This window comes from Arthrobacter sp. D3-18 (assembly GCF_054408525.1).
Window position 1 is genome coordinate 57672 of the sequence record NZ_CP096439.1, and the last position, 115343, is coordinate 173014.

Annotated in this window: 101 protein-coding genes and 6 pseudogenes (2 of these 107 cut by a window edge); 60 read left to right on the forward strand and 47 right to left on the reverse strand. The window is 60.6% G+C overall.

Going from position 1 to position 115343, the window contains the following annotated elements:
- The 5 genes and pseudogenes from M1D89_RS00250 to M1D89_RS00270 form a co-directional block, all read right to left on the reverse strand.
- Positions 1-468 (reverse strand): annotated as a pseudogene (locus tag M1D89_RS00250) (FAD-binding protein) (it extends 254 nt beyond the left edge of the window).
- Positions 450-977 (reverse strand): annotated as a pseudogene (locus M1D89_RS00255) (FAD-dependent oxidoreductase). Before M1D89_RS00255 ends, M1D89_RS00250 begins: the two co-directional pseudogenes overlap by 19 nt.
- A 157-nt stretch (positions 978-1134) precedes the next feature.
- A complete protein-coding gene (locus tag M1D89_RS00260) occupies positions 1135-1569 on the reverse strand; it encodes an MFS transporter (protein ID WP_498643689.1) in 435 nt (144 codons plus the stop codon).
- Entirely contained in the window at positions 1523-2005 is a 483-nt protein-coding gene (locus M1D89_RS00265) for an MFS transporter (RefSeq protein WP_498643691.1), read from the reverse strand. Before M1D89_RS00265 ends, M1D89_RS00260 begins: the two co-directional genes overlap by 47 nt.
- Positions 2006-2020: 15 nt before the next feature.
- The gene (locus M1D89_RS00270) at positions 2021-2266 is read right to left on the reverse strand and encodes a hypothetical protein (RefSeq protein WP_498643693.1); all 246 of its coding nucleotides are present in this window, start codon (positions 2264-2266) and stop codon (positions 2021-2023) included.
- 596 nt (positions 2267-2862) lie between these two features.
- On the opposite strand from M1D89_RS00270, the pseudogene M1D89_RS00275 reads away from it, so the two are divergent.
- Positions 2863-3648: pseudogene (locus M1D89_RS00275) on the forward strand (SDR family NAD(P)-dependent oxidoreductase).
- On the opposite strand, the gene M1D89_RS00280 reads toward M1D89_RS00275, so the two are convergent.
- Together M1D89_RS00280 and M1D89_RS00285 are read right to left on the reverse strand one after the other, a co-directional pair.
- The gene (locus tag M1D89_RS00280; protein WP_498643695.1) at positions 3645-4490 is read right to left on the reverse strand and encodes a substrate-binding domain-containing protein; all 846 of its coding nucleotides are present in this window, start codon (positions 4488-4490) and stop codon (positions 3645-3647) included. The pseudogene M1D89_RS00275 and the gene M1D89_RS00280 sit on opposite strands and share 4 nt — an antisense overlap.
- On the reverse strand, positions 4487-4900 hold the full coding sequence (locus tag M1D89_RS00285; RefSeq protein ID WP_498643697.1) for a LacI family DNA-binding transcriptional regulator: 414 nt from the start codon (positions 4898-4900) through the stop codon (positions 4487-4489). Before M1D89_RS00285 ends, M1D89_RS00280 begins: the two co-directional genes overlap by 4 nt.
- Positions 4901-4905: 5 nt before the next feature.
- Between M1D89_RS00285 and M1D89_RS00290 the strand changes: the two genes are divergently transcribed.
- The 3 genes from M1D89_RS00290 to M1D89_RS00300 are packed head-to-tail and all read left to right on the forward strand — an operon-like array spanning position 4906 to position 9056.
- On the forward strand, positions 4906-6156 hold the full coding sequence (locus M1D89_RS00290) for an iron-containing alcohol dehydrogenase (protein ID WP_498643699.1): 1251 nt from the start codon (positions 4906-4908) through the stop codon (positions 6154-6156).
- A gap of 17 nt (positions 6157-6173) precedes the next feature.
- Positions 6174-7649, forward strand: a complete 1476-nt coding sequence (locus tag M1D89_RS00295) for an NAD-dependent succinate-semialdehyde dehydrogenase (RefSeq protein WP_498643701.1) — start codon at positions 6174-6176, stop codon at positions 7647-7649.
- Positions 7650-7688: 39 nt separating this feature from the next.
- Positions 7689-9056 carry an MFS transporter gene (locus tag M1D89_RS00300; protein WP_498643703.1) on the forward strand — a complete coding sequence of 456 codons (1368 nt, stop codon included), beginning with the start codon at positions 7689-7691 and terminating at the stop codon, positions 9054-9056.
- Positions 9057-9087: 31 nt separating this feature from the next.
- Here the strand turns inward: M1D89_RS00300 and M1D89_RS00305 are convergent, their stop codons facing one another.
- Positions 9088-10869 carry a helix-turn-helix domain-containing protein gene (locus M1D89_RS00305; protein ID WP_498643705.1) on the reverse strand — a complete coding sequence of 594 codons (1782 nt, stop codon included), beginning with the start codon at positions 10867-10869 and terminating at the stop codon, positions 9088-9090.
- A 148-nt stretch (positions 10870-11017) separates the two neighbouring features.
- Here M1D89_RS00305 and M1D89_RS00310 point away from each other — a divergent pair, with 148 nt between their 5' ends.
- The 3 genes from M1D89_RS00310 (at position 11018) to M1D89_RS00320 (ending at position 13393) form a co-directional block, all read left to right on the forward strand.
- Entirely contained in the window at positions 11018-11821 is an 804-nt protein-coding gene (locus M1D89_RS00310) for an N-acyl homoserine lactonase family protein (protein WP_498643943.1), read from the forward strand.
- A gap of 190 nt (positions 11822-12011) precedes the next feature.
- A complete protein-coding gene (locus tag M1D89_RS00315; protein ID WP_498643707.1) occupies positions 12012-12293 on the forward strand; it encodes a hypothetical protein in 282 nt (93 codons plus the stop codon).
- On the forward strand, positions 12290-13393 hold the full coding sequence (locus tag M1D89_RS00320) for an alcohol dehydrogenase catalytic domain-containing protein (RefSeq protein WP_498643709.1): 1104 nt from the start codon (positions 12290-12292) through the stop codon (positions 13391-13393). Before M1D89_RS00315 ends, M1D89_RS00320 begins: the two co-directional genes overlap by 4 nt.
- Before the next feature lie 246 nt (positions 13394-13639).
- Here M1D89_RS00320 and M1D89_RS00325 read toward each other — a convergent pair whose 3' ends face one another.
- From M1D89_RS00325 to M1D89_RS00345, 5 genes are all read right to left on the reverse strand, one after another.
- The gene (locus tag M1D89_RS00325) at positions 13640-14461 is read right to left on the reverse strand and encodes an HTD2 family dehydratase (RefSeq protein ID WP_498643711.1); all 822 of its coding nucleotides are present in this window, start codon (positions 14459-14461) and stop codon (positions 13640-13642) included.
- An 8-nt stretch (positions 14462-14469) separates the two neighbouring features.
- Positions 14470-15870: an MmgE/PrpD family protein gene (locus M1D89_RS00330; protein ID WP_498643713.1), complete on the reverse strand. Its 1401-nt coding sequence runs from the start codon at positions 15868-15870 to the stop codon at positions 14470-14472.
- Positions 15860-17062: a cytochrome P450 gene (locus M1D89_RS00335; protein ID WP_498643715.1), complete on the reverse strand. Its 1203-nt coding sequence runs from the start codon at positions 17060-17062 to the stop codon at positions 15860-15862. Before M1D89_RS00335 ends, M1D89_RS00330 begins: the two co-directional genes overlap by 11 nt.
- A complete protein-coding gene (locus tag M1D89_RS00340) occupies positions 17059-17250 on the reverse strand; it encodes a ferredoxin (RefSeq protein ID WP_498643717.1) in 192 nt (63 codons plus the stop codon). The genes M1D89_RS00335 and M1D89_RS00340 overlap by 4 nt, the downstream gene beginning before the upstream one ends.
- Before the next feature lie 188 nt (positions 17251-17438).
- The gene (locus M1D89_RS00345) at positions 17439-18338 is read right to left on the reverse strand and encodes a LysR family transcriptional regulator (protein WP_498643719.1); all 900 of its coding nucleotides are present in this window, start codon (positions 18336-18338) and stop codon (positions 17439-17441) included.
- Between the two features lie 116 nt (positions 18339-18454).
- Here M1D89_RS00345 and M1D89_RS00350 point away from each other — a divergent pair, with 116 nt between their 5' ends.
- The 9 genes from M1D89_RS00350 to M1D89_RS00390 all read left to right on the forward strand — a co-directional run bounded on the left by M1D89_RS00350 (position 18455) and on the right by M1D89_RS00390 (position 28121).
- Entirely contained in the window at positions 18455-19660 is a 1206-nt protein-coding gene (locus M1D89_RS00350; protein ID WP_498643721.1) for an FAD-dependent oxidoreductase, read from the forward strand.
- A 54-nt stretch (positions 19661-19714) separates the two neighbouring features.
- On the forward strand, positions 19715-20863 hold the full coding sequence (locus tag M1D89_RS00355; RefSeq protein WP_498643723.1) for a CaiB/BaiF CoA transferase family protein: 1149 nt from the start codon (positions 19715-19717) through the stop codon (positions 20861-20863).
- Complete coding sequence (locus tag M1D89_RS00360) at positions 20860-21699, forward strand: HpcH/HpaI aldolase/citrate lyase family protein (RefSeq protein WP_354225968.1); 840 nt, start codon at positions 20860-20862, stop codon at positions 21697-21699. The genes M1D89_RS00355 and M1D89_RS00360 overlap by 4 nt, the downstream gene beginning before the upstream one ends.
- Positions 21700-21707: 8 nt before the next feature.
- Entirely contained in the window at positions 21708-22493 is a 786-nt protein-coding gene (locus M1D89_RS00365; RefSeq protein WP_498643725.1) for an SDR family oxidoreductase, read from the forward strand.
- On the forward strand, positions 22490-23242 hold the full coding sequence (locus M1D89_RS00370; protein ID WP_498643727.1) for an alpha/beta fold hydrolase: 753 nt from the start codon (positions 22490-22492) through the stop codon (positions 23240-23242). The genes M1D89_RS00365 and M1D89_RS00370 overlap by 4 nt, the downstream gene beginning before the upstream one ends.
- Positions 23239-24153, forward strand: a complete 915-nt coding sequence (locus M1D89_RS00375; RefSeq protein ID WP_498643729.1) for a dioxygenase family protein — start codon at positions 23239-23241, stop codon at positions 24151-24153. Before M1D89_RS00370 ends, M1D89_RS00375 begins: the two co-directional genes overlap by 4 nt.
- Positions 24150-25229, forward strand: a complete 1080-nt coding sequence (locus tag M1D89_RS00380; protein ID WP_498643731.1) for a maleylacetate reductase — start codon at positions 24150-24152, stop codon at positions 25227-25229. Before M1D89_RS00375 ends, M1D89_RS00380 begins: the two co-directional genes overlap by 4 nt.
- Before the next feature lie 64 nt (positions 25230-25293).
- Positions 25294-26568, forward strand: coding sequence for an NAD(P)/FAD-dependent oxidoreductase (locus tag M1D89_RS00385; RefSeq protein ID WP_498643733.1), 1275 nt, complete (start codon positions 25294-25296; stop codon positions 26566-26568).
- Positions 26569-26795: 227 nt separating this feature from the next.
- Positions 26796-28121 (forward strand): MFS transporter, encoded by a 1326-nt coding sequence (locus tag M1D89_RS00390; RefSeq protein WP_498643735.1) that lies wholly within the window; start codon positions 26796-26798, stop codon positions 28119-28121.
- An 84-nt stretch (positions 28122-28205) separates the two neighbouring features.
- Here the strand turns inward: M1D89_RS00390 and M1D89_RS00395 are convergent, their stop codons facing one another.
- On the reverse strand, positions 28206-28511 hold the full coding sequence (locus tag M1D89_RS00395; protein WP_354225982.1) for an antibiotic biosynthesis monooxygenase family protein: 306 nt from the start codon (positions 28509-28511) through the stop codon (positions 28206-28208).
- Between the two features lie 253 nt (positions 28512-28764).
- Between M1D89_RS00395 and M1D89_RS00400 the strand changes: the two genes are divergently transcribed.
- The gene (locus M1D89_RS00400; protein WP_498643738.1) at positions 28765-28953 is read left to right on the forward strand and encodes a hypothetical protein; all 189 of its coding nucleotides are present in this window, start codon (positions 28765-28767) and stop codon (positions 28951-28953) included.
- Positions 28954-28968: 15 nt separating this feature from the next.
- On the opposite strand, the gene M1D89_RS00405 is transcribed toward M1D89_RS00400, so the two are convergent.
- Positions 28969-31377 carry a LuxR C-terminal-related transcriptional regulator gene (locus tag M1D89_RS00405; protein ID WP_498643740.1) on the reverse strand — a complete coding sequence of 803 codons (2409 nt, stop codon included), beginning with the start codon at positions 31375-31377 and terminating at the stop codon, positions 28969-28971.
- Between the two features lie 445 nt (positions 31378-31822).
- Here M1D89_RS00405 and M1D89_RS00410 point away from each other — a divergent pair, with 445 nt between their 5' ends.
- The 8 genes from M1D89_RS00410 to M1D89_RS00445 all read left to right on the forward strand — a co-directional run bounded on the left by M1D89_RS00410 (position 31823) and on the right by M1D89_RS00445 (position 39420).
- Positions 31823-33013, forward strand: a complete 1191-nt coding sequence (locus M1D89_RS00410) for an acyl-CoA dehydrogenase family protein (protein WP_026546643.1) — start codon at positions 31823-31825, stop codon at positions 33011-33013.
- A 13-nt stretch (positions 33014-33026) separates the two neighbouring features.
- Positions 33027-33533: a flavin reductase family protein gene (locus M1D89_RS00415; protein WP_354225988.1), complete on the forward strand. Its 507-nt coding sequence runs from the start codon at positions 33027-33029 to the stop codon at positions 33531-33533.
- A 45-nt stretch (positions 33534-33578) separates the two neighbouring features.
- Positions 33579-35057, forward strand: a complete 1479-nt coding sequence (locus M1D89_RS00420) for an aldehyde dehydrogenase (RefSeq protein ID WP_498643743.1) — start codon at positions 33579-33581, stop codon at positions 35055-35057.
- A gap of 64 nt (positions 35058-35121) precedes the next feature.
- Positions 35122-35496 carry a nuclear transport factor 2 family protein gene (locus tag M1D89_RS00425; RefSeq protein WP_314326041.1) on the forward strand — a complete coding sequence of 125 codons (375 nt, stop codon included), beginning with the start codon at positions 35122-35124 and terminating at the stop codon, positions 35494-35496.
- Positions 35497-35547: 51 nt separating this feature from the next.
- Positions 35548-36558, forward strand: a complete 1011-nt coding sequence (locus M1D89_RS00430; RefSeq protein ID WP_498643745.1) for a fumarylacetoacetate hydrolase family protein — start codon at positions 35548-35550, stop codon at positions 36556-36558.
- A 69-nt stretch (positions 36559-36627) separates the two neighbouring features.
- A complete protein-coding gene (locus tag M1D89_RS00435) occupies positions 36628-37833 on the forward strand; it encodes a VOC family protein (protein ID WP_498643747.1) in 1206 nt (401 codons plus the stop codon).
- Positions 37834-37904: 71 nt separating this feature from the next.
- Complete coding sequence (locus M1D89_RS00440) at positions 37905-38846, forward strand: SDR family oxidoreductase (RefSeq protein WP_498643749.1); 942 nt, start codon at positions 37905-37907, stop codon at positions 38844-38846.
- Positions 38847-39234: 388 nt separating this feature from the next.
- Positions 39235-39420, forward strand: coding sequence for a hypothetical protein (locus M1D89_RS00445; RefSeq protein ID WP_498643751.1), 186 nt, complete (start codon positions 39235-39237; stop codon positions 39418-39420).
- Between the two features lie 1207 nt (positions 39421-40627).
- On the opposite strand, the gene M1D89_RS00450 is transcribed toward M1D89_RS00445, so the two are convergent.
- From M1D89_RS00450 to M1D89_RS00500, 11 genes are all read right to left on the reverse strand, one after another.
- Positions 40628-42847: an MMPL family transporter gene (locus M1D89_RS00450; RefSeq protein WP_498643753.1), complete on the reverse strand. Its 2220-nt coding sequence runs from the start codon at positions 42845-42847 to the stop codon at positions 40628-40630.
- Between the two features lie 135 nt (positions 42848-42982).
- A complete protein-coding gene (locus tag M1D89_RS00455; RefSeq protein ID WP_498643945.1) occupies positions 42983-43648 on the reverse strand; it encodes a response regulator in 666 nt (221 codons plus the stop codon).
- Positions 43648-44853, reverse strand: coding sequence for a sensor histidine kinase (locus M1D89_RS00460; RefSeq protein WP_498643755.1), 1206 nt, complete (start codon positions 44851-44853; stop codon positions 43648-43650). Before M1D89_RS00460 ends, M1D89_RS00455 begins: the two co-directional genes overlap by 1 nt.
- Entirely contained in the window at positions 44850-46055 is a 1206-nt protein-coding gene (locus tag M1D89_RS00465; protein ID WP_498643757.1) for an NAD(P)/FAD-dependent oxidoreductase, read from the reverse strand. The genes M1D89_RS00460 and M1D89_RS00465 overlap by 4 nt, the downstream gene beginning before the upstream one ends.
- Entirely contained in the window at positions 46052-46252 is a 201-nt protein-coding gene (locus M1D89_RS00470; protein WP_498643759.1) for a ferredoxin, read from the reverse strand. Before M1D89_RS00470 ends, M1D89_RS00465 begins: the two co-directional genes overlap by 4 nt.
- A complete protein-coding gene (locus M1D89_RS00475) occupies positions 46249-47472 on the reverse strand; it encodes a cytochrome P450 (RefSeq protein ID WP_498643760.1) in 1224 nt (407 codons plus the stop codon). Before M1D89_RS00475 ends, M1D89_RS00470 begins: the two co-directional genes overlap by 4 nt.
- Positions 47473-47608: 136 nt before the next feature.
- Positions 47609-48151: a LacI family DNA-binding transcriptional regulator gene (locus M1D89_RS00480; RefSeq protein WP_498643762.1), complete on the reverse strand. Its 543-nt coding sequence runs from the start codon at positions 48149-48151 to the stop codon at positions 47609-47611.
- Between the two features lie 266 nt (positions 48152-48417).
- A complete protein-coding gene (locus tag M1D89_RS00485) occupies positions 48418-49866 on the reverse strand; it encodes an NAD-dependent epimerase/dehydratase family protein (RefSeq protein WP_498643764.1) in 1449 nt (482 codons plus the stop codon).
- On the reverse strand, positions 49863-52142 hold the full coding sequence (locus M1D89_RS00490) for a glycoside hydrolase family 3 C-terminal domain-containing protein (RefSeq protein WP_498643766.1): 2280 nt from the start codon (positions 52140-52142) through the stop codon (positions 49863-49865). Before M1D89_RS00490 ends, M1D89_RS00485 begins: the two co-directional genes overlap by 4 nt.
- Positions 52139-54655 (reverse strand): glycoside hydrolase family 78 protein, encoded by a 2517-nt coding sequence (locus M1D89_RS00495; protein ID WP_498643768.1) that lies wholly within the window; start codon positions 54653-54655, stop codon positions 52139-52141. The genes M1D89_RS00490 and M1D89_RS00495 overlap by 4 nt, the downstream gene beginning before the upstream one ends.
- A gap of 18 nt (positions 54656-54673) precedes the next feature.
- Positions 54674-56017, reverse strand: a complete 1344-nt coding sequence (locus tag M1D89_RS00500; protein WP_498643770.1) for an MFS transporter — start codon at positions 56015-56017, stop codon at positions 54674-54676.
- A 122-nt stretch (positions 56018-56139) separates the two neighbouring features.
- Here M1D89_RS00500 and M1D89_RS00505 point away from each other — a divergent pair, with 122 nt between their 5' ends.
- A complete protein-coding gene (locus M1D89_RS00505; protein WP_498643772.1) occupies positions 56140-57159 on the forward strand; it encodes a LacI family DNA-binding transcriptional regulator in 1020 nt (339 codons plus the stop codon).
- Between the two features lie 285 nt (positions 57160-57444).
- Here M1D89_RS00505 and M1D89_RS00510 read toward each other — a convergent pair whose 3' ends face one another.
- Positions 57445-58008 (reverse strand): DUF5605 domain-containing protein, encoded by a 564-nt coding sequence (locus M1D89_RS00510; protein ID WP_498643774.1) that lies wholly within the window; start codon positions 58006-58008, stop codon positions 57445-57447.
- Between the two features lie 391 nt (positions 58009-58399).
- A complete protein-coding gene (locus M1D89_RS00515; RefSeq protein WP_498643776.1) occupies positions 58400-59296 on the reverse strand; it encodes an oxidoreductase in 897 nt (298 codons plus the stop codon).
- Positions 59297-59405: 109 nt separating this feature from the next.
- Here M1D89_RS00515 and M1D89_RS00520 point away from each other — a divergent pair, with 109 nt between their 5' ends.
- The gene (locus tag M1D89_RS00520) at positions 59406-59966 is read left to right on the forward strand and encodes a TetR/AcrR family transcriptional regulator (RefSeq protein WP_498643778.1); all 561 of its coding nucleotides are present in this window, start codon (positions 59406-59408) and stop codon (positions 59964-59966) included.
- A gap of 396 nt (positions 59967-60362) precedes the next feature.
- On the opposite strand, the pseudogene M1D89_RS00525 reads toward M1D89_RS00520, so the two are convergent.
- The 7 genes and pseudogenes from M1D89_RS00525 to M1D89_RS00555 all read right to left on the reverse strand — a co-directional run.
- A pseudogene (locus tag M1D89_RS00525) lies at positions 60363-60937 on the reverse strand (acetyl-coenzyme A synthetase N-terminal domain-containing protein); the annotation flags it as partial.
- A 277-nt stretch (positions 60938-61214) separates the two neighbouring features.
- Positions 61215-62417 (reverse strand): methyl acetate hydrolase AcmB, encoded by a 1203-nt coding sequence (gene acmB, locus M1D89_RS00530; RefSeq protein ID WP_498643780.1) that lies wholly within the window; start codon positions 62415-62417, stop codon positions 61215-61217.
- A 144-nt stretch (positions 62418-62561) separates the two neighbouring features.
- Complete coding sequence (locus M1D89_RS00535) at positions 62562-63620, reverse strand: helix-turn-helix domain-containing protein (protein WP_498643782.1); 1059 nt, start codon at positions 63618-63620, stop codon at positions 62562-62564.
- A 37-nt stretch (positions 63621-63657) separates the two neighbouring features.
- Entirely contained in the window at positions 63658-64638 is a 981-nt protein-coding gene (locus M1D89_RS00540; RefSeq protein WP_498643784.1) for an alpha/beta hydrolase, read from the reverse strand.
- 224 nt (positions 64639-64862) lie between these two features.
- Positions 64863-65579 (reverse strand): GntR family transcriptional regulator, encoded by a 717-nt coding sequence (locus M1D89_RS00545; RefSeq protein ID WP_498643786.1) that lies wholly within the window; start codon positions 65577-65579, stop codon positions 64863-64865.
- A 117-nt stretch (positions 65580-65696) separates the two neighbouring features.
- Positions 65697-66305, reverse strand: a complete 609-nt coding sequence (locus M1D89_RS00550) for a cysteine hydrolase family protein (protein ID WP_498643787.1) — start codon at positions 66303-66305, stop codon at positions 65697-65699.
- 72 nt (positions 66306-66377) lie between these two features.
- Positions 66378-67490 (reverse strand): alcohol dehydrogenase catalytic domain-containing protein, encoded by a 1113-nt coding sequence (locus M1D89_RS00555; protein ID WP_498643789.1) that lies wholly within the window; start codon positions 67488-67490, stop codon positions 66378-66380.
- A gap of 530 nt (positions 67491-68020) precedes the next feature.
- Between M1D89_RS00555 and M1D89_RS00560 the strand changes: the two genes are divergently transcribed.
- The 10 genes from M1D89_RS00560 to pntB all read left to right on the forward strand — a co-directional run bounded on the left by M1D89_RS00560 (position 68021) and on the right by pntB (position 80046).
- Positions 68021-69829: an FAD-dependent oxidoreductase gene (locus M1D89_RS00560; RefSeq protein WP_498643790.1), complete on the forward strand. Its 1809-nt coding sequence runs from the start codon at positions 68021-68023 to the stop codon at positions 69827-69829.
- Positions 69807-70721 (forward strand): alpha/beta fold hydrolase, encoded by a 915-nt coding sequence (locus M1D89_RS00565; RefSeq protein WP_498643791.1) that lies wholly within the window; start codon positions 69807-69809, stop codon positions 70719-70721. Before M1D89_RS00560 ends, M1D89_RS00565 begins: the two co-directional genes overlap by 23 nt.
- A gap of 9 nt (positions 70722-70730) precedes the next feature.
- Positions 70731-71678: a 3-carboxyethylcatechol 2,3-dioxygenase gene (locus M1D89_RS00570; RefSeq protein ID WP_498643792.1), complete on the forward strand. Its 948-nt coding sequence runs from the start codon at positions 70731-70733 to the stop codon at positions 71676-71678.
- 50 nt (positions 71679-71728) lie between these two features.
- Positions 71729-72559, forward strand: coding sequence for a 2-keto-4-pentenoate hydratase (locus M1D89_RS00575; RefSeq protein WP_498643793.1), 831 nt, complete (start codon positions 71729-71731; stop codon positions 72557-72559).
- Complete coding sequence (locus tag M1D89_RS00580; RefSeq protein ID WP_498643794.1) at positions 72556-73500, forward strand: acetaldehyde dehydrogenase (acetylating); 945 nt, start codon at positions 72556-72558, stop codon at positions 73498-73500. The genes M1D89_RS00575 and M1D89_RS00580 overlap by 4 nt, the downstream gene beginning before the upstream one ends.
- Complete coding sequence (dmpG, locus tag M1D89_RS00585) at positions 73497-74546, forward strand: 4-hydroxy-2-oxovalerate aldolase (protein ID WP_498643795.1); 1050 nt, start codon at positions 73497-73499, stop codon at positions 74544-74546. The genes M1D89_RS00580 and dmpG overlap by 4 nt, the downstream gene beginning before the upstream one ends.
- Before the next feature lie 25 nt (positions 74547-74571).
- Complete coding sequence (locus M1D89_RS00590) at positions 74572-75936, forward strand: MFS transporter (RefSeq protein WP_498643796.1); 1365 nt, start codon at positions 74572-74574, stop codon at positions 75934-75936.
- 153 nt (positions 75937-76089) lie between these two features.
- Entirely contained in the window at positions 76090-76380 is a 291-nt protein-coding gene (locus M1D89_RS00595; protein ID WP_498643797.1) for a hypothetical protein, read from the forward strand.
- A gap of 640 nt (positions 76381-77020) precedes the next feature.
- Complete coding sequence (locus tag M1D89_RS00600; protein WP_498643799.1) at positions 77021-78574, forward strand: Re/Si-specific NAD(P)(+) transhydrogenase subunit alpha; 1554 nt, start codon at positions 77021-77023, stop codon at positions 78572-78574.
- The gene (pntB, locus tag M1D89_RS00605) at positions 78571-80046 is read left to right on the forward strand and encodes a Re/Si-specific NAD(P)(+) transhydrogenase subunit beta (protein ID WP_498643801.1); all 1476 of its coding nucleotides are present in this window, start codon (positions 78571-78573) and stop codon (positions 80044-80046) included. The genes M1D89_RS00600 and pntB overlap by 4 nt, the downstream gene beginning before the upstream one ends.
- 350 nt (positions 80047-80396) lie before the next feature.
- On the opposite strand, the pseudogene M1D89_RS00610 reads toward pntB, so the two are convergent.
- Positions 80397-80823, reverse strand: a pseudogene (locus tag M1D89_RS00610) (DDE-type integrase/transposase/recombinase); the annotation flags it as partial.
- A gap of 183 nt (positions 80824-81006) precedes the next feature.
- Here M1D89_RS00610 and M1D89_RS00615 point away from each other — a divergent pair.
- The 4 genes and pseudogenes from M1D89_RS00615 to M1D89_RS00630 all read left to right on the forward strand — a co-directional run.
- A pseudogene (locus tag M1D89_RS00615) lies at positions 81007-81153 on the forward strand (aldehyde dehydrogenase family protein); the annotation flags it as partial.
- 95 nt (positions 81154-81248) lie between these two features.
- Entirely contained in the window at positions 81249-82022 is a 774-nt protein-coding gene (locus M1D89_RS00620; protein ID WP_498643803.1) for an IclR family transcriptional regulator, read from the forward strand.
- Positions 82023-82229: 207 nt separating this feature from the next.
- The gene (locus tag M1D89_RS00625) at positions 82230-83342 is read left to right on the forward strand and encodes an alcohol dehydrogenase catalytic domain-containing protein (RefSeq protein ID WP_498643805.1); all 1113 of its coding nucleotides are present in this window, start codon (positions 82230-82232) and stop codon (positions 83340-83342) included.
- Positions 83343-83354: 12 nt separating this feature from the next.
- The gene (locus tag M1D89_RS00630; RefSeq protein WP_498643807.1) at positions 83355-83966 is read left to right on the forward strand and encodes a cysteine hydrolase family protein; all 612 of its coding nucleotides are present in this window, start codon (positions 83355-83357) and stop codon (positions 83964-83966) included.
- A gap of 222 nt (positions 83967-84188) precedes the next feature.
- Here the strand turns inward: M1D89_RS00630 and M1D89_RS00635 are convergent, their stop codons facing one another.
- Together M1D89_RS00635 and M1D89_RS00640 are read right to left on the reverse strand one after the other, a co-directional pair.
- Positions 84189-84758 carry a PaaX family transcriptional regulator C-terminal domain-containing protein gene (locus tag M1D89_RS00635; RefSeq protein ID WP_498643810.1) on the reverse strand — a complete coding sequence of 190 codons (570 nt, stop codon included), beginning with the start codon at positions 84756-84758 and terminating at the stop codon, positions 84189-84191.
- A 56-nt stretch (positions 84759-84814) separates the two neighbouring features.
- Positions 84815-84976 carry a hypothetical protein gene (locus tag M1D89_RS00640; RefSeq protein ID WP_498643812.1) on the reverse strand — a complete coding sequence of 54 codons (162 nt, stop codon included), beginning with the start codon at positions 84974-84976 and terminating at the stop codon, positions 84815-84817.
- Positions 84977-85256: 280 nt separating this feature from the next.
- Here M1D89_RS00640 and M1D89_RS00645 point away from each other — a divergent pair, with 280 nt between their 5' ends.
- Positions 85257-85628 (forward strand): hypothetical protein, encoded by a 372-nt coding sequence (locus tag M1D89_RS00645; protein ID WP_498643814.1) that lies wholly within the window; start codon positions 85257-85259, stop codon positions 85626-85628.
- A gap of 70 nt (positions 85629-85698) precedes the next feature.
- On the opposite strand, the gene M1D89_RS00650 is transcribed toward M1D89_RS00645, so the two are convergent.
- The 3 genes from M1D89_RS00650 to M1D89_RS00660 form a co-directional block, all read right to left on the reverse strand.
- Positions 85699-87204, reverse strand: coding sequence for an NAD-dependent succinate-semialdehyde dehydrogenase (locus M1D89_RS00650; RefSeq protein WP_498643816.1), 1506 nt, complete (start codon positions 87202-87204; stop codon positions 85699-85701).
- Between the two features lie 99 nt (positions 87205-87303).
- Positions 87304-88983 (reverse strand): BCCT family transporter, encoded by a 1680-nt coding sequence (locus tag M1D89_RS00655; RefSeq protein ID WP_498643818.1) that lies wholly within the window; start codon positions 88981-88983, stop codon positions 87304-87306.
- Positions 88984-89108: 125 nt separating this feature from the next.
- Positions 89109-90059 (reverse strand): flavin reductase, encoded by a 951-nt coding sequence (locus M1D89_RS00660; protein WP_498643820.1) that lies wholly within the window; start codon positions 90057-90059, stop codon positions 89109-89111.
- Positions 90060-90176: 117 nt separating this feature from the next.
- On the opposite strand from M1D89_RS00660, the gene M1D89_RS00665 reads away from it, so the two are divergent.
- From M1D89_RS00665 to M1D89_RS00695, 7 genes are all read left to right on the forward strand, one after another.
- Complete coding sequence (locus tag M1D89_RS00665) at positions 90177-90872, forward strand: GntR family transcriptional regulator (RefSeq protein WP_498643822.1); 696 nt, start codon at positions 90177-90179, stop codon at positions 90870-90872.
- A gap of 219 nt (positions 90873-91091) precedes the next feature.
- Positions 91092-91706 carry an amino acid synthesis family protein gene (locus tag M1D89_RS00670; RefSeq protein WP_498643947.1) on the forward strand — a complete coding sequence of 205 codons (615 nt, stop codon included), beginning with the start codon at positions 91092-91094 and terminating at the stop codon, positions 91704-91706.
- Positions 91703-92254, forward strand: coding sequence for an amino acid synthesis family protein (locus M1D89_RS00675; RefSeq protein WP_498643824.1), 552 nt, complete (start codon positions 91703-91705; stop codon positions 92252-92254). Before M1D89_RS00670 ends, M1D89_RS00675 begins: the two co-directional genes overlap by 4 nt.
- Positions 92251-92991 (forward strand): alpha/beta fold hydrolase, encoded by a 741-nt coding sequence (locus M1D89_RS00680; RefSeq protein WP_498643826.1) that lies wholly within the window; start codon positions 92251-92253, stop codon positions 92989-92991. The genes M1D89_RS00675 and M1D89_RS00680 overlap by 4 nt, the downstream gene beginning before the upstream one ends.
- Positions 92988-94469: an aldehyde dehydrogenase gene (locus tag M1D89_RS00685; RefSeq protein WP_498643827.1), complete on the forward strand. Its 1482-nt coding sequence runs from the start codon at positions 92988-92990 to the stop codon at positions 94467-94469. Before M1D89_RS00680 ends, M1D89_RS00685 begins: the two co-directional genes overlap by 4 nt.
- Before the next feature lie 11 nt (positions 94470-94480).
- Positions 94481-94738, forward strand: coding sequence for a tautomerase family protein (locus M1D89_RS00690; RefSeq protein WP_498643829.1), 258 nt, complete (start codon positions 94481-94483; stop codon positions 94736-94738).
- Positions 94738-95805 (forward strand): LLM class flavin-dependent oxidoreductase, encoded by a 1068-nt coding sequence (locus M1D89_RS00695; RefSeq protein ID WP_498643832.1) that lies wholly within the window; start codon positions 94738-94740, stop codon positions 95803-95805. The genes M1D89_RS00690 and M1D89_RS00695 overlap by 1 nt, the downstream gene beginning before the upstream one ends.
- Positions 95806-96405: 600 nt before the next feature.
- On the opposite strand, the gene M1D89_RS00700 is transcribed toward M1D89_RS00695, so the two are convergent.
- The 5 genes from M1D89_RS00700 to M1D89_RS00720 form a co-directional block, all read right to left on the reverse strand.
- Positions 96406-96561, reverse strand: coding sequence for a DUF202 domain-containing protein (locus M1D89_RS00700; RefSeq protein ID WP_498643833.1), 156 nt, complete (start codon positions 96559-96561; stop codon positions 96406-96408).
- A gap of 318 nt (positions 96562-96879) precedes the next feature.
- A complete protein-coding gene (locus tag M1D89_RS00705) occupies positions 96880-98406 on the reverse strand; it encodes an aldehyde dehydrogenase family protein (protein WP_498643835.1) in 1527 nt (508 codons plus the stop codon).
- 69 nt (positions 98407-98475) lie between these two features.
- The gene (locus tag M1D89_RS00710; protein WP_498643836.1) at positions 98476-99576 is read right to left on the reverse strand and encodes an NAD(P)-dependent alcohol dehydrogenase; all 1101 of its coding nucleotides are present in this window, start codon (positions 99574-99576) and stop codon (positions 98476-98478) included.
- A gap of 96 nt (positions 99577-99672) precedes the next feature.
- On the reverse strand, positions 99673-100602 hold the full coding sequence (locus tag M1D89_RS00715) for an AraC family transcriptional regulator (RefSeq protein WP_498643838.1): 930 nt from the start codon (positions 100600-100602) through the stop codon (positions 99673-99675).
- Positions 100603-100941: 339 nt separating this feature from the next.
- Positions 100942-101598 carry a GntR family transcriptional regulator gene (locus tag M1D89_RS00720; RefSeq protein WP_498643840.1) on the reverse strand — a complete coding sequence of 219 codons (657 nt, stop codon included), beginning with the start codon at positions 101596-101598 and terminating at the stop codon, positions 100942-100944.
- A 412-nt stretch (positions 101599-102010) separates the two neighbouring features.
- On the opposite strand from M1D89_RS00720, the gene M1D89_RS00725 reads away from it, so the two are divergent.
- From M1D89_RS00725 to M1D89_RS00775, 11 genes are all read left to right on the forward strand, one after another.
- Positions 102011-102967, forward strand: coding sequence for an ABC transporter substrate-binding protein (locus M1D89_RS00725; RefSeq protein WP_498643842.1), 957 nt, complete (start codon positions 102011-102013; stop codon positions 102965-102967).
- A 15-nt stretch (positions 102968-102982) separates the two neighbouring features.
- A complete protein-coding gene (locus tag M1D89_RS00730; RefSeq protein ID WP_498643844.1) occupies positions 102983-103774 on the forward strand; it encodes an ABC transporter permease in 792 nt (263 codons plus the stop codon).
- Positions 103771-104544: an ABC transporter permease gene (locus tag M1D89_RS00735; RefSeq protein ID WP_498643846.1), complete on the forward strand. Its 774-nt coding sequence runs from the start codon at positions 103771-103773 to the stop codon at positions 104542-104544. Before M1D89_RS00730 ends, M1D89_RS00735 begins: the two co-directional genes overlap by 4 nt.
- A gap of 17 nt (positions 104545-104561) precedes the next feature.
- On the forward strand, positions 104562-105380 hold the full coding sequence (locus M1D89_RS00740) for an ABC transporter ATP-binding protein (RefSeq protein ID WP_498643848.1): 819 nt from the start codon (positions 104562-104564) through the stop codon (positions 105378-105380).
- Positions 105381-105558: 178 nt separating this feature from the next.
- Positions 105559-106374 carry a carbon-nitrogen hydrolase family protein gene (locus tag M1D89_RS00745; RefSeq protein ID WP_498643850.1) on the forward strand — a complete coding sequence of 272 codons (816 nt, stop codon included), beginning with the start codon at positions 105559-105561 and terminating at the stop codon, positions 106372-106374.
- A gap of 246 nt (positions 106375-106620) precedes the next feature.
- On the forward strand, positions 106621-106743 hold the full coding sequence (locus M1D89_RS00750) for an RraA family protein (protein WP_498643949.1): 123 nt from the start codon (positions 106621-106623) through the stop codon (positions 106741-106743).
- Positions 106744-106989: 246 nt separating this feature from the next.
- On the forward strand, positions 106990-107679 hold the full coding sequence (locus tag M1D89_RS00755; protein WP_498643852.1) for an HpcH/HpaI aldolase family protein: 690 nt from the start codon (positions 106990-106992) through the stop codon (positions 107677-107679).
- A 788-nt stretch (positions 107680-108467) separates the two neighbouring features.
- On the forward strand, positions 108468-109439 hold the full coding sequence (locus M1D89_RS00760; RefSeq protein ID WP_498643854.1) for an AraC family transcriptional regulator: 972 nt from the start codon (positions 108468-108470) through the stop codon (positions 109437-109439).
- 89 nt (positions 109440-109528) lie between these two features.
- The gene (locus M1D89_RS00765; RefSeq protein ID WP_498643856.1) at positions 109529-111397 is read left to right on the forward strand and encodes a hydantoinase B/oxoprolinase family protein; all 1869 of its coding nucleotides are present in this window, start codon (positions 109529-109531) and stop codon (positions 111395-111397) included.
- Positions 111398-111426: 29 nt separating this feature from the next.
- Positions 111427-113547, forward strand: coding sequence for a hydantoinase/oxoprolinase family protein (locus M1D89_RS00770; protein WP_498643858.1), 2121 nt, complete (start codon positions 111427-111429; stop codon positions 113545-113547).
- 16 nt (positions 113548-113563) lie between these two features.
- Complete coding sequence (locus tag M1D89_RS00775; protein ID WP_498643860.1) at positions 113564-113965, forward strand: nuclear transport factor 2 family protein; 402 nt, start codon at positions 113564-113566, stop codon at positions 113963-113965.
- Between the two features lie 747 nt (positions 113966-114712).
- Here the strand turns inward: M1D89_RS00775 and M1D89_RS00780 are convergent.
- Positions 114713-115343: the 3' portion of an ATP-binding protein gene (locus M1D89_RS00780; RefSeq protein WP_498643862.1), read on the reverse strand. Its footprint extends 467 nt past the window's final position; only the last 631 of its 1098 coding nucleotides appear in the window; its start codon lies off the right edge, out of view — the gene reads right to left on this strand; the stop codon is at positions 114713-114715.

Below are 115343 nucleotides of genomic sequence, written 5' to 3' on the forward strand. Positions count from 1 at the left end.
GCGATTCGACGTTGGTATCGAAGCTTGCCCCTACGGCCTGGGCCATCGTTATGCCGTCTCCGGTGGCTTCCTTGGGGGCCAGGGTCCAGTGTTCCTGACCGGTCGGCGTTTTGGGGAATAGCTCGGCGCGGCGGGCCACGTCGTTGGGGAAACCACCGGTTGCGAGTACGACGCCGCGGGGAGCGTTGATGGTGTAGCCTCCATCGGGTGCACGATGGCGCCACTCACCTTTCCCTCGTGGTCGGTGAGAAGGTGTTTAGCTGGTGTGGAGACGCGGATCTCAAGGCCAAGGTCGTCTGCCGACTTCAGGAGTCTGGCGGTGAGGGCGGTGCCGTTGACGAGTTGCATGTTGCGACGGTGGATTATGAGGTCCAGAACGTGGAGTCCCACCCGCCATGTTGCATGGAGAAGGCCCTGGATGTTGCCTTGGGATGCGGAGAGGAATTTCGTCAGCTCAGGCCCAGCCATGATGCCATGCCCAGGAATGATGTTTCGCAGAGCTGATGGCGTGCCTTGGCTCGTAGCTCTGGCTTGATGATGCGGGCGTTGAGGGGTTGGGGTCCGACGGAGCGGTTTCCGGTTCCTGCGCCGGGTGTCTGGCCATAGATGTCTTTAATCCTGGTCCCGGGGACGAATTGGAGGCTGGTTTTGTTGTGGAAGAAGCCGACCATGTGGGGGACTGCTTCAAGGAAGGCCTCGATCCTTCCCGCGTCGTAGTTCTTGCCCAGGCGGTGGCGGAGGTAGGTGCGGAAGTGTTCCCGGTCCTCTTTGATACCGGCGGCCTTGGCTAAGGGGTTTCCCGGGGCCCAGGCCCATCCGCCTGATCAGCTTGTGGCACCGCCGCCGACTTCAGCCTTTTCGACAACGATGACTTTCAGTCCGTGATATGCGGCTGTGACAGCTGCTGACAGGCCGCCTGCGCCACAGCCGATGACCAGGACGCGCAGTCCAGGGTAGTGCCGGGTGTCGTGCTTGATTCACTGGTTTTGGTGGTCTTCACTCGGTTCTGGCCTTCAATGTTGTTGGTTGGTCTGGTATGCGGAGCACGAGGCAGGTGCGTGGTGGCTAGGGACGGGTCCCTGGCGGCACGCACCTGCCTTGCGTCTCTTGCTGACGGGGAGTATGGCTTCGGGTTTAGCGGTGTTCCTTGCTGGCCCACTTATAGGACCAAAGGCTTGAGACCAGTGCGATGAGGCAGAGCCCTGGAAGGAGCACCGCAGCCGGGACACAACTGCCGCTGATTGCCATCAAGGCGGTGGCTATCAGGGGAATGAAACCACCGACGGCGCCAGCCAATGCATAGGCAAATCCGGCACCGCTGTATCGGATCCGGACATCGAACATGTCGGTGAACCAGGTTTGCTGAATGCGGGTGGAGATGTTGTGTCCAAGGTTGATGAGTGCGACAAAGCCAAGGATCATCGGGAAGAGGTCTCCACTTTCAAGGGCGGCGAAGAACGGGGCAGCTGAAAGCGCTGCGGCCAGTGGACCGATGATGTAGAACCATTTCCGGCCGAACTTGTCAGCGAGCCGTCCCCAGAGCGCCAGGAAAGGAACGGCCAGGACCATGGGGACCATGGAAGCGGTTAGAACTGTGGTCGCAGGGGTGTCGGTGAAGTTTCTTGACATAGGCGAGCGAGAAAGTGAAGCCCATGTAGAAGGTGCTTTGGTCCACCATCCGCATGCCGATCACGGCCAGGATCTTCTTGGGGCTGGTCTTGAGAGCTTCTGCCAGGGGAGCCTGAGCGGCTTTGTGCTCCTCTTTGGCGGCGGCGAACTCGGCTGATTCCGGCACCCCGGCGCGGATCCAGAGACCGACGAGGGCGAAGAGAATGCCGATCACAAATGGCAGCCGCCAGCCCCAGGCAAGGAACTGTTCGGGGGTGGTCATGGCGGTAACCAACGAGAATGCGCCAGTGCCGAGCAGCAAGCCGACGAAAGAGCCGATTTGGACGCCGGTGGCCAGGAAGTTTCGTTTGCCAGCCGGCGCGTTTTCCACTGCCATCAGCGCCGCGCGTCCCTATTCCCCGCCGACGGCGATGCCTTGGATGGCCCGCAGGGTCACAAGCAGGATGGGTGCTGCTACACCGATTGCGGCATAACTGGGAAGCAAGCCGATAGCACCAAGGGCGAATCGACCTACCCAATGGCTGCTGGCTCGGAGTTGTCTGCACGGACTCTGCAGCGACTCGCCGATACGGGAGTCGCTGTACGCGACGTGGAGGTGTTCACGCTCAACGGCAACCGGTCCCGTGCCGAGTGGCAACCCGCACTTGAGGCCGGAACTGTCTTAGGGGCAAGCGTTCTCAACGTCATTGGAAGTGATCCGGACGCGATGCGACTACGGGATAGTCTTTCCGCGCTGGTTGAGGATGCTAGCGGACTTGGGATCCGGCCCTCCATTGAGCCGATCTCGTACCAGCCACTTTCATCCGTGTCGGAAGCGGGACGCCTTGGAGAGCAAACCGGTTGCGCATCATGCTCGATATTTTGCACTTCGTGCGTGCCGGCGGTCGAATTGCGGAACTGAGGGAACTGCCAGCAGGGGCAGTCACTGTCGTCCAGCTCTGTGACGGACCAGCCGAAACTCCGGACTTGCCGGTCCCGCATGCCATGCCCTTGGGCCAGGACGTCAATGGATCCCGGCGGCAGATCGAATCCCGTTCAGAGAGACAGCCCCCGGGGAGGGCGTCTTCCCCCACAGGGAGATACTGGATCTTTTCCGGAATACGCCGGTCAGCGTCGAAGTCCCGGACGTCCTGGCCGTCGAGGCGCACGGCACAGTTGCGCACCTTCAACACCTCTTGAGACAGCTGCAACGCTGATCTGCAACTCCCTGAAAACCGAAGCGAAGTGAACACCATGAGCGAACTTACCCAAGCAACAACAGCCCGGACCGCGACACCGGAGACCTATTGGCCCGGCCGTTTTCAGGACCAGGTGATCCTGGTGACCGGCGCCGCAGGTGGACTCGGCTCTGACACGGCGTACCGACTGGCACGCGAAGGTGCCAAAGTTGTCAGCACGGATGTCAGTGCCAGCGGCCGGGGTGACGGCAGCAGCCCGTCCAACTGCATGGCGCTGAATGTCACGCAAAGGCGGGAGTGGGGCCACACCGTGGAGGCCCTACTGGAGCGGTACGGCAGGATCGACGGGGCGCTCTTTGCCCACGGTATACAGGGACCGGAGGTTCCAGTGACGGACATGCCGGCAGAGGGATGGGCCGGGACCCTGAGCATCAATCTGGACGGCTGCCTTCACGGCCTTGCCAGCGTCCTGCCGGTCCTCACCAGCTGAACCTACGGCAGGATTGCCATCCTTTCATCCAGTTCCGCGCGTGAAGGCAATCCGCACCAGGCGGCTTACTCTGCGTCCAAGGCCGGCCTTGTTGCACTGGTGAAAACGGCAGCGAAAGAGGTTGCCCCCTACGGTGTTACGGTCAATTCCATCGCGCCCTCCATGATGAAAACGCGGCTTCTTCAGGACCTGAGCCCCGAACGAAATGCCCAACTTCTCGCCAAGGTTCCCATGGGCAGAGTCGGGTTGCCGGAAGAATTCTCCGCGCTGGCCACATGGTTGCTTTCCGCGGAGGCCAGCTATATGACGGGACAGACCCTGGACCTCAGCGGCGGTCGCAACACCGCCTAAACCGCGGGAGCCGTCGTCGCTCGAATCTGCAGGCCGACCGGAAAAACGGTCTTCATCGTTTCGCTGGGAGGCTCACCTTCAATCCTCCCAGCGAGACGGTCCACTGCCAGATACGACATTTCCGGGATCGGCTGATGGACGGTGGTGAGGTTGATGAACGCCCACCCTGCAGGGCTGGAATCATCGAATCCCACTACGGAGAGTTCTTGGGGGACACTGATCCCCAACTGCGCGGCGGCATCCAAGACGGCAAACGCCAACGCATCCGTCACGCAATAAACTGCGGTAGGCCGGTCGTGGTTATTCAACAACTCCAAGGCGGTCCGGACGCCCTCTTCATGGGTGAGTCGAAGATGTCGAACCCACTCCTCACGAATCTGCAGCCCTCGTCGTTCCATGGCGGTCCGGAAACCGTCCTCACGGTCGCGGCCGTTGGACCGGTCCCGCAAGGTGGTCAGTACACCGATGTTCTTGTGCCCCAATTCTTCGAGATGGGCGACGACGATCTCGCCGGCGCGTCGGTCATCGGCTAGTACTGCCTCGACCTCAACAGTTGTATCGTCGCGGCTGAGCAACACCACGGGGGTCCCGCGCTCCAACACCCTGCGGACGGCGGCGGAAGACTCACGTGCTGAAACAAATATCATGCCGTCGACCGTTGCACTGTCAAGTATGTCAACAGCCTCAGGATCAGGTGAAATGTCCGGATCCCGGATGAGGACCATCCGATACCCACGCTCGAGAAGCCTGTTTTGCAAGGACTCAACAATGACCGGGTAGATGGGGCTGGTCAGCTCAGCAACAACCACTCCAACGGCGTGGGTCCGTCGTGTCACCATCATGCGGCAGCGGCATCGGGCACGTACCCGAGCTCCCTCGCCACCGAAAGAATCCGCGCTTTCGTGGCCGGAGCTACGGGCGGATGCCCCCGAAGAGCCCGCGACACCGTCGATTGCGACAATCCCAAATGACGGGCCACATCAACGCTGGTTACCATTCCACCATCGTATTTCACCGATCCTGGTCGACCGGTAAATCCAACCTCATAGCGGACTGACACTGCGAGGTGACGCGCCTCAGCAGGTTCTCGGAAAGTTCGTGTGGCCGTATATCGCCCCGTACATGTTCTACGCGCACATGCAGCAGAACGAGTTATGGCGTCCAGGCACATGGCTGGAGTCACAAGGCTCTGGGATGCTGGGTCATGCGGCGCCCCAAAGGGTCGCCGCTCGTCCCTTTCTCTAGGAGTCATACACAATGTCGTGTGCGCACGCAGCGGGTATTAGTCCCGCAACTTTCGGCGTCCTTCGGCTGCCACGGACAGTCGTTGTCGGCGCCCGACAGCGTTTCGCCGTCGCTGATATCGCAGCCCAATTCGGAACGAAGGTTCTCATATGCACGGACCCGCGATTGGCCCTCTCAGATGAACTCCAGGCATTGGTCCGGAGTCTGAAGGACCGGGACCTGACGGTACGGGTATACGGGGATACTCAGGCTGAGCTTCCCACTCACGGCATCCTGGCATGTGTTGAGGAGCTCAATGGTCAAGAGATAGATGTAATTGTTGGTTTTGGCGGTGGCAGCTGCATGGATATGGCAAAGGTCGTGTCCGTTCTACTGACGCACGGCGGCAAGCCGAGCGACTACTATGGCGAGTTCGCTGTTCCCGGTCCCACCAAGCCTGTCATCGCCGTTCCCACCACTGCCGGCACCGGGTCTGAAGCGACGGCAATCGCTGTGGTCTCCGACCCCGACCTGGGAATGAAAATGGGCATATCGAGCCCGCACATCATCCCGTATGCCGCAGTGTGCGATCCTGAGCTAACATACTCGTGCCCGCCCTCCCTAACCGCCGCCACGGGCGCAGACACCTTCGTGCACTTGATCGAGTCGTTCACTGCCATCACCCGCAAGCCCACTGCCGCGCTGGCCAATGAACGGGTCTTCGTCGGCAAAAACGTGCTGACAGACTCGATTGCCCTGAACGGCATCGGGTTGGTTGGACGCCACCTGGTGGCGGCCTACAAAGACCCGGAAAACGAAGAAGCACGGGCCGGGATGATGCTAGCAGCCCTCTACGGAGGGGTCGTCCTCAGCAATGCAGGAACTGCCGCGGCGCACGCTATCCAGTACCCGGTAGGTGCAATGACCCACACACCCCACGGCGTAGGAGTCGGCCTCTTGTTGCCATACGTTGTTCGGCATAATTTCGAAGCCATCCAACCTCAGTTGGCGCAGATCGCCAAGGTCCTGGGTCGGGACATCGGCGAAGTCGACCAGCGCGACGCAGCCCTGGCCGGTGTCGAAGCCATCGATGAGGTCATCGCTGCCATTGAACTGCCCGCGACGCTGAAGGATATCGGCCTGCAGGAAAGCGACCTCGCCCACGTCGCCGCATTGTCGTTGAATTCCAAACGGCTCATTGACAACAATCCCGTACCCCTAGACCTCGAAGCCGTGAACTCGATTGTCCACGCTGCCTTTGTTGGCTACCGCACCATCCGCTGATTGGCGAAGGACCATCCATGACACTTCTTTCAACCCATGAACTGCTCCATATCGAAGGCCTGGCGGTGCCCCGCCAATTGCTGATTGGCGGCACTTGGCGGCACGCTGGCAGCGGTAACACCGTCGAGGTGATCAACCCCTCCGACGAAACGGTTATCACTGACATTGCCGACGCTGACGTCGAAGATGGTACCGCTGCAGTTGACGCGGCGGCTGCAGCCTTTCCTGAATGGGCGGCCACCCCACCGCGGCGCCGGGCGGAGATTCTGTGCCGCTGCTTCGAATTGATGTCTGAGCGCAGCGAGCAGCTCGCCCACTTGATTTCCCTTGAGAACGGCAAGGCCCTTGCAGACGCGCGCGGAGAAGTGGCCTATGCCGCAGAGTTCTTCCGCTGGTACTCCGAAGAAGCGGTCCGGATCATCGGCGACGTGTCCGTCTCGCCGTCGGGGTCAAACCGGATCCTTGTCCAACACCCGCCAATCGGCGTCTGCGTGCTGATCACTCCCTGGAACTTCCCGGCCGCCATGGCCACGAGGAAACTGGCCCCTGCATTGGCGGCCGGTTGCACCACAGTGCTGAAGCCGGCAACGCTCACACCGCTGACAGCCTTGGCCATCGCCCAGATAATGATCGACGCCGGCACCCCGGCCGGCGTGGTCAACGTCATCACCACGAGTAAGACCAACGAGGTAGTCACCCCGATCCTTGCTGACTCCCGGGTTCGCAAACTCTCATTCACAGGTTCCACCAGCGCCGGCCGCCACCTGTTGCGGGAAGCGGCCGGGAACGTGCTCAAGTGCTCAATGGAACTGGGTGGCAATGCTCCGTTCCTGGTTTTTGATGACGCGGACCTCGACCTAGCACTCGACGGCGCCATGATCGCCAAGATGCGCAACGGCGGTCAGGCTTGCACAGCAGCGAACCGCATCTATGTCCAGCGTGGAATCCATGATGAGTTCGCCCGTCGGCTTGCCGATCGAATGGGGAAAATGCGCGTTGGCCCGGGCGCCGATAACAATACCGAGGTAGGACCGCTCGTGGATAAGGCCAATGTCAGGAAGGTTGACTCGCTGGTCCACGACGCTGTCAGCCACGGTGCCAAACTGCTCTCCGGAGGTAATCCCCTTGACGGTCCGGGATTCTTCTATCCGCCTACCGTTCTGACCAACGTACCGCGGGAGGCCCGCATGGTGCATGAGGAAATATTCGGGCCGGTGGCCTCGGTCATCCCCTTTGATACCGAGGATGAGGTCATCGCCGCTGCCAATAGTTCCGACGACGGCCTCGCCGCGTACGTATTCACCGAGGACCTCCGACGCGGACTCAGGGTCTCTGAACGCATCGAAAGCGGCATGGTGGCCCTCAACAGAGGCCTCGTTTCGGACCCTGCAGCACCTTTCGGCGGAGTCAAACATAGCGGCCTCGGCCGCGAAGGGGCCCATCAGGGCCTGCTCGATTTCACCGAAACCAAGTACATCGCGCTCGATTGGTAGCCAGCGGCTCCCGACATTTCCACCCGAAAGAGAAGACCAATGACGATCTCCCACAGCAAAACCACGACGACGGCCTGGCGGGTACCACTAGCCAGCTTCGCCGGCACCACCATCGAATGGTACGACTACTACATCTTCGGCTTGCTCGCCGCTACCGGCGTCTTCAGTCGCCTCTATTTTCCAGAGCAGGACCCTGCGACGGGCCTCCTTCTGGCCTTTGTGACCTACGCCGTTGGCTTCTTCGCACGGCCCTTCGGCGGCATGTTCGCGGGCCACTTCGGTGACAAAATCGGCCGTAAGCCCATGCTGGTACTGTCACTGCTCATCATGGGCTTTGCCACCTTGGCCATGGGATTGCTTCCCACATACGCCCAAATCGGAGTGTGGGCTCCCATTCTCCTGACAGTCCTGCGACTTCTCCAGGGTTTCGGTGCTGGTGCCGAATGGGCCGGGGCCGCTGTCATTTCCATTGAGCATGCCCCCGCGGGACGCAGCGGATTCTTCGGCAGCTTCACGCAGATGGGCGTCCCGGCCGGGATGCTGCTTGCCAACGCAAGCGTCCTGATCGTCAAGTCCGCCGTTCCTGCTGAGGTTTTCGACGCCTGGGCTTGGCGAGTGCCGTTCCTGCTGAGTGTAGTGCTGATCGTCGTCGGGCTGGTGGTTCGGGCCAAGCTTGAGGACTCCGACGACTTCAAAGAGCTGGTTGCGACGAAACAGACCTCTAAGAAGCCTCTCGGCGAAGCCATGAAGAAGGAGTTCAAGGGAATCTGGTTGGTTGTTGGCATGCGACTGGCAGAAAACTCCGCCTTCTACCTCTATACAACGTTCTCGGTGGTCTACATCATGAGGACGTTTGGGCCCGAGCGCGCCAACCAAGGCACACTGTCTGTACTTATCGCCTCCGCCATAGGTGTCTTTGCCGTACCGCTGTGGGCGATCCTCTCTGACAAAATCGGTCGCAAACCCCTGTACCTGTTTGGTTCGATCGGCGGGCTCCTGTTCTTCCCCCTCTACTTCGTCATGACGGATACGGGGAGCGCACTGCTGGCAACGCTCGCAATCATCATCGGGCTAGCCATCTTCCACAACTCCATGTATGGCCCCCAGGCCGCATTCTTCTCAGAGTTGTTCTCCACGAAGCTGCGCTACAGCGGAGCGTCCATGGGGTATCAGTTCGGTTCCGTTCTGGCCGGAGGCATAGCACCGTTGGTGGCCGTGGCTCTGCTGAACGCCGGAAACGGCGAGCCGGGATGGGTGATCCTCTACTTCAGCGGGATAGGGATCATCACAGTCGTGGCGACGCTGCTTGCGCCGGAAACCCTCGGAAAGCTGGAGCGGCGTCTCACAGCCGCTCAAGATGAAGACGAGAATGCAGGAGTAACCGACGTGCGCGCCAGCGCAGGCTAGAGTCCTCAATTCAAGGCGGGCGTCGTCCGGGTCACTGGCCCCGGACGGCGTCCGGTTTTGACGTAGGTGGAGCGAGCTTCCACAGCCGAAGTGCGAAGTGCACGTCGATGCGACGTGACGGCGTTCGCCATCGGGCCCCGAGCAGGGAGTCGATTCGCTCGAGCCGCTGCCTGACGGTGTTCTGGTGGATATGAAGTTGTGAGGCCGTTGTTTGGAGACTGCTTCCCGACTCGAGATAGGCCCAGAGTGTGCCAAGGAGATCTGTTCGGTGCGCGCGGTCATAGTCCTGGACAGGGCCGAGGGTTCTTTCGACGATTCGGGCTGCGGTTGAAGCGCTGTCATGGCTGAGCATGATTCCGGCGATGCCCAGATCGTTGAGGTCGGCAAACCCGCGTCGCCAGCCGAGTTCTTTGGCGGCCGTGACCACTTCTGAGGCCTCATCATGGGCTTCACGGATGCCGTTGATGCTGCCGCTGGACGATGTTGCGTGTCCAATGACTGCGGAGATCCCTTCCTGGTGCAGGATCTGGTCCATTTCCTTGGCCAGAGTTGCGCCGCTCGACGTTGTGACCACGCAGATATGGCCCATGTGCGTAGAGACGAGCATCGGACCTTTACGGAGCCGCTGCTGAACGGTTGCCAGCGTGGCGTGCCGTACAGGAGGATCAACCAAGATGACCAGTACGGCAGTCTCCCCGCGGAGCTCAATGCCGAAGGCGACAAACTTGGCCCTCACGGCCTGGACCTGGTCCTCAGTCCGGCTGGCAAGCAAGTCTTCCATGAGTGTTGATTGCGCGCGGTTGTTGGCGTCCACAAGGGTGCGTTCGAACAGGAGCGCTGCGCTCACGAAAACCGAACCCCGCTCAAGCAAGGCAATCTCTTTACCGGCGGTGCCGTTCATGACCAACGTGGCTAGATGTTCCTTGCCGGCCGCGACCGCCACAACCGTGTAAACCTCGCCTTTGTGGCGCACTGTCGCCGCACCTGCGCCGTGCAGGGAAGTGTTGATTGCCGATTGCACACCCCAATTTTCAAGCGCCGGCTTGTTCAGTGTCACAGAGCCGAAGCGGTGACGTCCTGTCGGATCAAATAGACCCAGGGGCCGACCCGTGGCCTCTTCGAGGACAGCCACGACGCCCTCCGCGTTAACGGATGCCACCATGCTCCCCATCAGCCGCTCATCCAGCGCGAGCATTGCTTCCAATTCCCGGGTGCGGCCGGCGTTGCTGGTAGTCGTACTTCCTATCAGCGCCCGAAGCTGCATGATCTCACTGCCTCGGCGTGTCTGTTCGAGTGCAATGGCGGCTTGAGCCGCCATATGCTCAAGCGCTCGTTCTCCGGCCGCCGGGAGGCTCGCCGGCGATCGATGGGCGACGAGGAGTGCGCCGACGATCCGGCCACCCACCCGGAGTGGTGCCCCGGCGATCGCCTTAACGCCTTCGACGGCGACCACCTGGTCGATGGTGGGAATGTGATTCATATTTGGATCCGCCAGGTAATCCAGCGTCGAAGCGGTCGAGCCGCCCGCCGCGACTGCTCCCAGTACCCCGGTGCCCAAGGGCATGCGGATATTCCGGTATGCCTCGGTGCGCACGTTATCCGTGACATGGATGTACGTTTCCCCGGACGGGAGGTCGTTCAGGCTGAGGTAGGCCATGTCGGCGCCTAAAAGCGTGCGGGTGCGTCGCAGGATTCCCTTCAGGATGAGGGTCCGATCCCGCACGCTTGCCAGATCCCTCGAGCTTTCGGTGGTGGCGTTGAGTATCTCGGGGTCCTCTGGTGCCCTGAATTGCCGGTTGCTTGCCTCGTTCATACCGCGATTCTACGCGGCAGGTGTTTGCACGTGCCATGACACGCGAATCTATATGTAGCATCAGGCCATGGTTTCGCAGCTGATCAACCTGCAGAGTTGGGGAACGGTAAAAGTTGCCGACAGCAACAAGGAGGCTGCAGTGACGGACATGCGAGTCCATATTCTGTCCACAGGGGTCATGGAAACAGATCTCACCTGGCTTCTGCTCAAAGGCGGGCGGACCATTCGCGACCGGCACCACAAGGAAGATCCGGTGGTCTGGGGAGAGTGCCCCACTCATGCTGTGCTCATCGAGCATCCAGAGGGACGGATTCTGTGGGACACGGGCGTACCCCGTGATTGGGAGCAACGATGGGCGCCGACGGGGTTTCAGGATTTTTTCCCGGTACGCGAGCCGGTGGACGGGCCGGGTTATCTGGACTCTTCACTCGCACAGTTGGAATTGACACCAGATGACATTGACATCCTGGTGCTCTCACACCTGCATTTCGATCACGCTGCCAACGCCTCAATGTTCGGCAACGGCAAGACCCGGATCATCGCGAACAACGCCGAGATCGTCGGCGCACGTGCCATTGACGGCTATTCGCAAGGCGGGCACATCGTCTCGGACTATGAGGCCCTGGATCTGGAAGGGGTCAGTGGCGATGTTGAGATCGTTCCCGGCGTCAAGGTCCTGGAGACCCCCGGGCACACATGGGGAACCATGTCATTGCAACTGGACCTCAAGAACGAGGGTACGAAGATTTTCACCTCGGATGCGGTGTACCTCGCCGACAGCTGGGGGCCTCCAGCCGTGGGCGCGGCCATCGTTTGGGACAACGTCCGCTGGCTTGAGTCCGTCGAAAAACTGCGGACTATCGCAGACCGCACGGGAGCGGAGGTCATCTTCGGCCACGACGGGGACCAAGCCAAAACACTACGCTATGCGCCCAACGGTTTTTACAGCTGATCTGCTAACCGGGAGAGAACCAGTGATCCTTTACGATTTCGGGTGCCTGAACGGTCACCTCTTCGAGGCCGGACTCAAGAGCATGACATCAGCCAACCCACCCTGCCCAGCCTGCTACGCAGAGACCACCAGGCGTCCCTCCCGACTCAACATTGGAGGACGCGCTTCCGCAGGGCCCTCCAGGGAGCAGATGCCACGAAGCTGGAACGCTGTTAGGCAAGGCGACCGCGAAACCATAGCGCACTGGCACCGCCTAGCCGAGCGCCGTGAAGCGCTTGAAGATAAGTACCCCGAACTTGCCGGAGACCGACGCCCCATACTCGCGCACGAAGGTATCTTCTCGGGCCGACCCCTCCGCGCCGGTGACGATATCGCCGAGGCAGTGTCGTCGGCCATGGCAGACGGAGCAACACCGCATACCCATCAGCCCGCGCCAAGTCCGGGGAACATCGACACGAAAGCCACACCATGAAAATAACCGGAGCAGTCCTCGAGGACATCGGACGCCCCAGGCCTTTCAGAGCCTCGCGACCCATCAGCGTCGGAGAACTCGAACTCGACCCGCCAGGTGAGGGAGAAGTACTGATCAAAATCGAAGCCGCAGGAATCTGCCACTCCGACCTGTCGGTGGTGGACGGCAACCGCGTTCGTCCCGTACCGATGCTGCTTGGGCATGAAGCCGCCGGTCGCGTCGTCAGTTGCGGGTCCGGCGTCGAGGACCTCACGACTGGACAGCGCGTAGTGATGGCCTTCCTGCCCCGTTGCGGGGAATGCTCCAACTGCCACACCAACGGACGGCTTCCCTGCACACCCGGATCCGGAGCGAACAATGCAGGAACGCTACTTTCGGGCAATGTGCGGCTGCATCGCAACGGGCAGGACGTTCACCATCATTTGGGCGTGTCCGGATTCGCGACCCACGCCGTCGTTGATCGTCATTCCTTGGTGCCTGTTGACGACGACATTCCGCCGGAGATCGCGGCCGTCCTTGGATGCGCTGTGCTCACAGGCGGCGGAGCAGTCATTAATGCCGCTAAGCCCGAGGAGGGGGAGACGATCGTGGTTGTTGGTCTCGGTGGCGTTGGAATGGCTGCACTGCTCACAGCGGTTTCCCTCGGCACAGGCAATGTCGTAGGAGTGGACGCCGTACCAGACAAGCTCGAACGGGCCATGGCACTAGGCGCCACAGCGGTGTACTCCCCGAGTCAGGCCTTGGAAGCAGGGCTTAAAGCGCCGATTGTGATTGAGGCGGCCGGGAATGCCAGGGCCTTTGAGACCGCAGTGGCGCTGACCGGCGTCGGTGGCAGGACCGTCACCGTTGGCCTCCCAGCGCCAACTGCTGAAGCTGTCATCAAGCCGCTTGGGCTTACGGCCGAAGCCCGCACAATCGTTGGTAGCTATCTCGGGTCGGCTGTACCAGCCCGTGACATCCCGGCGTTCGCGCAGCTCTGGCGTGAAGGACGTCTCCCCATCGAAGCGCTGATTTCATCGACCATCACGCTCGGAGAAGTGAACCAAGCCATGGACGACCTCGCTGATGGGCTCGCCGTACGCCAGATCATCACGTTTTGAGTCATCGAAACTCAAGTGAAAGGGGCTTGAGTGGAGGCCGACCCCGGGCGCCCTCCACTCGTCTGCCTTATCGGGTTTTCAATCAGCCCGCTAGATGTCTCAAAGCATTGTTCCCCATTTCGGGAGAAAGCTCCGATTGCCCCTTCCCTGTTGGAGCACAAAGGCTCCGGCCCCATGCTCAAGCTGTCTTACCCTTGGCGGCGAAAACCCGCGAGCCTTTTGTCGTATTGGTGCCTGAAACCCGCCCTAGATCCCGGACAGGCTGCTGACTGCGCAGATTGCACCGGCCGCGCTGCGTGCTTCGGCGCCGTTGCCCAAACCCTGTGGGCCAGTAACGATGGAGAATTTTTGGGGCTTAGTCATGGGGGAAGCCAGCCGGTAGTTGAAGGTTTTGCCCATCAACCGTATTCCTTCACGGCGCATGTGCTCACCCATCATCAGTGCCAGGAGAGGCCCGTGGATGACCAGCCCGTCGTACCCCTCGTTCAGGCACCAATCGAGGTCGTAGTGGATTCTGTGCGCGTTATACGTTAGTGCCGAGAACCGGAACAGCAGGCGTTCATCGGCAGCTTGCTCCAGCACCGGCCCCTCCGCAGGAGGGGGAGGGGTTTGCGGTACGGGAAGGGCACCGCTGCCCGCCGCCCTGTAGACAATGTCCTGTTCTTCCCGGATCACCAGCTCGTTGGCTTGGAAGATCTCGTGGCGGACAGTCGTGAAAGTCAATGGTCCGGTCCGTCCGGACTTCTCGACCGATCCAGCTACGGAAATGACTTTTGTTGCCAGACTTCCGATCTTGAGCTGGCCGAAGGTGGAGACTCGGCCTCCGGCAAACATGCGGCGTCGTCCTGGCCCGGGAGGAGCCGGAATACCTACTGTGGGATGCCCGTCCTGCCCCAGTTCGTTCTGCGGGTTGCGCTCCAAAAGGTAGAGCCAATGCCACAGGGGAGGGACTGCCGCACCCATATCGAAGGGCACGTCGATATCCAGTGCGGCCGCAAGGGATTCCACTGGCTCCGCAGCGATAAACTCAGTGCGTTCGACCCGCTCGGTCGAGGTAGTTGGTGTCATGATGACTCTCACTCCAAAGAGGTAGGGGGGGTAGCGCTGAGTGCGCTGATCAAGTTGTCGAGGGTGGATGCTGAATCCAGGTTCTCCACCGCTTCGATGAGCTGCGTGGCTCCCTCTTTGCCATAGGGACGAAGAAGTGCCTGGGCTTTGGCAACGACCTCAGCATGGGTCATAGGATTCTTTTCGGAGCCTTTGGCATCCGTGGGGTTTCCAGCCAGGAGAGTGATTTTCTCCCCGGACATCAAGTCAAAATCAAGACGCGGGCCGTCCTCCAGCTGAATCGAGGAGTCAAGCACCATAGAGATCTTGGCAAGGGTCTCTTCGATCCTGGGCTCCGAATTGCGGGGTGGGTCGAATTGCTCCAACCCGACTGAACGGTTTTCCAGTGCCACGCTGATGGCGTACGGCAGGCTGAACTGGGCATCAAACACGGTTTCGATAGGGTCAACGCTGAGCATATTAATGGCGGTTTCGCCCGCTGTCACGTTGATTGAGCGGACATCGGAGGGTTGCAGATCACGCTCATCGATCAGCTTCATCACGGCATCAACTGCCGAGTGGCTGCCTCGACAACATGCGTAGGGTTTCAGATAGGAAGTGGAGACGTTGAAGACCTCACCGAGCCCAGCCGTGACCCTTTCCGGGAAACCTTGGCCGCTGCCATAGGTTGCAAAAATCCCGCCCCATGGCGCCTCGAAGAGCTGATGCGGGCCGGTGATACCAGCCCTGGCCAGGAAAGCAGCGTCGATGCCCGATTCTCCGGCTTTGCCCGGATGCAGCCTTTTGGTCCACGCACCGTCCTCGATGAAGGCCCAGATCCCGCCAGTGAAAGATCCGGCAATACCCAGGGCATTGGCATACGTGGCCGGGTCGAGATTGAGAATCCTGGCGCACGCAGCAGCTGCTGCAAAGGTGCCAAAGGTCCCGGTTGAATGCCAGCCCCGGTCAGTATGCGCGGCAAAACCGCCAATGCCCTGGAGGAGCCGGTAGCTGATGTCGTATCCGGCTACGGCAGCGACTATCAGCTCCTTACCGCTGGAGCCAACCAGTTCCGCCGCAGCAATTGCTGCCGGAAGGGTTGCTGAGCCGGCGTGTCCCGGGCCGCCGCCGTCGTCGAAATCCCTGGCATGGGCGGAGGTTCCATTGGCAAGCGCGGCGTGGGCGGGATTCAGCCGTTCGCGGGAACCCCAGACACGGCAGGGGCCGCCGTTGGACATGCCGGACAGTGCATGACGGACGCGGCGGGACTCCTCCGATGGGATGCCTGCCATCGCCACCGCCAAAGTGTCGAGGATGTGGTCCTTCATGGTGGACACCACCTCGGGCGGGAGGTCATCGAAGGTCGTTCCGGACCAGTGTGCAGAGAGTATTTCCGTCAGCGACTGCGGGACGGGGTTCTCAGATGTCATGGGTGTCCTCAGACCGGGTGCCGGGATCGATGGTGAGTTGCTTGATGGTCCAGCGGCCGGCCGTCTGGGTGATCTTCGTGGCATCGTCAATCACGCGGGCGTTGGGATAATGGCGGGCCAGGTAACCCACGACTTCCTCGATTTCCACTTTTGCCAGTCCTTGTCCAAGGCAATTGTGTGGGCCTGTGCTGAACGTCAGTGGCTGGTTCCGCTCCCTGCCCAGAATGAATTCGCCGGGCTTCTCAAAACGTTCCGGGTCCCGGTTGGCGGACCATACGGCAACGTGTACGTCGGCCCCGGCAGGTATGGTGGTGCCTCCCACCTCGATTTCCTCTTCGGCGATCTTGCTGATGACACCTGTCCGGGGGTAGAGGCGAAGTGCTTCCATGACCGCAGCGGGTATCCATGAGGGATCGGCTACGATCTCACGCCAGACTTCACGGTTGCCCAGCAGGTTCCACACGACCAAGCCGATTTGGTGTCCTGTATTCACGGAGCTTGCTTCGAGCATGGATGTCGCTTCGTCAAAGAGTTCCTGGGCGGTGAGTTTGCCGTCGTCGGCCAGTGTCATCAGATGGGACAGCATGTCCTCGCCCAAGCCCGCTTGTCGTTTGCGCTGCATCAGATCCTGAAGGTACTGGAATAGTTCGTCGTACGCCGCCAGGATGTCGGGCTTGAGGCTGGGGTCCCGGGCCAGAAGGGCCAACGTCCGCTCGGACAACTCCTGGACTTTGGGCGCGTCGCTTTGCGGAGCACCGGCCAGGTGGCAATAGATCAAGGAGGGGATTCTGCGATCCACGCTGGAATGGAAGTCCACCGGTTTTGTATCGTCCACATCGTCGAAGATGCCCGCGACGATCTTTGTGAGCACTTCCCGGGTGTTCTGGACCGTTGCCGGCCCCATGAAGCGGGCCAGGGGGGTTCGCAACCGGAGTTGCTGCGCACCGTCCTGCATGATGATGCTGCGGGCGCGGAACCCATGGACCGGGCCGTTGCCGATGCCGAATTCCTCCATCAACCTCAATGCTGAGTTGGCGAACCGTGGATTGCGCAGCACCTCGGTGGCGAGTTGGTAGGAAAGGACGGCATAGCCGTCGGAACCGGCCGCGATTCCGCCTTGGGCGAGTGCACCGCCGGCGTGGTCCGCAGCGTGTGGGGAGAAGAGCTCGAAGGTGGGGACTGTGGTTGTCATGACCGTGAGATCGCTCCCATCGGGCAGCAAAGAATCACTTCTTCAAGGTCGTTTTCGCGATCGTCCTGGACCTCTGATGCCAGCTGCACCAGGGTTCCGTCTTTTTCGATCTGGAACACCTCCGGCATTAAGGCCGCGCAGGTGCCATTGGCATCGCAGCGTTGCAGGTCCACGTTGACTTTGATCATGGGAATGCCCTTCCTCGTCAATGCTTGGGCCGTTGCGGCCCGGCTTTTCGGGCAAGGGGTGCAGCGACCACTCATATGGTTCATGGTCCAGATTGCTGCCGTTCGAGGTATTTCACAAATACCAAAATCGGGGGGTACCCATCTACAGGGTATATATCAAAAGGCACGGGTCCTGTTGACGCGGAAGCTCAGTCAGCTTGGAACAACTCGGCGAATCGCTCCGCGATTGGCGTGACGATTCCTTCCTTGCGCCGCACTATGGCGATCGGAACGTTGGGCCACCCGCCCACCACCGGAATTCGGGCAACGTCAGGATGCAGGCGGGCCATCTCCAGGCTGGACAAGGAAACTCCGACGCCGGCGCCCACCAACTGCGCCGCGGTCATGACGGTGGGCACTTGGATTATTTCGGAGGGGGCGGCTCCGGATGGTGCAAATTTGTCGGCCCAGATGCGCCAGAGAATGCGCACGCCGGGTATCCGCGCCGGAAGGATCCACGTTGAATCCGTCAGTGAGGCCACGTCAAGGGGCTCGGTCTCATCCAGGCCCCAGGCCTTGGGGGCGATCAGCGTCAGGGGCAGTTCGTCCACAACCGTGACATCAAAATGCACCCCGTTGACGGCTTGCAGCGACTCCTCGGCCACGATCGGCATGATGGCCAGATCGAGGGTGCCGTCAGCGAGCCGGTCCAGCTGCACCCTCGGGTTTGCGTCTGTCAGGTCAAGGGTCACCTTGCGGTAGATCGAGAGGAACTGGGAGATTTTGGTACTGCCGATCCGCCAAAGGCACATCGGTTCGCAGCCAAGGTGCAGTTCGCCCGCAAGCCCCTGACCCATAGACTTCAGCGTGTCCGAAATCCTGCGCTCTTCAGCCAGAAGTCGGCGGCCGGCGTGGTGCAGGTACTCGCCTGCAGCCGTCAGCTCGATTCCCCGGGGTTTCCTGTCAAACAGGGTCACTCCCAGCTCCTTCTCGAGTTTGGCCATGGCCATGCTCAATGGCGGCTGGGAGATGCGCAAGGCGCTGGATGCCTCGGTGATGGAGCCGTTCTCGGCCACAGCAATGAAGTACCGAACGTTTCGTAGATCCATCCATTCAGTATATGGGAGCCCCCACAAATTGGTATTTGATGTATGACGCCTAGTGGATCACGGTTAGTGAAGGAGGTGACGCCGACGTCACGCCACAGGTTTACAACGGAGGCAACATGGAATACGAGCAACAGGTGATTGTGGCCGGGGCCGGTCCTACTGGTCTGCTCAACGCACTGGGCCTGGCGCAGCAGGGGCTGGACGTAACCGTCGTCGAACGCTCTGCCGAGCCGAACGACGCCCCGCGGGCGATTCTCTACCACTGGTCCACCCTGGACGGCTTGGAACGGCTGGGGCTGTATGACGACGCAACCCAGGCAGGATTCCTGAAACAGGACTATGCCCATCACGTCCGGGACACCGGCGAAACAATCAATTACGGTTTGAAGGCCTTGGAAGGACGGGTCAAGCACCCGCACAACCTCCACCTCGGCCAAGGTGCACTGGCCAGGATCATCCTCCGCCACTTGGAACAGCTGCCCAACGCCCGCGTCCTGTGGGGACATAAGATCACGGGGATATCCCAGGACGACTCCGCCGTCACCGTCACAGCTGAACATGATGGGAATCCCGTCCAGCTGCAGGCCCCCTGGCTAATCGGCGCTGACGGAGCCGGATCCGCAGTGCGCAACGCTTTGAATCTTCCGTTTGAAGGCTTCACATGGCCGGAGCGCTTCGTTGCGGCCAATATCCGGTTCCCCGATGACCGCAAGGGCTGGGCACAAACAACGTTCTACGTTGACGATGTCCTGGGGGCAATCATCGTCAAGATCGACAATTCCGGCCCGCATGGGCTCTGGCGATATACCTACATGGAAGACGCAGTGCTCCCCGAAGAGGGAGTGGTGGAGCGGTTGCCAAGGTTCCTGGAGCAGATCTTTGGCCCCGAAGTCGCTGCAGGCACCACCTTGGATGCCATCGCACCTTACCGGATGCATCAGCGCAGTGCCCCCACCTACCGGGTTGGCCGCGTCCTCTTGGCCGGCGACGCTGCCCATGCAACCAACCCCACAGGCGGCTTCGGCCTGACCATGGGCCTGTTCGACTCTTATGTACTGAACGAAGCATTGGGAGCAGTCGCCTCAGGAAAAGCTGGAGAGTCCGTCCTGGATGCCTACTCGGAACTACGCCGCTCTGCCTTTATTGATAAAGCCAGTCCGCGCGCCACCGCGAACAAGCGGCTGATCTTCCACTCCTCTGACCCGGTTCAACGGGACAGCGATCTGGAGCTGTTCCGGCGAATGGGCAACGATCCCGAACTGGCGGCAGAGGTTCTGTACTTCACCAAAACGCTTGAAACGCCGTCGCTTGTCCATGCCTAGACGTCAATCCGCCTTCGCCTGCAAGCCGGCACCACTACTTTTAGGAGTTTCACTATGCTTCCTCTGAGCGGCGTTACTGTCGTCTCTCTTGAGCAGGCGGTGGCAGCACCCTTCGCCACCCGCCAGCTCGCCGATCTTGGCGCCAGAGTCATCAAGATCGAACGGCCCGGAGTGGGTGACTTTGCCCGTGGGTATGACGAAACCGTCAAAGGCATGGCAAGTCACTTTGTGTGGCTGAACCGGTCCAAGGAGTCAGTGGCCCTGGATCTGAAGAGTGCCGAGGGAAATCGTGCGGTGCACCAGTTGGTCCGCAACGCTGACATCTTCATCCAGAACCTTGCTCCCGGCGCAGCGGAGCGCTTGGGACTGGGCGCAGGGGAACTGCGTGCCGAGCGGCCTGAGCTGATCCATGTATCCATTTCCGGCTACGGCGCGGATGGCCCGTACTCATCCAAGAAGGCCTACGACCTGCTGGTGCAGTGCGAAGCCGGGCTGTTGTCCATTACGGGCACCGACCAGACCCCGTCCAAGGTGGGCATTTCCATTGCGGACATTGCCTCGGGAATGTACGCCTATTCAGGAATTCTTACTGCGCTGCTCCAGCGAGGGCAGACCGGCGAGGGGGCAACGATCGAACTGTCCATGTTGGAAGCGCTCGGTGAATGGATGGGTTACCCCATGAACTATGCCGTCTATGGCGATGCGCCGCCCCAGCGGACAGGATCCTCCCACGCTGCGATCGCCCCATACGGCCCCTTCACGTGCGGCGACTCCCGTCAGGTTTTCCTCGGAATCCAGAACGAACGGGAGTGGGCAACGTTTTGCGGAAGTGTGCTCCGGCGCCCGGACCTGGCAGTGGACGAGCGGTTCCTGCGTAATTCCCTGCGCGTACTGCACAACGCGGAGCTCACCGCGGCAATCGAGGAGACGCTCGCCGGATACACGGCTGAGGATGTGGTGGACCTGTTGGAGAACGCCGGCATCGCCAACGCATTACTACGTGACATGCGCGGCTTCGCCGATCACCCCCAGTTGAGGGCACGCAACCGCTGGCGCCAGTACGACTCACCGGTTGGAACCCTGAAAGCACTCATTCCTCCGGCAACGTTCTTGGGCCAGGAACCAGTGATGGGCAGGGTGCCGGAAGTCGGCGAACACACGGAGCGCGTGCTGGCGGAGTTCAAAGTGCTGGAAACGTCATGAGTACTTGGAAGAAGCTTCAGGATGCCCGCTCCTTTCTCTTTGTGCCCGGTGACCGACCCGGGCGTTTCCGGAAAGCGGAAGAATCCGGCGCTGACGTTGCAGTGCTCGATCTCGAAGATGCCGTGAAGGTCGGGAACCGGGACATGGCACTGCAGGAGGTCGTAGCGTGGTTGGCCACATCGGGCCGGGCGGTAGTGCGAATCAGGGCAGGACAGGATGTTACGCCTCTCAAGGGGCTCCCGGGCCTGCTGGGGGTCATGGTCCCCAAGGCGGAGCGCCCCGAGGACGTGATCGGTGTCCATGAAACGCTGGATCGTCCCGTTATTGCGCTGGTGGAGTCCGCTGCGGGCGTCCTGGCAGCAACGTCGCTGGCCGGTGCCCGGGGTGTGGCCCGCCTGGCCTTCGGAGAGCTCGACCTGGCGGCAGACATTGGGGCCCAACCCAACCACCGCGCCATGTTGATGGCTCGTTCTACCCTGGTGATGGCCTCCCGTGCATCCGGCTTGCCAGGGCCGGTGGACGGCGTGACAGCAAAGTTCGACGACGATGCAGCTTTGGCGCGGGACGTTTGTGCTGCCATGGAGCTGGGGATGACCGGAAAGCTCCTCATCCATCCCCGACAAGTTGCCGTTGTCCACGACACTTTCCACCCCGGCGATGATGATGTTGCGTGGGCCAGGCGTGTCGTGGGATCCATCAACAGCGGGGGAGGTGTGGCCACGGTCGACGGGGCCATGGTGGACGCTCCAGTACTCCGCCGCGCACGCACCATACTGGTCCGCTTCGGCTCCGGCGCACATGCGCCCGCTAGCAAGGAAGCAGAGGGCGCAGCGTGAGTCACTCCATGAATGACCGCCCGGTGGCTGTCATCACTGGCGCAGGTGGCGGACTCGGAAATGACATCGCAGACCGTCTGGCGGATGACGGTTTCGATCTGGTCCTCCTTGATATGTCCGGGCCGTCGCTTCAGTATGCTGCCGCGCGATTGAAGGAGAGGGCCCCGGAGGCCAAAGTGCTGACGTTTTCCGGGGATCTGGCCGACGAGGCCATGGTTGCGGAGGTGTTCGCCCGTATTGAGGCGGAATTCGGCCGCATTGATGCACTTGTCAGTGCTGCCGGGGGAAGCGGCACGGCGGTGGTCCGTGAATTATCCGAGCTCAGCGGCGAGGTATGGCGCTCGGTCATTGATGGCAACCTCACCAGCACCTTCCTGTGCGCCCGGCACGCAGTACCGGTCATGCTGAAACGCGGCTACGGGCGGATCGTGAATTTCTCGTCGCTGGTTGCGGACGGGCTTGCCGGCCCGTCGGGCACCGTGGGGGCCCGCCTGGCTTATGCGGCCTCGAAGGGCGGAATCGTCAGCCTCACAAAGCAGCTGGGCAAGGACCTTGGCGGCACCGGAATTACCGTCAATGCCATCGCCCCCGGGTTGATCCTTCCCACCAGCGGCAGGGTCAGGGATTCGTTCGAGGCGATGACGCCGGACGATAGGGCTGCCACCTCTGCCGCGATTCCCGTTGGCAGGCCTGGAACCGGCCACGAAATCGCCGCAGCTGTGGCCTACCTCGTATCGGACGCCGCCGCCTTTACCTCCGGAACCGTGTTGCACGTCGACGGGGCAGCGTCATGACCTCCGCAGCAATCACCAAGGAAGGACCTGCTATGAAGACTGTTCCCCTGATCATGTTGCCAGCTTTGGGCGCAGACTCCCGGCTATGGCAGCCGGTCATTGATGAACTCAAGGGGGAGTTCGACTGTACAGTGATCCGCGGCGAAGGGCGGACCATCCAGGCCATGGCTGATCACGTTCTGTGTTTGGCGCCTGAGGAGTTTGTGCTGGTGGGGATTTCAATGGGAGGTTATGTCGCGCTGGAGGTAGCGCTCAGGAACACGGGGCGGGTCAAGGCCCTGGTTTTGTTCAACACCTCCGCAATTGCCGCACCCGAGGACCGCCGGGAGAACTCCCGGAACCTTGTGTCCCTCGTAGAATCCGGAGGGTTCCAGCAAGCCATCAGTCGCACGGCCCCGGCCGTATCCCGGGGAATTCCCGCGGTCCTGAACGTCGTGGAAACCATGACCAGGGATCTGGGCGAACGGGTCTTCGTCGACCAGCAGCTTGCTGTGCTGGACCGCAACGACCGTCGGGATGATTTGGCGGGGCTCAACTGCCCGGCCCTGGTTGTTGGAGCGGCGGAAGACACCATCACGCCACCGGAACTGGGCGAAGACCTGGCCACCGGACTCCCGGATGCCCGCTTTGTCGTGATCGAAAAGAGCGGGCATTTTCTTCCCCTGGAGCAACCGAGGGCAACAGCAGCGGCGCTCAGGGCTTTTCTTCAAGATCACTCTCAGCAGATATCGAAAGGAAGTCAGCCATGACCACGGATCTCGGCCCGGAATCCCTGACTGAGGCTGTCATTGAAAGCTTCAAGAACACCTCGGATGAGCGGCTCAAGGCCATTCTGGAAAGTTTGACACGTAACCTCCATACCTTTGTCCGTGAGATAAGCCCCAGCATCCCGGAGTGGGAGGCGGCCATCGATTTCCTCACATCGACGGGTAAGAAGTGCAGCGACGTCCGGCAGGAGTTCATTTTGCTCTCCGACGTCTTGGGAGTTTCCATGTTGGTGGAGACCATCAATGACGCAGAGACACCGGATGCAACGGATTCCACCGTGCTGGGGCCCTTCCACATGGTGGAGTCCCCGGCCCGGGAGCTTGGCGAGAACATCTCACCGGAGAGCGGCGGTGCGGTCTGCGTGGTCCGGGGCAAGGTCCTTTCGGTCGATGGCAGTCCCCTTCCCAATGCCCGGATTGACGTCTGGCAGGCCAATACCAAAGGCTTCTATGACGTTCAGCAGCCCGGGATTCAGAGCGTTGGCAATGGCAGGGGTCTCTTCATAACGGACGACGACGGCGCCTTCTTTTTCCGAAGTGTTGTTCCCAGCTACTACCCGATTCCCACAGACGGCCCGGTGGGGGACCTGCTTGAGGCCACGGGCAGGCACCCTTACCGGCCCGCGCACATCCACTTCATTGTCGCTGCGCCGGGTTTCAAGGAACTGACAACCCATATCTTCATCGGCGGTAGTGAATACATTGAATCCGATGCTGTGTTTGCGGTTAAGGAAAGCCTCATAACGCCCTTCACTACCAACGAAGACCCTGTGGCTGCCTCAAGATTCGGTGTGGGTTGCCCTTTCGTTGAGGGGGTCATTGACATTCGGCTGCACCCCGAAATCCAGACGTCCAAGCAGCATGTCCATGTCCCCGAAGAGGTGTCCCGATGAAGGATTTCAGTTATCAAGCACTGCCGATGCGGGTGGTTTTCGGAGCAGGGTCCATCAAGAAACTCTCCGAAGAAGTTGAAGCCCTGGGCCTCAAGCGAGTGTTGGTTCTGTCCACCCCGTTCCAGGAGGAGCTGGCCAGGGACATCTCCCGGCAACTGGGCGATGCGAGTGCGGGTGTCCATGCTGAAGCGGAGATGCATGTACCTATAGAGTCAGCACACCGTGCCCGTGCGGCAGCGAAGGCCGCAAATGCTGACGGATACGTTGCAGTGGGAGGCGGGTCCACCACCGGATTGGGGAAGGCCATTGCCTTGGAATTCGGCGCCCCCATCATCGCGGTGCCTACAACCTATGCCGGATCAGAAATGACCCCTATTTGGGGGCTCACCGCCGACGGTGAGAAGAAGACCGGCCGCGACCCCAAAGTGCTGCCAACAAGCGTTATCTATGATCCCGACCTGACGTTGACGTTGCCAGTGGGGATGTCGGTGACTAGCGGTTTCAACGCCGTAGCACATGCGGTGGAAGCCCTCTACGCGCCCGATGCCTCGCCCATCATCTCCCGGATGGCGGAAGAAGGAACGCGCGCCATGATCAGTGCCTTGCCATTGATTGCGCGAAACCCAGGCCATCCAGGGGCCCGATCGGATGCCCTTTACGGTGCTTGGCTTTGCGGGGCAACATTGGGGGCCACCACGATGTCCCTTCATCACAAGCTGTGCCACATTTTAGGGGGCACCTTCAACCTCCCGCACGCTGAGACACACACGGTAGTACTCCCTTACGCATTGCACTACAACGCCGCATTTGCCCCCGAGGCCATCGCAGCACTTCAGCGAGCCACTGGAGCCGAAGATCCGGCAGGCTACATCCGTCGGCTGAGCGTGGAACTGGGCGCCCCGGCTTCACTGCGGAGCCTCGGGTTGGACGACAGCGACGTCGAGACGGTTGTTGACATGGCAACCCGCAACCAATACGCCAACCCGAGGCCGTTGACGGAAGAGGGAATCCGCGGACTCGTGACGGCCGCCCTCAACGGGGACGACCTTACCTCCAGTGAGACATATATTTTATAGATACATAGCCACATATTTTGGTATTTGTGAAATATCAGCGCCAGTCCCACAGTAGAGGAAAGCGGTGATTCAGCTCACTTTGAAAAAGACGGGAAGTACGGGCATGCTCCATAAAACTACGGACATAGCGATCATTGGGGGCTCGACGGCGGCACTCCGCGCGGCAGAGGCCGCAAGCCGCCGGGCACCTGGCCTCAAGGTCACGGTCATCAGTTCAGAAGAGCACTTGCCGTATGAGCTGCCCCCGCTGTCCAAGATCCCCTTAAGCGATGAGCTCGATATCGAGTCGCTGATCTACCCTTCGGCGCGGGCCCTCCAAGAGCAAGGCGTGGATTTTCAACTGGGAGAAAGCGCCACGGCCCTGGATCCACGGCGCCGGGTGATCAGCACACACCAGGGCGATCTCACGTACCGCGCAGCCGTGATTGCCACGGGCTGTGAACCAATCATGCCTCCCGTTTTCCGCGGCGAAAGGGACGTTTTCGTGTTGCGGCGCTTCGAAGACTCGGTGGCCCTGCGCCGTAGCCTCGCGGATGCCGGTCGCTCCGTTGCCATTGTGGGCGCCGGCTTCATTGGCGGGGAATTCGCATCCACGGTTACCGGCGCCGGGCGTGCGGTGTCGCTGATTGACCTAGCCGAGCACCCGTTGATCCGCTTCGGCGAAGCCATTTCCACTGTTTACGAGGATTTGCACCACATCAATGGGGTGGACACCTTTTTTGGAGTGGGTGCAACCGGCACTGTGGAACGGGATGGCCGGCGATTTCTGACACTCAGTGACGGTCGTGAAGTCGCCGCAGACGTGATCGTAGTGGGGGTCGGGGTCCGGCCGGCCGTTTCGTGGTTGGCCTCTTCGGGTATTGAACTCGAGAACGGAATCCTCACAGACCGCTACCTCCAAAGTTGCCAGGGCGTGTTCGCAGCGGGTGACGCCGTGAGGTGGCCCAACGGCCGCTTCGACGCCACCATGAGGATCGAGCACTGGACGACGGCGGCGGAGCAAGGCCGCGCGGCGGGGCTCAATGCCGTCAGCTTCGTGGAGAAGGCGCCCCTCACTCCGTTCGTCAATGTTCCCTTCTTCTGGTCCGACCAACACGGTCAACGGGTGCAGTGGGCCGGTTATCAGACGGCGGGACAACCAGTCCTTTCCAGTCGGAGTGATGACGGATCGATGTTCTTTTTCCGTGAAGGTGACTTCGTCAGTGGAGTCCTGGCCTTTGAGCGGCGCCAGGAATTCGTTCAACTCCGCGCCAAGCTTCGCCGGCCCGTCACCTGGGGCGAACTACCGGACCTTGTTGCCGGGCTGGAGCCAGCCATCGCAACGGTCCCAGTGCCATGACCGCCAGCCGCCGTCGATACGTTTCATGCCCCTGCGGCTCCCTTCTTGAGGGGGGCAACGACGATGAGCTTGTTCTTGAGGTGCAACGCCATCTGAGTGAGAGCCACCCGGGCCTGCAGTACGGGCGGGACCAGATCTTGTTGCTGGCCTACTGACCCGCGGCCGTTATCGGGCCCTTCGTGGGGTCACCACAGCAATTTAACGCGCATCAAAACAAAGGAGTTTCAGTGTCAGTTAAATCATCCGGCCGAATGAAGACGGTGCTCTTCTCAAGCTTCATGGGTACAGCGATCGAGTTCTACGATTTCCTGCTCTATGGGTTGGCGGCAAGTCTGGTGTTCGCCCCTCTTTACTTCGCCAACATGTCGCCGGCGCTGGGCATCGTGGCGTCCTTCGCCACTCTGGCGGTGGGATACCTCGCAAGGCCCCTTGGCGGATTGATCTTTGGGTACTTTGGGGATCGCCTTGGACGGAAGCGAATGCTCGTCCTGACCATGCTGATGATGGGAGGCGCGAGCTTCTGCATCGGGCTTCTGCCAACGCAGGCGATGATCGGACAGTGGGCGCCCTTACTGTTGATTCTGCTTCGAATCATTCAAGGCATCGCCGTGGGCGGGGAATGGGGTGGTGCGGCGCTAATGGCCATGGAGCACTCAACCCCTGAGCGGCGCGGCTTCTCCGCCAGCTTCGCCAACATGGGCGGCCCGGCCGGCGCGGCCCTCGCCACAGTGGCATTTACCCTGAGCAGTTTGTTGCCGGAGGAACCCTTTTTGAGCTGGGGATGGCGCCTGCCCTTCCTCTTCAGCGCTGTTCTGGTGGGCATGGGACTCTTCGTGCGACTCAAAGTGGCAGAATCGCCTGTCTTCCTGGAATCACAGCGGCAAGCGGCATCGTCACAACTACGCCGCGTACATCCACTCCTGCAGGTCCTCCGGAAATACCCCCGCGCGGTGGTGGTCGCTTGCCTCGGAACGATCATGGCTTTCGCGGTCCAGTCACTTTTGGCTACCTTTGCCATGCCGTATGCCGTTGCAGCAGGACATAGCCGCTCGGATGTTCTCTGGATCAGCCTGGCCACACAGGTGATCCACGTGTTCACCATCCCCATGTTCGCTGCTTTGTCCGACAGGATAGGGAGACGCAAGGTGATGATCACCGGCGTCGTAGGCATGATCGTCCTGATTCACCCGCTGTGGCTGATGATTGGTGCCGACAACCTGGTGTTGCTGTTCTTGGCTTTCCTGATTGGGAACCCGTTGCTCCAAGCCATGGTTTACGGACCCACCGCTGCCTTCATCTCCGAGATGTTCGGTGCGGAATCACGCTACACAGGCGCATCCTTGGCATACCAGGTGTCTGCGACTTTGGGCGGCGGGCTGGTTCCTCTTGCAGCCACTGCGCTTCTGGCAACGCGTGGCGGCAACGATCCCATCTATGTCTCCGCCCTCATCGTGGCCATCGGCATCATCAGCCTCATTGCGCTTTTGGTACCTCAACGCCCTGCCAAGGAAGTGGCGGCGGAGGATGCTGGAGCCGCGGTTTCAGTAATTTGATTCCTGCTTCACCATAAAGCGGAGTGCCCCGGTTGATGCCGGGGCACTCCGCTTCCTGCACTCGCGGCACTCATGGGAACCGGCTCACCGGGTGTTCAGCACGTCCTGCCCACTGAAATGAACCACATGGGGTGCCTCGAGGCAGTGGGCCAAGAGAATCTTGTAAAGATCTTCAGCCTGGGATGTGCCCGGAAAGACAACTGTGTGGTCCTCGAGGCTTTCCCACCCCACCCTCAGCAAATAGGTGCCGGGCATATCCACGCTGGCCTGCAACTCCACTGAATGGCAACCTTGGGCGGCCAGCAACAGTTGAGTAGCTGCGGCAAACTCTGCAAGAAACTCTTCTTCAGTTTCAGGATTGATCCTGAGCTCTGCGTGTTCGTAAATCATCTGTTACCTTTCCCAAACCTGTTACGTGCGATCTCCGTATCCTGCCAAAAGGAGGTTGCTGGTAATTAATAATGTATCGGAAAACTGAAGGGTTCGTACTCTGCTCTTTTATTGCAAACAGAGGGTCTCGTGGCATATGCAAGGGCTATGGCAATTGTTGAATTTAGTATTTGTTCCTGGGTTCAAAGACGTGCACGCTGGTCATAGTCGCCTGCAGAAGCGGGCACAGCACGAAACTCAATGAGGAGTTCCCATGACCACCACCGGTATCAGCCTCGGAAGGCTGCTGGGCCTGCACTTCGTCTCGCCATCCACCCCCCGGTCCCCGTCTCCGAGGTTGCCCGGCCCCCGGACTTCCGGGAGTATTGTGGCTTACCCTTGGGCAGGCTGGGATGTTGAAGATCCGGACGATGGAACGCCCCAAGTCCCCTTCAGCAGCTGATGGCCGACCCACACGCTAGGGACCGGATGAGCGGCCTGCAACCCATGTGGCAACTTGGGTGCGCGAGGTAAAACCAAGCTTCGAAAGAATGCGTTCGATATGTCCGCTGACAGTTCTCGGGGACAGCACCAGTTCGGCGGCTATCTCCTTATTGCTTTGCCCCCGGGCCACAAGGTTGGCGACTTGCTCCTCCCGCTCAGTCAGCGTGGGTCCGCTTGTGGTGAACGCACCGACGAACTCCGGCCTCTTGGCCCGGCGGCTGGCATGGCGTCCGTCATCAACGGCGCGTCCGGAGGGCGAAACGTAGGACGTCGTGGCCAGGCTCAATGCCAGCTCAACAGCCTGGTCATTGGACAACGACTGTCCGCTGTTCAGAATCGTCTGGAAGCGCGACTCTCCCAATCCGTTCCGGATCCGATCGGTTGTTTGCGTTGAGTCCATCGCCAGAGGACCGAAGGCCAAGACAGTGGTGCCGATCCCTTTCCATACAGATTGGGTCGCGCGAAGAAGTGTTGCCGCTGTTTCCAGCTGGCCACTGGACGCCGCCGTCCACGACATTTGCTCTACGACGAGTGCGATGCATAGTCCGTCGTGAAAATCCCGCTGGATTTCCAAGGCCTTGACCTGGCATGTTCGGGCTTCATCAAGCCGGCCCAAGTGCCAGTAACAGAGGCCCATGACGGCGTAACCGTAAGCAAGGCTCCACCGTTCCCCATGCTTTCCGCTTTCATTCAGGACCTCCTGGCACGTGGCCAAGGCTTCCTCGATCCGACCCCCGTACATCTGGGCCCACGCTAAAAGGAACATCGCCGTGAGTTCGGATGCGGGGTCTTCTTGAAGGCGATGGACAATTGCTGCTTTGTTGAAAAGTTCCATGGCGGGCCCGATCCGGCCTCCAAGAACCTCGCACAAGGCTTGCCAGTGATCCGCATGTGCGGCCAGAACAGGGTCTTCAAGTGATCGGGCGATCTGACGGCATTCGGCCAGAAATGCTTCGGCATGTCCGCGATCACCCTGGAGAAGGGCCACCCACGCTGCCACCCACAGAGCGTTTCCGCGTTGTGGTGTCATGTCGGTGGCGAGGGCAAGCATCCGTTCCAGCCATAGACGCCCGTCAGAGAGTTTTCCGCCAGCTATCCAGTGATACCTCAGCAGGGCCGCCAGCTCCATCCCGGTTGTTTCCTCCCCGGGAGTGCTTGCTGACCATTCCAAAGCCAAGAGGATGTTGGTGTGGTCCCGATGTGCGGCAGCAAGCCGGCTCGATTGCGCAGGCCCACACCATGCCGCGACCGTGTCGGAAGCCTTTTGGAGGTAGTGGTTCCGCTGCCGCCGCCGTAGGTCGGCCGCTTCGCCCCGACGCTCAAGCAGGGATGCTCCATACTCGCGGAAAGTCATTAGTTGCCAGTACCGCCGCGGCTGGTCGCTTGTGGAAGCGTGATCGATGACATTTCCGGCAACCACCAGCGATTTTGCAACAAGGTGGTCCAGGAGATCCAGGATGTCTGCCTTGCTGATCTCCTCGAAGCCGCAGACTTCCTCGGCCGCTTCGACGTCGAAACCGCCTGGAAAAACTGAAAGCCTCGCCCACAATGTTTGCTCTCCCGGGGTACAGAGCTCGTAGCTCCAGTCCACCAGGGCCCTTAGAGTCTGTTGCCGCGGGATGGCGGCCCGGCTTCCGCCTGTCAATACTTCAAAGCGACGATCAAGTCTTTCGACCAGCTGGACCACGGAGATTGAGCGAAGCCGTGAGGCCGCGAGTTCGATTGCAAGTGGTATCCCATCCAGCATCCGGCATAGTTCGGCGATAGCCTGCCGGTTGCCGTCGGTGACCTCGAATCCGGCATGGACGCTTTTGGCGCGGTCAACCAGCAGTCGGACGGATTCAAAAGATTCAATGGTTCCGGCTTCGATATCAGCGGCAGCGGGGGCGCTGAGCGGAGGTACCTGGTAAACCTGTTCGCCGAAGATCCCCAAGGGCTCCCGACTGGTGGTTATGACCCGCAACTGGGGTGCAGTCTCCATGAGTTTTGCCACCAAAGCGGGCACTTCGCCGAGCAGATGCTCGCAGTTATCCAAAACCAAAAGGAGCTGGCGGTCCTGTATGTAATCCGCAAGCCTTTCCGCGGGTGACCGGTTGGACTGATCGGGCAGGCGCAGGGATGCGGCAATCTGCGAAGCCACCAGGGAGGCGTCGTCCAGCGCTGCAAGCTCAACGATCCACACGCCGTCACGAAACGCCTTCCGGGTGCGGGTGGCCAGCTCCGCTGCAAGCCTGGTTTTCCCGACACCGCCGGGGCCGGCCAGCGTCAGGAGGCGGGAACGTGACATCAGCTCCCTTGCTGCTCCGAGTTCATTGCGTCGACCAATGAAACTCGTCAGGTTGTGGCCCCCCAAGGAGCCAACAGTCACTGCCTCGTTACTCATGACCCTCCTGTGATGCAGACAACAATACAGGTATCGGATGGGGTCATTTGACCCGTCCAATGCCACGTGCAGCGGAGCACACTGGATGCAGTCACAACAACTCTTTGGACAAATTGGAAGGTAAGCGCGATGAGGCGCAGAACAGCTAATCCAGCAGCGTGTCGGAACGGCGCGAATGTACCACTTCCCGGCATTGGGGGATCTGCTGGAGATTCCATTTTCTTTACAAACCTCAAAGCTGCGGATGATGTGGGCAATTCATGGACGGCGGACAACATCTGGCCGGGCTGCGAAGACTCGTATTCCGCCCAGAGGGCGTCGATACTCCACGAATCTTATTACATCAAGCAGCATCTGGAAGATTGCTGACGAAGATTTCAAACTTCACTTGAAGATCAGCGGTATAAGTCTGCCGATTTAATTTTATCCACATGAAAGAGGAACCATGACAGCGACGTCAATCACCGAATTGTCCGATATCAACGTGCCGGATTCTGAGCTGGTAGCCCGCGCTACCGCACTGGTTCCCTTGGTAAGGGAGTTCGCGGCCCAGGGTTCAGAAGCCCGCCGTGTGGCTCCGGAAGTAGTTGCAGCTTTGGAGGACGCCGGCCTTTTCCGGATGTTGGTTCCCAAACGTCACGGGGGAATGGGGGCCTCCTTGCGTACAGCGGTAGAGGTAACCCAGGAGATTGCCCGGGGTGACGGTTCCACAGGCTGGGTAACAACGCTGATGATGGTGGGCACCGGCTTCGCTTCAACCTTCTCCGAGCAGGCCCAGGAGGAAGTGTTCGGCAATAATCCCTTGGCCAAGGTGGCAGGAACATTCAGCCCCGGAAGCAAGAGTGAACGCGTTGAGGGTGGCTACCTTGTCAGCGGCCGGTGGCCGTATTCTTCAGGTTCTTTCGCTGCAGACTGGGCAACGCTGGGTGTATTGCTCGACGGTGATGATCCCATGGCGCTGGCGTTGATTCCCGCGGAAGCCTGGACGATTGAGCCAACCTGGTTCGTGGCTGGGATGAAGGGCACCGGCAGCGACACGATTGTCGTTCAGGACCACTTCGTGCCGGATCACCGGGTGCAGCGCCTGAGCAACATGCTCAGCTCCAACTTCTTGTCACCGTACAAAGACGATCGCATGGCAAATGTCGCTTTCAACGCTGTTGCAGCAGCGATCCTGATTGCTCCGCAGATCGGCCTGGCACGCCACGCACTGGAGATTACGTTGGCCAAGCTCCCGGGCAAGCCGGTGGCGTACTCCATGTACAGCAACGCCAAGGATTCACCGACGCATCAACTGGCAGTCGCCAAGGCAGCTTCGAATCTGCACATGTCCGAGCTGCTGTTGAACCGCATGTGCCTGGACATTGATACCGCAGCCGATGCCGGTGAGCAGCTGGATCTTCCTACGCGGGCGCGTATTCGTAACGACACCGGGGTTATTGCCGAACTTGTTGGTCAGGCAATCGATGCCCTGATGACCGCCAACGGCGCCGGGTCATTCGCGGAGGCCAACGTCCTTAACCAGATCTGGCGGGACTCCGAAATCGCCGCCCGGCACGCTTTTGTCACTCCTGAAATCGGCAAAGAAGCCTACGGTCGGGTCCTGATGGGCCTGGAACCAACCATCAACCTTTAAGGCACGGTCACCAATGTCCATCCCCACCATTCCCGAAGCATCAGTTGAGGACCCATCACGTATCTACCGCCGCGTGCTGGGCCATGTGCCAACAAGCGTCGCGGTAGTGACAGCCGGCACCAGGTCCGGGCCGGTAGGAATGACGGTAGGTTCCTTCACATCCGTGTCATTGGAACCGCCCTTGGTGGCGTTCTTCGTGGACAAGGCATCTACAACCTGGCCCCGGCTCTACGAAGCAAGCCATTTTGGAGTCAACATCCTGGGGCAGGACCAAACCGCGCTCTGCAAGGCATTCTCACGGCGCTCGGAAGACCGCTTCAGTGAAGTCGACTGGACCCCGTCCAGCAGGGGAGTGCCCCTGCTCAACGACGCCATTGTCACCTTGGAATGCACCCGCTACAAGATCGACCTCATAGGGGACCACTACCAGGTTGTCGGCCGCGTCGAGTCCCTGGAACTTCGGGCCACAAACCCGCCACTCATCTTCCTGCAGGGCACCTTCCTGAACCTCCCGGCCTGATGCCGCGGTGTCCTGAATTTCCACAACTCTTAGCTAGGAGAACACATGTCCCTCATCGTTGAGAAGCAACATGATCTGGACCGAAGGCACTTCTTTATTGATGGTGTGTGGGTCAAGCCAGCCGGGGATCTGCTCCGGGACCAAGTGGAGGCAGCTACTGGTGAGGTCATTGGTGTAGCGGCCATGGGGACGGAGGCAGATATCGATGCCGCTGTCCTGGCAGCGCGGCGGGCCCTCGATGAAGGGCCCTGGGGCAAAACGACGGCACAGGAACGGGCTGAGGTTCTACGGCGTTTCGCCAATGAGCTGAATCTGCGGTCCGCCGGCACTTCCGAACTGGTTTCCAGGGAGAACGGCATGCCGATCGGGCTCTCACAGATGCTGAATGGAGGTGCTCCCGGAGCCCTCCTGAACATCTATGCCAACGTGATTGAAAACCTGGCATTGGAAGAAGTGCGCACCAGCCAGGCAGGGTCCACCATCGTCCGGAGGGAGCCGGTAGGTGTGGTGGGCGCAATCGCACCATGGAATTTCCCTCAAGCATTGGCCATGTTCAAGATTGCGCCGGCCCTGGCTGCCGGTTGCACGGTGGTCCTCAAGCCGTCTCCGGAAACCGCCTTGGATTCCTACGTCTTTGCTGATGCGGCCAAGGCTGCAGGACTGCCTGACGGTGTCCTCAACATTGTCCTGGGGGATCGGGACGCAGGGGCCGCGCTGGTGTCACATCCTTTGGTGGACAAGATCGCCTTCACTGGTTCCACGGCTGCCGGCAGGATCATCGGCGCCGAATGCGGTCGCTTGATCCGTCGATGCACCCTTGAACTCGGTGGCAAGTCAGCCGCCGTGTTCCTCGAAGATGGTGACGTTAATACTCTGTTGGCCGGACTGGACAACGCGTCCTTCCTGAACAACAGCCAAACGTGTACCACCCAGTCACGCATCCTCATTGCGCGCTCACGCTACGAGGAAGTCGTAGAAGCGGTGGGGAGCTTTGCTGCCTCCTACAACGTAGGGAACCCGCTGGATCCCACAGTGACAATGGGGCCTATGGCTACCAGGGAGCATCTGGCGCGGGTGATGGATTACATCGAGATGGCAAAAGCCTCCAGCGCCCGTCTGGTGACGGGGGGAAGCCGTCCTCCCGGGGCTGACAAGGGGTGGTTCGTTGAGCCCACCGTCTTTGCCGACGTCGCCAACAGCGACCGCCTGGCCCGGGAAGAGGTCTTTGGACCGGTCATGGCACTGATCCCGTTCGACGACGACGAGGACGCTGTGCGGATGGCAAACGACAGCAACTACGGTCTGGGCGGATCCGTGTGGAGCGCCGATGAGGACAGGGCCTTGTCTGTGGCCCGGCGCGTCCGCACAGGAACCATAGGGCTGAACTACTACACGCTGGACCTCGGGGCCCCCTTCGGCGGGTTCAGGGATTCCGGAGTGGGCAGGGAACTCGGACCCGAGGGCATCAACGCGTACTTGGAATACAAGTCGATCTACGCATCTGCCAAGTACCTCAGCGCCTGACACCGGCCGCCAGGCCAACCCGACGTAAACCGGAACGGTTTGCAGTGGAAGGAGACAACACCAAATGACTACCTCAACCGAAATTGTCGCAGCCTACTTTGACGGCGTGAAGGCCGGGGACGCAGAAGCCGTAGCCGATCTGTTTGCTTCGAATGCGCGGCTGACCAATGCTGCAGGAACCCTACAAGGCGCCGATGCCATCAGGCGGATGTACCGCAACGGACTCACCGCCGGAAAAATGACGCCCAGCCCCCATGCTCCGGTGGTTCATGGAGACCACGTAGCTGTGGAGATCGATCTGGATGCCAACGGAGTGAGCCTCAAACTGGGCGATTTCTTCACTATCCGGGACGGGAAGATCCAGGGCCTCACCATCTACAGCCTCACTCCAACGGACGCGCGCGTCTTCGAGGACGTCGGCGTCGACCCTCTCACGTGAGCGGGCATGGATCCAACAACGCACCAGACCACTAAATACCCAGGAGAACTCATGAAGATCGCTGTTTTTGGCCCCCACCGACGTGTGGGCGTCATCGTGGAAAACAAGGTGGTGGACGCAAATGCCGCCTATGCAAAATATCTTGCTGAAACCTCCGAGGAGGCGCGGCCGCAGGCCCGGGCCGACGCAGAGGTCCCGGCGGAGCTCGGGGCGTTCATCACCGAAGGAAACCGGGCACTCGAAGGCGCGCAATCCGCCGTCGACTATTTGTGGTCCAAGGCCGCCGACGATCGGGGACGCAATGGAGAGGTCCTGTTCTTTGACCTCGGGGACACCGATCTGCACGCCCCGGTGGCCCAGGGATCCCGGATCTACTGCGCGTTGGCCAACTTCTTTGACCATATGGAAGCCGCCAGCAAGAACAGCGCGGGAAATGACACCGCCGAAGTCCTTGACCGGCTGGTTCAAGGCGGACCCAAGTATTTCCTGAAAGACCACCGGGCAGTAGGGGCGGATGGGGAACCTGTGCGGTACCCCGCCAGAACCCGGCGTCTGGACTATGAAGCCGAAGTGGCGGTCATTGTCGGGAAGCAGGGCCGGGACATCGGCCGGGATGATGCCCTTCCTTACATCTGGGGATACACGCTTCACAACGACTGGTCGATCCGGGACAACGTTTCTTTTGGGCCGGACTTCATGCACTCAAAGAATTTTGATACCTCGGCAACCATCGGGCCATGGATCGTTGTCAACGAGGGTCTTGACCCGCAGGATATTCCGCTGGAGTGCCGGGTGAACGGCGAGATCCGGCAAAGCGGAAATACCAAGTCGATGGTTCACGACTTCTCCACCTTCATCCAGCATCTGTCAGCGGACACCACCCTCTACCCGGGTGATCTCATCAGCAGCGGAACACCCAAGGGAACCGCGGTGGATTCAAGCCGCCAGCAAACGGATGGCTCACACCCGGATGCCTTGTTCGTGAAACCCGGCGATGTGGTGGAGGTGTCCTCGTCCCTTATTGGCACCATTCGAAACGAAGTCATCAGCCCGAGTGCCTGAGAATTCCGATCACCTCCCTGCCCGGGTGTAGCCCAGGCTTTCAAAGGACCACGACAAAGAAAGAGCATCATGAGCGAACAGCAGCACAACGTTGGCGGTGTGCTTTACGACCGTCCCTTCAAAATCCGCCGGCTGAACCACTTCGGCATCAGCGTCGAAGACACCGGTGCATCGTTGGCCTTCTACAGGGATCTTTTGGGGTTCCACGTGGCGGACGCCTTGAACCTTGAAAAGTACGATCCAGGCACGTGGCTCGATGGCCTTGCCGACAAACACATCTATTTCCTTCGCCACAACAGCGATCACCACACCTTCGTCCTGATGCCGAAGGCCTGGGTGGACCACATGGATTCGCCGGCCAGGGGCGATCTCACCATCAACCAGATCACATGGCAGGTTGGCAGCCTCCGCGAAGTGGTCCAGGCCCGGCTGTGGCTCGAGTCATTGGGCAACAAGATCGAACGGTATGGCCGGGACCCAGGTTCCAACTGGCACACCTACTTCCCGGACCCCACAGGGCACACCAACGAGCTCGAATACGGGATCGAACAGGTGGGATGGGATGGGCGAAGCAAACCCGAAGTCCTGTGGCCGTGGGCCAATGAGCACCCATCGCTGCCCACGAAGTCCGAGAGCAGCGAGTTGGCCGATGCTGAAGCGCAGGGTGTGGACCTCACCAGTGGTTACCGCTGGGTGGACGAGTTGCCCAAAACGTTCGACGTCGGCGGCGTTCTCCTTTCGCGACCCTTTAAGCCAGTGCGTATTGGACCGGTCAGCATTTTCGTCGAGGACGTCGCGGGCGCTGAAGAGTTCTACACGCAACGGCTCGGCTTGGTAAAGAGCGAAGAGACGATGGTGGACGGCCACCGTGCGGTCTTCCTGAGGACCAATACCGAACACCACAGCCTGGGACTCTTTCCGATGGAACTCCGGAAGAAACTCGAGGTCAGTGAGCACACCACGCTGCTTTCTTTCGGCATTCAGCTTGGTTCATACGAGCAACTGAAAGCTGCACGCGCTTATCTCGAAGAGCGCGGAGTCAAGCTTCTCGATTTGCCGCAGGACATCCACCCTGGTGTCGATTACACGGTTCACGCCGTAGATCCCGACGGCCACGTCATGCAGTTGTACTACTACATGGAACAAGTGGGATGGGACGGCTCTGTCAGGTCACCTTCGCAACGGCGCGTTGTCGATCCCGATGTTTGGCCCGAAGCGCTTTCTCCCATGTCCGATACCTATGGCGGGGAGACGTTCTGGGGACCGCTCGGCTGACATTGCACCACCCGCAGGACCGTTCCCGCCAAAGAGGCCGGGAACAAGAAACCGAACAAAGGAGGCCTGAAGTGGGCCGTATCATCATCAGCGGGGCGTCGGGAGATCTTGGACGCAGGGTTACTGAACTGCTTTTGGCAGCTGACCCGGACATCGAATTGACTCTGGTCTCGCGTACCCCGGAGAAGTTGTACAGACATAAGAATCCGGGGATCCGCGTCATGCGGGGCGATTACCAAGAACCGGAATCCCTCAACGAGGCCTACAGTGGTGGCGACGTCCTGTTCCTCATCAGTGGACTTAACCTTGGCCGACGGGTAGCGGAGACCAGGAACGCAATTGCTGCGGCACAGCATGCCGGTATCCGTCACATCGTGTACACCTCTGTGGGTGGTATCCATCCCACCAACCCGGCACTCTCAGCCCGGGACCACTATCAGAGTGAGCTTGATTTGAGGGAATCCGGTATGGCCTACACCTTCCTCCGCAACGCGTTGTACTCGGAAATCATCAGCAATATCCTCGTCGCTCCAGCGGCGGCCTGTGGTGTTATGGCACAGGCTACCGGACATGGGCGGTTGGCGCCGGCCGCCAAAGCTGATGTCGCCCGCAGCGCCGCCGCCGTACTGCTTGCCGCAGAAAAACATGAAGGTGCTGTCTACGAAATCACCGGACCGGAGCTTTTGACTTTTGAAGACATTGCCCGCATCGGGTCGGAGATACATGGCGCACCCATTGACTATCAGCCGATTTCCGCTGATGAGCGTCTCGCCTTCTTCGATTCAATCGGCATCCCGAGGACTTACGACCCCTCCATGCCGCCCAGCGCCGACGGTCACATGTGGGCAAGCGATGAATTGGTCACTGCCGAAGTCGCCATTGCCGAGGGGTATCAGACCCTTCTTTCAGGTCACGTACAACTGATCACCGGGCGCAATCCGGAAACACTGAAATCGGTGATGGAAGCCGTCAAATCCGTACCGTACGACCAGATCCCGGCAAACGTGTCCTAAACCCTCACAAGGGCGCCAGCGACAGGACGGCTTCGATCAAGATTGATGTGGCGAAGCCGTCTTTTCGCTGAGTCGTCCAGAAATATACCGACAAACGACGAAAGGTGACGCTGGTGACGCTCCACAACTACCCGGAATGGAACCGATTACTGGGAGCGGTCGTCGAAATACGCAGGGATGATCATGTGATCGCGACGGGTACGGTTCAAAATGCCATGCATGACTCATCAGTTCTCTGGCTCGCACCAGAAGGGCTTGAGTCGCGCAGGATGTATGTCGCCGCGGAGGGATACTCGGCCTGGGTTGAACCATTTAAATTGACCGGAGAAGCCACATACCGAATGACCTCCTCGAGACTTTACGGTTAGTCGCGCAAAGCGATCGGCGGTTGGCCAAAGCAGCTGCCGGCGTTTCACCAGCGATTGCTGAGCGGACAGCCAGGCTCAGCCAAAAAGGCGTGATCGATGGGTACACCGCAAACATCAATTGGCAGGCGCTCCGCTACGCCACCATCGTTTACCTCTCTGTCCTCATCTCTCCCGGGGGGACCGTGGCGCGGTGCTCGACGACTTAGCCAACGCCCCTGGCGTAGAAGAAGTCACCTCGGTGACGGGCAGCTAGATGTCCTGATCAAATGCGGGTGCGAGACAACTACCACCTTCGCCAACCCCTCACGGAGTCAATCTGGAAAATAGAGGGAATCGCACGAACGGAAACATCGCTGGGTCTGGGTCAAGCCCGCTGCCTCAACCCCGCAGCCCGCCTAATCGACGAAATCGCAAGGACTCTCCCCTCGTCCTCGGAAGACTGAGCTACAGCCTAGTATCGGGGCGGCACCAGTGGCCCATAATGCCACGCCTAAGCAGCAGGGGTTGCCGCGTATGCGTGGCAAATCCGACGGCAATAAAGAGTTAGAGGTTTAGTGGCTAGACCTGAGTCATCAGCGTGGCCCACTACAGAACGGCTAATATACGCTCGTTGACTACGTCAGTAGCCCAACAAGGAGCGATACGAACCAGACGATCGGGCGGGCGGGCATCGCCACCAATGAGGATGTGGAAGTTGCCCTTTTCGATGCCCTCGACAATGGCTTGGGCCGCTTCTTCCGGCGTTGTCGCCCCACTTTCCGACCTTTCATATCAATCATCTTTACGCCCGACTTGCCGGTCAGATTTAGCCAGCGATCTTGCTCGAACCCTGCGTGTATCCGCGGGCAACGTCAGCGAGATCACGAAGCGGCTTCCGCGACGTGGTTATAGGCTCGCGCACCCGATACAGCGGAAGAAGCCCGGGTATCTCAGGTTGCACTGACCACAGTTGGCGGTGAAGCATCAACAGGCCCGTACGCGCAAGAGGAAGGGCTAGTGGAGAGCCTCTTAGATGGATGGCCGACCTAGGATGTAGGAGTTTCTATGCGTATACTCCTTCAGTTCAGTTCTCGACCGCGTTGGTATGCACTGACCACATTAGGAATTCACAGCCCGTGTCGCCGTCGCTGTCAACTCGCAACTCCCACCTGCCTTGGCTGCAGCCCCCAAGTCAGGAGTCTGGGCCGGTGAAATTGTCCCTGCCAGGTGCCTATAAAAGCATCTTTAAAGTCCCCGATGAGAAGTGCAGGGTATCTGCCCCGAAGCTTCACAGGAGTCGCTAGGCCTGTGGCGCCCCCGCCTTCTTTCGGCGGGACGGTGAAAGCCGTGCTAAAACAACTCCCCGAAAATGGAACCGAATTTCTCAGGTCCAACGCCAGGGAGCAGTTCAAATACAGAGCAGCTTGCCAGTAGTTAGCGAGTTGTAAGCAGTTCTTGGGCTTTATCGTCGATTACGGCTCCAGCTGGTCTTTCGAGGGCATGGCCTTCAGTGTCAATAGCTGAAAGTGCGTTATCCAGCCATGAGGGTATGGACCAGGCGGCGTGGCCGAGAAGGGACAGGGCTGAGGGAACAATGATCATTCGAACGATGAAGGCGTCTGCGAGCACTCCGATGGTGAGTGCCAGAGCGATAGAGGCGACCAGTGGTGAGGGACTGAGTGCGAATCCTCCGAAGACTGCAGCCATGATGGCGGCCGCCGCCACAACAACGAAGGCTGTCTTCGAAAACCCGTCCAGAATCGCTTCCCGGGGCGAGTAGCCCTTTGTATAGGCTTCCTTCATGCGGGAGACAAGAAAGACCTGATAGTCCATGGCCAGTCCGAAGAGGATGCCCACGATCAGGATGGGAAGCAGACTGAGCATGGGCGATCCGGTTGGTGCTGCAAAAACGGCGTCAGCCCATCCCCATTGGAAGACGGCGACTGTGACGCCGATTCCGACGCCGAGGGAGAGCAGGAATCCTATGGTTGCGATCAGCGGCACGAGGATCGACCGGAACAGGATGATTAGCAGAACCAGCGACAGACCAACAATCACTCCGATGTAGGTGACGAGAGCTTGGCTCAATTGTGCGTCGACGTCTATCGAGACAGCAGTTTGGCCCGTTACTGCCAAGTCGGCTTCGATATCAGTGCTTCGGTCCCGGATGTCATGGACAAGGTTCTTGGTATTAGCATCAGTGGGCCCTGTAGCGGGAACGACCGTGATGAGTGCAGCTGTTTTTGATGCGCTGATTACGGGCGGGGTGACGAGTTGGACCCCGTCAAGGTTGGTCAGCATGTTCCGGGTATCCGTGGCTGCTTGGTCCAATTCCGGCTTTTCTGCCTGTATCAGGACGACGAGAGGGCTTTGCGAGCCGGGACCAAATTCCTGGGCAATGATGTTGTACGCCCGCCGCTGGGAGCTGTCGGGGTCATCGCCTCCGGGTGTGCTGAGTGCCGTCTGAAGTGACAGCACGGGCACTGTGAGTATTCCCAGGAGTGCGACTCCGGTAAGAAGGGATCGTACGGGCTTGTGTACGACGACAGATGCCCAAACCTCTAGTATCCCTAGCTTGTCCTTGGTTTTTACCTGGTCCTGCGTTTGGGCCGGCTTGTTGTGACGCTGTTTGCGGGAAAGTGCTTTGTGTCCCATGGACTGCAGGAAGACGGGAAGGAGGGTCAGGGACATGATGACGGCGACGACGACGGCGAAAGCTGCGGCCAGTCCCATTTCGGTGATGAAGGGAATCCTGACGATCGCGAGGGCTGCGAGGGCTATGACCACTGTGGCTCCAGCGAAAACAACTGATGAGCCTGCCGTTCCGATGGCCCTGCCGACGGCGGTTGTGACGTCCCTGCCGGCCCGCAGTTCAGCCCGGAACCTGGCAACGATGAAGAGTGAGTAGTCGATGCCCACTGCGAGTCCCAGCATGACCGCGAGGATGGGTGTCATCGATCCGACAGGTTGGAGGAAAGCTGACGAGGCGAAGATGCCAAGAACACCGATGCCGACGCCCAGAAGGGCGGTAAGCATGTTGGCGCCGGCAGCGACGAGGGACCCGAAGGTAATGAGTAGGACTCCGAAAGCGATCAGGGCCCCCACGATTTCGGATGGCCCGAGAATCTCTGGCAACTCGCTGTGGAGCGTCCCACCTATTTCGGCCTCCAGTCCGTAGCTTCTGGCTGAGCCGGTGACTCGTTCCACTTCCTGTTGGATCGCTTCGGCGTTTGCATCGTCAATTCCTGTAAAGGCCAGGGTGATGACCGCGGTGCTGAGGTCCTCTGAAATGTTTGGCTGGACCGGGTCGAAGGGTGAGCGGACAGCAGAGACGTTACTGATCGACTCCGCCGCCGCGGTCAGGTCTGCTACTTTTTCCGCATAGGGAAGCCCGGTTATGGGCACCCCGCCGGGAGTGCGCACCACCAGCTGGAGTGAAGCGGTCCCTTCCGCCTTAGCGGCGGGAAATTCCCGTTCAACAGTCGTGAGGGCTTTGCTTGATTCTGTTCCGGGAATGTCGAAGGATCCGTCACTGAACCGCATACCCGTAACAGCTGTGACTCCCACCGCTATCAGTACTGCGGCCCAGGCGAGGATCACAGCGAGTCGGTGCCGGGCGCTGAAAATGCCCAGCCGGAAGAGAATTTTTGCCATACGAGGCTCCTAGAAAGAAATGTACCCAGCCTGTTCGCAGGAAGGGGCTTCAGTTCGATCTTCTCGCTCAACGATTGTTCCGTAATCCTCTGGGAGGCGTGGAAATCGGTACTGCCGCGGGAGTGTTTTCCCTGCTTAGGCGGGGTCGGCGAGCCCTGCCTTGAACGCCAGGATGACCAGTTGAGAGCGGTCCCTTGTTCCTGTCTTGGTCATGGCCCGGTTGAGGTGGGTCTTGACGGTCAGTGGTGAGATGAACAGGGCTGCAGCTATTTCGTCGTTGGTGAGCCCGGCAGCGACCTGGGTCAGGACTGCTCGTTCCCGGGAGGTCAGGGCAGCCAAGGCGCTGACCGCTGCACTGTCTACTGGACGTTTTGACGAATCCGCGACGTGGGCGATGAGCGATCCGGCGGCGGTCGGGGACAGCATGGAACCTCCTGCTGCTACTTGGTCGATGGCTGCTATCAGCTCTGTGGGGCCGACGTCCTTGCCGAGGAAACCCTGGGCTCCTGCCTGTATGGCTCGGATGACGTTGTGGTCGTCCTCGAAGGTGGTCAGGACCAGGATTCTTACTGGGTCCAGCTCCGGCTCGGCTCGGATCCTGCGGACTGCTTCGACACCATCGATGCCGGGCATTCGGATATCCATGAGCACGACGTCTGGTTTTACCTCCCTGACCACAGCCACGGCCTGGATGCCGTCAGCAGCCTCTCCCACCAGCACGAACTCAGGACGACTCTGGAGGATCCCGCGCAGACCGACTCGAATCATTTCCTGGTCGTCGACGAGGGCTATGCGGATCATCATCCGGCCTCCAGCGGAAATGAGGCCTCAATTATGAAGTGTTTTCCGTCGTCTTTTGCGTTGAAGCGCCCGCCAGCGGATACGGCCCGCTCCTGCATACCGATCAGCCCAAATCCTTGCTGGTCGATTGTTCGGTCTGTGTGGTCCTCCTCAGGAGCGGTCGTGGCATCATTACGCATTTCCAGGTTGATGTCCTTTGTTGTGGTTCTGAGAGTGAGTCGTGCTTGCCCGCCACCGTGTTTATGTACGTTGGTCAACCCTTCTTGCGTGATCCGGTAAAGGGCGAGGTCCAAAGCGGGGGGAAGATTCGTGGGAATAAGGCCTCGCTCGTGGTAATCGACCGTAAGGCCGAGGGCACGAAAGGCTTCGATGAGGCGGGGGATCTGGCTTGCTCCGGCAACGGGTACGTCAACGGCGTCGTCGATTTCACCGGATCTGAGGATGTGCAGGATGGCCTGCAGTTCACGCAGGGCTTCGCTGCTGGCGCTTCTAATACGGACCATGGATTCCATGGCTGTTTCCGGGTCATTGCGTGTGTTTGCTTCAGCTGCGCCTGCATGAACGCTGATGGCGGCGATGTGATGGGCCATCACATCGTGGAGTTCCCGGGCAATGCTCATCCGTTCTTCAGCAATACGCCGGGCGACTACTGCTTCTCGGGCTTGTAGAAGATTGCTCGCCTGTTCCTCCAAAGCCTCCACGTATTGCCGCTGTGAGCGGACCGCAGAACCGACTCCGCCTGCCGCTGCAGCCCAGGCAATCAGCGCCCAAGTCAGGGGGTCTAAGAAGGAAGCATGCATCACCAGGAAGGCTTCCGTGACGAGGATAAACCCGACGGCAGTGGTGGCCGCCACGGCGTGAGTCCTTGGCCTGAGCATGGCGAAGGAAGCGAGGCAAACTACCAGCAGGATCCATGCCGGCAGATGTTGCCCGGTCTGCAGGGGCAGTAACACCGTTAATAGAGCCGTGGTCGCCAGCGCCGATCCCGGCAGGTGGCGTCTGAGAACCGTCGCGGCGAGACCTCCCGTCAACAGCGCGAAGGAGCCGAAGTCCACGCCTGCCTGACTGATTCGGTATATTTCCATCACAACCACTGCCAAGGCCACGACGTCAAAGAACAGCTGCCACAGATCGCCAATTCCGCTGTTACTTTGCCACTGCTTGATGCTGCCCTTCCTTTCTATCCCGGCGGTTGTGCTTTTCATGCCGCGTCAAGCGCATCGCCCCAGCTGGCGCCGTCGCAAAGATATTGCCGCCATGTCCGAAGGGCCTTGTGAGATCGTGCCGCGAGGACACCCGTCAGACGATCACCTCGCCGGAAAAGCGCCACGAAGCTACCCTCCTGGAGGGAACCGTCAGCGAGCAGCACTTCGTCATGGTCCCGCAGCCACCCGTAGCTTTGAAGCTTCATGTCGTACTGGTCGGACCAGAAATACGGAACAGGAGTGTAGTCTCGGCTGCTTTCGGAAAGAATCTGTTCGGCCACATGAATGCCCTGGTCCACGGCGTTGGTGCGGTGTTCCAGCCTCATGCTGACATTAAAGAGGTTGTTGTGCCATCTGGCTACGTCCCCGGCTGCGTACACGCCTGGTGCGGCTGATGAGTCTGGGGCACACTGGATGCCATCGTCCAAGCGCAGGCCGCTCTTTCGCAGCCAGTCCACTGCCGGGACGGAACCGACCGCAACGACTACGAGATCAGCAATGATGATGACACCATTCTTCAGTGCCACACCGGTCACCTTCCCGCGGCTGTGCACTAGCGAAGCGACTGAGGCGTCCCGCCCGATCTTGAGCGTCACGCCGTTACTGACGTGAAGGGCGCTCAGTTCCGCACCCAGTTCGGGGCCGATGATCCCAGCCAACGGAGCCGAATTGCCGATCAGGGTGACGTCGGCACCACGGGACACCGCGGCCGCAGCAATCTCGGTTCCCAGAAACCCTGCCCCTACAACAACCACACGACTGCGTGCATGAAGCTCGCCCCGAAGCACCTCCGCGTCATCGAGGGTCTTCAGGGTGTGAACCCCCTTTAGGTGTTGCGCGCCTGGCAACGCCTTGGGGTTCACGCCGGTCGCCAAGATTAAGCGGTCGTAGTTGATTTCGCTGCCGTCCGTGAGGACCACCTTACGTTCCTGGATATCGAGCCCCCTGGCAGGGACCCCGTGGCGGCTTTCGACGTCCAGGTCTTCCAGATGTGCTGCGGGACGAAGCATGATCCTTTCGGCGTCCCATTCCCCCGATAAGTACTGTTTGGACAAGGGCGGCCGATCATAGGGGCGGTGGACTTCCGCCCCTATCATCGTCAGTTCGTTGGCATATCCTCCGCGACGGAGTGCTTCAGCGGTGCTGAGGCCAGCCGCTGAAGCCCCTACGATGACAACCCGCTGCGGCGCTCGTGCCGTCACGGGTTCTCTACGAGTCGGATCACGGCGGCCGGGCAACGTGCGGCTGCGTCCCGCACAGCTGGAATTTGCTGCATGGATGGTTGCTCGTCCAGTATGACGACCACGCCATCGTCATCGTTTTGGTCGAAGACGTCCGGCGCGGCCAGGACACAGACACCTGCCGCCACGCACTTTACCGTATCGATTTCGATTTTCATGCCACTACCTCGTCCCACTCGATCATCAGCTCGCGAATTCCATAAACGACCATGTCGTTTTTGTAGCGGATATCCATCGTTTCGGTGGCTACCCGTAGTCCCTTGACCCTGCGGAACAGCTCTGGCAGGGCGATCCGCAGTTCCAGGCGGGCCAGGTGCTGGCCGAGGCACTGATGCGGGCCGTAGCCGAACCCGACGTGGGCTGAGGACCTCGAGAGGTCCAGCGTGTCGGCATCGGCCAGGAAACTCGGGTCCCGGTTAGCTGATTCCAGTACCACTGCTACGTGCTCACCAGCCCGGATGAGCTGGTTGTTGATGGTGACGTCCACCGTAGCTTTCCGGAGAATGCCGTTGTGGATGATGCTGAGATATCGGATCAGCTCGTCCACGCCGGTTTCCATGACCGCAGGGTCCGCGACCATCTTTTCGGCCTGTTCGGGGTTTTGCAGGAGTGCATAGGTGCCGAGTGTGATCATGTTCGCTGTGGTGTCATGTCCGGCTGCGAGCAGGAGCAGGGACAACCCGGTCAGTTCCGCGAAGTCCAGAGGCCGACCGGCGGGCTCCTGAATGAGACGGCTGATGAGGTCATCGCCAGGCTGTTCAAACTTGGAGGCAACAAGCCCTGCGAAGAATCCGGCGCTCTCGGCCGCGGCGGCCTGCCGTTCCTGCAGCGATAGGCTCAGGTCAACCTGGGCTGTCGTGGCTTTTTCGAAAGTCTCCCTGTCGCTTTCCGGGACGCCAAGGAGTTCACTGATGACGATGGCGGGAATAGGCAGCCCGAATTCCCGGTAAAGGTCTACCGGACCTTCTTTCTGTTCCAGACGGTCGATGTGTTCGGTGACGAGCTGCCTGATGAACGGTTCCATCCGGGCGATGCGTTTGACCATGAATTCCCGGGCGAGCCGAAGACGCAGCTTTGAGTGCTCGTCGCCGTCATAGCGCAAGAGGACCCCTGGTGGTGGGGTGCCACCCAAGGCTTCGGGGTCACCCATCAGATGGGAAGAGCTGGCATCGATATTGCTGAAGCTTGAGTTGTTGCCGAGCACGGCTCGAGCGTCGTCGTAGCCGCTGACTAGCCAGACATCCAACCCGGCGGGAGTGCTTACACGACTAACTGGTTTGGAGACCCTTAGCTCCGCATAACGGGGGTCAGGATCGAAGGGACACCTGTTCTGCGGGAGTGCGTCGGGTGCAACCGGGGGACTAGGTATCTGCGTCATTGAAGGTTTCTCTCTGGTCGGGCTCCGGGTGGCGTCTGCTTTGCCGGGGACTACCAGTCTTGTAGGGGTTGGGAATCTTGAAATCGTTCGCTTGCAGTATCTGCGTGTACTGCAGGCGCTGTAGGCCCGGCAAAAGCTAGTGGCTTTGGTCGCCCATGTGCGTGATGATGGTCGCTTCGCAGGACTCGATCATCCGCCGGCCCATCCCGTCGTCGGTCCAGATCCAGAAACAGGACCTGTCGGGCATCACGACGTCGACAGTACCGTTTAGCCTCTCCAAGCCGACGTTGAAACTGAGATGTTGCCCAGGTACAAGAGGGTCAGCGCTGAGTTCGAGAGGTGCTGGATCCGGGGATGGCGTTGCAGTGGAGGTTACGCACGGATCAGAAATGACCGGGTGATCCTCAGGGACATTGTCGGGTCTGCTGTTGGGTTGTTCTTTCCTGCTGGCTGGCTCATACCCTCGGAGGGCTTGGGCGTGGGCATCACGCCGGAAGTCCCGTTCCTGGACTATGCGCTGCACACGCTCCCTGGTCTTCGGTGCTACCAAGTGCGGACGGTTGATGACGTTTGAGACCGTTGCCATGGACACACCCGCTGCTTGGGCTACGTCGCGCATCGTCACGTCGGCTCGCAGCGCCCCGTCCACATTCTGCAGGCTGGATTGGCTGGCGTTCATCGGTTTTCCTGCCGGTTGGATTGAAATGGGATTATTTTGTTCAATCGTCTTGCCGTGGTAGGTCCAGAAGTTCAGCGCCTTTGGATCGGACGTTGCTTCTGTCCTGCTACCGAGCCATAGCTGCGGCCGCTGGAAGCACAGCGCGATGGCCGGAGTATCGACGGCTGGCCGAGGCTGATGTAGGTAAATGATTGGATATAACTTCGGGGTGCAATTCGCAGGTCCGACTGGACGCGGATGAAAGGCACCCCGAAGAGTATGGCATTTCAGGCTTTAACAGGAGTTTTGTTTTCCAGCTGGGCAAGGAACCGGTTCACCGTGGCCTGGTTGGGGTAATCGGCGGGGTTTTTGATGCATTCCGGGCACCAGTGGCCGGCCGTGAGGATGAGCCGGGGGCTGCCTTGAAAGGAGTGGCCCGCGGCGCACTTCCAGGTCAGGGGGGTTGCGATGTCGCCGGTAGTCATGGAGGCGGAGGTCAGGGCGCCGCCGCGGAAATCCGCGGCGTCCTTCATGTCCGCGAGTGTCCAGGCGGCCGCGGCCTTGCTTTGGTCGTAGCCGTGGTCCAGGAACTGTGGTTCTTTGTCTGGCCGAGGCGCCCAGAAGGTGGACCAGTCGCCGATGCTTTCCCATTCCTCTCTGGAACCGAAGTAGGCATTGATCTTTGCGGTGTCGTTGGCTTCGATCCAGGCCATCGTGCCGCGAGGCTTTTTGGTCAGCGGTTTCATGACGAGGTGCTTGATCAGCGGTGCAGGTATTTTCCCTGCGAGCCGGACCCCGGCCGGTGCCGCCGCGACGGCCCTGTGCAGTGCTTCCTGGAACGTGTCTTTCCGGAAGGGGACGAGGGATTCCAGCACGTCAGAGTCGGTGTACCAGAACCCGTGGAAGTTTCTGGTCGCGAACCAGTTCCGGTCGTACCATTTACGGGCGTCTCTGACGCCCATAGCGGCGGTCATGCTGGTTTGGAGGTCCCAGTTGGTTAGGCGCCATGATTCCCCGCCGCCGATGTTGTAGATGCCTCCCCAAAACTCTTGCGGGACGCCGTCTTCGCAGATGTTGGCGAGCAGGCGGGAGGCGTCCTCAACAGAAACCCATTCCAAGACTCCGCCGATAGGGGTGTGGGTCATGATTGGGTCCCGGATTTCCAGGATGCCTGGGTGGAAGATGCCGGTCTGGCGTAGGGAGACGAAGTTCTTGAGTCCGGAGTCGATCAGTTCCCGCTCTGCGATGACTTTGCTTTGCCCGTATTCGTCGTAGCGGGACACTCGCAGGGGGTCACCGATGCGCCCCCAGTGGTTGGGCGGATTCCGGTCACCGCTTTGGGCGACGGTGCCAATGGTGACCAGCCGGACAGCGTCGGGGTCCGGCTGGCTTTTCACTGCCTTTATGACGTTCCTGGCACCGCCGACGTTGACCGTATGTGCAAGTTCCGGATGGTCGTCGGCAAACGGTGAGACGACGGCGCCGGTGTGCAGGACGTAGTCTGCTCCGGTGACGCAGGTTAGCACGATGGGGTAGTCCGTGACGTCGCCATAGACGACGCTGAGGTTTTTCATGTCCTCGAAGGTGCGGATGATCGCGGTGTCTTTCGGGGTGGGAAGGACCAGGGCAGTGATGTCGAACCGGTCGGCGCGCTGTGCGAATTCCCGCAGGATGTACTGTCCCCAGTTCCCGGTGGCACCGGTAAGGAAGACCTTCTTTCTTCGTGTTGACGTCATCCGACCGGAGCCTCCCTCGTGGCGTTGATCAGCTGTTCGAGGGCTTCCTGGGGGATGGTGACGCCGGGGAACTTGGCGAACTGGTCCATGGGCATGGAGTACACCATTTTTATGCCGTCCTGCATGGCCTCCGCCGCCCCGCGCTGCTCTTCGGTCATGGAAGCTGCAATACCTTCCATTAGCAGCGGCCCTGCCACCGGGTGGGTAAACCACTCCTCTACGGTGGAGGAAAGGCTAAGCGGTGTGTGGCGGCCTGCGTCCCCGTCGAGGGTGATTGCGCTGCGGGCTGCGATGTCGTGGGAGCTGCGGCCCAGTTCTATTGAGTACTCTCCCGGTGTGACGGCCCACCGGCTCTCGGTGATGTCGTAGTGGGCGAAGGCGCGCCGGTCCAGTTCGAAGGTGAGTGTCCGGGATTCTCCTGGTTCCAGCGTGACCTTTTGGAATGCACGCAGTTCACGCAAGGGTGTTCGGACCGGTCCCTGGGGTGCTGCCACGTAGATCTGGACGACGTCGGCGCCTGCACGGTCACCTGCATTGGTTACGGTGAGATGGACCGTTGCCTGGTCCGTGCCGTGCGCGGCCACACTGAGGTCGGAGTAGGTGAAGGTGGTGTAGCTGAGGCCGTGCCCGAACGGATACCGGGCCGCAATGTCGACTGTCTCGTGATAGCGGTAACCGATCAGAACGCCTTCCCCGTAACGGACGTGTCCTGCCTCGCCGGGGAAGTTGATGAACGAAGCTGTGTCGTTGAGCCGGTAGGGGATGGTTTCGGCGAGCCGGCCTGATGGGTTGATGCGGCCGGTGAGGACGTCGGCGAGGGCTCCGCCGCCTGCCTGGCCTAGAGCCCAGCCCTCAAGGATGGCGTCAACGTCGTCGTGCCATGGTTCGAGGGTCACCACGCCGCCGTTGGACAGGACAACAACAGTTCGCTTGCTGACGGCAGCGACGGCCTGTATGAGGGCTACATGGTCCGCGGGTAGGTCGAGGTTAGTGCGGTCGAATCCTTCTGATTCCTCCTTTTCGTCCAAGCCCACGAACACGATACTGACGTCGACTCGCGTGGCCAGATCCACGGCTTCTTCCAGCAGGAGACCGGAGGATTCGGTGCCGGTTTCGCCGTAGCCCGAGGCGTAATGCACATTGTCCTCGCCGAGGGCGGTGCGGAGCTCCTCAAGAGGGATGTCGACGCGGGTGGGGTTGACGTGGGAGCTGCCGCCGCCCTGGTATCGGGGCTTTTCGGCGAATTCCCCTAGGACTGCCACGTTGGTGCCCGGCTGGAGGGGGAGCGTGTTGTTTTCGTTGCGCAACAGGACGATGGAGCCTGCGGCAGCCCGGCGGGCCAGTGCGTGATGGGCCGCGGCGTCGAAGGTAGCGTCGTCGCCCTGCAGTTCTGTGAGCTGCTGCAGCCTGGCTATCCTGACGGCACTGTGGTCAAGGAATGCCGGCTCGAGGCTGCCGACTTTAACTGCGGCGATAATCTCGGCTGTGGTGGTGCCGTCGCTTCCGGGCATCTCGAGGTCAAGCCCTGCCTTGAGTGCAGCGATACGATTGTTGACTGCGCCCCAGTCGGACACGACGGCACCTTTGAAGCCCCATTCCTTGCGCAGGACGTCGGTGAGAAGCCATGTGTTTTCCGAGGCGTACGTGCCGTTGATGCGGTTGTATGAGCACATCACAGTGGTCGGGCTACTCTCTTGGACCACGCGTTCGAAGGCCGGGAGGTAGATTTCGCGCAGGGTTCGTTCGTCAACGTCGGAGCTGATCCGCATGCGGTCGGTCTCCTGGTTGTTGGCCGCAAAGTGCTTGACCGACGTTCCGATGCCCTGGCTTTGCACGCCCCGGACCCAGGCAGCGCCCAGTACGCCGCTGACGAGGGGGTCTTCTGAAAAGTACTCGAAGTTCCGTCCGCACAACGGGGAACGCTTGATGTTGATTGCGGGACCGAGGAGGACGTTCACACCGAGGGAGCGGGCTTCGCGGCCCAGCGCCTGCCCGACTTCCTTGGCAAGGTCCGGATCCCAGCTTGAGCCGAGCGCCGTCCCGGGAGGAAAACATGTAGCGGGCAGGCTTCCGTGGAGCCCCAGGTTGTCGGCTTCGCCGGCCTGCCGGCGGACGCCGTGGGGTCCGTCGGTCAGGACCATCGAGGGCACTCCAGCCACCTCGGCGGTGGACCAGAAGTCCCGGCCAGACAGGAGAGTCGCCTTTTCTTCCAATCCGAGGGTCGCGACGGTCTCTTCTGCTCCGGTGTTCTCGCTGCTATTGGCTGGCGGGGTCATGCGGTTACCTCGTTCTTTGAAGTCAGGACTTTTTCGAGCGCTTCAGCAAGTCCGGCGGGGCTCATGGGGATCATGCCGAGCATGTCCCTGATGCTGATGCTTTTCGCCTCGGGGTTGTTGGCATCCAGTGGGACGCCGGGGAAGAAGGATGAGAAGGTTTCGGTGAAGCTCTCCCACAGTTCCTTATCTTGGGCGAGAACGCCGAAGGTGGTGTCCAGGCTGTATTCCGGGGTCTCGTTGTGTCCTGCCGGAAGTTCGTAGCTCCAGGTGTGGCTTCCTGGTCCTACTTCCACTCTCAGGTTTTCCGGGTGCAGCGGAAGCACGATATCGGCAGTCGTATTAACCGGGACGGTCACATCGAGAGTCACGGTCTCGTCGATAATGCGCCAGGAGACCGCGGCCTCACCGAAGGGGGTGAGGTGACGGGCCGAGGCGCTGGTGAGGTCACCGCCGGGTTTGGGTGCTATGAGGATTCGTTTGTAGCCGGGTTCGGCGGGTGCGAGGCCTGCGATGGTGCGGTGCATCCAGTCAGCTACTGCACCAAGGGCGTAGTGGTTGAAGGAGGTCATCCCGCCGGGGTTAATGGTGCCGTCAGGGCGCATGGAATCCCAGCGTTCCCATATGGTGGTGGCGTCCATGGTAACCGGGTACAGGAACGACGGGCATTCAGTGTTCAGCAGGAGCTTATAGGCGTCGTCCAGATGCCCCGTCTGCGTGAGCGCGTCACAGAGGACGGGCGTGCCGACGAATCCGGTGGAAATGGTGTGTTTGGCCTTAGTCACCAGCTTGGCCAGCATTTCCCCCGCGCGTTCCTTCTGTCCAGCGTTGAGGATATCGAAGGTGATGGCCAGGGCGTAGGCGGTGGCAGAGTTGTTGGCCAGCCTGCCGGATGGGGTGACGTACTCGTCCTTAAAGGCCTGCTTGACCTTTGCTGCGAGATGGGAGAACCGGGCGCCGTCCTCGCTGTTGCCAAGGATGGCGGCCGTTTTTGCCATCACCTCCGTGACGCGGCAGAAGTACGCGGCGGCCACGAGGTGCGACTCGGTTTTGCCGCCTGACGGGTTTTCCGTGGGTGCATCCGGGTCGAGCCAGTCGCCGAATTGGAACCCCGAGTCCCACAGCCCGTCCGGGTTCAGCAGGCCTGCGACTTGGTCGGTGAATCCGACCATGGACGTGTAGGCGTCTTCCAGGATCTGTTGGTCCCCGTAGGCCTGGTAGAGAGTCCAGGGCAGCAAGACGGCGACGTCGGACCACACCGCAGTGGTCATCGGTGCGGCATGGGTCTGGAAGTCCGGGACGACCATGGGCACGTAACCTTTGTGCTTCTGTTCCAGGGCGAGGTCGCGAAGCCAGGACCCGAGGACGCCCCGGACGTCGTACAGGTAGGCCGCTGTGGGGCCGAAGACGTTGATGTCACCGGTCCAGCCAAGGCGTTCATCCCGCTGGGGGCAGTCGGTGGGCAGGCTGACGAAGTTTCCCTTCATGGACCACACGGTGTTGCTGTGGAGCTGGTTCAGCAGGGGGTTGGAGGTTTCGAACCATCCCGTGCGCGCCATGTCGGTGTGAACAACGATGGCCGTGAGCTTGTCCATGGTTAGCTCTCCGGGGTAGCCCTCAATTTCGGCGTAGCGGAACCCATGGAAGGTGAAGCGCGGTTCCCATGTTTCGGGTCCGTTGCCGCGCAGGGTGTATTCGTCTGTTGCTTTGGCGGTGCGCAGCGGGCGGACGCCTAACTCGCCGTCGTCGAGGACTTCTGCATGGCGAAGGGTCACGGTGGTACCCGCGTCACCTTCAACGTTCAGGCGGATCCAGCCCACGAGGTTCTGGCCGAAGTCGGCGATGGTCTTTCCCGAGGGCGTGGTGAGGAGCCGCTGGACCGGGATTTCCTCGATGCGGCGGACAGGTTCCTTCGTGGGGGTTTCGAGGGTCGTCAGGTCCCAGTCAATGACTTCCACCGGTGCCCACGTGGAGGCATCGAAACCAGGGGTGGACCAGCCGACTTGCTCCAGCCGTGCGTCGTAGTGTTCGCCATCGTAGATGCTCTCGAAGAGGACGGGTCCGGGAGAGGTGCGGAACTCTTCGTCGGTAGCAATAATTTCGCTATGGTCCCCGTAATCGAGTTCGAGCTGCATGAACAAGCCTGGACGGTCAGCGAAGATGTTTTTGGTTGGTCCTGCGCCTTCCCAACCGAGCCGACCCCTCGCCCATCCTTCCCCCACCATCGCCGCCAAGGTGTTGGCGCCGTCGGTGATAAGTTCGGTGACGTCGTGGCTACTGTAGTTCAGCCGATGGCGGTAAGTGGTCCAGCCGGGTGCGAGGACTTCATCGCCCACCCGCTGCCCGTTAAGGTATGCCTCAACAAGGCCGAGCGCCGTCACATGCAGCGTTGCCCGCCTGATATTGGCAGAGTTGAAGTCGCGGCGGAAAAGGGGTGCCGGCTGGGGGTGTTCGGAAGGACCTGATCGTGCTTCCGGGGCGATGAACCTGGCGGTCCAGGGCAGGGAGTGGCTCATTGGATTCTTTCTGCAGTTCTAGCGGACTGATTTGATGCGGAGTACGGACAGGCCACCAAGGATCGTGACGACGCCAGCGACGATGTAGAGGAGTTCATAGTTCTTGTCAGTGCCGGTTGCGCCTACGGCCAAGAAAAGCGGTGCAATGATCGGGGCGAAGGCCTGGGGGATCGAGGTCGCGAAGCCCGTGATGCCCATGAACCTGCCGGCGTCGGTGTCCCGCTCGGGCAGGACGTCAAGGAGCAAGGCCTGGTCAACTGCGGAGAATGCTCCAACGCCGACTGAACACAGCAGGGAACCGGCGATGAGTAGCGGCATCCCAGGGGCGAACGCCATGAGTATTGCGCCAGCGGCGAAGAATACGGCGGCAGTCAAAACGAACAAGCGGCGGCGGCGAAGGCGGTCAGAGAGGAATCCGCCGCCGATGGCACCCAGGGTTGTGGCAAGGATGCCCGCACCGCCGACGGTGGCGATAAGTGGAGCGACCTCAGTGACCTCCACGCCGAGCTTGGAAGCGAAGAAGAACGCCGTGAACGTGGTGTTGAGGGTAAGCCCGAAGTAGAAGAGAAAGCGGCCCGCCCAGTTCCAGGAGAAGTCCATGTACTGCTTGGGATTGTATACGTATTTCTTCGCAATTGCCTTGATGCTGAGATTCTCGGCAAAGGTCCGTGCCCGGCTGTCGTCTTCGTGCACGAGGAGGACAAATAGTGCCACGAGAATCACTCCCACCAGTCCGGGGACCAGGAAGAGCAGGACACTTTGCTGTGCGAAACCTCCAGCGATGATGAGGCCGAAGACGGGTGCTATCTGTGTCGCGAAACCGGCGAGCCCGGCCACCTTGCCCCGCTGAGACTCCGGGAGTCGGTCTGCCGTGGAGATCTGCAGGTTTGCCAGCACCTGCCCCCAGCCCAGCTGGGCGAGGATCCAGCCGAGGCCCAGAATGAGGACGTCAGGGGCAAGCCCCATCACGAACAGTGAGATAACGCCAAGAATGGTGCCGCCTATCATCCATGGCCGGCGGCGCCCGATCTTCGTCCGGGTGCGGTCGCTAAGCACTCCCCCCAAGGGGGCCGTGAGCATCACCGCGAAGGCACCCGCGCCTGTGATGTAGCCCAGGTATTCCTCGTGGCCCGGCGCGAGCTCCTGGACCCGGATGGACAACGAAATAGCAAGCGGGGTGATGAAGGCTACGAAAACGCCAAACTGCGCCAGAACCATAAACCAGATGTAGCGCGCCCCCACCTTGCGCAGCTCCGGCTTTAGCGCGCTGGGCTTGCCGTCGGCTACGTCCGTAACGGAACTTGCCACGGGGAAAGCTGCCGGTGGGGGTGTTATCCGTGACTCGTCGTCGCGAGTAGTCATGAGGACTCCGTTGTCAAATAAAGGTGTGTGAGTTACTAGTACGTGCTAGTAACCGTAGGTAAAATGCTAGCAAGGCAAGTTCGCGGATGGCAAGGGCTATTTGTAACGATTCAAGGAGTAGCGTGACAGCAATTACTGGACGGCGTGTGACGGCGGCCGATGTTGCAAGGGAAGCCGGCGTCTCTCCGGCGACCGTCGGGTTCGTCCTTAACCGGACGAAGGGGCAGACGATTTCGAAGGCGACACGGGAGCGAGTGTTGGCTGCATCCCAACGCCTTAACTACAAGCCGCACCAAGCCGCCCGCACCTTACGAAGCGGGCGGAACAAGATCGTCCTGCTCGTCCTTCCCGACTGGCCGCTGGAGCATAGCCTGCGAACCAACCTGGAAGTGCTGACCCACGAACTGGCCGTCCATGGCTACGCGCTGATCACTTTCACGCCACTCCCAGACAGTAGCGCCGTGCCTCTTTGGGCAATCCTTGATCCTTCAGTTGTCATCGGCTACGAACCTTTCTCGGCTGAAGACGTGGCTGACATGCGGTCCCTTGGCATCCGAAATATCATTCCCTCCCCGGACCAGCCACCCGCAGAGCAAGCGTCTGACTTCGCATCCGGTCCGAGGCTTCAGGTCGAACACCTCCTTGGTCTCGGCCATCGGCGACTCGGGTTCGCCTGCCCCACCGATCCAAGATTGGAGGAATTCGTCACGGCCCGCCTGCAGCTTGTGGGCGAAGTCTGCACTGAACGGGGCCTTTCACGGCCCCTTGCCATGCCGGTCAATTACCAGGATGGATCTGGAGAGCATGCTGCCGCAGCGTGGAGGGCCGCCGGAGTAACCGGCGTGGTTGCCTACAATGACGAAACGGCCGCCGACGCAATACTGGGAGCGATACGGTACGGACTCCGAGTCCCGGAGGATTTGTCCGTCGTTGGCCACGATAACTCTCCGCTGGCGGCACGCTTCATGCCTTCAATCTCAAGTGCGGAGGTCGATATGGAAGGGCTGGGGCTTTATACGGCAGGGATCGCCTTGCATCATGCTGAAGGCCACCGTATGCCGGAGCCGCCCACGGGTCTTGGCACTATGGTCCGGCGGGACTCCACTGCGCCAGTTAGGAGCTTCCCAAGCCCCGCTCAATGAGGCAATGGCCCTCTTACCGTCCTCTTGACATCCGCGCCGGGGCCGATGCCTGATCCGGAGCGCTACAGGAAAACCCGGCGTTAGGCACTTGGGGTGGTTGCACCATGCCAGTTTTAGGGCGTTATGTGCAACGGTTCCTGATCGGCGACTACTTGGGGTTCCTCCTGGTCCCATCCATTGTGTCTCACAGCGGTGGTCATATTGCTAACTGGGCCCGGCAGAATGCCCGCGGGCTTGGCGCTCCTTGACGCGGTTTATGGCATAGGGGTACAGCAGATAGGATCCTTACGGGTGTCCTGCCCTTAGCCGGCGGCAGAAGGATGGGCGCTGCCGCGACAAATCAAGAACCTGCCAGCAGTTCGAATGCTCGAGCTGATGACACTGCCGATCAGCCGACCGACCTCGCCGTGGGTTAAAGCCCAACTTCCCGGGTTCTCTCGGCCAGTCGATTACTGATGGGTTCGGGGCCGATATAACAGTGGTGCACGTCACTACCGGGCGGGATATGGGGCCAATTGCGCCCGTGACTCCCTTGTCATGCCCTTCCGTCGCCAGTCGCCGTGATCGAGGGCAAGGAACGGGTGGGCGGGAAGGTCGATGCGAGTGATGCCGCGATAGCTTCCAGGAAGTGATGGTCATTACCCACGTGTCAACTATATCGATTTTCGTGCGTTCCAGCAGCAGGTCGATATTTCGGAAGCTGGGATGAGCGAGTCCAGGGTAGGAGACAGTGTAGTGGCCGCCAATCCAGCCGACGGCGTCTCCCACTACCCAGACAACGGTTCGAGCATTCCGGACGGGATCCGCCGATGATCCGATCGATGAAAGCAATGCGCTGAGGACTACCACCCACAGATCGCCACCCTTCGACCACCACCTTTGATCCAGTGGTTAAGGTAAGTCTCACCGTGGCCGACTTAGCCACCCCGGGCCCCGCCCTCCCAACAGCGGCGCACCATTTCCTCGGCGGTTAGGTTGCCCCAGTCAACGCCGATGTTCCCTCCTAGCCGCATTCGTCTAATACGACGGGGCTTCTTGGTGAGAAGCCGGGCTTTGCAGCATTGTCGCGTACAACGACGAAATTGTGGGGCATCTGGCCGTCAGCGGAAGTGATCACGGCTAATCATGGAGAGAATTCCCGGAACACGCATCCTTTTCGCACGGCCGCCGTGACGACGTCTGCCGCTATAGAGGCCATCATGCGAAAATCCGCTCGACTAGGCCCGGTCACCGGCGTTTCCTAGACAGGGAAGTCGACTCCGGTGAGCTTCTCGGACACTGCCCAGAGTCGCCGTTGGTTCGTCTTGTCGTGGGAGGCTGCGCTGGACTCCACGACGGCCGGGTTTCCACGTGTTCCGAGGAGCCAGCGTCCGTCGGGCCCATAGTACTGGGCGCCACGAACGGACGTATCTGTGGCAGCGCGGAGCGTCGGGAGAGCTCCCTTGTTGGTGCTTTGAAATATCAGCGGACGGATGAGCTTTACGAAGGCTCGTTGAGTGGCTGGATTGCCGCGCGATAGCTCGGATGAAGCGAGGCCGGGGTGGGTGGCCACAGAAACAGTCAGCGCCCCGGCATGGGTTAGTCGGCGCTGCAACTCGTAGGTAAATAGGATATTCATTAGCTTGGATTGGCTGTAGACGCGCATCGGAGCATATGACCTTTCCCGCTGCAGGTCGTCAAAGTCGATCCCGCGGACCATTTGGTGGGCGAGTGCGCTGACAGTGACGACGCGTGAGCCGGGGACGGCGAGCATGTCCTGTATCAGGAGACCAGTAAGGGCGAAGTGCCCGAGGTGGTTGGTGGCGAACTGCCGTTCGAAGCCGTCGACGGTGGTGCCCTTCGGCGTGTTCATAATGCCGGCGTTATTGATGAGCAGATCGATACCCCGATTCTTCGCGCGTATACGCTGTGCGGCCTCGCAGATGGACGCGAGCGACCCGAGGTCGAGAGCCTGAACCTCAACCTCCGCGTCCGGAGATGCGCGTCTGATCCGCTCAGCTGCCTGAAATCCGGCCTCAGCGTTGCGAACAGCGAGGATAACGGATGCACCGCGGGCAGCCAACGCGGAGGCGGTCGCGAACCCCAAGCCGGTGTTCGAGCCCGTTATGAGTGCTGTGCGTCCCCGCTGGGAAGGCATGTCGTGGGTAGTCCATGGCTTTTTCATAATTTCCCGCTCTTATAATCGGAGTATTCGTTCCGTTTAATACTATACGGAACCTTCACTCCGTTTATGAGAGATGACTCTAATGAAGCAAACGCGCGCCGATGCTGTCCGAAACCGCACACGTATCCTGCAGGCGGCGAACGACGTCTTCGCCGCAGGGGGGCCAGAAGTGCGGGTCGACGAGATTGCTCAGCGGGCAGGAGTTGGTATGGGGACTATTTATCGACATTTCCCGACGAAGGAGGCGCTCCTCTTCGCGATCGTGACTGAGGGCATCGATCGACTGATTGTGTGGATTCGGGAGCTTCTCGAGGTCGATCCGGCGGATGCTCTGGACCACTTCTTGGCTGGAATCCTTGAGAAGGGCACCGCCGATCAGAGCCTTGCCGCTGACCTTGCAAGCAGTGGCATCGACATCGACGCCGAGCTGCCCGACCGGCACCGGGCTTTCCATCTTGCCCTGGACGATCTGGTGACGCAGGGTCAGAGCGCTGGCACCGTTCGGAGCGACGTGGACGGCCGCGATCTCAAGGCCATAATTGTGGGTCTGCAGGCGATGCACCAGCACAGGGGGGGTCAGCTCGATGCAGCACTGCGGATTATTCGCGATGGTCTGAGACCGCAAAGGCGGATTGGCCTGTGAGAAACGTCGAAATCACTGTGGGACCGAAGTTCTCGCAGCTATTTCCATTCTCGTAGTTGCCTGGGTAGGCGGGGAGCGGAGTAAGAGCTTTGACCGTTCAGGCGGGTGTTATCGCGTTGCAACTACCCTGCGGCCATGAAACTATTCCCAGCTGTGGCCTTACGGATCGCTCTCCCTAGAATCAGGCGGCGGTGATCATCTGGATCGGCGCCGGGGTGACGTGTGGAGCGTCGCCCACCTTGCGGGCGCCGCGCCAGACAGGCCGATGTCGAGTGTGGAGTCTCATGAATTATTGGACACTTCTCAGGACATCGTGGACACTTGGGCAGGTTTGGCTCGTTCCATGAGCGAACTCAAACCCGATATGAAGGTACCGGGACCGCGGCGCCATGACGCGGACAGGGCGTCGTCGACCGCGGTTTTCAGGGCGCTGGGGTTGCCCCGGCGGTACGTGCCGTCGGCGGTGACCACGAGCTTGGCTTCGGCGTCATCGATCCGGGACCGCAGGGCTTCGGCAGAGAAGCCGCCGAACACCACCGAGTAGACCGCGCCGACCCGGGTGCCGGCCAGCAGGGCGATCACGGCCTCGGGGATGGGCAGGTACACGGCAACCCGGTTACCCTCGGCCGCGCCGAGGGACACGGAGCCGTTCGCGGTCTTCTTCACTTCTTCGCTCAGCTGTGCTTAAATGTGGGTTCCGGGTGCCCCGGGGTTCGCACTCGAAGTAGATCGCCACCCATCGCCCAGACCGTTCTCAACGTGGTGGTACAGCACGTTGTAGGCCGCGTTGACCTCACCTCCGGCAAATCACTTGGCAAATGGCGTTTGGACCAGTCGAGGGTCTTCTCGAAATCCATGGACCAGGTGATCAGTTCCCGTGCCTGCCTGGTCCAGAACGCTGCCCGCTCAGCCGTGGCCTCAGCGTAATTGGCTGCGGTGACAACGGCGTCGGCAGCATATTCCGGGGGCATCTCCAGGGCCAGGAGAAGCCGCGTGTCCGAGTACGAGATTCAGCGACCGCCAGCGCCAGGGGCGAAAATCAACAACTTGGTACCCGCCCCGAAGGCGCACCAAATCCGCTCTAGGCGGCGTCGCCGCACATACACCGCTACTCGACGCTTATTCGGAAGCGGCTCGCACGTCACGGTGGTGCCCGGTGGTAGGCTCGTCGAGAATCTCGCGCATGGCATTCCACGCACCGCAGCGAGGGGTGCCACCCCTGAGAACTGTGGCACCGCTCGGAAGACTTCAGCTGCGGAGGGCCTGGTAGACGGCCGTCTCGAAGTCCATGAACCCGGTGAATGACGAGCTGTCCGCGAATGGCAGGATCTGGGTGGCCCAATAGCCTGCGACTCCGTTCTCGCGGTCGATCCAGTAGAAGAGATTCGTTAGCCCCGCCCAGCCGACTGCGCCCGCAGGTCGCCCTGTGGGTGCCTGCTGGTCGTTGACCATGAACGTGTAGGACCATGATTTGGTTTGGCCGGGGAAGAATTCGGCATCGTTGGACAATGAGGGGATAACCCCCGGGAGTTTCTTGACTTTCAGGTCGCCCAGGTCATTCTTCACGGCCCATGCGACGGTCTCCGGTCGGAGCACCCGTTCGCCGGAATCAGCCATGCCGTCATTGAGCCACATGCGTTGGAAGGTGAGGTAGTCGTTGACCGTCGAATAGAGGGCGTGTCCGCCCATTTGCACCTCTGGGTCCTGCGGGAGGATCAGGTCCTCGAGCGGCGTCAGAACACCGCTGATATCGCGCTGATGAATCGTGGCGCGGCGGCCGGCGGTGCCTTCGTTGAGAGTAAAGTCGGTGTCAGTCATCCCGAGCGGGGAAAATAGCCGCTCCCGCATGACCAGACCAAGACTCTTGCCTGTTATGCCCTCGATAACTTGACCCACCCAATCTATGTTTGAGCCGTACTCCCACTGCTCCCCGGGGTCGAAAAGGAGTGGGGTTGTGATGGAAGCACGGGACGAGGTGATCACGCTCGGCTGACCGTGATCGGTGGCGAGACGGTTGTATTTCGCGTTGAAAAAGTCGTAGCCGAATCCAGCTGTATGCAGGAGCAGGTGCCGAGTGGTGATCTCGCAACGGGGGGGGCGCAACCGGGGGGAACCGTCAGCGTCAAAGCCGTCGAGTACCTGGATCGAGGCCAGTCCGGGTGCGTACTCTTTCGCGGGTGCGTCGAGGTCCAGGTGACCGGATTCAACGAGCTGCAGCGCGGTAGTTCCTGTTATTGCCTTGGTGGTGGAGAAGATAGCGAATACCGAGTCAGCGGTCATCTCGACCTCAGTGCCGAGGCTGCGTTTGCCTGCAGCCTCCAGGAAGCGTACTCCATCGCGGTCCGTGACGCCGGCGACAACGCCAGGCACCCGACCGACGCCTTCGACCGCGCGTTCGAGGATGTTGGAGAGCTCTTCAGTTTTTGTGCTCACAGGTTGCCCTTTCGTCATTGAAGGAGAATCCTCCGGCAGGGAAAGACATTCTTCTGCCGGGACGGCATAGGCCGTGACATAACCCTAAGCTCGGGACCGGGGCGGGCATCACCGACATGGCATCGCAATGTGGTGCCAAAAAACCGACAAATGTCGGGCGCATTAGTAAACGCGTGCAATGCCGTCGGCGGGAGCAGGAAGAGTAAGAGAGCGGGATTCGTGAAGCCGCCATATCAGGTACGCGAGACCCAAGCGCACCCGACCCATACCGCCCAACGGGTCGAACCCTAGGGTTTCGGTGATGGCTTGCACGCGGGTGGTCATAGTGCTGTGGTGAATGCCTACCGCGCGTGCGGCTTCACGCACTGACCCGGTTCTGACAATCGCATCCAAGGTCGAATGCCCCCAAGAGTGCTCGGCAATCTTCGCGATCGCCGAAACGTCGGTCGGTTGATGACCCGCCGGGACATCCGCTAGAACTTCGAGGAGACCACCATAGTCATCGGCGAGCACGACGGGGATGTCCGGGGGGCTGGACAACCGCAAAGCGACTACAGCCGTTCGGAATGAACGCGGGAAGTCTAGGATCAGCGCCGGCTGCCCGATCCCGACCGGACTCCCTTCAACAAACGTCGTCGATTCTGGGACAACAAGTGTATGCACCGGCCCGACAGGTGTGCCCACCACATCTTCTCGGGCGCGCGGATGGCGTTGCCAGGTTGCGAACAAGGGAGCAACGATGATTCTGTACCTAGTAGACGAAGAGAACCCCTGACGTGCCGCCGCCTCAAGGCGCCGATCCTCGTCAACGTGTGAATCGACCATCAGCCCCAGGTCACGCCTAGGCTCAGTGACCGCGGACTTGTCTTGTTTAATACGCAACGCCAGAGACAAGCGTTCTAAAATGATCGCATCGTTCGCGTGAGGATCTCCTTCTCTCTCAAGCCACACCGACAGACCGTGGTCTGACCAAGAGGACCGGGCGTCCGAACCCCCGGTTCTTGCTCCCGCCAGCTGCTCGCCCGAAGGGGAAAAGCGCATCGCTCTAGAAGGGGACTCGACCGCGAAACCGGCCACGCATCCCGCCAAGGAAGCCGCTGCGCTCAATAGCGCCTGGCTGTTGACCCCTCCCACAATGAGTTCGTCAAAGCACGCGATCACACGGAGGCTGGCCACCGCACCCGGGTCGAGGCTGTGCAAACGACCGAGCAGCTCCTGCACCTCGCCACCTCGTCTCTATGCTCAAAGTCTATCGCCGTCAGTCGCAGAGAAAGCGCTCCAGCCAAGCGTTCCTTGTCAGTATCATCCCACGGGCAAGACGCGTGTGCGGAGCGAAAATATCGAAGGCGTGAAAGCCTCCTGCCCAAACATGCAGTTCGGCGTCGACCCCATCCCTCCACATTTTGGTCGCGAATGCCGTCGCTTCGTCACGGAACACTTCAACCGTCCCGACATCGATAAACGTGGGAGGCAGACCCCCGAGATCCAATGCTCGGGCAGGTGCAGCGTACGGCGAAACATCAGCGGTGCCGCGGCGATCCCCAAGCAGCGCGTTCCAGCCAGTTTCATTGCTAATCCGATCCCACACGCCCACACCGTCGAACTGGGTCAGCGAGTGAGATGTACCGCGGTCATCGAGCATCGGATAATCCAGAAGGAGCGCGCAGATAGACGGGCCGCCTCGATCACGTGCAGCCAATGCTATCCCAGCCGCGAGGCCCCCGCCTGCGGAGGCTCCCGCGACGAGAATCCGAGCACGATCGATGCCTAGCTCGCCTACCTGCGATTCCAGCCACTCCAACGCCGCATAACAGTCCTCGATCGGGAACGGATCAGCGAACTCCGGCGCGAGCCGGTACTCGACCGTGACCAGAACACAATCGAACTGCGTGACCCAATCCACCGCCGAGTCGATACCGCTGAACCGGTCCCCGAACATCAACCCGCCCGAATGAAGGAAAAGTATCGCTGGCCGCGGCCCGGTTAACTTTGAGCGCAGCACGCTTACTTCGATAGGGTTCCCGTTCCATCCAGAGAGTTCGTAATCAGCACGAGTGATCAGGCGATCACCTACAATCTCGGCGTACGGGCGTGACGCATAGGCCTTGCGCATAAAAGGTACCAAATCCGGGGTCACCGTCGGCGGGAAGACGCCCCCCACGATGGCCAGGCCTGCCTTCAGTTCCGGGTCCAATGGAGGCGCGGGCGGGCGTGCCCCGGGTTCGCTCCATGCATCCATAGATTCAGCATAAGCGGACGGGTGCGTGAAAAGCCTCTTGGCCAATGCTGAAGACGTTGGGCGCAAGGTCAGTGCCCCAAATCATGGAAGATGCATGCTCTGACCGGCAGCGGGACGTATTGATGTGGGACGAGTTGCCTGATTGGGGGTAAAAGTATCGGGGCAGCTCGTGACCCCCTCAAATTCAGCTCTGTTGCGGGGTCTGAACCCAAGCATGCGATCTGTCATGCGGTTATAAACGATTCGGTCCTGGTTGCCTGAATCATGGTTGCTGTGGAGAGGATGTGCTGTTCCATCTCTGCTTTGGCATTTTCTACGTCTCCCGTTTCAAGCGCCTTGATGATCCGGGCGTGGTCTTCATTGCGTTCCACGATGGAGGACCCGACCGGGTGGGGGGCGCCGGTGGTGTTGATGAGGAAGTCGCTAAGGTCCCACATGCGGCGGCTCATGGTGCTCATGACTCTTGAATGGGCCATACGATGAATGATTTCGTGGAAGTTCCGGTTTTGGACTCGATACTGGCGGGCCCGGATATCTGGGTCCGGCTCGGTATTTAGACGGTCCATTCTGCGGGCGGCCAGGTATAGCTCGTCCAGGTGGTCGTCTGTCCGCCGTTGAGCAGCAGCTGCCGCGATCACGGATTCGAACCCAGCGAACATTCTGAAAAAGTCTTCTACTTCTTCGAGCGAGTACTCGGTGACGACACATCCTATTTGGGGGAGGATTTCGACCAAGCCGTCTGCAGAAAGCAAGCGGAGCGCTTCCATAACAGGCTGCTTGCTTACACCGAATTCAGCCCGTATGGACTCGACCGAAAGCTTGGTCCCTGCTGCATATTCGCCTTCGAGCAGTCGGCTTTGCACGGCTTCGTATATGCGCCCGAGGAGGCGTCCTCCACCTGCAGAGGAGCGTTGGTTGAGGGGAGCTTGCAGTGGTGTCATGGAACTAGTGTTGCGCATATGGCTCCTCTCCTCAACAAACTAGAACGCTAGCATATGTCTCGGTGCGCCCAGCCGGCCTTCTGGGCCGGGCGCACAAGAGTCTTAGTCAGCTTGGCGTTAGACTGCCTGGGAGGCGGGAGTGCTGGACTTTATGTCGGCGACGCTGGCAATCTCAGCGAGCAGGCCGAGGGATTCGATGCTCGCCGTGTGGGCCTGAAGGCTAGCGGCGGAGGAGGCATCCTCTGCGATTATGACCCGATAGCCCGCATCAGAGGCGGCGCGGGCTGTGCCCTCCAGGGATGCGTTGGTGGCCACTCCGGCAAATACGAGAGTGTCGATGCCGCGTTCTTCCAGCACAGCCGTGAGTTCGGGCACGAAACCACCGACGCGCTGGTGAGTGATGACCACGTCCTCGGCTGCTGGTGCAAGGTCGGGAATGATGTCGGCCAGCGCACTTCCGTCTTTGAGGCAACCGGACTGCTCCACGACCTTGAGCAGGGGAGAGTTCGCGTTGAGGTCGCTGAAGTCGGGCCTGAAGGCTACCCGGGTATAGATCACGGTTATGCCGTTCTCCCTTGCGGAGGCCAGCAGTTCGCCGATCTTGCTGATGATGTTCCTGCTGACGATCTGTTCGTGGAAGAAGGGAGCGAAGGCTCCTTCCGCCGAGACGATGTCTCCCTGGCAATGAACCGCGATGACGGCCGTGCGCTCTGGGTTGAGTTCCATTCTGGTCTTCCGTTTCTTGCTAGTGGGATCGGGGCCTCGGACGGTAAGTGTCCCCGGCCACGAGAATCATTCTTAGGAGCCGGGGACAACGACGACGTTCGTGAACCCGCCGCGGCGCTTATCCACCGAATCTAATGCCTCATTGACTTCTGAAAGGGGGAAGACTTCGTGTTCAAAGACCGAAAGATCCAAGGTGCCGGCGTGCGCCATTTCTGCCATATCCTGGCCTTCTGCGACGCTGAACCAGAGTGAGCCGATAACGCTGATCTGGAAGCACATAAGCTTAAACATCTCCAGCGGGAGCGGCTCTGACATGCCTCCGATGTCGACCATTCGGCCGCCACGTCGGAGCGCCTCGATGCCGGCGAGCGTGATCTCGTGCGGAGCGCCGGGGCCAACAGCGTCGATGAAGATATCGGCGCCGAGGCCATCGGTGTTTTCGCGAACCCATTCCTCTATGGGCTTGTCCCCGTGGGAGAGAACGTGGACCCGCCTCGGATCGATGAGGCGAACCCGCTCGAGGAGTTCACGGTCACGCGCCATCGCGAAGACCTTTGTGGCGCCCATGGCCAGGGCATTGAGAACGGCCCCGAGTCCAAGGGTTCCCGTGCCACCGTTTATTAGAACGGACGTGCCGGCCCCTGTCCCTGCTTTGCGGAGAGCGGAGTAAGACGTTCCAAGGTAGCCGAAGCGGCAAGCGGCTTCGAAAGAGACTGACTCAGGCAGTACCACCAGCCCGTCTGCGGGGACCTTCATGTACTCACAGAAACCACCATGCGGGTAGTCCTCAAAAATCTCCTGCGAGCCTGCCCCAAAGCCGAAGTAGCCCTGGAATGTGTAGGCGGGGTCGTTGATGCGTTCGCCTCGCCGTGACGCATGGGAATCACCGGAGTCGCGACCCGGGTTGACGTAAACGCGGTCGCCGGGCTCTACGTTGCGGACCTGGGATCCGACCTTGCTCACAATGCCTGCAGCGTCCAAGCCATAAATAGCGGGCAGGGCTGGCAGGGGAAGGTATGGAAACCAATCAGGGTATGAGGTGATGACGTTCCGCAGGTTAGGCACAACGTTGCACGCCTTCACCTCAACGATTACATCCCTTGGGCCCGGTTCGGGGACGTCCACCTGGTCGATCTGGAAAGGCTTGCCTACTTCGTGAAGTCGTGCGGCCTGCATCAAGCTCATCATCGCGCTCCTTGCAAATGGAATTTCGTGGTTGCCTCAATGCCTAGCACGAGGCCTGCGGTTAGTGACGGGAGTCACTGGCGTGAGCAACGTTACATGCAAGCGTGCAAGCCTGCAAGAGGGCGCCCGCCCGCTCGGCCAGCGCTTGGTGCGGGTTGGGTTGCCGATCCACCTTTCGGGGCATTGGGAAAAATCGCCATACTGCCCTAATGCGCCAAGGGCCCAGGCGATCCTGCCGCTTGGGGGCCGGACTCTTGGAGAGTGCATAAGGAGTGCGTCCCATTCAGCGGTACGAATCATTGCTCTTGGTAGAGGTGGGCTACAGAATCCAACCCGGGGGAGATTGGCAGTTTTCCCCATTGGGAAAACGAAAAGCAGCAGGATCAGAGCGAAGATGCTTTACAAACCCGCTAGCATGCTAGTAGATTTCTATTAGTGATCGGCCTCACGTTTGGAAGCGTGGGTTCCTGATGGAGAACGACCTCTATCAGCGCGGACGGAGTTGTCCGAACTTGAATTTAGAAGGTGTGATGAAAACTCAGTTGGAATTCGATACCGACGTCCTCGTTGTGGGCACAGGACCGACCGGGGCCATAGCGGCGCTGGCGCTGGCCACCCAGGGCATTCGCGTTCACATGCTTTCGCGGTGGAACTGGCTCGCGAATACACCTCGCGCGCACATTACCAACCAGCGTGCCGTTGAGGTTCTGCGGGATCTGGGGGTGGAGGAGGAAGCTGCGAAATATGCGGTGCCTTGGGAGGACATGGGGGACACCCTGTTTACGACCAGCCTGGCGGGGCAGGAGATTGCCCGGCTCCGAACCTGGGGTACCGGGGACGAGCGGTACGGGGACTATTTGAAGGCAAGCCCCTGCACCATGCTCGACGTTCCGCAGCCACTGATGGAACCGATCCTGCTCAAGAACGCCGGCGAGCGGGGTGCACAGGTCACCTTTAACACGGAGTACCTCTCCCACGTTCAGGACGCCGACGGCGTCAATGTCACCTTCCGCAACCATGTCACCGGCCAGGACTACATGCTGCGGGCACGTTACCTGATCGGCGCCGATGGTGCCCGCTCCCAGATCGCAGAAGACATCGGGCTGCCGTTCCATGGTCAGGTTGCCCGTGCCGGTACCGCATATGTGCTGTTCAAGGCTGACTTGAGCAAGTACGTCGCGCACCGTCCCAGCATTTTGCACTGGATCATGAACCCGGTCGCCGGCTTTGGTGAGATCGGAATGGGCCTGTTGCGCGCGGTCCGGCCCTGGGACGAGTGGATCGCCGGATGGGGATTCAACATGGCAGACGGTGAGCCCGATTTCAGCCAAGACGTCATCCTCGAGAAGATCCGCACCCTGGTCGGCGACCCCGAACTTGAAGTCGATGTCCAGACGAAGTCCACCTGGTACGTGAACCAGCAGCACGCCGAGCGCTTCTCCGTCGGACGGGTATTCTGCGGAGGAGACGCGGTCCACCGCCATCCACCGAGCAGTGGCCTGGGTTCAAATACCTGCATGCAGGACGCTTTCAACCTGGCATGGAAACTGGCATACGTCATCAAGGGCTACGCCGGAGAAAGCCTGCTCGATTCCTATTCTCTGGAGCGCGTACCAGTCGGCAAACAGATCGTCGCCCGGGCCAATCAGTCCCGCAAGGACTACGGCCCGCTGAACGACACGTTCCGTGTCCCGGGCCAGGAGCACAGCATTGAAGCCGGGCTGGCACGCTTGCACGCCCCGACACCCGAAGGCGTTGAGCTGCGCCAGAAGCTTCAGGAAGCACTGGAAGGGAAGAACTACGAGTTCAACGCCCACGGCGTTGAACTGAACCAGCGCTACGAATCCGACGCTGTCATCCCAGACCCGAATGCCGGCGAAGAGCAGTGGGCAAGGGATCCCCAGCTTTACGTCCAGCCCACAACCCGGCCCGGCGCGAAAATTCCGCACGCATGGCTTGTGGACCGTGAAGGCCACCGGACATCGACCCTTGATGTCACCGGCCACGGCAAGTTCAGCCTTGTCACCGGCCTTGCCGGACGCGCTTGGGAAACAGCAGCCGCCGAACTTGATGCCCCGTACCTGCGCACCGTCGTCATCGGCGAAAAAGGCGCCGAAGACCCCTACGGCGCCTGGTACAAAGTCCGGGAAATCCACGAAGCAGGCGCCCTCCTCGTGCGCCCCGACGGCTACATCGCCTGGCGCCAGTCCGCACCCGTCTGGGACGTCGAGACAGCCCGCGCCGAACTTCGCTCGGCACTGGACACCGTCCTGGGCAACACCAAACAGAACACCCCCGAAACCTCAGGAGAAACCCGTGAATTCACGCCCGTACACTAGCGTCTGGTCCGACCTCGCACAGGTCGAATTCAGCCAGGGCTTCATCCAGGCTGGCCCCTACCGCACCCGATACCTGCACGCCGGCGATAGCAGCAAGCCCACACTGTTGATGCTCCACGGCATCACCGGCCATGCCGAAGCCTATGTGCGGAACCTGCAGGCCCACGCCGAGCACTTCAACGTTTATGCCATCGACTTCATCGGCCACGGATACAGCAGCAAGCCTGACCACCCGCTGGAGATCAAGCACTACATCGAACAGGTCAACCACTTCCTGGACGCCATCGGGGCCGAGAGAGCCTACTTCTCAGGTGAATCCCTTGGCGGATGGGTGACCGCCCGTTTCGCCATCGATTTCCCGGAGCGGGTCGAACGTATCGTCCTGAACACCATGGGTGGCACCATGGCGAACCCGGTCGTGATGGAACGCCTTTACACGTTGTCCATGGAAGCGGCAAAGGATCCATCCTGGGAGCGGGTTAAAACCCGGCTCGAGTGGCTCATGGCCGACCCGACCATGGTGACGGACGACCTTATCCGTACCCGTCAGGCGATCTTCCAACAGCCGGACTGGCTCAAGGCATGTGAAGCAAACATGGCCCTTCAGGATCCCGAGACCCGCCGCCGAAACATGCTCACCGACGATGACCTTCGTTCCATCCAGGCGCCCTCCCTGGTGGTATGGACCACCAAGGACCCCTCCGGTCCGGTCGATGAGGGCCGCCGAATCGCGGGGCTGATCCCCAACGGTCGGCTGGCTGTTATCGAAAACGCCGGCCACTGGCCCCAGTACGAGCAGACCGAGATTTTCAACAAGATCCACCTGGATTTCCTGCTCGGCCTCGACGAGGGTGCGGGCACGGAACTGACCTCTGCACAAGTTCAGGGCTAGGAGACTGCCATGACCGTTGCTCTGCTTGCCATGTCCCACAGCCCTCTCCTTGAACACGGGGATCCGGGGCCCGAAGTGAAGGCCGAAGTTGAGGCCGCATTCGACGCTGCCCGCAGCTTCGTCCATGACTACGACCCCGACCTGGTCATCAATCTCGGACCTGACCACTACAACGGCTTCTTTTATCAGCTGATGCCGGCGTTTTGTGTCGGCTATGACGCCGTCAGCATCGGTGACTACGGAAGCCAGGCCGGCCCGCTCAACGTCCCGAAGGACATCGCCGAAGACCTCGCCGAGTTCGTCATCGGTCAAGGCATTGATATTGCCATCTCCCTGAAGATGGAGGTCGACCACGGGGCAGTCCAGCCCATGGAGATCATGTACGGCGACATTACTGCCAAGCCGTTCATCCCGGTCTTTATCAACTCTGTAGCGCCGCCCTTCACGCCCCTCCAGCGTGTCCGGTTGCTGGGTGAGGCCATTGGTCAGTATCTGAAGACCCTTGACCAGAAAGTGCTGCTCATTGCTTCCGGTGGGCTTTCCCACGATCCGCCGGTGCCCAGGTTGGCCACCGCCACCGAAGCCCAGCGCCGGATGTTGATTGGAGCGGATGGTCAGCAGACGCCCGAGGCGCGGGCAGCCCGGCAGCAGAGGGTTTATGACACGGCGGACGCGTTCGCTCGAGGTGAAGCGAACATTAAGGACCTCGCCCCTGAGTGGGATCAGCAGCTGATGAAGATTCTCGCCTCCGGGGACCTTTCGCCCATCGATGCCTGGACACCAGAGGAGATGACCGAAATCGCGGGTAACTCCTCTCACGAGGTCCGTACCTGGATCGCAGCTTATGCAGCTTTGGGAGCCGTCGGCCCGTACACGGTGCAGTACAGCTATTACCGCCCCATCCGCGAGTACATTGCAGGGTTCGGTGTTACAACCGCCACCCTCGACCACAACTAGCCAAGCGCGCCGGGTCCCGGAGCAAAAGCTGCACGATTGAGAGTGATGTAATGACAAATCAAACCAGCGGCGCCAATGAGGGCGCAGCGGTATCGGTCAATTCACCGAACCTGAGGACCGTGGCCAACACCCTGTTAGGGGCAGTGAACACCGCACGCCCCTGTGAGCCCGTCCGGGATGTGCTCGGCGGAGACCTTGACGCCGCGTATGAAGTGCAGGAGCTCCTGATTCAGAGCCGGGTCAGTACTCGTAACCGGCGGGTTGGCCGGAAGGTTGGGCTGACTGCGCCCGCGGTGCAGCGTCAGCTGGGCGTGGACCAACCCGACTTTGGGGTGCTGCTCTCGGAGATGCAGCGCGGCGAAGACGAAGAAATCCCGTACTCGCAGCTGATCGCGCCCCGTATCGAGGCGGAGATTGCCTTCGTGATGGGCCGCGACGTCGAAGACACCGAGCGTGGTGCAGTTCTTTCCGCTGTGGATTTCGTCGTTCCATCCCTGGAAATCGTGGACAGCCGCATCGCGAACTGGGATATCGGGATCGTGGACACGGTCGCAGATAACGCATCCAGCGCCTACTTCGTCCTGGGCAGCAGCAAAGCAACACTGAACGATTACGTACCTGCAGGGGCGGAAATGGTCATGACCATCAACGGCCAACAGGTATCCCAGGGAACCGGTGCCGACTGCCTCGGCGATCCCATCAACGCCCTGCTGTGGGTCGCGGAAACAGCCGCGGCACTGGGCCGTCCCCTCCGCGCCGGCGAAGTGGTACTTTCCGGCGCACTCGGCCCCATGGCCCCCCTCAAAGCCGGCGACGTCGTCGAAGCCCGCATCAGCGGCCTGGGCACCGTCACCGCTACAGCATCTAAGGAGCTCTCATGAGCGCAAAAGCAGCCATCATCGGTTCAGGAAACATCGGCACCGACCTCATGTTCAAGATCATGAGGCTCAGCGACAAGCTCGACATGGGCGTCATGGTCGGTATCGATCCCTCCTCCGACGGCCTTGCCAGGGCAGCACGGCTCGGCATTGCCACCACCGCCGAAGGCGTTGAAGGCCTCATCGCAATGCCGGAATTCCAGGACATCGAAGTCGTCTTCGACGCAACGTCCGCCGGAGCCCACCGGCATAACGCAGAGGCCCTAGCTCCCTATGGGAAAAAACTCGTCGACCTTACCCCTGCCGCCATTGGCCCCTACGTTGTGCCATCGGTGAATCTTGAGCAGCACCTGGACGCGGGCAACGTCAACATGGTCACCTGCGGCGGGCAGGCAACCATCCCCGTTATCGCGGCCATTGCCAGTGCCGCACCTGTGCACTACGGCGAGATCGTCGCTTCCATTTCATCAAAATCTGCAGGACCGGGAACCCGGGCCAACATCGATGAATTCACTGAAACGACCTCGGACGCGATCGTCCAGGTCGGCGGGGCCGCCAGTGGCAAGGCCATCATCGTCCTGAACCCGGCCGAACCGCCGATGATCATGCGCGATACAGTCCTGTGCCTGGTTGACCGGCTCACCGAGGCCGAACAGGACAAAGTCACCGCTGCCGTGCAGGAGCGGGTCAATGAGGTGGCCGGCTATGTCCCCGGCTACCGGCTGAAGCAGGCCGTGCAGTTCCAGGACGAAGGCGCCGAAGTCAGCGGCCTCATCCCGGAAGGCCGCGGAGCCGGGGAATACACGCGCGTCAGCGTCTTCCTCGAAGTCGAAGGCGCCGCGCACTACCTCCCGGAGTACGCCGGAAACCTGGACATCATGACCTCTGCCGCGCTTCGCGTCGCCGAGCAGCTGGTCTCTACAAAACAGGAAGTAGCATCATGAGCCAGACACCCACCCGCGTCTTCATCCAGGACGTCACCCTGCGCGACGGCATGCACGCCGTGCGCCACCGCCTCAGCACCGAGAACGTAGCCAAGATCGCCGGAGCCCTGGACGCCGCGGGCGTCGACGCCATCGAGGTCGCCCACGGTGACGGCCTTGCAGGCAGCAGCCTCACCTATGGTGCTGGAAGCAACACCGACTGGGAATGGATCGAAGCCGCTGCTTCAGTGGTCAAGAAGGCACGGCTCACCACTTTGCTGTTGCCCGGTATCGGTACCCTGCACGAGCTGCGCCAGGCCTATGACCTGGGCGTCCGGTCCGTACGCGTCGCCACCCACTGCACCGAAGCGGACGTCTCAGCCCAGCACATTTCCTACGCCCGCGAACTGGGAATGGATGTTTCCGGGTTCCTCATGATGTCGCACATGTCTGAGCCCGAAAAGCTGGCCCAGCAGGCCAAGCTCATGGAGTCCTACGGTGCTCACTGCGTCTACGTCACCGACTCCGGAGGAGGCTTGACCATGGAAGGTGTCCGGCAGCGCGTCCGCGCCTACCGCGACGTCCTGAACCCGGAAACCGAAATCGGCATCCACGCCCACCAGAACCTGTCCCTCGCGGTCGCCAACTCCGTCGTCGCCGTCGAAGAAGGTGCCTACCGTGTTGACGCCTCCCTTGCCGGCCACGGCGCAGGCGCGGGCAACACCCCCGTGGAACCGTTCGTCGCTGTCGCCACCCTGCACGGTTGGGAGCACGGCGCTGACCTCTTCGCACTTCAGGACGCCGCAGAAGACCTCGTCCGGCCACTGCACGACCGTCCCGTCCAGGTCGACCGCGAAACCCTCACCCTGGGCTACGCCGGTGTCTACTCCAGCTTCCTCCGCCACGCCGAACGCGCCTCCGCCCGCTATGGCCTGGACACCCGCGACATCCTCGTCGAAGTCGGCAAGCGCCAACTCGTCGGCGGCCAGGAAGACATGATCACCGACGTCGCCCTCGACCTCCAGCACGCCGCTGCGAAACATCAACAACCCCTTCCCGTCCGCTAGCTCCACCTCCTCCAAGGAATCAGACATGTCAACGAAGACAGCCCCGAACGCAGAGGGCCGCACCGGCCCCATGAAGGTTGCGATGGCAAGCTTCATCGGCACCACCGTCGAGTACTACGACTTCTTCATTTATGGGACAGCAGCAGCCCTGGTCTTCCCCAAGCTGTTCTTCCCTGAAGCCGGCCCGCTGATGGGCACGCTGCTGTCCTTTGCTACCTTCGGCGTGGGGTTCCTCGCCCGTCCCCTTGGAGGTATCGTCTTCGGCCACTTCGGTGACCGGGTCGGGCGGAAGAAGATGCTCATCATCTCCCTGGTGGGCATGGGCGCCGCAACGTTCCTGATGGGCCTGTTGCCCGGCTATGCACAGATTGGCATCGTCGCACCCCTTCTGCTGACCGTCCTGCGCCTCTTCCAGGGGTTCTGTGTCGGTGGTGAATGGGGAGGCGCGACACTCATGGCCGTCGAACACGCTCCCAAGGGCAAGAAGGGCTTTTATGGGGCGTTTCCCCAGATGGGCGCCCCTGCCGGCGTAGCCCTCGCCACTGTCTCCTTCCTCGGCGCCACCCAGCTGCCCGGCGACCAGTTCCTCGCCTGGGGCTGGCGGCTGCCGTTCCTGGTCAGCGCAGTCCTGGTTGTTGTGGGCCTGGTCATCCGCCTTACCATCGCTGAAAGCCCCGCCTTCGCCGCTGCCCGCGAGAAGAAGGAGCTGGTGAAGCTCCCTATCAAGGAAGCCTTCCGTCGGCACCCCAAGGAAATTTTCCTCGTCGCCGGCACCTACCTCAGCCAGGGCGTTTTTGCATACATCACCATGGCCTACCTGGTCAGCTACGGCACCGCCGTGGCCGGGATTGACCGCACTACGGTCCTGATGGGCGTGTTCGTCGCGGGCATCGTCGCCGTCGTCCTCTACCCGATCTTCGGATCACTCTCGGACAGGTACGGCCGTAAGACCATGTACCTCGCTGGTGCCGTAGCCATGGGTGTATCCATCGGCCCCGCCTTCATGCTCATCAACACTGGTGTGGCAGCCAACTTCGTCCTGGCGGTGGTAATGGTCTTCGGCATCGCCATGGCACCGGCAGCGGGCGTGACCGGCTCCCTCTTCTCCATGGTCTTCTCCCGGGAAGTCCGCTACACGGGCGCCTCAGTTGGCTACACAATTTCGCAGATCGCCGGCTCCGCGTTCGCCCCGACGATTGCCACAGCACTGTTCGCTGCAACCAAATCCAGCGACTCCATCGTCATCTACCTGCTCGTCGTCTCTGCCATCTCCATCATCTCTGTTGCACTCCTGCCCGGTGGCTGGGGGCGCAAGGAAGCAGCCCGCCAAAACGGGGAAGAACTGGCTGAAACTCAACGAAGCGCAGCAAACACCCCTGCCGAAGCCTAACCAGACCTTTTGAACAGCAGGGGCTGCCGACGCATTACGGCCGCCCCTGCTGCCACAAGGCCCAGGCGGCCTCCTCCAGGGTAACGAAGTTCCCCTATTCCGGTTTCGATCACAGGTCACCCTGTCCCCGGTCACGCCTGAAAGGTCACGCGAATGACACGCGCAGATTTCCCCGACCGCGTTTTTGGACCAGATGAAATTCCGACTCTTGCTTGGCAGGAGACAACACCTGCGAAGCGGACAAGTTTTGTCCAGGACTGGCATCTGCTGGTCGGCGCGGTGGTGGAGGTCCGATGGGAGGGACGGGTCATCCGAACAGGGCTCGTCGACGACGTCACCGCATCCGGAGACATCATCTGGATAGCGGCAGATGGGTTCGACAGCAGAACCATGATTGACAAACGAGAGGGCTACAAACTTGCGATCGTCCAAGCACTGCAATAATCCTCCGCGGACAGCGGTGGCAAAAACCCTCGCTGTCCTCCCATTCTGCACAACGGCTTCGGAGCAAAGTGGCACCTGCGGCTTCCGCCAGGCCGCCCTAAGAGGTAGTGCTGCAGACAGCCATAATCATGATCCAGCACGTGCTCCGGTCGAGAGTGCGGTCGACTATGGCCAATCAGCCGACGCAGTACCGGAAAGAGGTTTTCCATCCGGACAAATCACCGCCGCCGCCTGGGAAGGCTGGTGGCAGGCGGAGCCCGGGGGGGGCTGCCTAACGGCCGCCGAAACGAGCGTCACATGACGGGCTTGCGTTCATCATCGGCCTCTACGCCATGACCCCCGTGGTCACTCAATCGTTCCGGACTTGCACAAGTCACCCACGACGCGCAGCTGCGGCAGCGGTTGAAACCGTCGTTCCAGTCTGCCTTTGCAATCCAGGTGTCAGGATGCTGGACGTATGACGGCTCTTGTATCCGAGAGGCTCCACGGTCCGGCTTCGGCCCAATGGCATTCCCACAACACCCGGGGGAGGGGCAGTGACGCGTCAAGCCTTTCTGACGATCCCTGAAAGAGAAATAAATCGATACCGCGCCTGGGCAGTAATTTCTGCTTGCCTCGGCTGGATGAAAGAGAGTTATACGTGGCACGTATTGGCGTTGTGGCCGAATTGGGTCACGAGAGGCGGGTGGCGGCGACGCCCACCACCGTCAAGCAGTTGTTGGGGTTGGGCTACGAAGTTGTGGTCGAAAAGGGTGCGGGCGAGTCCGCCTCCTTCAGAGACGACATGTACGCCGAAGCCGGTGCACTGATCGTCGGCGCCGATGAGGCGTGGGGCAGTGAGGTGGTGCTTCGGATCAACCCGCCTACTGGGGAGGAGATCGGCCGGCTGGCCGAGGGTGGGACGCTGATCGGGATGCTGGCCCCTGGTCTGCGGCCGGAGCTGGTGGAGGCGTTGGCGGCACGCCCCATTACAGCTTTGGCTTTGGATGCGGTGCCGCGGATCTCCCGGGCGCAGTCGATGGATGTGCTCAGTTCGATGGCGAACATCGCAGGATACCGTGCCGTGATCGAGGCGGCCCACGAGTTCGGCCGCTTCTTCACCGGCCAGGTGACCGCTGCGGGCAAGGTCCCGCCTGCCAAGGTCCTGGTCGCCGGCGCCGGCGTCGCCGGTCTGGCGGCGATCGGGGCCGCGTCCAGCCTGGGCGCAATTGTCCGGGCGACAGACCCGCGCCCTGAGGTGGCCGACCAGGTGAAGTCCATTGGCGGTACCTACCTCAAGGTTGAGGTGGAGGAGGAGATGAAGTCCTCCGACGGGTACGCGAAGGCCACCTCTGAGGCGTATAACGCCCGGGCTGCTGAGATTTATTCGGAGCAGGCAGCCGATGTGGACATCATCATCACCACGGCCCTGATCCCTGGACGTCCCGCGCCGAAGCTGCTCACCGCCGAAGACGTGGCCGGCATGAAGTCCGGCAGCGTGATCGTGGACATGGCCGCCGGCCAGGGCGGGAACGTCGAAGGCTCCGTCGCCGGAGAACGGATAGTTACGGATAACGGTGTGGTGATCCTGGGGTACACGGATCTTCCGGCCCGGCTCCCGGCTCAGGCCTCCCAGCTGTACGGGACAAACTTGGTGAACCTGCTCAAGCTCCTGACCCCGGACAAAGACGGTCAGCTGCGGATCGATTTCGATGACGTGGTGCAGCGCTCCGTGACGGTGGTCCGGGAAGGGGAGAAGACCTGGCCCCCGCCACCGGTCCAGGTCTCAGCCGCACCCGCAGCCACGACCCAGGTCCCGGCCGCCGAAAGCACCGCCCCGAAGAAGAAGGTAGGCCTCAGCCCGGCCGGCAGGGCCGGGCTCTTCGCCGCGGGCATCGCGGTGCTGTTCGGGATCAACGCGGTCGCCCCCGCGCCGCTGCCGCAGCACTTCACGGTGCTGATGCTCTCCATCGTGGTCGGCTTCTATGTCATCGGGAAGGTCCATCACGCCCTGCACACCCCGCTGATGTCCGTCACGAACGCGATCTCGGGGATCATCGTCGTCGGGGCTCTGCTGCAGGTCACCTCCGAGAACATCGTGATGCAGGTCCTCGCCGCCGTCGCGGTCCTGCTGGCCAGCATTAACATTTTCGGCGGCTTCGCCGTCACCCGGCGCATGCTCGCCATGTTCTCGGCCGGGAAGGCACGTTCATGAGCGCGGCCACTAAAGCAGCAGGAATTCTATCGAGGAGCCTTACCGTGTCTGATACCGTCTCCGGTCCGTTGACCGCCGACTCCATCGCGGGGGCGGCCTACGTCGTCGCTGCCCTGCTGTTTATCCTGTCCCTCGCCGGGCTGAGCAAACACGAGAAAGCCCGCGCCGGGGTCATCTACGGCATCACCGGGATGATCATCGCGCTGGCCGCGACGATCTGGCTGACCCTGCAGGACGCCTGGGGCACCGGTCACGCCCTCACCGGGCTGGGCCTGCTCGTCGCCGCGGTGATCGTCGGCGGAGCCGTCGGGCTCTGGCGCGCCCGCGTGGTCGAAATGACCGGCATGCCCGAACTGATCGCACTGCTGCACAGCTTCGTGGGCCTCGCCGCCGTCCTGGTCGGCTGGAACGGGCACCTCGAAGCCCCGGACCTGTCCCCGGACCTGACAGCGATCCACCACGCCGAGGTATTCATCGGCGTCTTCATCGGCGCAGTGACCTTCACCGGCTCGATCGTGGCGTTCCTGAAACTCTCCGCCCGGATGAAGTCCTCACCCCTGATGCTGCCGGGCAAGAACGTCATCAACCTCGGTGCCCTCGCCGCCTTCATCGCCCTGACCGTCTGGTATGTCAACGACTCCCAGCTCTGGCTCCTGATCGTCGTCACCGTCCTCGCCCTCGGGCTGGGCTGGCACCTGGTGGCCTCTATCGGCGGCGGCGACATGCCCGTGGTCGTGTCCATGCTCAACAGCTACTCCGGCTGGGCCGCCGCCGCCGCAGGCTTCCTGCTGAACAATGACCTGCTCATCATCACCGGTGCCCTGGTCGGCTCCTCGGGTGCGTACCTGTCCTACATCATGTGCAAGGCCATGAACCGGTCCTTTATCTCCGTGATCGCCGGCGGGTTCGGCATCGCCGCCCCCGCCAGCAAGGGCGACGCGGACCAGGGCGAGCACCGCGAGATCACCGCCGAGGCAACGGCTGAGATGCTGACGAACGCCTCGTCCGTCGTCATCACTCCCGGCTACGGCATGGCCGTAGCCCAGGCCCAGTACCCCGTGGCCGAACTGGCCCACCAGCTCCGCGAGAAGGGCGTGAACGTCAGGTTCGGCATCCACCCCGTCGCCGGGCGCCTGCCCGGGCACATGAACGTGCTCCTTGCCGAAGCCAAAGTCCCGTACGACATCGTTATGGAAATGGACGAGATCAACGACGACCTCGGCGACACCTCCGTGGTCCTGGTCATTGGAGCCAACGACACCGTCAACCCCGCTGCCGCCGAAGATCCCGGCAGCCCCATCGCCGGGATGCCCGTCCTCAAAGTCTGGGAAGCCGAGAACGTCATTGTGTTCAAACGCTCCATGGCCGCCGGCTACGCCGGCGTCCAGAACCCGCTGTTCTTCCGCGAGAACTCCCAGATGCTCTTCGGTGACGCCAAACAACGCGTCGAAGACATCCTCCGCGCGTTCTAACCGATGGCGCCAGCGTAGCCTTTCTGCTGGTCGATATAACAACACCCGGGCGGCGCTAGTCGGGTTTACACAACCAAATCCGTGTACCGAGGCAGACGACAGAAGTGAAAAGAGACGAGACCATGCCCTCGCCGGGTTCCTCCCAAGTACCCTCTGCTGAAGACTTTCCGACGCTATGTGCCGGATCGGACTCCCTGCGCGGAAGAACCACCGGTACCCCGTCAGGCCCTGAACATCGACGAACTGACTGCATCCCCCTGGATTGGTCTTCACTACAGGCACGAATTCTTACTCCACTACAGACACGAGCTGTTGGAGGGGACTGCCCCGGCTTTTGTTGACTAAGGGTCTTAGGCCGCTTTGAGCGCGGTCCGGTTGATTGTTTCATATTCGATTGGCGTGAGTTTTCCCAGCCGTCTCTGCCGTCGCCGGCGGTGGTAGGTTCTTTCGATCCAGGTTGTGATGGCCAGTCGGAGGTCCTGTCTGGTGATCCCACCGTTGACAGTCCAGGACGTTCTTCTGCAGCAGCGAGAAGAACGATTCCATCGCTGCGTTGCCCGGGCACGCACCGGCCCTGCCTATCGAGCCGATGAGCCCGTGGTGACGGAGTGATTCGACGAATCGGCGTGACCGGAACTGGGACCCGCGATCCGAGTGGACCGCGGTTGCTGCCAGGCGGCGTGCCCGCATCGCATTCTCCAGTGTGGTGACGGCTAGTGAGGACTTCATCCGGGAGTCCATCGAGTACCCGACGATTCTTCCGGAGTAGATGTGGCGGTTTCAAGGAGACAGCGCAACACCTTTCATCGAGGGCGTCGTAACGATGTCGTGGAAAGATCGTGGCATCGCGTATTCGATGCTCCTGCAGGGTGCTTCTGCGCAGGAAACGGTGAGACGGTTCCGCGTCAACACGGGAGCGGTCGTCCAATGGGCCAGACTTGGGGGCATGGTGATCCGAATGGAGCCCGAGCCGGCGTCATCTCCAACGCCGCAGCACCCTTCGGCGGCGTCAAGCAGTCCGGCCTGGTCCGCGAAGGCGGCCTCGAAGGCATCGAGGAATACCTCTACACCCAGCACATCGGCATCGCCGACCCCTACGTCGGATAAATGAATTCTGCCAGTGGGCCACTTCCCTTGCAGCTCCTGCGCAGACCGCTTGTAAAGATCTTGTTTGTGATGTCCTTTTCTTCCATACTGGAGCCATGCGTACCGCTGAATGGAACACTTCGTCGTCTGTGCTGGAGCGTGCCGCCCAAGTTCTTGGTGCCTTTAGAAGCGAGGACCGCTCCTTGGGGGTTTCCGAAATAACCCGTAGAACGGGGCTGGCGAAGTCCACGGTTGCCCGTCTGACATCCGAGCTGCTGCGACTGCAGTTTCTGGAGCGGCAGGGCTCCTCATATCGTCTCGGCATCACCTTGTTCGAATTGGGTCAGATGGTAGTGACACCCAAGGAGCTCCGCCGGCGCGCTATGGGGATTATGGTCGACCTGCGCAATGCGACAGGACAGACCGTTCACCTTGCCGTCCTAGACGGGACAGAGGTGGTTTACATAGAAATCTTGCGGGGAAGGGGGGCACCTCCGCTGCCCTCCCGCGTTGGCGGCCGCATGCCGGCGCACGCGACGGCCGTCGGCAAAGCAATGCTTGCCTTTGCCCCCGCGGCTGTTTTGGGCGAGATTCTTGCTACGGGTATGCAAAAAGTCGCCCCGGGAACCATCACCGATGAAGAAGCGCTGCAGAAGGAGCTCGTTGAAGTAGCAGCCATCGGGCTAGCCCACGAGAATAACGAATCAGCGCCTGGCAGCTCGTGCGTCGCCAGTCCGGTCCTGGACTCCGGCGGAGCGCTGGTCGCATCCCTTTCGGTATCCGGATTTGTAGGGCTTCTGGACGTCGACCGGGTGGGGCCTGCTGTCCGAACAGCAGCGTTGGCCCTTGGCCGCCAGCTTCCCCGCAACAGTGCGCTAACCGAAGACTGAAATCTGGAGATAGCAGCTCTCGATTTCTTTGGGACTCCGATAGCGACCGGTTACAGCGTTCCGAAAACGGCGACTCAGGCAACGAGAAGATCTCCTGTAACGTACCGGTGATTGGAACGTCTGCTGGCGGCTTCTGACTCTTTCGCTCACTATGGGACGAGCGTCACACTGCCGTGACCATCAACCCTAGGAATGAAGAGAAGCACCATGACCACAATGCGAGCAGCACGGCTGCACCAGGTAGGCGGCAAGTTTGAAGTGGATGAAGTACCGATTCCGGTTCCAGACGACTACGACGTCATCATTAAGGTTGAGTCGGCGAATCTGGTTCAGAATCTGCGCAATGTCATCACTACCTACCCGTCTCTCAAATCGTTCCTTCCGTTGCCCGAGCTGCCCGCTATCTTCGGCATGGACACAGCAGGCACTATCAGCCAGGTCGGGGTCCGCGTACGCAACCTGAAAGTGGGCGACCGTGTCTACCTCAACCCCGGCCGGCATTCGGTGGACTCGTGGGCCTCCCGTACGGGTGACCCCCTGAGCGACACTGCATACACTTTCCAGGGTTATTTCGGCTTCGGCCCCGAGTCGAAGGAGATCCACAAGGATTACCCCCACGGCGGGATGTGCCAATACGTCAAAGGGCCAGCGTCGGGAATTATCCGGATACCGGACAACGTCCCGCTGGACCATGCGTCCCGCTTCGGATACCTGGGCACTGCATACTCGGGTTTGCGCAAGGGCGACGTCCGGGCCGGCACTAATCTCCTCATCCAAGGTGTTACCGGCACGCTCGGCCTAAGCGCTGTGCTGCTGGCCCTGGCGATGGGGGCGACGCAGATTTTCGGCGTCGCTCGCAACAGGGCACTGCTCGAACGAATTCGCCAGATCGCTCCGGATCGCATCAAGGTGATGGCGTACGGCGACGGCGACGTGGGCGACTGGGTCCGGCAGAACACCGACGGGCTGGGCGCAGACGTCTACCTTGACGCCCTCGGCGACAAAGCGACGGCGGATGTGAGCATGGCGGGGATATGGGCACTGCGCCGGGGCGGCAGGATGGTGAGCATAGGAGCGATGCCGGAGGACCTGCCTATTCCGATGTACAGGCTGATGACGCTGCAGATCAGCCTGCTGACTTCGCTGTGGTTCAGCGTGGCCGAAGGAGAGGAAATGGCGCGGATGGCCGCCGCCGGAACCCTTGACCTCAGCCATTTCGAGGCCTGGCACTATAGCCTCGAGGAGGCCAACCAAGCCATTGACGCTGCCACCGATCGCGCCGGCGGCTTCACCTCCATCATCATCAAACCGAACAACTAGGCAGGGAGTTTCATGGTCACCCTAAACCCTGCAACGACGGCCCTTTTGGTGGTCCACTTGCAACACGACATCGTGTCGCCAGGAACTGCCTTTGGGCAGATGTTCAACCCTGAAGTCCAGGCCCGTGATGTACTCGCCCAATGCCGGAAGGCCATGCGGTCTTTGCGTGATGCCGGCGGCCTGGTTGTGCCGCTTCGGATAGCGTTCATGGACAACTACTCGGACTTAAACCGCGCGCTTCCGCTTCTACAGATGGTCGCTAAGGCGGGTTGCCTCAAGGAGCGAAGCGAAGGCAGTGCGCTCGTCCCTGAGGTGGACGTTCACGATGCCGATGAAGTGGTCACCCACCAATTGCCAGGTCCATTCAGCCGTTCACGGCTGCAGGAAATCCTGTCGTCCCGAGGCATAGACAATGTTGTCGTGTGTGGCGTGGCAACTAATGCTTCCGTGGAAGGGGCTGTCCGTCAGTCCGCGGATTTGGGATACAGCACCTACGTCCTCGCCGATGCCACCTCAGCGGCGGATAATGCCTCCCATCAGGCGTCCCTCGCATCGATGGGACTGTTCTCCCAGGTCATAACCCTTGAAGAGTTCACTGCCGCTCTGCCCGGCGACGTGGTCTGAACGGCACCTCAGCATGAGGTTGTCGACGTAATGGGCGCGGGTCGCCCTGCTCGGCCTTACTCCCGGGTGACCCGCGCCGGTTGATCTATATGACTATTTCGGCCAGACCTTGGGCCAGGGGACAATGGCGGCAGCTCGCTGCAACAGCGGTCCGGTCGTCGGTCCGTTCAAGGGCGCGTCGTTCGAGCGGAAGCGGCCACCGCCTAATGCCGGGGTCCTTAGTCAGCTGGCGGGTTCCAGCTGCGCTACTTCGCTAGTACTCAGGGATCCGATAGCGGGAACCAGATCGGCGGTGCTCTGCATCATGTGATGGCGCATTCGGGCCTCCGCGGGTTCTGCAAGCCCGTCATACGTCCTTTCAAACAGGGCGCGCGCTTCCGGTAAGGGCCAGCCGGAAGGCAACAGCGCCAACGGGAGGTCCGGATGGGCTTCGCCAATCTCCCGCCAGTCCCGCAGAGTCTCTATCCGTAGTCTCAATGCCATGGTCGGCGAAACGGCATCGTCTTCAATGGCATCGACTATGTCTGCCGCACGCTTGATAAAGGATTCCAGGCGCGGCCTGAGTTCCTCCAGTCCGAAGGCGCCTGCGGGGTTGCCTTCGGCGCCGAAATCGACGTGGGGGGCGCCGCTGAAAACCGTCATACGGTTGATACCCGCGTTCATCAATGCCTGCCGGGACTCATCGTCCAGTGCCCACGGCCGGACCCAGACCCCGTCGTAGAGCAAACCGAATCCGAACTGCCGAAGCAATTGCCTGACCTGGTGGCGAAGGTGGCGCTGCTCCTCACTCACCGAAAATGTGATGACGGTCCAATGCCCGTCCCAGTCCCGGTACTCCCGGCCAAAATCTACGATCTGTTAAGGCGGCGTTGCTGACGGCGGCGGGCTGGCTCAGGCAGCGTGTAGTAGGTGGCCCGGCCTCGCCGGGAAGGTTCGAGGAAGCCGTGACGTGCTACGCGGCTCAGGGCGTTTCGGGCCGCCGTTTCGCTGAGGCCAAAGTCGCCCAGCACATCAAACGAAGAACGTCGAGGGGATATCGTCCTCAACTCCAAGGAAATGGGTACCAAGGAGCGTCAGCAGGAACTGCTGGGAGCCGTGGACGGGTTTGAGATTGCTCATAGCTAAGTCTTTCGCATAGACGGGACCATTGCCCACCCAGTTGCTCGTCAACTTTCTTGACGATCGTTACGCGTCGTGCGGAGCTTAGTTGTGCGGAAAGCGGAGAAGCTCCGCTGAAGGGGCCTGGAAAGGCCCGGCAACTAGGAGGCATCGGTGGCTTAACAGGAAGCCGTGAACGAGTTCAACTCTCATTACGAGGAGACATTTGACAATTCGCACGTGTACTACGAGGAGATGCACGCCAAGTGCCCCGTGGCACACAGTGAGTCGTTCGGCGGCTTTTGGGCGCTCTTCAAATACGAAGACATCATCCGCGTGCAAACGGAGCATCAAAGCTTCAGCACCGCGGAAAAAAATGTCGTCCCGCCGGCCACCCGAAACCAAGGCAAACGACCTCCGCTTCACTTTGATCCGCCGGAACATGAGACCTACCGGCGGCCCGTCACTCCGGTTTTCGCCAAGAGCCGCATGGCCGTTCTTGAGCCCGAGCTTCGTCGCTTTGCCGACGAGCTGATCGATCCCCTGATTGCCGCCGGCCACTGATGGGTCGTCTCAAGAGAAAGCGACTGCCGGCCCCTTTCAAGGGGCCAGCAGTCGCTCTTGTTGTGAGCGGTTACCCGGCGTTGGGGTCGGCGATGCCGATGTATTGGGTGGTGGTGTATTCGGCGATGCCTTCTGATCCGCCTTCGCGTCCCAAGCCTGACTGCTTGACGCCGCCGAAGGGTGCTGCGGCGTTGGAGATCACGCCGGCGTTGAAGCCGACCATGCCGAATTCGATCTGTTCGGCCACCCGCAGCAGCTTAACGAAGTCTCGGCTGTAGAGGTAGGAAGCGAGGCCGTATTCAGATGCGTTGGCGAGTCTGATGGCGTCCTCCTCTGTGCTGAAAGTGGTGACGGGTGCTACGGGTCCGAAGATTTCCTGGCCCAGGATTGCTGCGTCGTTGGGAACGCCGGCGAGGACGGTGGGCTGGTAGAAGTAGCCGGGTCCGTCCACGGGTGCGCCGCCGGAGACGGCTACTGCTCCGGCGTCGACGGCGGCTCTGACCAGGGCGTGGACGTCGTCGCGGGCGCCGGCGTCGATGAGCGGGCCGACCTGGGTGGCGGGGTCGGTGCCGCGGCCGGTGGTCAGGGCGCCCATGGCGGTGGCGAACTTGGCCGTAAATTCCTGTGCGACGGATTCGTGGACGAGGAACCGGTTGGCCGCGGTGCAGGCTTCGCCCATGTTCCGCATCTTTGCGGCCATGGCACCTTCGACGGCGGCGTCCAGGTCCGCGTCCTCGAACACGATGAACGGCGCGTTGCCGCCGAGTTCCATCGAGGTGCGCAGGACGTTCTGGGCTGCGTCGGCCATGAGGCGTTTGCCGACGGGGGTTGAGCCGGTGAAGGAGACCTTCCGGAGGCGGGAGTCCTTCAGCAGCGGTCCGGAGATCCCGGATGCGGAGGATGAGGAGACGACGTTGAGGACCCCGGCGGGCAGGCCGGCGTCGAGCATGGTCTGGGCGAAGTACTGCGCGGTGAGGGGAGTGAGTTTGGCGGGTTTGAGGACCATGGTGCAGCCGGCGGCCACGGCGGGGGCTACTTTGCGGGTGGCCATGGCGAGGGGGAAGTTCCAGGGGGTGATCAGCAGGCAGGGTCCGACGGGTTTGTGCTGAACCAGGATCTTGTTTTTACCTTCGGGGGTCGTGACGTAGCGGCCGTAGTCGCGGACGGTTTCTTCGGAGAACCAGCGCAGGAATTCGGCGCCGTAGGTGACTTCGCCGCGGGCTTCGGCGAGGGGTTTGCCCATTTCCAGGGTCATTAGCAGGGCGAAGTCTTCGGCGCGTTCGGTGACCAGGTCGAAGGCGCGGCGCAGGATCTCAGCACGGGTCCGGGGTGCGGTCCGCGCCCACGAGGCCTGTGCGGCATCAGCTGCGTCCAGGGCGGCAACCGCATCTTCACTGGTCGCCGAGGCGAGGGTGGCGAGCACCTCCCCGGTGGCGGGATCGTGAACCTCAAAGGTGCCGCCGTCGGACGCCTTCCGCCACTCACCATCAATCAATAGGCCGGTAGGGACGGAAGCGAGCAGGGAGGCCTCGCGCTCGGACAAGTTGGCAGGGGATACTGCGGGGGAAGTGGTCATTCGAAGGTCTCCTTTGAAGAAACAATTTCAAGGGCAGGAAGTTAACGCGGTGACGGCGGCGGGGTGCTCCCGCCGCCGTCACTTGTGTGTCAGTAGTGCTTAGGCCTCACGCTTGAGGATGCGGCTGAGATCGCGCTGCGTTAGCGCACGGGTGCCCTCAAACTGCGGGTCCTTCCTCAGCTCCACCACCAGGCCATATCCGAGGAGGGCGACGATCACGGTGAACGGCAGCGCCGACAACATGGCCGCCTGTTGGAGCGCGCCCAAGCCTCCGACGATGAGGAGAACCACCGCGCACAGGCCGGTGAGCAGGCCCCAGGTTGTCAGTACCGGCTTGGTGGGCTTGAGGGTTCCGCGGGAGGACATCATGCTGAGGACGTAGGTGTTGGCGTCGGCGCCGGAGACGAAGTACATCACCACCAGGAAGATCGCCACCACGGAGGTGATGCCGGACAGTGGGAGTTCGGCGAGGGTGGCGAAGAACGCCGAGTTGACGTTCTCCAGCGCTGCGGCCCCGATCTGGCCTCCGCCTTCCATGTCGAACTTGATTGCCGTGCCGCCGAAGATGGTGAACCAGGCGAAGAACACGATACTGGGGACGATCATGACGCCTGCGATGAATTGGCGCACGGTTCGTCCCCTGGAGATCTTGGCGAGGAAGACCCCAACGAAGGCACCCCAGCTCAGCCACCAGGCCATCATGAAGTAGGTCCACCACTGCATCCACTGGACGTCGTCAGGGGTGCTTGGCGTCAGCAGGCTCACCGCGAAGAATTCGGTGAAGTACTGACCGAGAGAGCGGAAGAACAGGTTTGAGATGAAGTTGGTCGGGCCGGTGAACAACACGAAGAGGGCCAGGCCGGCAGAGAGGACCATGGTGCCCTGGCTCAGGTATTTGATGCCGCGGTGGACGCCTGAGAGCGCGGAGAGCGTGAAGATTACCGTGATGACGGCGATGATCAGGATCTGGCCCACAAGGCTGGAGGGGACACCGAACACCCGGTCCACGCCCTCGCCGATCTGTGAGGCGCCGAGTCCCAGGGACGTGGTTGTTCCGAAGAGGGTGGCGATGATGGCGAAGATGTCGATCATCTTGCCGAACCAGCCGTCCACCAGCTTGCCGAAGACCGGGCGAAGCATCGGCGAGACCAGTCCGGCGTTGTTGCGGCGGTGTGTGGAGTAGGCAATGGCGAGGCCGAAGACCCCGAACACGGCCCAGGCGTGCGGACCCCAGTCGAAGTAGGAGAACTGCATGGCCCGTACGGCTGCTTGCATGGTGCCGGCCTCCGCCAGGCCGTGCGGCGGCGCGGCGAAGTGTGAGATGGGCTCGGCGACGCCGTAGCTGATGAGGCCGATGCCCATGACTGCGGAGAGGATCATCGCGAGCCAGGACCAGGTGCTGAAGTCGGGTTTTGCGTCGTCGGCTCCGAGGCGGATGGTTCCGAACCTGCTGACGCCAATGTAGATAAGGAGACCGATGCAGCCGAGGGTTACGAGGAGGTAGCTCCAGCCGAGGCTCTCGGCGACCCAGTTCATTGCCGCGGTCATGACGGCGCTCAGGTTTTCGGGGGCCAGTGATGCCCAGGCGGTGAACGCGCCGATGAGGCCGACGGATGTCCAGAAGACTGCCCCTGGCTTGTGCCGGAGGCGGTCGGCTTTGGCCATCGGGGTTTCGGTTGCCTGCTCAGTGGCAGCGGGGGAGTGCGATGCCTTGCTGTTGTCGCCCGTGCCGGGGGATGTTTTATCCATCAGGTCCTCGGCATTTTTGATGTGGGTCATGAGTGCTCCAAGTTGCAGTGGCGCTGCATAGGTTTGGGTTGGGGAGGCCTCCAAAAGTGGAGGAGGTAGGCGCCCGGACCAGTCCGTGGGGGCCGGCAGATCCGGGCAGCCGCTCGATGGTGCGTTCAGAGTTCTTCGAGGCGTGCGCCGTCGAAGAAGTGACCTGCCTTGTAGATCATGGGGTCCACGTCGGTGACCTCGGCGTGGCGTACCCGGCCAACGAAGATGGTGTGGGTCTTCGCCTGGAACCGTTCCTTAATCTCGGCCTCAAGCGAAGCGGCCGAGCCATCGATCAGCGGGACACCGTGAGGCCCTGCATGCCATTCAAGGTTGGCAAACTTGTCCGGAGTCTTTGAAGCGAACGTTCGAACGGTGTCGTGCTGTTTATTGCTGAGGATATTGATCCCGAAGTGCTCCGACTGGAACAGGGCCGGGTAGGTGGAAGACGTCTTCTGAACACACACGAGCACGAGCGGCGGGTCCAGCGAAATCGATGCATAGGAGTTGGCCGCAAGGCCCCGCGGCTTGCCGTCTTCGTCGACGGCGGTCACAACCGTGACACCAGTAATGAACTGCCGGTTGAAGCCCTTCATAACGTCCAGCGGAAGATTGCCGGTCAATTCATCCACCACCACATTCGCTGTCTCGTCCTCGAATGCCGAGTGGAGGGACGGAACGCCCAGGTCTGCCAGGAGTTCCGTGGCGTCCCAGGTGACACGTTCGTAGGCAATGCGGCCATCGCGCAGCGTGAGGGCGTTCGATCCGCGGGTCTCCACCACACGTCCCGTGGGCGGAACTCCGCCGAGCGGGTGCGTGAACGTGCCGGTGGTTGTCCAAAAAATGGCTACATCGTCGCCGTCTGCGATGACCTTGTCGATTCGGGTGGTGAGGTCCGGGAATGCCGCCCGGACCTCCAGGATTTCCTGCTTGAGATCATTCAGACCTGTGATTTTTTTTGTGCCGGCACTCTCACGCTGGTAGTCGGCAGTGACGATTGCGTCGAAAGCACTGACGTCACCCTCGTCCCAGGCTGCGGTCCAAGCTGCGGTCAAGGTGTGGTTGATTGTCTGTTGCATGCCACAACCGTAAATCTAAGTGTGATCCACGTCAATGCCCATCCCGGAAACAGCGAGAAAACGGGACTTAGTTGGAACTGCTTGACGCTCACCTTGTATGCAACGTAGGTTTGATGCATGCATCAGACTCTTCAGGTAAAAACCCCAGATCAGGGGAACGGGAACCAGGGAAGCCTCCTGGACAAGCTCCGTAAGCTCGTCCTCAGCGGTGAGTACCCTCCCGGAGCTCCCCTCCCGGAGCTGTTCCTGGCTGAAGAGTTCGATGTGAGCAGGACGCCCGTCAGGGAGGCGCTCAAGCAGCTGGAGAATGAGGGCCTGGTTGAGATCCGGCCAAAGGTTGGCACGTTCGTCCGGATACCCACACGGCGCGAAATCGTCGAACTGTTCCAGCTGAAGGAAAGCCTGGAGGGCCTGGCGGCCAGCCTGCTCGCCAGGCGCGGCCCCGTGCCGGAGCTGGACCGGCTCCGACGCAACATTGAAGAGTCAGAGGGGGCTGAGCGCAGGGGGGACAGCGCAAAGTATGCCGAACTGGTCCATGAGTTCCACTGGACCATCGTGAACGGCTCCGACAATTCAAAGCTCCGTGAGCACTACGGGCGCCTCATGAACCAGCTCGCCTACCACCGGATTGTCCTGGAGACCGTTGAGCGTCCGGCCCGGATGCGGGCCTCCATCCGGGAGCATCAGTCGGTTCTCGACGCGATCCTGGAAAAGGATCCCACCGGAGCCGAACTTGCGATGCGCGGCCATGTCAATGCCTCAAGCCTCGCCGCGGCCCGTATCGAAACGCCCGAGCTGGGCACCGAAAATTGAGAAGCCCTGAATAAGTCCATCCCCTCTTGAAAACGGATTGACCACGCGGCTACCGCATTTTCTGCTTGTTGCCTGTTTTCGCGGGCGGAGTAAACGAAAGGACCTGCACTGTGTGCTCCCCAACTCCCATTGACTCCCGATGGAAGGACCCGAACCTTGTCTGATTCAACTGTGACTCCCCGTTCCGCTGACGGAACGGACGCTCAACCGACCGCTGCCATTGAAGAACTCGCCCGAGGAATCGGTGTCCGGAAGATCACCGTCCTCACCGAAGAACTGCTGCGTGACGGCAAGGGTTCCCTGCCCACCAGTGTTACCCGGGCGGCCGCAGCCGCCATTGTCGGCAACCCTTGGGCCGGCTCGCCGGTCTCGACGGACCTCGCGTCTGAGACCGAGCGGATCGCTCCGGTGCTCGCCAAAGTCCTCACCGGTCGCCTCACCGCAGCACTGGGTGGGGCCGGCGAAGTTGAGGCGTTCGGCAAGTCGGCCGTAGTGGGCCTCAGCGGTGAGGTTGAGCACGCCGCGGCGTTGATCCACACACCGTTCTTCGGCAATCTCGTCCGCGAGTTCCTGGAAGGCACGTCAATCCTGTCCTTCTCGGACGACCGCGCCGAACCGGGAACCTCCATCGCGGTGCCCATGTGGCACAAAGAGGCCGCCTCCACCCGCAGTCACTACCAAACCCTGACGCTGAGCCTGAGTGATGCGCCACACCCGGATGAAATCGTCGTGATCGCCGCAGCCTCCACAGGCTCTCGTCCGCATCCCCGCATTGGCGACCGAACAACTGACCGACCCGTAACCGCTGAAATACTGGAGGGAATCCTGCCGTGAATATCCGCAAGATCGTTACTTTGTCCGAAGAAATCCTGGCCGAGGGCGGTCGTCCCGTCACACCCTTCGCCCGCGTCGCCGTCGCCATCGCCGTCGTCGAAAACCCCTGGGCAGGCCAGGGCTTCGTCGAGGACCTCACCCAGGGCATCGATGCAACCGCCTCAGACCTCGGCGCCCTCCTGACTCCCAAAGTCATCGAGGCGCTTGGCGCACCGGTCGAGGCTTACGGGAAGGCAGCCATTGTCGGCATCGAGGGGGAGGTGGAGCACGGTTCGGCACTGATCCACACACTGAAGTTCGGTGACCACTACCGCAAGGCCGCTTCCGCAACCACTCTGCTGCCCGCCGTCGAGAAACGCGCGCCGGCCGGTACCGTGTTCGATATTCCGATGAAGCACATCACGGATGCGACCATCCGCTCCCACCACCAGACCGTCGAGGTCAGGATCTCCGACGCTCCCCACCCCGGTGAAATCCTCATTGCCCTTGCGGCCTCCGCGCAGGGCCGGCCGCAGGAGCGCCTGGCGCCCCTCTCCACAGAGCAATGACGCAAACGCAGGAAACTCCCGTTGCCCTCCTGCACGGGGTGGGCCTTGATGCCACCATGTGGGCGCCCGTCCAGGACGCCCTCGGACGTGAGTCGACAGCCATCGACCTGCCCGGGCACGGGAAGCAGCCGGCGCTGACGCAACCCGTCACCCTGCAGGAAATGGCCGACGACGTGCTGACGCGGCTCCCAGAACGATCCCACCTCGTGGGCTTCTCGCTGGGCGCGCTGGTTGCCCAGTACATCGCGAGGTTCCATCCCGCCAGGGTCAAGACACTCACCTGTGTGAGCTCTGTCTGTCAACGCACCGATGCCGAGCGCAGCGCGGTCAGCGCCCGGCTGGCATCGGCCGAAGCGCACTTCCCGGCAACGGTTGAGGCTTCGATCGACCGTTGGTACTCAGGGACAGCTGTGCCGCAAAGCGTCGTGGACGCGACCCGCCGGACGCTCGAGGCAAATGACGTGCAGTCGTTTGTGCACGCCTACCGCGTCTTCGCCCTGGGGGACGGGGTCATCGCCGATGAGCTCAGGCGTATTGAGGTGCCGGCACTGGCCATCACCGGCGAGTACGATCCGGGGTCGACGCCGGAGATGACCAGGCGCCTCGCAGCTGCAATCCCGGGCGCGAAGGCTGTCATCGTCCCGGGTGCGCGGCACATGCTTCCCGTCCAGGACGCTGATGTCCTGGCCCGGGAAATCAATGAGTTCATCAAAGAATCCGAAGGAGTACGCGCATGACTGTTCGACTCGACCACTTCATCGGGGGTACCTGGTCTGCTCCCGCCGGCGGGGAATATTTCCCCAGCACCAACCCCGCAACACTCGAGGTTCTCTATGAAGCTGCCCGGGGGAGCGAGGAGGATGTCCGGCGCGCCGTGGCAGCGGCGAAGACCGCATTTCAGTCGCCGCTCTGGCGTGACCTCACCGCAACGAAGCGAGGCCACCTCCTGCGCCGCCTCGGTGACCTCATCGGTGAGCATGCCGAGGAGCTCGCCGAGCTTGAGACCCTCGACAACGGCAAGCTGCTGCGCGAGATGCGCGGCCAGCTCGCCGGCCTGCCGGAGTACCTGTATTACTACGCCGGGCTCGCGGACAAGGTCCAAGGCAGCCAGATCCCCACGAATTCACTCGCGATGCTCAACTACACCCAGCGCGAACCGCTCGGCGTCGTTGGAGCCATCACGCCGTGGAACTCCCCGCTGACGCTGACCACCTCCAAGCTCGCCCCTGCGCTGGCTGCGGGCAACACCGTGGTCATCAAGCCCAGCGAGTACACCTCCCGGACCATCCTCCGCGTCGCCGAACTGGCCTCACAGGCCGGATTCCCCGACGGCGTGGTGAACGTCGTCACCGGCTTCGGCCAGGAAGCCGGGGCTGCACTCGTCAGCCACCCGGACCTGGCAAAGATTTCCTTCACAGGGTCCACGCAGACCGGCGCCCGCATCGCCGCGGAGACGGCCTCACGCTTCATCGGCTCCACCCTTGAACTCGGCGGCAAGAGCCCCAACATCGTCTTCGGCGACGCAGACGTTTCGAATGCCGCCATGGGGGTCATCGCCGGAATCTTCGCCGCAGCAGGACAGACCTGCATCGCCGGAAGCCGGGTCTTTGCCCACCGTAACGTCTACGACGAACTCGTTGAGCGCGTCGCAGAACGGGCAGCATCCATCATCATCGGTGACCCGCTCTCGGCCGCTACCGAGCTCGGACCCCTGGCCTTCGGTGCGCAGCTGGACAAGGTCAGCTCCTACGTCAACCTTGGCGTCAGCGAGGGTGCAACGGTCCGGACCGGGGGCCGCCGGCCCGAGATCGATCTTCCGGGGTTCTTCTTCTCGCCGACCGTCCTGACCGACGTCGATAACTCCATGCGCGTTGTGAGAGAGGAAATCTTCGGCCCCGTTGCAGCGATCATGCCCTTCGACTCGGAGGACGAGGTGGTGGGCCTGGCCAATGACACCGAGTATGGCCTGGCCGCCGGCGTCTGGACCCAGAACCTCGCCCGCGCCCACCGCATGGCCCGCAGATTGGAGGCAGGCACGGTGTGGGTCAACACCTACCGGGCCATGTCGCCAATGTCACCGCGGCAGGGATTCAAGAACTCGGGTGTGGGCATCGAGCACGGGCTGGAATCCATGAACGAATACACCCGGCTCAAGAGCATCTGGATCAACACCGACGAAGGACCCGTCTCCGACCCCTTCGTCCTGCGCAGCTGAAGGAGCCACCCATGCCACTCATTGAAGTCTCCATAGCCCGCGGCCGGACCCCGGAGCAGCTCCGCGCCCTCATCGCCGAACTGCACCGGGCGGCAGAAACCGCCGTGAGTGCGGTTCCGGACAACACCACCGTCATCATCCGCGAGATCGAACACGAACACTGGTCCCGCGGCAACCAGACCATCGCCGAACGCAATGCAGCACCCCAAGAAGCTGCTGCACACAACGAGGCACCGCAGAACGCCGCGGCAGAACAAAGGAGTCACTAATGCGCTTTTCACTCTTCGTCCACATGGAACGCTGGGACGAAACCGTCTCGCACCAGGAATTGTTCGAAAACCTGACTGAACTGACGCTCATCGCCGAAGCCGGAGGATTCAGCACCGTATGGATCGGTGAACACCACTCCATGGAGTACACCATCTCTCCCAACCCCATGCCCCAGCTCGCCTACCTGGCCGCCCGCACATCCAAGATCCGGCTCGGTGCGGGCACCATCATCGCCCCGTTCTGGAACCCGCTCCGCGTAGCCGGCGAAACCGCACTCCTGGACGTCATCAGCAACGGCCGCATGGAAGTAGGACTCGCCCGCGGCGCATACCAGTTCGAGTTCGACCGGCTCATGGGCGGCATGTCCGCAGTCGACGGCGGCAAGCACCTGCGCGAACTCGTCCCGGCAGTGCGCAAACTCTGGGAAGGCGACTACGCACACGACGGCGAGGTCTGGCAGTTCCCGACCTCCACCAGCGTCCCCAAGCCCATCCAGAAGCCCACCCCGCCCATGTGGATAGCCGCCCGCGACATCTCCTCCCACGAGTTCGCCGTCGCCAACGGATGCAACGTCATGGTGACCCCGCTGATGAAGGGCGATGAAGAAGTCGAAGACCTGGCACACAAGTTCGACACCGCCGTCGAGAACAACCCCGGCGTCCCCCGCCCGGACCTCATGGTCCTCCGCCACACGCACGTCCACTCCGAAGACGAGCCCGAGGGATGGCGGCGCCCGGCAGAAGCCATCCAAAAGTTCTACCGCACCTTCGATGCCTGGTTCGGAAACAAGACCACCCCGAAGAACGGCTTCCTCGAGCCCAGCCCCGAGGAGAAGTTCGCCGACCGCCCGGAGTTCACGCCCGAATCGTTCCACAAGACTGCCATGATCGGGACACCCAATGAGGTCACCGAGCGTCTCCGCCGCTACGAGGCGCTCGGCGTCACCGAGTTCAGCTTCTGGGCTGACAACAGCCTCACGCATGAAGAGAAAAAACGCTCACTCAAACTCTTCATCGAACACGTCGTGCCCGCCTTCCAGGAACAGCCCGCAACCGCGGCACACTAGGCCCAGCCGGCTGAGCACATCATCGCCCAGCCCATCGGGGCAGCTGAACAGGGAGAAGACGCCTGCCCAGAACTGCTGGCCAGGCGTCTTCGTGACATCCCTCTAGCCCGTGGCAAGCGGCCTTCCCCCAGCTAACAAAAACGAGGGGGTCATCGATCGCGCTTGAAACGCGACAACACCTTAGATCGACCAGAACGAAGTGAGCCAAAGCTATGTCCAACCAAGCAGTGCCGATATGGGCTGTCCAGCGGGTCGAGACAGTTCTTGCCTCTGAGTAGCTGTAGGCCGCCGTCCAACGAATACTGTTCTAGCCCGGCGCACAGGTTTGAGTGAGCGTCTTGTCCGGCGATGCCTAAGCCAGGCGGCGGGAACAACACCTAGAGCACCACACCCGAAGCGTCTCCTGGCCGACCCTGCAAAAAACGTGAGATGCGCTGAGACAAGGGCGCTTCCCCACCTAACGTGAACGCCGAATGGATATTCCGTCAGCGGGGTAGCTCCCGGGCAACAGTAGCGGTGGATAAACCTCACTAGTCCTGTATCGCTGACTCTGACTCGTGAAAATGAAGACCGCTGCTGCCAGCGTTATGGTGACCAACGCTAAGACCGGCAATCCGTGGTGCGGAACCAATGGAAGAAGATGGCGCTAGCCGTAGCCAGCGCCATCATGGTCCGAGCCCAGGCGCGCGTGGTTCCTTCGGGCTGTAGGCCGGTGTCGCCATGGAGGGCGGGACTCTTCGATCCTTGGTCGGACACCTGTCAGCGTAAGAGAACTACGATTAGAAGTCGGGGAAGATTATCGACATCTCCTCGGACACCGCCTTGGCGGGAGGGCAAAATTCTGTGGTTGCGGTCGCCGCTATTTTGCCGGAAGCCTTTCGAAAAGGCGGTATTTGCCAAGCCTTGGCTGAGGAGGGAATTTGGTCTTATCAAGCCGTATAGACTCCGGGCCGGCACCATGGACGCCCATGATTGCTGCGCCCGTTCCTTCGAATGTCGAGAACGGACTACTTCATGAAGCCGTAGCAGTCGTGGAGCAGGCTCGTTACGGGCCTGCTCCACGATGTTGCGCTATTAGTTTGACGGAATGAACCAAGCATCGCTGGGTTCATTTTGGACAGTGATGGATTTCAGATGGGTGTACATGTTCAAGGTTTCATGGCAGTACTCGCTGCCGATGCCACTCTCTTTGAAGCCACCAAATGGGGATCCAGAGGCGAGGTTGAAATAGGAGTTGATCCAAACTGAGCCTGCTTCCAACCGGTCCGCCGTGGCCATCGCGTTCTTCAGATTGGATGTATACACGCCCGCGGCAAGGCCATAACGTACGTCGTTGGCTTCGTGGATCATCTGGTCGAAGTCGTTCCACCGGATCACAGTCAGGACAGGACCAAAAATCTCTTCCTGGGCGATGGCCATATCATTGGTGGCCTCGAAGATGGTCGGTTCAACGAAGTAGCCATGTTCGTGCCCTGGCACGGTGACGCGTTTGCCGCCGGTCAGCAGCTTGGCACCCTCGGCAAGACCCTTTTCGATGTATCCGAGGACGCGAAGGCCTTGCTCTTCGGATACGAGTCCTGACAATGTCGTTGATTCCTCGGTCGCGGACCCTACGCTGATCCGCTTGAACGCGGCCACCATCTTCTCCATAAATTCGTCGTAGATGTCGTCGTGAACAAAGAGACGGGTCCCGGCGAGGCAGCTTTGACCATTGCAATAGAGTGCGGCGAATGAGGCGTTGTCCACAACGGCGTCGAGCTTGTCAGTGTCCGGGAAGACAATATTCGGGCTCTTGCCACCGAGCTCAAGTGACACTGGAACCAGTCGCTTGCTGCCCGCTGCTGAGATGATACGGCCAACCTCGCTGCTGCCGGTAAACGCCAGTTTGTCCACCCCTGGGTGAGCGGTAAGTGCAGCACCTGCTTCTTCGCCCATTCCCGGGACAATGTTGATGACACCAGGAGGGAAAATCTCTGCGATGAGTTTTCCCAGTTCCAGCGTGGACAGGGAAGCGTTCTCGTCCGGTTTGAGGACCACGGTGTTTCCCGCTGCTACTGCCGGGGCGATCTTGAACGCCGCCATAATCGCCGGGACGTTCCATGGGATTATTTGACCGCACACTCCGTATGGTTCGCGCTTTGCGATGAGGTAGCCGTTGGGAATTGGCCGGCCCCATCCCTCGTGCGTGATAGCAGCTGCTGCGAAGTAGCGGTACTGGTTGATGGCGAACTGGTGGTCGAGGGCCGTTTCGCCGACTTTTCGGCCAATGTCCCGTGCGTCGATAAGGGCAAGGCGTGAAAGGTTCGCTTCTACGGCGTCAGCGAGTTTGAGCAGCAATGCTGCGCGTTCCTCGGCGGCGAGGGCTTTCCAGCCAGGGAAGGCGAAGCGCGCAGCCTGAACGGCCTGGTCAATCTCGGCAGCGCCGCAGCGGGCGATATCAGCCAAGTGTTCGCCAGTACCTGCGTCGATGGCTGGAAACGAGGGTCCGCCGATGGTGGTGAACTCGTTATTGATGAATGCACCGTAAGAACGGGATATTCCGGTTGCGGAAATTCCAGATGTTTCGGTTTCTTGGGTGTCAATGCTCACTGGTGTTTCCATTTCTGGGAGAAGCCATGCAGGCTGCTGGAGGGCAGCAGCTCCAGGCCGTGCCGGGTGGGTCTGTATGGATCAAAAGACAAGGACGGGCTTGATTGCTTTGAGGGCCTTGGCGTCATCGCATGCAAGGTTGATGTCGTCGAAGTCGTAGCGGCTGATCAGCTTGTCGAAGGGGAACCTGCCTTGCTTGTAAAGTTCGATGAGTTGGGGGATGAAGATCTCGGGAATGCTGTCGCCCTCGCAGATGCCCCGGATCGTGCGCCCGAAGATGAGGTTATTCATGTTGATGGCGGCCGTCGTGCCCATTGGAGAGGCGCCGATCGTTCCGCAGACGCCAGTAACCATGAGCGTGTCGACCGCCTGTACAAGGACGTCTGGCCGCCCCGTGGATTCAATGGTGTACATGAACCCTTCGGGAACGATCCGGGCGAGCTCGGGCATGACGTCAGCAGCTCCGGCATTGATTGAGTGTGTGGCACCTAGTTCCTTGGCCAGTTCAAGTCGCCCGTTGTCCACGTCCACAGCGACGATCGTGGTTGCCCCTGCGACGAGGGCGGCCATCACGGCGCTTAGTCCGACACCGCCTGCACCAAATATGGCTATCGACGAGCCTGCCTCAACCTTGAGCGAGTTCAGAACGGCCCCTGCTCCGGTTTGTATTCCACACCCGAGGGGTCCGAGTATCGCCAAGTCCACCTCAGGATCGACGGGAACAACGTTGCGTTCGCTACACAGGGCATAGCGTGAAAATGAGCTCTGACCGAAGAAGTGGGCAGCGACGTCGTTTCCATCATTCGTCAGCGCCGTGCTTTCGTCCAGCAACCGGCCTTTGAAGTTCCAGTCGTAATAGTGCATGCAGTAGGAAGGAAGGCCGCGCAAACAATTTCGGCAGCTGCCGCACGATGCGAAGCCAAGGACAACGTGATCCCCGACATTTACCTTGGTGACGCTGCTGCCGATCTGGCGCACGACTCCGGCCCCTTCATGGCCAAATACCGCCGGGAATGAGACGGGAAAGAACTGCTGTTGCATGATGATATCGGTGTGGCAAACACCTACTGCACTGACTTCTACAATTACTTCATTCGGTCGGGGATCCCTCAGTTCGAGGTCCCGTATTTCGAAGGGCGCATCTTTTTCGGGAACGATCGCGGATCGGGTAGTGAGCGGCACTGTGTCTCCTTGCAGCGGGTAATAGAACTACAGTGACACTCCTCACGTGCCGGGCACTATCCGCAAGCCGACAGCCTTAGCCGGAATGCGACAGCATCAATGACGGGCAATGGTGGCCGAAGGTAACTCACCGAACCGCTCGCGGTAGTACTGCGCAAATCTGCCGGGATGGTAAAACCCATGTGCGGCGGCGATATCGGTGACCGAAGTACCCCGATCCGATTCCTCCAGCAGGCGGCGCACGCGGTCCAGGCGTTTGGTCCTAAGATATTGTGCCGGCCCCACGCCCAGGGCCTCACGGAAGGCTCTCTCCAGGCTGCGGGCACTGACCCGCATTCTGACTGCGATGTCCGCGACGTGAAGAACCTCGTATTCGGGCAACGAATCGATCAAGGCAATAGCCTCAGACGCAAGGCCTTCGATACGCCTTTCCGCGGTTCCGAACAAGTGCGAATAGTTGTGGGGATGGCTGTACAGGAGCAGGTCCATAGCCAACTGCTGCAGGTATCCAAGCCCCGAGGGTGGCAATACCCCGCGCTGCGAGGACATCGTCAAGATTTGCGACCAAAGGGCTTCCAGTTCCGGAGAGAAGTGCTGCAACTCAAAGCGGACGTCATGGTCCAAGGAAACACCCAGCAGTTTTTCGCAGTGCGATTTGACGTCCAGAGGGTCCAGCCGCAATGACGACTGTGCAAAGATCGCGTCGAAAGAGAACCGGGTTGGACGCCCTCCGGACACGGTGACAGTTTGTCCTGCCTTCCATTGCAGTTCCTGATCCTGCTGGCGTACGCTTCCGGTCCCCCGGACCGCGTGCATGACCAGGATCAGATTATCCAGGTCGTCGGCGTCCACGTCCGCTCTTGCACCGTATTCGAGACCGACCTGAGCAAAGCTGTGGCTGACGTCGGCGCGCAGGCGTGTGCTAACAGTTGTGGCGCGCCGGTCCAGCATCAGCTGGTGCGGGCAGTAGACCCCGCTGACAGCCTTAATCGCCTCATCCGGATCTGTCGTGCTGACATTGATCACAGGTTCTCCTCTTCGGGACAACAACCAACAGTTCAAGCTAGGCTCGCGTCCCCGGCGTGTGGAGCCTTCATCTTCGCATCCCGCCGAAGGAGCCACCGAGGCCTCCGCATTACTCTGGGCGGCGGACATACAAGGATGTTTGTCGGGCTTCTCGATGATCGTCCCACCGATTCGATCTCGAGCACTGCTGTTGCTTCCTGCCCGACGTAGAGCTTCGAGCGGAAGTCCACTGCGGGATGCACCCGTGGTGCCGCGCTGGAGTACTCCTCAACGAGGCCGAGGCGCTTGAACAACCGCGCGTCTTAGAGGGCGTCCCACCCACTCCGTGGCGAGGCTCTGCTAACTGAAGGAAAAGTCTCTGATGTTATAGCTAAGGTGACTGCGCAGCAAACTAATGACCGCTTCTTGGTCATGGCGGGCAAGAGCATCGTAGATGTCAGTGTGCTGCTGTCTGAACAGGTTCAGGGCAGGATGGTTCCCCTGCATGATGGGGTTCACCCGCTTATACATTGCAAGCTGATTTATCTGCCACAGCGAGGAGAAAAAGTTCGAGACAGCCTGGTTATTGAGGGTTTGGACCAAAGCGCCGTGGAAAGCTTGATCTGCGGCCTGGTAGGTGTAGTAGGCGTCGAGGTCCTCGAAGTCGGACGCACTGTTCATGATGGCGAGATTCTCCAGCATCGCGTCCGGCGGCCGGACGGAATGGTCCCGGGCACAGAACTCAGTGGCGGCAAAGGACTCAATCATGAATCGTGCACCGTAGGCGTCACGAAGGTCACCAGAATTGACCTCCCTGACCTGGGCGCCGCGTCGTGGAACAAGCGTGATGAAACGCTCGCCTTCAAGGCGATGGAAAGCTTCTCGGGCTGGGGTGCGGGAAACCCCGGTCGCCTCACACACCACCGCCTCGTCTATGAAGGTTCCGCCCGGAAGCGTTCCGTCGATAATGGCACGGCGCACCCACGAGTAGGCCTTTTCGACAGCTGTTGTCTTCATACCAACCTCCGTGGACCGGTTGGGGCAAAGTCCAGCCATAGCCGTCCTCTGACCCGCATAGTACGTACTGTGAGAGCCTTTCTCCCGGATCTCGGAAGCAGGTTCTCTAAATATACATGGCGTATGCCCTTTACATGCATTTTTTCTGAACCTAAAGTGTGATCTAGAACATCAATATTCTCGCCGTGCACGACGCGTATACATGGTGGATTTCCAAGGTGGATAGTCGTCGACAAGGTGGCCGACGCCTGTGGCTCCCTCTTCCTCTCTCACTTCCAAGAATTGGAGCATTATGAAAAATGTGTTGAAGCACCGCGCGCTGATCGGCCTAGGGCTGGTCGTTTTGGCAGGCACCTCCGCCTGTTCGTCGAATGCGAGTCCGGATGAGACCGCTCGCACAGTAAAGGAGGCTATGAACAAAGTCAGCTACAAATGCGATGCTCCGGACAACGCGGCCAAGACAAAAGTTAGTGTCACAGCCCTGCCCATTGTCAGTAACAGCGCCCTTTATGCCGGCATAGACAACGGATACTTCGAGAAGCACGGGCTGGATGTGGGCATCTCAACAGTCAGCACTGTCCCGGCAACGATTGCAGCAGTGCAGGGCGGCACGACGGATTTTGCGTTCACTGGAAATATAGGCATCTTCCAGGCCGCCGACCAAGGCATTTCGTTGACCATCGTCTCGTCATTCGCCGGGATTGCGCCCAAGTACTGGGAGAAGATGCAGGCGGGGGTACCAGGGTTTACCCGCGAAGTTAGTGCCCTCCTGGTGGCCCCTGACAGTGGCATTAACAGCCCTGGAGACCTGAACGGCAAAACGGTGGCCATCGCCGACTCCAAGGGTCAGGCTGACCTCATGACCCGCACAGTTATTAAGAAACACGGCGGTGACCCGGACAGCGTCAAGTACACCGTCATGAACGCTTCGGATGCCATCAACGCCCTGATGGCTGGAAAGGTCGACGCCGCGTATTCCTACGAGCCGGCGATGACGCCGGCAGAACAAGCAGGCTATCGCATCATTTCCTGGCCCACTGTTGAGACGCTACAGGAAGGTCCTACGTCTTCCATCGTCGCTTCCAGCCAATTCGTCATCGACCACCCGGAGACTGCAGCGCGCTTTAACTGCGCCGTGCGGGAAGCAAACGCTTTTGCGAACGCCAACCCGGACACAATCCGCACTATAACTGCCCGGGAACAAAAAGTCGACCCCGCACTACTGGCCAAGGCGGTCGTGCCCTACTTCTACGAACAGTTGGACGTGAAAGGCATCACCCGCTACCACGACCTGGCGAGGGACTTCGGCTTCATCAGCTCAGACCTCGATATTGAGTCGATTGCCATCCCGCAGGCTCTGAACCAGTAACCGTGAGGTCAACCAATGACTAGCAAGCGCATAAGTGAAGCTACTCAGAATGTAGCCTACGGTATAGCCGGCGCCCTGATCTGGCTCGGCACATGGCAGTGGTTCACCACAGCGGGGCCATTCGCAGGGATTGCCGGGTTTCCCACGATGACAGGATCCGTTGCTCAAACTTTGGGCCTGATCTGGGAACCAAGCTTCTGGGCCGCGGTCGGCGAAACCCTCAAAATGGCGTTCGCCGGACTGAGCATCGCCGTCGTAGCCGGGCTAGTGGTCGGTCTGATTACCGGGCTTTCCCATTGGTCACATGAGGCATTGGACCCAACAATCCAGTTTCTTCGCCCACTTCCGCCCGTCGTCATTCTCCCACTCGTCCTGCTGGTGCTCGGGCCGACCACGGAACTTGGGATTTTCCTTGCGGCCTTTGCTGCCGTCTGGCCTATCCTCGTCCAGGTCCAAGCCGGGGTCCGAGACGTTGACCCGATTGCGCTTGACACAGCACAATCGATGTCGCTGACCTGGTTCCGAACGCAGACCGCCGTGGTTATTCCCAGTGCAATCCCGTTCATCATCACCGGAGTAAAGATTGCAGCCAGCGCCGCTCTACTGTTGTCAATCGGCGCGGGCTTGCTGGCTGGGGCCCCAGGACTGGGGAAACTCATCCTCATCGCTCAAGAAGCCAATCAATCGGATCTCGCCTTTGGCCTGATTCTCTGGAGCGGTGTACTTGGTACCTCGCTGGCGTTGATTCTGACCTGGGCCGAACGCACTCTGGTGCGTGGGCGCCGTACCCTTGAGGAGTATTCGTGAACGCCCTTCGCAAGGTTGTCTTCGGCGGCCTCATTCCCGTTGCCGTCATCGCAGGATACTCGGTTTTGACGACAACGTCCCGTAACCCGTACTTCCCCAATCCGGCCCGGATCATGAACCGGTTCCAGAAGTTATGGCTGTTTGACAAGGTCCCCACTGACGTCATTCCCAGCCTGACAAACTTTATCCTCGGGTACGTCATAGCAGTTGTCAGCGGCGTAGTTGCCGGGGTCGTTCTAGGCCGCATCAAGCTGCTGCGCCTGTTGTTCGCTCCGCTGCTCGACTTCGCGCGCTCGATACCCCCAATCATGCTGATTCCCCCGTTTGTTCTTCTGCTGGGAATCGGTGACGAATCCAAAGTCGCAATCATCGCTTTGGGAGCCTTCTTCCCAGTGGTTCTGGCGACCATGGACGGTCTACGGCGCACAGATCCGGCACTGATTGACGTCACCCGGTCTTTGCAGTTGTCCCGATGGCGGGAGCTGCTCGTTGCGTGGATTCCATCTGCAGGGCCGCAGATTGCGGGCGGGATGCAGACTGGCCTCCAATTCGCCTTCATCCTCATGGTTGCCAGTGAAATGCTGGCTGCTACACATGGTCTGGGCTACCTCACTATGCAGGCCCAGGTCACCTTCGACTCTGCAAGCGTTTGGACCGGCATCCTGATGCTCGCCATTCTGGGCTTCGGGTTGAACACCCTTTTCGTTTTGGCACGCAACCGGATCCTTCGGTGGCACGTACAAAGCCGTGCTGCCGCCCGGGCCCGATAACCAGGAAAGTCTGACAAATGAATCTCATCTCTCCCCTCCGTTTGAGGATTGACGGGCTGTCCAAGACCTACGGGACAGGACCAACTGCTAACGAAGTCCTTCGTGATATCACCTTTGACGTTCACACTGGCGAATTCGTCTGCCTGGTAGGACCGTCAGGAGCCGGCAAGACGACATTGCTTCGATGCCTGACAAGCCTGATGCCTCCAAGCGCCGGACAGGTTCTTCTGGACGGCAAGGCGCTGACAGGACCCAGCCCAAAAATATCCATCGTTTTCCAGGAGTACACCCGCTCCCTGATGCCTTGGATGACCGCCGAAAAAAATGTGGCGCTTGCCCTCTCGAACTCGAAGCTCCCACGCGAGACGGTAAAGAAAATGAGCAGGGACGCTCTAGCAAGTGTTGGCCTCAGTGGCTCGGAATCGCGGTATCCATGGCAGCTCTCAGGCGGCATGCAGCAGCGTGTCGCTATAGCCCGGGCCCTAATCACCGATCCCGAAGTCCTCGTCATGGATGAGCCCTTCGCATCGATCGATGCACAAACCCGCCTGGAGCTGGAAGACCTGACGCGGCGGCTCCAGATTGAGCGCAAGATGACGGTCATGCTGGTAACCCACGATATCGATGAGGCTGTCTACCTGGCAGACAGGATTGTCGTACTTTCCAAAAACCCGGCAACCGTTCAAGAAATCGTCCAAGTTGATCTCGGGACGGAGCGCGACCAGTTCGCTACCCGGGAAAGCCATCAATTCGGGGAACTTCGGTCCCACGTTCTAGGGCTCATACGCGAAGCACAAAACCGAGCGAAAGCTGAAGCAGCCAGTAGGCAAAAATAGTCACACCACAGGGCCAAAACGCCGGTCGCTCTATCTCGGCGCACCCCTGTGTGTCGTTCCCGGGCCGCCAAAAAGACAAACCACCACTCACCTCAAGGAAGACCCCAATGGACATGATCAGTACAGACTGCCCGGCCTCGTCTAAGGGCACCGCAGACAACACCTACGGAACACACGCGTGATCGCCGCCGTTGGCCAGTTCGAAGCCGGCACCGACGTGTCGGCGAACCTCGAGGCCTGTATTGAACTCGTAGATCAAGCTGCAGCCCGCGGCGCAGAGCTCGTAGTGCTTCCCGAATTGAGTATGTACTTCACCACGGATTCGGGCGACATCTTTTCGGCTGTCGCCGAACCCCTCGACGGCAAGTTCGTGTCAACTTTGGGCAAACGGGCCGCCAAGCACCGTATGCACGTCATCGCAGGCGTCTTCGAGTCCAACCCTGAAGGCCTCCCCTACAACTCCATCGTGTCCCTGGAACCGACAGGAAAAGTGATGGGAACCAACCACAAAACCCACCTTTGTGACGCCTTCGGCATTCGAGAAAGCGATGCGATCACGCCGGGAACAACGTCACAACCGTTTGTGGAAAAAATGGGGGAGCTGTCGGTGGGTTCCTTCGTCTGCTATGATCTTCGCTTTCCTGAAAGTGGCCGCCGGCTGCTTGATGCCGGCGCCGAGGTCATGGCCGTTCCCGCGGCGTGGATCAGTGGTTTCGGGAAAGAGGACCAGTTCGCCACACTCATCAAAGCCCGCGCCATCGAGAACGTTTCCTATGTTCTGGCAGCAAACCAAACAGGTCCCTTCCGAAGCGGGTATTCCATGATCGTGGATCCTTTCGGTGTCGTCCTAGCCTCGGCAGGTGAGGGCTTCGGCGTGGCGACAGCCGAAATAAGTGCAGCGCGGCTGAACGCGGTTCGGGGCAAAGTCCCTGCGCTCCAGCACCGGCGCTTCGACATCGTTCCGACCGCAGCCGCTGCAGCGTCTCTGGCCTAGGACAAGCACCAACCTCCATCCCTGCCGGGCACTGCTTTCAATCCGATTGCGAAAGTCAGCCAGGACAAGGGGCCTGGTAACGCATCGACTGCACATCACGGAGGCTAAGGACACGCCCTACGGGCTCGCCTCATATGTTTTCACCCAAACCTCCCCAAGCCCATCGCGGCATTATTAGTCGGAATAAGACACTCCAGCCTCAGCCGCCAAGGCGCACCGAAGGACTGCACGCCTAACAGGAACGCAATCAACGTCCGGGTTACAGTCGGAGGTGCCGTGATCCATCCCGGTGACGTGATCATGGGAGACGCCGATGGTATAGCCATCATTTCCCCTAAAGAAGCGCTCTCGCTCGCCACGGCACTCTAGGCATGGGAGAGGGGCGAACCTGCTTTGAAAAAAGGATCAGGACCGGAACTGAGCTCTTGGAGATTTCCGGAGCAGCTGACTTGTTCCGGAATTCTGAAGTCAGCTGACGATCCACCACACCTGCTAGCCCGCAGCACCGACATCAAAAATTCGAGGATCAGGAACAACGTCGTGAACCACTATAACCCCCGAAAAGGTATCTGGCTGGCTACCGGCAGCCTAGCTTCAATCGAAATCGCAGCATCGATGCCAATCGATTACATTGTCTTCGATGCAGAACACAGTGAGATTTCGGACTCCGCTCTGAACGTCGCCATCGCTCTTGTCCACGCCAAAGGCGTGGAGGTTTATATAAAAGTCCGGTTGCCCTCTAGGGAACCCATTCAACGCTGCCTCGACTTCGGAGCGGACGGCGTCATCGTTCCGCACATCACCTCCCCCGAGGAAGCGAAATTGATGAGCAGCTACGCCAAATATCCGCCCTTGGGAGACCGAAGCCTCGCCGCTGAACGGGCATCCGGATACGGCATGCAGCTGTCCCCGGGCTGGTGGGAGGACCAGAACCACGAGACAAAATTTTTCGCCCTGATTGAAGATGCTGAGGCCCTGGAAACAGTGAAGGACATCGCGGCATTACCATCCGTAGACGGGCTCTTCCCAGGCGCCGTTGACCTGGCCATCCGTCGCGGCAGGGGAGTGGACACCCGATCAGAGGAAGCGCTCACGGATCTCCAAACGATCGTGACAGCAGCGCATGCTCATGGAAAGTCTGTCATGATGGCGGCCTGGAACCCCGAGGATCAGCGGTTCGCCGCTGAAAATGGTGTTGGGGACGTTTTGATCTCCTCGGAATACTCGGCATTGATCGGCGCCTTCCAAGACGACATTGAAGCGGCCAACAGCATCTTCGCCGGAAATTCCACGTCGGGAGCATGATAGTCCGTCACTGCCAACGCGTGCACGGGTCCTTGAATTTACGCCCTTGCGGCGTGACTTCCAACGAGTCCGTCGCCGCACCGCTTCATTGAGGACAGTAATGCCCCATAGAGGCCGGCGACGGTTCCAGGTCAGGAACTCTCTAATATTCGCCCGGAGATGCCTGTTCGGACGTTCGGCTACCTCAGGGTTATAGGGTGTTCTGCCCTGGGTCATCAGACGCTTACGCAAGCCTCGGCCCCACGCTGGTGCGTTTTCCGCGCAATTCTCCAGAATTGCTTCGTTTTCGGCCCGCCTCGGCTCCCGGCAGCGGGACCGGTGCGCGCTTCTTCCGCGCTCTGGTTTGCAGGTCAACCCTTCGTCGGGCCAGAGCCTAAGGACCCGCTTCCTGTTCAGCAACAGACCGTCCCACTCGGGCCAGGCCAGCAGATGCCAGCGCACCTTCCGCCAGCCCACGTGGGGTGCCGTCCGGCGATAGCGCGAAGGCCAGCAACGGAGCTGGGCTTCCTCGAAGCCCATTTCAGAGTTCTTCTTGGGGAACGCGACCGGTTCGCCCCAGGATTCCTTCACTCGACATTCTTCTGGTTCATGTGAGTTTTTGCGACCGTCATCTAAACTCAATGTGAGGCCCGTTACAGTACTCTTGCAGGCAGCGCCGTCGGAAAGTCCTGCATATCAGGAAGGGGATCGTGGTGAACTGCTCTGAGGCCAGATGCTCATATTGGCCTGGTGCTGCATGGTAGGGCGGCAGGATTCGCCGTCGTGGTTGCCGCATTAGAAGGGGGATCATGATCGAAGTCAGTACTGGTGATCCCCAAGAAGCCGTCTCTGCGGTCAGCCGCGTCTTCTGCCCTCACGAGCTGCAGCTTGATCCCCGGTCGAAGAGCTTCACCACGCGTCTGCGCGCCAATGCGGGGGGCGGCCTTGCGTATGTCACTTTGGAGTACGGTGCGAAGGTAGAGGTTGAACCCGGAACCCTCGTCGGCCTGACTTCGGTCACGCATGCGGTCCGCGGAACTGGCACCGTGCGCCAAGGCTCCCATGCGGAGGAATGGCGCGGCGGTCAAACCATCATTATCTCAGGCGACCGGTCCACACAATTTGCTTTCGACTCCAGGTTCTCCCAGTCAACCATCCGGATGGACACTGCGGGGCTCCGGCAGCACTGCGAAAAACTACTGGGGACCGGCCTCGACGACGACGTTCGCTTTGCGCTGCAACGTTTTTCCGGGGAGCTCGAAGGTCTGTGGTCACAAATTATGGCCCTGTCTGCTCAACGGGCTGTCCTGCCGCCGTCCGGGGTCGGCTACCTGCAGAAATTGGCGATGGATCTGATCCTCTACCGCCATCCTCACAACTACTCCCATCTGTTTGAAGTTGAAGGGCGCAGAAGACCACGGTTGGCCGGCGAGGCAGTTGCGCTACTGGACGCCCTGCCCGATTACGAGCTCCTCACCGTATCTGAGGTCGCCGGCAGAATTGGGGTCAGTGCACGCAGTCTTGAGAGAGCTTTCCATGAGGCCTTCGGAATGGGACCGAGTCAGTACCTGCGGTCGAGGCGGCTGGACAGAGTGCGAAGAGAGCTTGAAGGGGCCCCTCGGGGGGCTTCGGTCACGGACGTCGCAGTGGCGCATGGTTTCTACCACCCGGGGCGGTTCGCCAAGTATTACCGGGAACAGTTCGGCGAGACACCCTCGACGACGGTAGCCCGCGTGGGCGGTGTGTCGCATTCGCGGCTAGACGGGTCGATATCTGGATAGTCCCGCAGTTGGTGGCGTGACATCGTACTTTCATCCGCCGCAGCATCTGCTGCCGGACTTCCCGGAAAGTGCGCTCTGAGAGGTATGCCTTGACCATTCAACATGAAACTTCAATCGATGACCCGATCACGTTCAGCGTCATCACGAACCGTTTTCGAGCAATCGCTGACGAGATGGCACATGTGCTTGAAAGGTCGGCTTGGACGTCGATCCTGGCTCTGGCCCGGGACTTTTCGTGCGCGATCTATGATGCCGACGCCCGCCAGATTGCGATTGCCGACGGGTGTCCGATGCAGACCGCCTCGCTGAGCCTGGTGCTAGAAGCTCTAAAGGAGCGTTACGGTTCCGATATCAATGAGGGAGATCTCTTCATCGCCAATGATCCGTACTCCGGCAACGTCCACATCGGTGACTTTGTCACGATGGCACCAGTTTTCGCGGGCGGCAGGCACTTAATGTGGGTGTTGGCCCGAGGACACCAGATGGACACTGGAGCAGCGACACCGTCGCAGGCAGACCCGTCCTACACGTCAGTCTTTCAGGAAGGCATATCCATCCCTCCGTACAGATTGATTGAAAGAGCGGTGTTCAAGGAAGACTTTTTCTCGTTGTACCTTTCGAACCTTCGGTACTCGGAATCAGTTGAGGGCGACATGCGCGCAATGATCGGATGCACCGAGAAGGGGCGCCGAGCTCTGGTTCAGCTATTCGATGACTACTCTGTGGACACGGTCACGGACTACGCCAATCAGCTCATCGCTTACTCTGACCGACGTATGGGCGAGGAGATCCGGTCCATGCCGGACGGCGTGTATACTGCCGAGGCCTGGCTCGATGACGATGGTGTCAACGTGCGAAATATCCCCATCCGAGTCACCGTTACCATCGACGATGACACCGTGACAGTCGACTACACCGGCAGCGGGCCCCAGGCGCAAGGTGGCGTTAATGCAACCGAAGCTACTGCCCAGGCCGCGGGCACGCTCCCCTTCCTTTACTACATCGATCCGGACATTCCCCTGAATGAGGGATGCCTTCGCCATATCAAGGTGATTGCGCCCAAGGGAACGGTCGTCAACGCCGAATACCCGGCCTCTACAACCTGTGCGACGTTCTGCCCGGCGGATTTGATGCAGGAGGTCGTAAATCGGGCTTTGATTCAGGCCATGCCGGACCGTGTTCCCGCCGGCGGAGCCCGTTCTGCGAACTTGCAGCAGATTTCGGGGGCGGAAGACTGGTCCGGCATCCCTTGGGGGTTTCTGAACCTCAACAATGGAGGCGGTCAGGGCGCATCCCGTGGAGTAGACGGCTGGCCGCTTTTCTACACCATGGCGGGCTTGGGCGGAATGAAGATACAGCCGATCGAACAGCTTGAGATGCTCTTCCCGGTGAGAATCGAAAGGAACGAGGTAGAGCAGGATTCCATGGGCTTCGGTGAATGGATCGGAGGACCAGGAAACAGATTTGTTATTACTCCGCTGAAGGGCAGCTTCAATTGCGTTACCGGTGGTGATGGATTCGCTAACCCGCCTTTTGGGGCGTTGGGCGGGACCGCCGGCATCGGGGGTGGCCAGTATGCCAATAACCACCGGACGAACTCCCGTCGCTACATGTCCGCGAACGCCGGCGTCGTAATTGATGGAGATTCGGAAGTCTTGGTCGGAGTTTCAACTGGTGGAGGAGGGTTTGGACGTCCGGAGCACCGGGACGCCGAGCAGGTCCGAAAGGACGTCATAGACGGAATCATCTCCTGGGAGGTAGCCCGTGATGTTTTCGGCGTCGCATTGACGGCTGAGGAGATCCCAGTGGTTGAGGTTGAAGCAACTGCACAACTGAGAAGGTCCCTGTCTGAACGGATCGTCGCCCCAATCACTCCTGTGGAAGCGGACTCGTCGACCTGGCGGGCGACCGATATGCGCGACGGCGATGTGTATCTTCCCAACCCTTCTCTTTTCTGAAATCACAACGACTGAACGGAATTTGAACAATGACATGGCGTATAGGCGTAGACATTGGCGGCACCTTTACAGACTTCACCTTGATCGGTGAAGACGGGTACATGGTGCTTTGGAAAGAAGAGTCCTCACCGTTCGACCCGGTTGGAGTGATTAGACGAGGCTTGGAGGCCTTGGCCGACCAGATGGAACTCACTGTCACCAAACTGCTTGCACAGACTTCCCTGTTCGTTCACGGAACAACCGTGGCCACAAACATGCTGATCCAGCGGAACGGCCCGGAGGTCGCGCTCCTGTGCACCGAGGGATTCCGCGACGTTCTTTACTTCCGCGACGGGTTCAAGCCGAACCAGTTCGATATGAGCGTCCAACACTTTGCACCACTCGTCGACCGTTGGCTTAGAGTCGGGGTTCCAGGCAGGATCGACAAAGACGGCAACGAAGTCAATCCGCTTGATGAAGCCGCCGTCCGGGATGCAGCCGCGAAGTTTAGGGCCGCCGGTGTTGAAGCAGTAGCTGTCTCCTTCCTGTGGTCAGTTCTTAACCCGACGCATGAAGAGCGCGCTGCAGAAATACTTCGCGAGGAATTGCCGGGAGTTCACGTCATTACGTCGAACACCATTCTTCCCGAGATCAGAGAATGGCAACGTACTTCATCGACGGTCCTAAGCGCCTACATAGCCCCTAAGATCCGCAGCTACCTTCGTGAACTCGAATCCGAGTTGGAACGCTTAGGCTTGCGGAGCCCCCTGCTCATCATGCAGATCAACGGCGGTTGCGCCCGTGTTTCGGAGATTGTGAAGCGGCCAGTAAACATTCTCGCTTCTGGCCCGGCAGCCGCCCCGGCAGCAGCCCGTTATCACAGCGAAGGCGCCGGGAATAACGTGATATCGGTTGATATGGGCGGTACGAGCTTGGACGTCTGTTTGATCCGAGATGGTGTCACCACAATGAGCCGGGACATACAGGTGGAGAACCAGCCCATCGGAGTTCCGGCAGTGGATACCCATTCAGTGGGCGCCGGAGGAGGCTCTATTGGCTGGATCGATAACGGAGGCGCATTGCGGATCGGACCCCGCAGCGCCGGGGCCGTTCCTGGCCCGGCCTGTTACGACAATGGAGGTGTCGAGCCAACAGTCACTGACGCGAACGTCATTCTCGGCTTTCTTGATCCTGACCGCTTCCTAGGCGGAAGGCGTAGGCTGCGAGATGACCTGTCGCGCAAGGCAATTGATGAGAAGATCGCCGGACCGCTCGGGCTGGACACGGTTTCGGCAGCGGCGGGCATGATCCGGGTAGTCAATTCCAACATGGTCGCGGCAATTCGAAGTGTTTCGGTGCAGCGCGGGTTGGATCCGCGTGGATTTTCGCTGGTGAGTGGCGGTGGGGCGGGCGGACTGCATGCGGTGGAACTGGCACGCGAGCTTGGGATCTCGACCCTCTTCATTCCGCTGCAGGCCGGTGTGCTGTGCTCGTTCGGCATGACGGTTACCGATGTTCAACACGATTATCTTATGGCCGGGCATGCTTACTCCACCGACGACGATGCAGCCGAGCTGGCGTCCGCACTGGAGCGACTTGAGTTGGAGGCTAGGAATCAGCTCATGGAAGAGGGCTTCGACGAGGCACGGGTTCAGCTCCGTCGGGCTGTCGACGCGCGTTATCCCGGCCAGGTACACGAGCTCACTGTTGTAGTTCCGGCTTCGGAGCGGCTAACGCCGGCGGCACTGAAGGCAATAGCCACGGCTTTTAACGAAGATCATCTGAACGAGTTCGCGTACAACAGGCCGAATATGCCAGTCGAATTCCTTCACTGGCGCGTTGCTGCCGTCGGGTCGCTTGGGAAATCCGTCGGCACAACTTCAGAACCGGTCACCACCAAGGATTCTGAACCAGTTGCGATTCGACAGGTGTATTCCCTCGTTAGGGATGAAATGACGGAAGTTCCTGTGTACGAGTCGGTTGGGGTAGGTATCGGCAGCCGCATTGAGGGGCCCGCCGTACTTTATGCGCCCACGACCACTATTGTGCTCGCTGAGGGGGACCGCCTCACGATGCACGGAGCAGACGGTTACACCATCGATGTGGCCGCCAAAGATGACCGGGGTCGTTCAAACCAGCCCGACCGCGTTCAGATCTCTGTTGCGTCCTGAAAGGGTTGATATTGCGATGACTAATGACAGGGCACACCAAGTTTCCACCCAATTGCTCCCTGACGGATTCGACGACCTATGCGAGGCCTGGAACGCGCATGATGTCGACCGCATCATGTCCCATATCCATCACAACTGTCTCTGGTTGGTGTCCTACGGCTCGGGCGCCGAAGGCCAGCGGTGCGAGGGTGCTACCGCCATTCGAGACGGCTTGGCCCGATTTTTTGCGAAGTATCCGGATGGAGAGTTTTCGGATATGTCCGTCTTTCTCACCGACGGAGAACGTCTGGCCGTCAGTTGGATCTTTTCCGCCACTGTCGAAGGCCAATGGGTCAGCAAGCGAGGCTGCGACCTCCTTGAGTATGCGGACGGGAAGCTGATCTATAAGAATGCGTTCCGCAAGGAGTATGTGAGATAAGCGGGCTGTCTCGGCTGGTTGTGCCAATGCCGCACAAACACCAGGCTAACATTGGCTGCGCCATATTCCACTAGTGAAGATTCAATACGTGCAGGGCCCCCCGATCACGGAGTGGACCGGGGGTCCTTCACTCTTTGATGGCACTACGCTCCAGCCGCCATCCGGTCTGTGGCCCGAGGGCGTCGTCGTTCCGGTACCCCTGACAGTGGTCCTGTCAGCACATCAACGGGGCATGGCTGATGAGCCACTACCATGTCTCGAAAAGCGAATAGCTACTCGTTGCCACCCACAAGAAACCCGGTGAGCACCGTACCTATGGCGATGCCCTATAGAAAAGCCCTCAGCACGGGCCACTCCCGTGTTCAAGAGTCTGTGAGGATTGGGATGGCTGGTCTGGGATTGGCTGGCAGAGTAAGTGCAGGCCATTCCACTCTGGCGGTCGTGACTCATTAAACGCTTGGCCCCGGCTCTTTCTGGGTGTCCTGTTATCGACATGTCCGTCTGCTGGGTGGGGCGGCCGGCACCTGCCCGGCCCACCTCGGTGCGCGTAGCGACTTGTTCACGCCGGTCGCCGCTGAGGTATCAATGGAGCAGTCAGATCTGCGTAAACACCAAAAGACTAAGTGGGACCAGTCCTCTCATCTACTTCTACTCGTTCCACTTGAACGCCGATAACGGACGTTTCGTCAGCTGGGAGAGTAAACGTCGGCGGTGAGTTCCTAGCCGTGATCATTCCGGAGGCTTCGCTTATAGAGGGCTTGTTTTGCGGAGGTACTCGCGCAGGCCGGGGATAGCGAAGTCGACCTTGCCGTATGCGGGGGCTTCGATGAGTCCTGCTGCTATGAGACGTGCCCGGTAGTTGGCAACGACGTTGCTCTTGGCGTTGAGCCGTTTTCCGATATCGCCGGCAACAACAGGGCCGTCGTCTTCGGCCATGGCACGGAGGAAGTCTTTGTCTTTGTCTGACGCGGTGGAGAGGGCCGCCTCGATGACTGTCGCCTCGTGGCGGCGGGTGGCGGCATTGATGGCTTGGGTGATGTTTGTCTTTTCCAACGCCATGTTATTGATTTCGGCTTGCCGCCATAGCTGGTAGCCGATGAGCTGGATCAGGAACGGATACCCCCCGGTCGCCTCAGCCGCTTCCCGGACCAAGTCAGCGCTGATGCTGATGCCAGCATTCTGGAAGGTGCTGGCATAGGACCGTTCAACCTCCGCAATGGCCGCGGCATGCAGGTCGATGCGCTCTGCCCGGCGCAGGAACGTTGCCACTCCTTCGTTGAGCAGATCCGAAACTGCTGCCGGCAGTCCGGCGAAGATCAGTCCTATCGGGAGCCCGTCGCGAATGAAATGCTGGACATCGGCAGCCAGCCGGGACAGT

Coding starts and splice junctions, on each gene's coding strand:
- M1D89_RS00260 (WP_498643689.1), bottom strand. CDS start 1,569: ATGGTCCTGGCCGTTCCTTTCCTGGCGCTCTGGGGACGGCTCGCTGAC.
- M1D89_RS00265 (WP_498643691.1), bottom strand. CDS start 2,005: ATGGCAGTGGAAAACGCGCCGGCTGGCAAACGAAACTTCCTGGCCACC.
- M1D89_RS00280 (WP_498643695.1), bottom strand. CDS start 4,490: ATGATGGTGACACGACGGACCCACGCCGTTGGAGTGGTTGTTGCTGAG.
- M1D89_RS00285 (WP_498643697.1), bottom strand. CDS start 4,900: ATGACTCCTAGAGAAAGGGACGAGCGGCGACCCTTTGGGGCGCCGCAT.
- M1D89_RS00290 (WP_498643699.1), top strand. CDS start 4,906: ATGTCGTGTGCGCACGCAGCGGGTATTAGTCCCGCAACTTTCGGCGTC.
- M1D89_RS00295 (WP_498643701.1), top strand. CDS start 6,174: ATGACACTTCTTTCAACCCATGAACTGCTCCATATCGAAGGCCTGGCG.
- M1D89_RS00300 (WP_498643703.1), top strand. CDS start 7,689: ATGACGATCTCCCACAGCAAAACCACGACGACGGCCTGGCGGGTACCA.
- M1D89_RS00305 (WP_498643705.1), bottom strand. CDS start 10,869: ATGAACGAGGCAAGCAACCGGCAATTCAGGGCACCAGAGGACCCCGAG.
- M1D89_RS00310 (WP_498643943.1), top strand. CDS start 11,018: ATGCGAGTCCATATTCTGTCCACAGGGGTCATGGAAACAGATCTCACC.
- M1D89_RS00315 (WP_498643707.1), top strand. CDS start 12,012: ATGCCACGAAGCTGGAACGCTGTTAGGCAAGGCGACCGCGAAACCATA.
- M1D89_RS00320 (WP_498643709.1), top strand. CDS start 12,290: ATGAAAATAACCGGAGCAGTCCTCGAGGACATCGGACGCCCCAGGCCT.
- M1D89_RS00325 (WP_498643711.1), bottom strand. CDS start 14,461: ATGACACCAACTACCTCGACCGAGCGGGTCGAACGCACTGAGTTTATC.
- M1D89_RS00330 (WP_498643713.1), bottom strand. CDS start 15,870: ATGACATCTGAGAACCCCGTCCCGCAGTCGCTGACGGAAATACTCTCT.
- M1D89_RS00335 (WP_498643715.1), bottom strand. CDS start 17,062: ATGACAACCACAGTCCCCACCTTCGAGCTCTTCTCCCCACACGCTGCG.
- M1D89_RS00340 (WP_498643717.1), bottom strand. CDS start 17,250: ATGATCAAAGTCAACGTGGACCTGCAACGCTGCGATGCCAATGGCACC.
- M1D89_RS00345 (WP_498643719.1), bottom strand. CDS start 18,338: ATGGATCTACGAAACGTTCGGTACTTCATTGCTGTGGCCGAGAACGGC.
- M1D89_RS00350 (WP_498643721.1), top strand. CDS start 18,455: ATGGAATACGAGCAACAGGTGATTGTGGCCGGGGCCGGTCCTACTGGT.
- M1D89_RS00355 (WP_498643723.1), top strand. CDS start 19,715: ATGCTTCCTCTGAGCGGCGTTACTGTCGTCTCTCTTGAGCAGGCGGTG.
- M1D89_RS00360 (WP_354225968.1), top strand. CDS start 20,860: ATGAGTACTTGGAAGAAGCTTCAGGATGCCCGCTCCTTTCTCTTTGTG.
- M1D89_RS00365 (WP_498643725.1), top strand. CDS start 21,708: ATGAATGACCGCCCGGTGGCTGTCATCACTGGCGCAGGTGGCGGACTC.
- M1D89_RS00370 (WP_498643727.1), top strand. CDS start 22,490: ATGACCTCCGCAGCAATCACCAAGGAAGGACCTGCTATGAAGACTGTT.
- M1D89_RS00375 (WP_498643729.1), top strand. CDS start 23,239: ATGACCACGGATCTCGGCCCGGAATCCCTGACTGAGGCTGTCATTGAA.
- M1D89_RS00380 (WP_498643731.1), top strand. CDS start 24,150: ATGAAGGATTTCAGTTATCAAGCACTGCCGATGCGGGTGGTTTTCGGA.
- M1D89_RS00395 (WP_354225982.1), bottom strand. CDS start 28,511: ATGATTTACGAACACGCAGAGCTCAGGATCAATCCTGAAACTGAAGAA.
- M1D89_RS00400 (WP_498643738.1), top strand. CDS start 28,765: ATGACCACCACCGGTATCAGCCTCGGAAGGCTGCTGGGCCTGCACTTC.
- M1D89_RS00405 (WP_498643740.1), bottom strand. CDS start 31,377: ATGAGTAACGAGGCAGTGACTGTTGGCTCCTTGGGGGGCCACAACCTG.
- M1D89_RS00410 (WP_026546643.1), top strand. CDS start 31,823: ATGACAGCGACGTCAATCACCGAATTGTCCGATATCAACGTGCCGGAT.
- M1D89_RS00415 (WP_354225988.1), top strand. CDS start 33,027: ATGTCCATCCCCACCATTCCCGAAGCATCAGTTGAGGACCCATCACGT.
- M1D89_RS00420 (WP_498643743.1), top strand. CDS start 33,579: ATGTCCCTCATCGTTGAGAAGCAACATGATCTGGACCGAAGGCACTTC.
- M1D89_RS00425 (WP_314326041.1), top strand. CDS start 35,122: ATGACTACCTCAACCGAAATTGTCGCAGCCTACTTTGACGGCGTGAAG.
- M1D89_RS00430 (WP_498643745.1), top strand. CDS start 35,548: ATGAAGATCGCTGTTTTTGGCCCCCACCGACGTGTGGGCGTCATCGTG.
- M1D89_RS00435 (WP_498643747.1), top strand. CDS start 36,628: ATGAGCGAACAGCAGCACAACGTTGGCGGTGTGCTTTACGACCGTCCC.
- M1D89_RS00450 (WP_498643753.1), bottom strand. CDS start 42,847: ATGGCAAAAATTCTCTTCCGGCTGGGCATTTTCAGCGCCCGGCACCGA.
- M1D89_RS00455 (WP_498643945.1), bottom strand. CDS start 43,648: ATGATCCGCATAGCCCTCGTCGACGACCAGGAAATGATTCGAGTCGGT.
- M1D89_RS00460 (WP_498643755.1), bottom strand. CDS start 44,853: ATGAAAAGCACAACCGCCGGGATAGAAAGGAAGGGCAGCATCAAGCAG.
- M1D89_RS00470 (WP_498643759.1), bottom strand. CDS start 46,252: ATGAAAATCGAAATCGATACGGTAAAGTGCGTGGCGGCAGGTGTCTGT.
- M1D89_RS00475 (WP_498643760.1), bottom strand. CDS start 47,472: ATGACGCAGATACCTAGTCCCCCGGTTGCACCCGACGCACTCCCGCAG.
- M1D89_RS00480 (WP_498643762.1), bottom strand. CDS start 48,151: ATGAACGCCAGCCAATCCAGCCTGCAGAATGTGGACGGGGCGCTGCGA.
- M1D89_RS00485 (WP_498643764.1), bottom strand. CDS start 49,866: ATGACGTCAACACGAAGAAAGAAGGTCTTCCTTACCGGTGCCACCGGG.
- M1D89_RS00490 (WP_498643766.1), bottom strand. CDS start 52,142: ATGACCCCGCCAGCCAATAGCAGCGAGAACACCGGAGCAGAAGAGACC.
- M1D89_RS00495 (WP_498643768.1), bottom strand. CDS start 54,655: ATGAGCCACTCCCTGCCCTGGACCGCCAGGTTCATCGCCCCGGAAGCA.
- M1D89_RS00500 (WP_498643770.1), bottom strand. CDS start 56,017: ATGACTACTCGCGACGACGAGTCACGGATAACACCCCCACCGGCAGCT.
- M1D89_RS00515 (WP_498643776.1), bottom strand. CDS start 59,296: ATGCCTTCCCAGCGGGGACGCACAGCACTCATAACGGGCTCGAACACC.
- M1D89_RS00520 (WP_498643778.1), top strand. CDS start 59,406: ATGAAGCAAACGCGCGCCGATGCTGTCCGAAACCGCACACGTATCCTG.
- acmB (WP_498643780.1), bottom strand. CDS start 62,417: ATGACGAAAGGGCAACCTGTGAGCACAAAAACTGAAGAGCTCTCCAAC.
- M1D89_RS00540 (WP_498643784.1), bottom strand. CDS start 64,638: ATGGATGCATGGAGCGAACCCGGGGCACGCCCGCCCGCGCCTCCATTG.
- M1D89_RS00545 (WP_498643786.1), bottom strand. CDS start 65,579: ATGACACCACTGCAAGCTCCCCTCAACCAACGCTCCTCTGCAGGTGGA.
- M1D89_RS00550 (WP_498643787.1), bottom strand. CDS start 66,305: ATGGAACTCAACCCAGAGCGCACGGCCGTCATCGCGGTTCATTGCCAG.
- M1D89_RS00555 (WP_498643789.1), bottom strand. CDS start 67,490: ATGAGCTTGATGCAGGCCGCACGACTTCACGAAGTAGGCAAGCCTTTC.
- M1D89_RS00560 (WP_498643790.1), top strand. CDS start 68,021: ATGAAAACTCAGTTGGAATTCGATACCGACGTCCTCGTTGTGGGCACA.
- M1D89_RS00570 (WP_498643792.1), top strand. CDS start 70,731: ATGACCGTTGCTCTGCTTGCCATGTCCCACAGCCCTCTCCTTGAACAC.
- M1D89_RS00575 (WP_498643793.1), top strand. CDS start 71,729: ATGACAAATCAAACCAGCGGCGCCAATGAGGGCGCAGCGGTATCGGTC.
- M1D89_RS00580 (WP_498643794.1), top strand. CDS start 72,556: ATGAGCGCAAAAGCAGCCATCATCGGTTCAGGAAACATCGGCACCGAC.
- dmpG (WP_498643795.1), top strand. CDS start 73,497: ATGAGCCAGACACCCACCCGCGTCTTCATCCAGGACGTCACCCTGCGC.
- M1D89_RS00590 (WP_498643796.1), top strand. CDS start 74,572: ATGTCAACGAAGACAGCCCCGAACGCAGAGGGCCGCACCGGCCCCATG.
- M1D89_RS00595 (WP_498643797.1), top strand. CDS start 76,090: ATGACACGCGCAGATTTCCCCGACCGCGTTTTTGGACCAGATGAAATT.
- pntB (WP_498643801.1), top strand. CDS start 78,571: ATGAGCGCGGCCACTAAAGCAGCAGGAATTCTATCGAGGAGCCTTACC.
- M1D89_RS00620 (WP_498643803.1), top strand. CDS start 81,249: ATGCGTACCGCTGAATGGAACACTTCGTCGTCTGTGCTGGAGCGTGCC.
- M1D89_RS00625 (WP_498643805.1), top strand. CDS start 82,230: ATGACCACAATGCGAGCAGCACGGCTGCACCAGGTAGGCGGCAAGTTT.
- M1D89_RS00630 (WP_498643807.1), top strand. CDS start 83,355: ATGGTCACCCTAAACCCTGCAACGACGGCCCTTTTGGTGGTCCACTTG.
- M1D89_RS00650 (WP_498643816.1), bottom strand. CDS start 87,204: ATGACCACTTCCCCCGCAGTATCCCCTGCCAACTTGTCCGAGCGCGAG.
- M1D89_RS00655 (WP_498643818.1), bottom strand. CDS start 88,983: ATGACCCACATCAAAAATGCCGAGGACCTGATGGATAAAACATCCCCC.
- M1D89_RS00660 (WP_498643820.1), bottom strand. CDS start 90,059: ATGCAACAGACAATCAACCACACCTTGACCGCAGCTTGGACCGCAGCC.
- M1D89_RS00665 (WP_498643822.1), top strand. CDS start 90,177: ATGCATCAGACTCTTCAGGTAAAAACCCCAGATCAGGGGAACGGGAAC.
- M1D89_RS00680 (WP_498643826.1), top strand. CDS start 92,251: ATGACGCAAACGCAGGAAACTCCCGTTGCCCTCCTGCACGGGGTGGGC.
- M1D89_RS00685 (WP_498643827.1), top strand. CDS start 92,988: ATGACTGTTCGACTCGACCACTTCATCGGGGGTACCTGGTCTGCTCCC.
- M1D89_RS00690 (WP_498643829.1), top strand. CDS start 94,481: ATGCCACTCATTGAAGTCTCCATAGCCCGCGGCCGGACCCCGGAGCAG.
- M1D89_RS00695 (WP_498643832.1), top strand. CDS start 94,738: ATGCGCTTTTCACTCTTCGTCCACATGGAACGCTGGGACGAAACCGTC.
- M1D89_RS00705 (WP_498643835.1), bottom strand. CDS start 98,406: ATGGAAACACCAGTGAGCATTGACACCCAAGAAACCGAAACATCTGGA.
- M1D89_RS00720 (WP_498643840.1), bottom strand. CDS start 101,598: ATGAAGACAACAGCTGTCGAAAAGGCCTACTCGTGGGTGCGCCGTGCC.
- M1D89_RS00725 (WP_498643842.1), top strand. CDS start 102,011: ATGAACAAAGTCAGCTACAAATGCGATGCTCCGGACAACGCGGCCAAG.
- M1D89_RS00730 (WP_498643844.1), top strand. CDS start 102,983: ATGACTAGCAAGCGCATAAGTGAAGCTACTCAGAATGTAGCCTACGGT.
- M1D89_RS00740 (WP_498643848.1), top strand. CDS start 104,562: ATGAATCTCATCTCTCCCCTCCGTTTGAGGATTGACGGGCTGTCCAAG.
- M1D89_RS00755 (WP_498643852.1), top strand. CDS start 106,990: ATGCCAATCGATTACATTGTCTTCGATGCAGAACACAGTGAGATTTCG.
- M1D89_RS00760 (WP_498643854.1), top strand. CDS start 108,468: ATGATCGAAGTCAGTACTGGTGATCCCCAAGAAGCCGTCTCTGCGGTC.
- M1D89_RS00770 (WP_498643858.1), top strand. CDS start 111,427: ATGACATGGCGTATAGGCGTAGACATTGGCGGCACCTTTACAGACTTC.
- M1D89_RS00775 (WP_498643860.1), top strand. CDS start 113,564: ATGACTAATGACAGGGCACACCAAGTTTCCACCCAATTGCTCCCTGAC.